At 64.9% G+C, this 83,828-nt stretch carries 94 protein-coding genes; 46 read left to right on the top strand and 48 right to left on the bottom strand.

Going from position 1 to position 83,828, the window contains the following annotated elements; all coding sequences use genetic code 11:
* Nucleotides 1–40 precede the first annotated feature (40 nt).
* Entirely contained in the window at nucleotides 41–142 is a 102-nt protein-coding gene (locus DYI42_RS24195; protein ID WP_342344618.1) for an SHOCT domain-containing protein, read from the top strand.
* Complete coding sequence (locus DYI42_RS06760; protein ID WP_213545166.1) at nucleotides 142–543, top strand: VOC family protein; 402 nt, start codon at nucleotides 142–144, stop codon at nucleotides 541–543. Before DYI42_RS24195 ends, DYI42_RS06760 begins: the two co-directional genes overlap by 1 nt.
* A gap of 78 nt (nucleotides 544–621) precedes the next feature.
* Here DYI42_RS06760 and DYI42_RS06755 read toward each other — a convergent pair whose 3' ends face one another.
* Both DYI42_RS06755 and DYI42_RS06750 read right to left on the bottom strand, forming a co-directional pair.
* Entirely contained in the window at nucleotides 622–2,058 is a 1,437-nt protein-coding gene (locus DYI42_RS06755; RefSeq protein ID WP_213545165.1) for a UbiA family prenyltransferase, read from the bottom strand.
* 5 nt (nucleotides 2,059–2,063) lie between these two features.
* Nucleotides 2,064–2,942, bottom strand: a complete 879-nt coding sequence (locus DYI42_RS06750) for a lytic transglycosylase domain-containing protein (protein ID WP_213545164.1) — start codon at nucleotides 2,940–2,942, stop codon at nucleotides 2,064–2,066.
* Between the two features lie 370 nt (nucleotides 2,943–3,312).
* Between DYI42_RS06750 and DYI42_RS06745 the strand changes: the two genes are divergently transcribed.
* The 5 genes from DYI42_RS06745 to DYI42_RS06725 all read left to right on the top strand — a co-directional run bounded on the left by DYI42_RS06745 (nucleotide 3,313) and on the right by DYI42_RS06725 (nucleotide 7,464).
* The gene (locus DYI42_RS06745) at nucleotides 3,313–3,504 is read left to right on the top strand and encodes a Flp family type IVb pilin (protein ID WP_213545163.1); all 192 of its coding nucleotides are present in this window, start codon (nucleotides 3,313–3,315) and stop codon (nucleotides 3,502–3,504) included.
* 266 nt (nucleotides 3,505–3,770) lie between these two features.
* Entirely contained in the window at nucleotides 3,771–3,956 is a 186-nt protein-coding gene (locus tag DYI42_RS06740) for a Flp family type IVb pilin (protein WP_213545162.1), read from the top strand.
* 227 nt (nucleotides 3,957–4,183) lie between these two features.
* Nucleotides 4,184–5,017, top strand: coding sequence for a Flp pilus assembly protein CpaB (cpaB, locus tag DYI42_RS06735; protein ID WP_213545161.1), 834 nt, complete (start codon nucleotides 4,184–4,186; stop codon nucleotides 5,015–5,017).
* A 348-nt stretch (nucleotides 5,018–5,365) separates the two neighbouring features.
* Entirely contained in the window at nucleotides 5,366–6,814 is a 1,449-nt protein-coding gene (locus tag DYI42_RS06730) for a type II and III secretion system protein family protein (RefSeq protein ID WP_213545160.1), read from the top strand.
* Between the two features lie 5 nt (nucleotides 6,815–6,819).
* A complete protein-coding gene (locus tag DYI42_RS06725) occupies nucleotides 6,820–7,464 on the top strand; it encodes an OmpA family protein (RefSeq protein ID WP_213545159.1) in 645 nt (214 codons plus the stop codon).
* A gap of 32 nt (nucleotides 7,465–7,496) precedes the next feature.
* Here the strand turns inward: DYI42_RS06725 and DYI42_RS06720 are convergent, their stop codons facing one another.
* Entirely contained in the window at nucleotides 7,497–7,721 is a 225-nt protein-coding gene (locus DYI42_RS06720) for a hypothetical protein (RefSeq protein WP_213545158.1), read from the bottom strand.
* Nucleotides 7,722–7,856: 135 nt separating this feature from the next.
* Here DYI42_RS06720 and DYI42_RS06715 point away from each other — a divergent pair, with 135 nt between their 5' ends.
* From DYI42_RS06715 to DYI42_RS06700, 4 genes are read left to right on the top strand one after another with little or no spacing between them, the layout of a single operon-like run.
* Nucleotides 7,857–9,116, top strand: a complete 1,260-nt coding sequence (locus DYI42_RS06715) for an AAA family ATPase (protein ID WP_213545157.1) — start codon at nucleotides 7,857–7,859, stop codon at nucleotides 9,114–9,116.
* 26 nt (nucleotides 9,117–9,142) lie between these two features.
* A complete protein-coding gene (locus DYI42_RS06710; protein WP_213545156.1) occupies nucleotides 9,143–10,597 on the top strand; it encodes a CpaF family protein in 1,455 nt (484 codons plus the stop codon).
* 15 nt (nucleotides 10,598–10,612) lie between these two features.
* Nucleotides 10,613–11,581, top strand: a complete 969-nt coding sequence (locus DYI42_RS06705; RefSeq protein WP_213545155.1) for a type II secretion system F family protein — start codon at nucleotides 10,613–10,615, stop codon at nucleotides 11,579–11,581.
* Between the two features lie 10 nt (nucleotides 11,582–11,591).
* Nucleotides 11,592–12,590, top strand: a complete 999-nt coding sequence (locus DYI42_RS06700; RefSeq protein ID WP_213545154.1) for a type II secretion system F family protein — start codon at nucleotides 11,592–11,594, stop codon at nucleotides 12,588–12,590.
* A gap of 45 nt (nucleotides 12,591–12,635) precedes the next feature.
* On the opposite strand, the gene DYI42_RS06695 is transcribed toward DYI42_RS06700, so the two are convergent.
* Genes DYI42_RS06695 through DYI42_RS06685 form a run of 3 tightly spaced genes read right to left on the bottom strand, consistent with a single transcriptional unit; the run spans nucleotide 12,636 to nucleotide 14,367 of the window.
* On the bottom strand, nucleotides 12,636–13,049 hold the full coding sequence (locus tag DYI42_RS06695; RefSeq protein ID WP_213545153.1) for a hypothetical protein: 414 nt from the start codon (nucleotides 13,047–13,049) through the stop codon (nucleotides 12,636–12,638).
* Between the two features lie 8 nt (nucleotides 13,050–13,057).
* Nucleotides 13,058–13,558: a hypothetical protein gene (locus DYI42_RS06690; RefSeq protein ID WP_213545152.1), complete on the bottom strand. Its 501-nt coding sequence runs from the start codon at nucleotides 13,556–13,558 to the stop codon at nucleotides 13,058–13,060.
* Entirely contained in the window at nucleotides 13,555–14,367 is an 813-nt protein-coding gene (locus tag DYI42_RS06685; protein WP_213545151.1) for a TIGR04255 family protein, read from the bottom strand. Before DYI42_RS06685 ends, DYI42_RS06690 begins: the two co-directional genes overlap by 4 nt.
* Nucleotides 14,368–14,641: 274 nt before the next feature.
* Between DYI42_RS06685 and DYI42_RS06680 the strand changes: the two genes are divergently transcribed.
* Genes DYI42_RS06680 through DYI42_RS06670 form a run of 3 tightly spaced genes read left to right on the top strand, consistent with a single transcriptional unit; the run spans nucleotide 14,642 to nucleotide 16,697 of the window.
* Entirely contained in the window at nucleotides 14,642–15,295 is a 654-nt protein-coding gene (locus tag DYI42_RS06680) for a tetratricopeptide repeat protein (protein WP_244867643.1), read from the top strand.
* Between the two features lie 31 nt (nucleotides 15,296–15,326).
* Complete coding sequence (locus tag DYI42_RS06675; protein WP_213545150.1) at nucleotides 15,327–16,184, top strand: tetratricopeptide repeat protein; 858 nt, start codon at nucleotides 15,327–15,329, stop codon at nucleotides 16,182–16,184.
* A gap of 15 nt (nucleotides 16,185–16,199) precedes the next feature.
* Entirely contained in the window at nucleotides 16,200–16,697 is a 498-nt protein-coding gene (locus DYI42_RS06670) for a prepilin peptidase (RefSeq protein WP_213545149.1), read from the top strand.
* A 5-nt stretch (nucleotides 16,698–16,702) separates the two neighbouring features.
* Here DYI42_RS06670 and DYI42_RS06665 read toward each other — a convergent pair whose 3' ends face one another.
* A complete protein-coding gene (locus DYI42_RS06665) occupies nucleotides 16,703–18,322 on the bottom strand; it encodes a hypothetical protein (RefSeq protein ID WP_213545148.1) in 1,620 nt (539 codons plus the stop codon).
* A 138-nt stretch (nucleotides 18,323–18,460) separates the two neighbouring features.
* On the opposite strand from DYI42_RS06665, the gene DYI42_RS06660 reads away from it, so the two are divergent.
* Nucleotides 18,461–19,771 (top strand): ATPase, encoded by a 1,311-nt coding sequence (locus tag DYI42_RS06660; RefSeq protein ID WP_213545173.1) that lies wholly within the window; start codon nucleotides 18,461–18,463, stop codon nucleotides 19,769–19,771.
* A 284-nt stretch (nucleotides 19,772–20,055) separates the two neighbouring features.
* Here DYI42_RS06660 and DYI42_RS06655 read toward each other — a convergent pair whose 3' ends face one another.
* Nucleotides 20,056–21,570 carry an MDR family MFS transporter gene (locus tag DYI42_RS06655; protein WP_342344617.1) on the bottom strand — a complete coding sequence of 505 codons (1,515 nt, stop codon included), beginning with the start codon at nucleotides 21,568–21,570 and terminating at the stop codon, nucleotides 20,056–20,058.
* A 104-nt stretch (nucleotides 21,571–21,674) separates the two neighbouring features.
* Between DYI42_RS06655 and DYI42_RS06650 the strand changes: the two genes are divergently transcribed.
* Genes DYI42_RS06650 through DYI42_RS06635 form a run of 4 tightly spaced genes read left to right on the top strand, consistent with a single transcriptional unit; the run spans nucleotide 21,675 to nucleotide 25,654 of the window.
* Nucleotides 21,675–22,286 (top strand): MarR family winged helix-turn-helix transcriptional regulator, encoded by a 612-nt coding sequence (locus DYI42_RS06650; protein WP_244867642.1) that lies wholly within the window; start codon nucleotides 21,675–21,677, stop codon nucleotides 22,284–22,286.
* A gap of 6 nt (nucleotides 22,287–22,292) precedes the next feature.
* On the top strand, nucleotides 22,293–24,692 hold the full coding sequence (locus DYI42_RS06645; protein WP_213545146.1) for a ligase-associated DNA damage response DEXH box helicase: 2,400 nt from the start codon (nucleotides 22,293–22,295) through the stop codon (nucleotides 24,690–24,692).
* Nucleotides 24,693–24,731: 39 nt separating this feature from the next.
* A complete protein-coding gene (pdeM, locus tag DYI42_RS06640) occupies nucleotides 24,732–25,388 on the top strand; it encodes a ligase-associated DNA damage response endonuclease PdeM (protein ID WP_213545145.1) in 657 nt (218 codons plus the stop codon).
* A gap of 41 nt (nucleotides 25,389–25,429) precedes the next feature.
* The gene (locus DYI42_RS06635) at nucleotides 25,430–25,654 is read left to right on the top strand and encodes a hypothetical protein (RefSeq protein WP_213545144.1); all 225 of its coding nucleotides are present in this window, start codon (nucleotides 25,430–25,432) and stop codon (nucleotides 25,652–25,654) included.
* On the opposite strand, the gene folD is transcribed toward DYI42_RS06635, so the two are convergent.
* From folD to tolQ, 14 genes are all read right to left on the bottom strand, one after another.
* On the bottom strand, nucleotides 25,643–26,542 hold the full coding sequence (folD, locus tag DYI42_RS06630) for a bifunctional methylenetetrahydrofolate dehydrogenase/methenyltetrahydrofolate cyclohydrolase FolD (RefSeq protein ID WP_213545143.1): 900 nt from the start codon (nucleotides 26,540–26,542) through the stop codon (nucleotides 25,643–25,645). The two genes, DYI42_RS06635 and folD, sit on opposite strands and share 12 nt — an antisense overlap.
* Before the next feature lie 55 nt (nucleotides 26,543–26,597).
* Nucleotides 26,598–26,909: a chorismate mutase gene (locus DYI42_RS06625; protein WP_244867641.1), complete on the bottom strand. Its 312-nt coding sequence runs from the start codon at nucleotides 26,907–26,909 to the stop codon at nucleotides 26,598–26,600.
* A complete protein-coding gene (locus DYI42_RS06620; protein WP_213545142.1) occupies nucleotides 26,909–28,585 on the bottom strand; it encodes a formate--tetrahydrofolate ligase in 1,677 nt (558 codons plus the stop codon). The genes DYI42_RS06625 and DYI42_RS06620 overlap by 1 nt, the downstream gene beginning before the upstream one ends.
* A gap of 134 nt (nucleotides 28,586–28,719) precedes the next feature.
* The gene (locus tag DYI42_RS06615; protein WP_213545141.1) at nucleotides 28,720–29,304 is read right to left on the bottom strand and encodes an MOSC domain-containing protein; all 585 of its coding nucleotides are present in this window, start codon (nucleotides 29,302–29,304) and stop codon (nucleotides 28,720–28,722) included.
* An 11-nt stretch (nucleotides 29,305–29,315) separates the two neighbouring features.
* Nucleotides 29,316–30,086 carry a methyltransferase domain-containing protein gene (locus DYI42_RS06610; protein ID WP_213545140.1) on the bottom strand — a complete coding sequence of 257 codons (771 nt, stop codon included), beginning with the start codon at nucleotides 30,084–30,086 and terminating at the stop codon, nucleotides 29,316–29,318.
* A gap of 147 nt (nucleotides 30,087–30,233) precedes the next feature.
* A complete protein-coding gene (ftsH, locus tag DYI42_RS06605) occupies nucleotides 30,234–32,159 on the bottom strand; it encodes an ATP-dependent zinc metalloprotease FtsH (RefSeq protein WP_213545139.1) in 1,926 nt (641 codons plus the stop codon).
* A 78-nt stretch (nucleotides 32,160–32,237) separates the two neighbouring features.
* Nucleotides 32,238–33,416: a tRNA lysidine(34) synthetase TilS gene (gene tilS / locus DYI42_RS06600; RefSeq protein ID WP_244867640.1), complete on the bottom strand. Its 1,179-nt coding sequence runs from the start codon at nucleotides 33,414–33,416 to the stop codon at nucleotides 32,238–32,240.
* A 62-nt stretch (nucleotides 33,417–33,478) separates the two neighbouring features.
* Nucleotides 33,479–34,333 (bottom strand): tol-pal system protein YbgF, encoded by an 855-nt coding sequence (ybgF, locus tag DYI42_RS06595; protein WP_213545137.1) that lies wholly within the window; start codon nucleotides 34,331–34,333, stop codon nucleotides 33,479–33,481.
* 1 nt (nucleotide 34,334) lies between these two features.
* Nucleotides 34,335–34,853: a peptidoglycan-associated lipoprotein Pal gene (gene pal / locus DYI42_RS06590; protein ID WP_213545136.1), complete on the bottom strand. Its 519-nt coding sequence runs from the start codon at nucleotides 34,851–34,853 to the stop codon at nucleotides 34,335–34,337.
* Nucleotides 34,854–34,969: 116 nt separating this feature from the next.
* Entirely contained in the window at nucleotides 34,970–36,292 is a 1,323-nt protein-coding gene (tolB, locus tag DYI42_RS06585) for a Tol-Pal system beta propeller repeat protein TolB (RefSeq protein ID WP_213545135.1), read from the bottom strand.
* A 143-nt stretch (nucleotides 36,293–36,435) separates the two neighbouring features.
* Entirely contained in the window at nucleotides 36,436–36,804 is a 369-nt protein-coding gene (locus DYI42_RS06580; protein ID WP_213545134.1) for a hypothetical protein, read from the bottom strand.
* Complete coding sequence (locus DYI42_RS06575) at nucleotides 36,801–37,985, bottom strand: hypothetical protein (RefSeq protein WP_213545133.1); 1,185 nt, start codon at nucleotides 37,983–37,985, stop codon at nucleotides 36,801–36,803. The genes DYI42_RS06580 and DYI42_RS06575 overlap by 4 nt, the downstream gene beginning before the upstream one ends.
* 9 nt (nucleotides 37,986–37,994) lie before the next feature.
* Nucleotides 37,995–38,471, bottom strand: coding sequence for a protein TolR (tolR, locus tag DYI42_RS06570; protein WP_213545132.1), 477 nt, complete (start codon nucleotides 38,469–38,471; stop codon nucleotides 37,995–37,997).
* Between the two features lies 1 nt (nucleotide 38,472).
* On the bottom strand, nucleotides 38,473–39,168 hold the full coding sequence (gene tolQ, locus DYI42_RS06565; protein ID WP_213545131.1) for a protein TolQ: 696 nt from the start codon (nucleotides 39,166–39,168) through the stop codon (nucleotides 38,473–38,475).
* Between the two features lie 159 nt (nucleotides 39,169–39,327).
* Between tolQ and DYI42_RS06560 the strand changes: the two genes are divergently transcribed.
* A complete protein-coding gene (locus tag DYI42_RS06560) occupies nucleotides 39,328–40,482 on the top strand; it encodes an AraC family transcriptional regulator (RefSeq protein WP_213545130.1) in 1,155 nt (384 codons plus the stop codon).
* Nucleotides 40,483–40,555: 73 nt separating this feature from the next.
* Here DYI42_RS06560 and DYI42_RS06555 read toward each other — a convergent pair whose 3' ends face one another.
* Nucleotides 40,556–41,278 (bottom strand): hypothetical protein, encoded by a 723-nt coding sequence (locus DYI42_RS06555; RefSeq protein ID WP_213545129.1) that lies wholly within the window; start codon nucleotides 41,276–41,278, stop codon nucleotides 40,556–40,558.
* On the opposite strand from DYI42_RS06555, the gene DYI42_RS06550 reads away from it, so the two are divergent.
* The gene (locus tag DYI42_RS06550) at nucleotides 41,277–42,086 is read left to right on the top strand and encodes a division plane positioning ATPase MipZ (protein ID WP_213545128.1); all 810 of its coding nucleotides are present in this window, start codon (nucleotides 41,277–41,279) and stop codon (nucleotides 42,084–42,086) included. The genes DYI42_RS06555 and DYI42_RS06550 overlap by 2 nt on opposite strands.
* A gap of 38 nt (nucleotides 42,087–42,124) precedes the next feature.
* Here the strand turns inward: DYI42_RS06550 and DYI42_RS06545 are convergent, their stop codons facing one another.
* Both DYI42_RS06545 and DYI42_RS06540 read right to left on the bottom strand, forming a co-directional pair.
* Complete coding sequence (locus tag DYI42_RS06545; RefSeq protein ID WP_213545127.1) at nucleotides 42,125–43,297, bottom strand: hypothetical protein; 1,173 nt, start codon at nucleotides 43,295–43,297, stop codon at nucleotides 42,125–42,127.
* A 124-nt stretch (nucleotides 43,298–43,421) separates the two neighbouring features.
* Nucleotides 43,422–43,886: an Lrp/AsnC family transcriptional regulator gene (locus DYI42_RS06540; protein ID WP_213545126.1), complete on the bottom strand. Its 465-nt coding sequence runs from the start codon at nucleotides 43,884–43,886 to the stop codon at nucleotides 43,422–43,424.
* Nucleotides 43,887–44,017: 131 nt separating this feature from the next.
* On the opposite strand from DYI42_RS06540, the gene ald reads away from it, so the two are divergent.
* Complete coding sequence (gene ald / locus DYI42_RS06535; RefSeq protein WP_213545125.1) at nucleotides 44,018–45,136, top strand: alanine dehydrogenase; 1,119 nt, start codon at nucleotides 44,018–44,020, stop codon at nucleotides 45,134–45,136.
* Between the two features lie 22 nt (nucleotides 45,137–45,158).
* Here ald and DYI42_RS06530 read toward each other — a convergent pair whose 3' ends face one another.
* Nucleotides 45,159–46,007 carry a helix-turn-helix domain-containing protein gene (locus DYI42_RS06530; RefSeq protein WP_244867638.1) on the bottom strand — a complete coding sequence of 283 codons (849 nt, stop codon included), beginning with the start codon at nucleotides 46,005–46,007 and terminating at the stop codon, nucleotides 45,159–45,161.
* Nucleotides 46,008–46,098: 91 nt separating this feature from the next.
* On the opposite strand from DYI42_RS06530, the gene pobA reads away from it, so the two are divergent.
* Nucleotides 46,099–47,268 carry a 4-hydroxybenzoate 3-monooxygenase gene (pobA, locus tag DYI42_RS06525; protein WP_213545123.1) on the top strand — a complete coding sequence of 390 codons (1,170 nt, stop codon included), beginning with the start codon at nucleotides 46,099–46,101 and terminating at the stop codon, nucleotides 47,266–47,268.
* A 25-nt stretch (nucleotides 47,269–47,293) separates the two neighbouring features.
* Here pobA and cueR read toward each other — a convergent pair whose 3' ends face one another.
* The 13 genes from cueR to urtA all read right to left on the bottom strand — a co-directional run bounded on the left by cueR (nucleotide 47,294) and on the right by urtA (nucleotide 60,533).
* Nucleotides 47,294–47,677, bottom strand: a complete 384-nt coding sequence (gene cueR, locus DYI42_RS06520; protein WP_213545122.1) for a Cu(I)-responsive transcriptional regulator — start codon at nucleotides 47,675–47,677, stop codon at nucleotides 47,294–47,296.
* A complete protein-coding gene (locus DYI42_RS06515) occupies nucleotides 47,674–50,388 on the bottom strand; it encodes a heavy metal translocating P-type ATPase (protein ID WP_213545121.1) in 2,715 nt (904 codons plus the stop codon). Before DYI42_RS06515 ends, cueR begins: the two co-directional genes overlap by 4 nt.
* A gap of 91 nt (nucleotides 50,389–50,479) precedes the next feature.
* Nucleotides 50,480–50,836: a hydroxyisourate hydrolase gene (gene uraH, locus DYI42_RS06510; protein ID WP_213545120.1), complete on the bottom strand. Its 357-nt coding sequence runs from the start codon at nucleotides 50,834–50,836 to the stop codon at nucleotides 50,480–50,482.
* A 367-nt stretch (nucleotides 50,837–51,203) separates the two neighbouring features.
* Nucleotides 51,204–51,350 carry a hypothetical protein gene (locus DYI42_RS06505; RefSeq protein ID WP_213545119.1) on the bottom strand — a complete coding sequence of 49 codons (147 nt, stop codon included), beginning with the start codon at nucleotides 51,348–51,350 and terminating at the stop codon, nucleotides 51,204–51,206.
* Entirely contained in the window at nucleotides 51,350–51,718 is a 369-nt protein-coding gene (locus DYI42_RS06500; protein WP_213545118.1) for an NADPH-dependent FMN reductase, read from the bottom strand. The genes DYI42_RS06505 and DYI42_RS06500 overlap by 1 nt, the downstream gene beginning before the upstream one ends.
* On the bottom strand, nucleotides 51,715–52,689 hold the full coding sequence (locus DYI42_RS06495) for a type I glyceraldehyde-3-phosphate dehydrogenase (RefSeq protein WP_213545117.1): 975 nt from the start codon (nucleotides 52,687–52,689) through the stop codon (nucleotides 51,715–51,717). Before DYI42_RS06495 ends, DYI42_RS06500 begins: the two co-directional genes overlap by 4 nt.
* 83 nt (nucleotides 52,690–52,772) lie before the next feature.
* On the bottom strand, nucleotides 52,773–53,240 hold the full coding sequence (locus DYI42_RS06490; RefSeq protein WP_213545116.1) for a GNAT family N-acetyltransferase: 468 nt from the start codon (nucleotides 53,238–53,240) through the stop codon (nucleotides 52,773–52,775).
* 98 nt (nucleotides 53,241–53,338) lie between these two features.
* Entirely contained in the window at nucleotides 53,339–54,112 is a 774-nt protein-coding gene (locus DYI42_RS06485) for a pyrroline-5-carboxylate reductase family protein (protein WP_213545115.1), read from the bottom strand.
* Nucleotides 54,113–54,233: 121 nt separating this feature from the next.
* Nucleotides 54,234–54,929, bottom strand: coding sequence for an urea ABC transporter ATP-binding subunit UrtE (urtE, locus tag DYI42_RS06480; protein ID WP_213545170.1), 696 nt, complete (start codon nucleotides 54,927–54,929; stop codon nucleotides 54,234–54,236).
* Between the two features lie 16 nt (nucleotides 54,930–54,945).
* Nucleotides 54,946–55,686 carry an urea ABC transporter ATP-binding protein UrtD gene (gene urtD, locus DYI42_RS06475; protein ID WP_213545114.1) on the bottom strand — a complete coding sequence of 247 codons (741 nt, stop codon included), beginning with the start codon at nucleotides 55,684–55,686 and terminating at the stop codon, nucleotides 54,946–54,948.
* Entirely contained in the window at nucleotides 55,683–56,912 is a 1,230-nt protein-coding gene (gene urtC, locus DYI42_RS06470; RefSeq protein ID WP_213545113.1) for an urea ABC transporter permease subunit UrtC, read from the bottom strand. Before urtC ends, urtD begins: the two co-directional genes overlap by 4 nt.
* 215 nt (nucleotides 56,913–57,127) lie before the next feature.
* Nucleotides 57,128–59,125, bottom strand: coding sequence for an urea ABC transporter permease subunit UrtB (urtB, locus tag DYI42_RS06465; RefSeq protein ID WP_213545112.1), 1,998 nt, complete (start codon nucleotides 59,123–59,125; stop codon nucleotides 57,128–57,130).
* Nucleotides 59,126–59,243: 118 nt separating this feature from the next.
* A complete protein-coding gene (gene urtA / locus DYI42_RS06460) occupies nucleotides 59,244–60,533 on the bottom strand; it encodes an urea ABC transporter substrate-binding protein (RefSeq protein ID WP_213545111.1) in 1,290 nt (429 codons plus the stop codon).
* Nucleotides 60,534–60,843: 310 nt separating this feature from the next.
* On the opposite strand from urtA, the gene DYI42_RS06455 reads away from it, so the two are divergent.
* From DYI42_RS06455 to ureC, 9 genes are all read left to right on the top strand, one after another.
* A complete protein-coding gene (locus DYI42_RS06455) occupies nucleotides 60,844–61,743 on the top strand; it encodes an urease accessory protein UreD (protein WP_213545110.1) in 900 nt (299 codons plus the stop codon).
* 4 nt (nucleotides 61,744–61,747) lie between these two features.
* Nucleotides 61,748–62,050, top strand: coding sequence for an urease subunit gamma (locus DYI42_RS06450; protein ID WP_213545109.1), 303 nt, complete (start codon nucleotides 61,748–61,750; stop codon nucleotides 62,048–62,050).
* 12 nt (nucleotides 62,051–62,062) lie between these two features.
* Nucleotides 62,063–62,239, top strand: a complete 177-nt coding sequence (locus DYI42_RS06445) for a hypothetical protein (RefSeq protein WP_213545108.1) — start codon at nucleotides 62,063–62,065, stop codon at nucleotides 62,237–62,239.
* A complete protein-coding gene (locus tag DYI42_RS06440; protein ID WP_213545107.1) occupies nucleotides 62,236–62,544 on the top strand; it encodes an urease subunit beta in 309 nt (102 codons plus the stop codon). Before DYI42_RS06445 ends, DYI42_RS06440 begins: the two co-directional genes overlap by 4 nt.
* Nucleotides 62,541–62,834, top strand: a complete 294-nt coding sequence (locus tag DYI42_RS06435) for an antifreeze protein (protein ID WP_342344616.1) — start codon at nucleotides 62,541–62,543, stop codon at nucleotides 62,832–62,834. The genes DYI42_RS06440 and DYI42_RS06435 overlap by 4 nt, the downstream gene beginning before the upstream one ends.
* A gap of 38 nt (nucleotides 62,835–62,872) precedes the next feature.
* Nucleotides 62,873–63,688, top strand: coding sequence for a cyclase family protein (locus tag DYI42_RS06430; protein ID WP_213545106.1), 816 nt, complete (start codon nucleotides 62,873–62,875; stop codon nucleotides 63,686–63,688).
* Nucleotides 63,688–64,083, top strand: coding sequence for a carboxymuconolactone decarboxylase family protein (locus tag DYI42_RS06425; protein WP_213545105.1), 396 nt, complete (start codon nucleotides 63,688–63,690; stop codon nucleotides 64,081–64,083). The genes DYI42_RS06430 and DYI42_RS06425 overlap by 1 nt, the downstream gene beginning before the upstream one ends.
* A 402-nt stretch (nucleotides 64,084–64,485) precedes the next feature.
* A complete protein-coding gene (locus DYI42_RS06420) occupies nucleotides 64,486–64,971 on the top strand; it encodes a GFA family protein (protein WP_213545104.1) in 486 nt (161 codons plus the stop codon).
* Nucleotides 64,972–64,982: 11 nt separating this feature from the next.
* The gene (ureC, locus tag DYI42_RS06415) at nucleotides 64,983–66,692 is read left to right on the top strand and encodes an urease subunit alpha (protein ID WP_213545103.1); all 1,710 of its coding nucleotides are present in this window, start codon (nucleotides 64,983–64,985) and stop codon (nucleotides 66,690–66,692) included.
* A 50-nt stretch (nucleotides 66,693–66,742) separates the two neighbouring features.
* Here ureC and DYI42_RS06410 read toward each other — a convergent pair whose 3' ends face one another.
* Nucleotides 66,743–67,219 carry a DMP19 family protein gene (locus DYI42_RS06410; RefSeq protein WP_213545102.1) on the bottom strand — a complete coding sequence of 159 codons (477 nt, stop codon included), beginning with the start codon at nucleotides 67,217–67,219 and terminating at the stop codon, nucleotides 66,743–66,745.
* Between the two features lie 407 nt (nucleotides 67,220–67,626).
* Nucleotides 67,627–67,953 (bottom strand): hypothetical protein, encoded by a 327-nt coding sequence (locus tag DYI42_RS06405; protein ID WP_213545101.1) that lies wholly within the window; start codon nucleotides 67,951–67,953, stop codon nucleotides 67,627–67,629.
* Between the two features lie 223 nt (nucleotides 67,954–68,176).
* On the opposite strand from DYI42_RS06405, the gene DYI42_RS06400 reads away from it, so the two are divergent.
* From DYI42_RS06400 to DYI42_RS06360, 9 genes are all read left to right on the top strand, one after another.
* The gene (locus DYI42_RS06400) at nucleotides 68,177–68,362 is read left to right on the top strand and encodes a hypothetical protein (RefSeq protein ID WP_244867637.1); all 186 of its coding nucleotides are present in this window, start codon (nucleotides 68,177–68,179) and stop codon (nucleotides 68,360–68,362) included.
* A 73-nt stretch (nucleotides 68,363–68,435) separates the two neighbouring features.
* Nucleotides 68,436–69,026, top strand: a complete 591-nt coding sequence (locus tag DYI42_RS06395) for a hypothetical protein (RefSeq protein ID WP_213545099.1) — start codon at nucleotides 68,436–68,438, stop codon at nucleotides 69,024–69,026.
* Nucleotides 69,023–69,619: a hypothetical protein gene (locus DYI42_RS06390; RefSeq protein WP_213545098.1), complete on the top strand. Its 597-nt coding sequence runs from the start codon at nucleotides 69,023–69,025 to the stop codon at nucleotides 69,617–69,619. The genes DYI42_RS06395 and DYI42_RS06390 overlap by 4 nt, the downstream gene beginning before the upstream one ends.
* Nucleotides 69,620–69,723: 104 nt before the next feature.
* The gene (locus tag DYI42_RS06385) at nucleotides 69,724–70,278 is read left to right on the top strand and encodes an urease accessory protein UreE (RefSeq protein ID WP_213545097.1); all 555 of its coding nucleotides are present in this window, start codon (nucleotides 69,724–69,726) and stop codon (nucleotides 70,276–70,278) included.
* Complete coding sequence (locus tag DYI42_RS06380; protein ID WP_244867636.1) at nucleotides 70,220–70,921, top strand: urease accessory protein UreF; 702 nt, start codon at nucleotides 70,220–70,222, stop codon at nucleotides 70,919–70,921. The genes DYI42_RS06385 and DYI42_RS06380 overlap by 59 nt, the downstream gene beginning before the upstream one ends.
* 204 nt (nucleotides 70,922–71,125) lie before the next feature.
* Nucleotides 71,126–71,539 (top strand): DUF3995 domain-containing protein, encoded by a 414-nt coding sequence (locus tag DYI42_RS06375; RefSeq protein WP_213545096.1) that lies wholly within the window; start codon nucleotides 71,126–71,128, stop codon nucleotides 71,537–71,539.
* Complete coding sequence (gene ureG, locus DYI42_RS06370; RefSeq protein ID WP_213545095.1) at nucleotides 71,536–72,165, top strand: urease accessory protein UreG; 630 nt, start codon at nucleotides 71,536–71,538, stop codon at nucleotides 72,163–72,165. The genes DYI42_RS06375 and ureG overlap by 4 nt, the downstream gene beginning before the upstream one ends.
* Nucleotides 72,162–73,667, top strand: a complete 1,506-nt coding sequence (locus DYI42_RS06365) for a malonate--CoA ligase (protein WP_213545094.1) — start codon at nucleotides 72,162–72,164, stop codon at nucleotides 73,665–73,667. The genes ureG and DYI42_RS06365 overlap by 4 nt, the downstream gene beginning before the upstream one ends.
* Complete coding sequence (locus tag DYI42_RS06360) at nucleotides 73,664–74,146, top strand: PaaI family thioesterase (RefSeq protein ID WP_213545093.1); 483 nt, start codon at nucleotides 73,664–73,666, stop codon at nucleotides 74,144–74,146. Before DYI42_RS06365 ends, DYI42_RS06360 begins: the two co-directional genes overlap by 4 nt.
* Nucleotides 74,147–74,153: 7 nt before the next feature.
* On the opposite strand, the gene DYI42_RS06355 is transcribed toward DYI42_RS06360, so the two are convergent.
* A complete protein-coding gene (locus DYI42_RS06355; protein WP_213545092.1) occupies nucleotides 74,154–74,336 on the bottom strand; it encodes a zinc-finger domain-containing protein in 183 nt (60 codons plus the stop codon).
* A 67-nt stretch (nucleotides 74,337–74,403) separates the two neighbouring features.
* On the opposite strand from DYI42_RS06355, the gene DYI42_RS06350 reads away from it, so the two are divergent.
* Nucleotides 74,404–75,222 (top strand): ATP-grasp domain-containing protein, encoded by an 819-nt coding sequence (locus DYI42_RS06350; protein ID WP_213545091.1) that lies wholly within the window; start codon nucleotides 74,404–74,406, stop codon nucleotides 75,220–75,222.
* 101 nt (nucleotides 75,223–75,323) lie between these two features.
* Here the strand turns inward: DYI42_RS06350 and DYI42_RS06345 are convergent, their stop codons facing one another.
* Both DYI42_RS06345 and DYI42_RS06340 read right to left on the bottom strand, forming a co-directional pair.
* Complete coding sequence (locus tag DYI42_RS06345; protein ID WP_213545090.1) at nucleotides 75,324–75,698, bottom strand: HIT domain-containing protein; 375 nt, start codon at nucleotides 75,696–75,698, stop codon at nucleotides 75,324–75,326.
* A 9-nt stretch (nucleotides 75,699–75,707) separates the two neighbouring features.
* On the bottom strand, nucleotides 75,708–77,285 hold the full coding sequence (locus DYI42_RS06340) for a DUF5928 domain-containing protein (protein ID WP_213545089.1): 1,578 nt from the start codon (nucleotides 77,283–77,285) through the stop codon (nucleotides 75,708–75,710).
* Nucleotides 77,286–77,435: 150 nt separating this feature from the next.
* Between DYI42_RS06340 and DYI42_RS06335 the strand changes: the two genes are divergently transcribed.
* Nucleotides 77,436–78,254, top strand: coding sequence for a sulfotransferase family protein (locus tag DYI42_RS06335; RefSeq protein ID WP_213545088.1), 819 nt, complete (start codon nucleotides 77,436–77,438; stop codon nucleotides 78,252–78,254).
* Nucleotides 78,223–78,921: a hypothetical protein gene (locus DYI42_RS06330; protein WP_213545087.1), complete on the top strand. Its 699-nt coding sequence runs from the start codon at nucleotides 78,223–78,225 to the stop codon at nucleotides 78,919–78,921. Before DYI42_RS06335 ends, DYI42_RS06330 begins: the two co-directional genes overlap by 32 nt.
* Nucleotides 78,922–78,927: 6 nt before the next feature.
* Here DYI42_RS06330 and DYI42_RS06325 read toward each other — a convergent pair whose 3' ends face one another.
* Nucleotides 78,928–79,539, bottom strand: coding sequence for a TetR/AcrR family transcriptional regulator (locus tag DYI42_RS06325; RefSeq protein ID WP_213545086.1), 612 nt, complete (start codon nucleotides 79,537–79,539; stop codon nucleotides 78,928–78,930).
* A gap of 84 nt (nucleotides 79,540–79,623) precedes the next feature.
* Between DYI42_RS06325 and DYI42_RS06320 the strand changes: the two genes are divergently transcribed.
* Nucleotides 79,624–80,448, top strand: a complete 825-nt coding sequence (locus DYI42_RS06320; protein ID WP_213545085.1) for an SDR family NAD(P)-dependent oxidoreductase — start codon at nucleotides 79,624–79,626, stop codon at nucleotides 80,446–80,448.
* A 316-nt stretch (nucleotides 80,449–80,764) separates the two neighbouring features.
* On the opposite strand, the gene DYI42_RS06315 is transcribed toward DYI42_RS06320, so the two are convergent.
* From DYI42_RS06315 to nth, 3 genes are read right to left on the bottom strand one after another with little or no spacing between them, the layout of a single operon-like run.
* The gene (locus DYI42_RS06315) at nucleotides 80,765–81,760 is read right to left on the bottom strand and encodes an adenosine kinase (RefSeq protein WP_213545084.1); all 996 of its coding nucleotides are present in this window, start codon (nucleotides 81,758–81,760) and stop codon (nucleotides 80,765–80,767) included.
* The gene (locus tag DYI42_RS06310) at nucleotides 81,757–82,152 is read right to left on the bottom strand and encodes a Rid family hydrolase (RefSeq protein WP_213545083.1); all 396 of its coding nucleotides are present in this window, start codon (nucleotides 82,150–82,152) and stop codon (nucleotides 81,757–81,759) included. The genes DYI42_RS06315 and DYI42_RS06310 overlap by 4 nt, the downstream gene beginning before the upstream one ends.
* A complete protein-coding gene (gene nth, locus DYI42_RS06305; RefSeq protein ID WP_244867635.1) occupies nucleotides 82,149–82,796 on the bottom strand; it encodes an endonuclease III in 648 nt (215 codons plus the stop codon). The genes DYI42_RS06310 and nth overlap by 4 nt, the downstream gene beginning before the upstream one ends.
* 146 nt (nucleotides 82,797–82,942) lie before the next feature.
* On the opposite strand from nth, the gene DYI42_RS06300 reads away from it, so the two are divergent.
* The gene (locus DYI42_RS06300) at nucleotides 82,943–83,821 is read left to right on the top strand and encodes a methylated-DNA--[protein]-cysteine S-methyltransferase (RefSeq protein ID WP_213545082.1); all 879 of its coding nucleotides are present in this window, start codon (nucleotides 82,943–82,945) and stop codon (nucleotides 83,819–83,821) included.
* The last annotated feature ends 7 nt before the right edge of the window (nucleotides 83,822–83,828 follow it).

The following is an 83,828-nucleotide window of genomic DNA, read 5'->3' as shown; positions in this document are numbered from 1 at the left end:
CTCCCCGCCAGTTGCCTCCGCCCCGACCGACAGCGACACCATCATCGCCCTGATCGAAAAGCTGGCCGCGCTCAAGGCCAACGGCATCCTCACCGACGCCGAATTCGAGACCAAGAAGGCCGAGCTACTGGCCCGCCTCTGATGCCCCAGTCCATCGCCCATATCGCCCTCGTTGTGCGCGATTACGACGAGGCCATCGCCTTCTACGTCGACACCCTCGGATTCGAGCTGGTCGAAGACAGCTACCAGCCCGAACAGGACAAGCGCTGGGTGGTGGTCCGCCCCAAGGGCGGCCAAACCTCGATCCTGCTCGCCCGCGCCGCCTCGCCCGTTCAGGAGGAAGCCATCGGCAACCAATCCGGCGGTCGGGTGTTCCTGTTCCTGCGCACCGATGACTTCTGGCGCGACTACCGCGCCATGGTGGCCAAGGGCGTGGCATTCCACCGCCCGCCCGTCGAGGCCCCCTACGGCACCGTCGCCGTGTTCAAGGATCTCTACGGCACACTCTGGGATCTCGTGCAATTCACCGACGGGCGCGCCTGATCATTGCCGGCTCCTCCGCCGCGCCGCGCCGTCCTCACCCCGGTTGGGCCGGACGAACCGCAGGTACTTCACGCGTTCCTACCCACCAAACCACTGCTGCCAGAGCTTCGCTGCCCAGAACATCAGCGACAGGGTAAAGAGCATCACCCCCAGCCCCACGCGGTCCCGCGCAGCGAAGACGATGGGGTCGTAATCCATCTTGCCCTGCCAGCCGAGGCGCACCATGCGGATCAGCCAATGCGCGAGGAAGGGCATGGCGGCCCAGAGCAGCCAGCGGTCGGGGTAGAGCGCCTTGGCCTGGGGCGAGAGCGTGTAGATGAAGAAGATCAGCAGCGCCCCGAACACGCCGATGCCTGCCACGTTCAGCAGGTCATGCCTGTCAGGGCGGCCATAGCCCCGTCCCGGCAGGCGTTCGTCCCCTTCCGCCTTGGCCAGCTCGGTGATCCGCTTCACGCAGCCCAGCGTGATGAACACCGGGAAGACAAAGACGAGCATCGCCGTGGTAATCGCCACCTCGCCCGCCGCCGCGCCCGCGATGACGCGAATGGTGTAAAGCGAGGCCAGCACCACGATATCCACCCAGCGCATCCGCTTGAGCTTCAGCGAATAGGCCAGCGAGGTGGCGATGTAGAGCACCACGATCCCGAAAAAGGCCCAGTTTAGCGCGGCGGCGAGGATCAGGGCCGATAGCCCCAGCCCAACGCCCACGATCATCCCCGCCCCTATCGGAACCGTGCCCGCCGCAAAGGGGCGGCGGCACTTGGTGGGGTGCAGCCTGTCAGCCTCGAGGTCGAGCAGATCGTTGACGATGTAGATCGACGAGGCGGCAGCGGAGAAGGCCAGTATGCCCAGCAGCACCGGCAGCAACACGCCCCATGAAAACTCATGCGCGGCGACCATCGGCAGAAGCAGCAGCACGTTCTTCACCCATTGGTGCGGCCGCAGCGCCTTCACCAGGTCCGCCAGCTTCCAGCCGCCCTCATAGGTCACCACGTTGCGGCCCCTGGCCGCGAGCCGCGCCGCCACAGCGGGCTGCTCGCCCACCATGATGACATTCTCGGCGTGGTCCCACACCTTCGCATCAACCGGCGCATTGCCCGCGTAGTCGAACCCCTTCTCGCCGTAGGCCTCCACCAGCGCGCCCGCCTTGGCGGCGCCCTTCAGGTTCACCTCTTCCGTCGAGCCGAAGATGCGCGACGAGAAGCCATGATCGGTGGCCACCTTCCGCACCAGCGCCTCGTTGGAGGCGGACGCCAGCACCACCTCGCGCCCGGCGGCGGAAGACTCCGCGGCCAGCGCCCTGATGTCGGCATTCACCGGCATCAGGTCAGTCCGCAGGGGCGCAATCGCCGCAAGCCCCGCCTTCAGCTTCTCGGGCCGCCGGAAATGCGCAAAACTCAGCGCCAGAGTCCGCAGCGGATCACGCGCCAGCGCAGCCCAGAAGTTCTCCAGCAGCAGGTCGGTTTTCAGAAAGGTGCCGTCGACATCCAGCACCAGCGGCTTGGCGTCGCTCACCCTGCTTACCCCCCGGCAAAAACGCAGCCGTCACTCACCAGTTGCGGCGGGGTGAGGCACAGGCCCCGCGCCACCGTCCACGCGGCAAGCACCTTGGGCACGTAATCGCGCGTCTCCGCATAGGGCGGCACGCCGTTGTTCTTCTTCACCGCGCCCTCCCCCGCATTATACCCGGCCAGCACCAGCAGCGGATCGCGGTCGAACTCCTTCATCAGCCAGTCGAGATAGGCCACGCCGCCCTTTATGTTCTGCACAGGGTCGGTGCTGTCTTCCACGCCGAAGCGGGCGGCCGTATCGGGCATGAGCTGCATCAGCCCCTGCGCCCCCGCGCTGCTCACGGCCTCTACCTTCCCGGAACTCTCGATTCCGATAACGGCGAGCACCAGCGCGGGCGACACATCGGTGCCGATCGTCGCCTTGAGAATCTCAGCCCCGTATTTGTCCGAGATCTTCTTCATGTGCGACAGGCGCGGCGCCTTCACCGTCTGGCCCTCGGGGCCGTTGGTGAGCATCTGCACCGCCGCATTCAGCCGCCCGGGCGCCTTGTCGGCAAGATCCGGCGAAATCTGGGTCCAGAACCAGCCATAGGTAGGCGCATCCGGCAGCGCCGTCGGCGCGATGCTCGCCGTCACCACCTCGCCCTCGCCTTCCTTCGCCACCGCGGGCTCTGCCTTGGTCTTGGCCGAGGGCTTCGGGAGCGCGGCTATATACTCAGCCTGTTCCTTGGGGTCGATCTGCACGGTAATACGCTTGCCGGGCAGCCCCTTGCCCGCTTTCACGCGCTTGAAGGTGAAATCGGGGTAGGTGCCCTTGGTCTCCGCCTCTGCCGTCCCGCAGAGGCAAACCCCCGCCAGGGCCAGCGCGGCCACAACTTGATGACGCATGTTTCGCGCCTTTCCTGCTCAATGATCGTTTATCGTTTTGCCAGAGCCTCGCAAAAACCCGGCCCCAAAGCCAGCGGGCACGAAACAAAGGTGGAAACACGCGGTGATTTTGCCGCAGTCCACCCGCAATCAAATCCTAGAAACGACGCTGTAAAAAGTTTTTATCGTTTAACAACAGCATCTTAACCTGAATACATCCACTTTTAACCATCGCTCGAAAATTGTACGACCCGCGCCAAATTCATGCCCCATTCCACCGGCTTATTAGCATCCATACCGAGACGGGGATCGGGCCAATTCAGAGGCCGGTCCGAGATGATCCGCCAAGGTAACACACTGGAAACGAGCGAAATCCTTGGAGGGATACACCATGAAACTGTTCAACATGTTCAAGAACTTCCGCAACGACGAAGACGGTGCCGTCACCGTTGACTGGGTTGTGCTGACCGCCGCCATCGTGGGCCTCGGCATTGCCGTTCTCGCCTCCGTCTCGAACGGCGTGACCTCGCTGGCCGGCAAGATCTCCAGCAACCTGGAAGGTCAGACCATCGCGACCTACTAAGTCGCGGCGTCTAGCCCAAAAAGAGCCGCGTCTCCCTGGAGGCGCGGTTTTTTGTTGTCTGCACGCCAGGGCGGGCCGCCAATGGCGGCGTGTTTCGTTCAGGCGTCCCGCCAGCCCCGCCTTGCACCTACTGTTTCTTTAGCCATTACGTCATTTCACCATCTTACCCCGCGCCCAACACGTTGCCGCCGCAATTGGGAATGAGAAATGCAGGGGTAACCACAAGATCGTCGGCATGGGGAGCCGGCCCAAACCGGAGAAGACACATGGAAAAGATGCTTTCCAAATTTCTGCGCGAGGATGATGGCGCAGTGACCGTCGACTGGGTTGTGCTGACAGCCGCCATCGTGGGCCTCGGCATCGCCGTCGCCACCGTTGTCGGCCAGGGCGCGATGAGCCACTCGACAAGCCTCGGCAACTACGTCAGCGCGATGTCCATCGCCAGTTACTGAGTGCCGCAGCGCCAGAACGGCGCTGGCACATCCAGAAGAGACAATGACACGCCGGCCCTGGGCCGGCGTTTCCTTTTGACCAACATTTCTTCTCGCCGCCGTGGCCATGCCGCGTTCTTGCCAAAATTCTCGAGGAAACAGGGAGCACGAGCAAGTTTGACTCGCGGGCGGCGCGTGGGGCTCTACCGCCTTTCCCCCGACCCGTGGCAAGTGAGAAAGGAAAGACCATGCGTTTGGTTTTCGGACTGGTCCTGATCATCGGGGTCGCACTGGCAGGTTTCGCGGTCTACATGGCGCAGGGCTACCTCGCCAAAACCACCGCCGAACGGAACGCGCTGATCGCGGCGCAACAAAAGGCGAAGCCCACGGTCAACCTGATCGTGGTGAAGAAAGACAAGGCCTACGGCGAAACCATCCTGCCCGAAGACGTGGTTGCAATCCGCTGGCAGAAAGACAGCCTCCCCGAGGGCCACTATCTCGAGATGGAAGATCTCTTCCCCGCCGGGAAAGATCCGCGCACCGTCATCACCGCGATGAACAAGTTCGAGCCCGTGCTGAAGAGCAAGGTCACCGAGCCGGGCGAGGATGCAGGCATCACCTCCCGCCTTGGCAAGGGCATGCGGGCCTTCGCCATCAAGGTCGACCGGACCTCCGGTGTGTCGGGCTTCCTGCGCCCCGGTGACAGGGTCGACGTTTATTGGACAGGCGGCATCGAGGGCCGTGAGGTCACCAAGCTGATCGAGGCCGGCATCCGCCTCATCGCCGTCGACCAGACCTACGACGAAGGCCACCAGAGCCCGTCCATCGCCCGCACCGTCACCGTCGCCATCTCGCCCGATCAGGTCGCTGCGCTGGCCCAGGCCCAAAGCACCGGCCGCCTGTCGCTCTCACTTGTTGGTGCAGAAGACGAGACCGTGGCCGAAGGCGTCGAAGTCGACCAGAAGCGCCTCCTGGGGATCCAGGAGAAAGAGGTGCGCAAGGTCGAGGTCGAGAAGATCTGCACCACCAAGGTCCGCAAAGGGGCCGAGGTTATCGAGCAGCCAATCCCCTGCACCAACTGAGCAGAGCGGCACGCTCACAGACGGCAATCTCACTTGCAAAAGGCCCGGCCCTCCCCACGAGGCGCCGGGCCTTTCCCTTGGGGCATCACGGCGCCCGAGGCCAATCCGCCGTGCCTGCGCCGGCCCATCCGGAGAGCCGCGCTGCCTGACGGTCTGGGTGCCGCTATCCCTAGGGGCAGGGTCCGGCGTTTGCCGCTACAAGTTGCGTTCTGTTGCTGTGAAACTACATAAACGAATCGCCGCAACACATTGATTATTGCAAAAAAACACAAGGCCACTCAGGATGTGGCCACCACAAGTGGGCCATAAGGCTCCATTCAAACGAAGTGACTATAGAGGCAGGGTCACATGAAACTTAGATCGCTTATGGCGGCGGGCCTGCTGGGCCTTGCTGCTTTCATTCCCCATATCGAAGGCGCAGCCGCCCAGACCCTCCGGGTCATGGCCGGGTCGGCGTCCTCCAGCCTGAAGGTTCCGATGAATCGGGCCGTCGTCGTCGAGAGCGACGAGGCCTTTGCGGAGCTTTCCATCGCAAACCCCGGCATCGCGGATATCTCCACGCTGTCGGAGCGCACCATCTACGTGCTCGGCAAGGCACCGGGCCGCACGACGCTCACGCTGCTGGCGCCCGATGGCTCGCTCATCACCAACGTCGAAGTGCAGGTCACCCCGGATATCTCCGAGCTGAAAGAACGCCTGCGTGAAGTGCTCCCCGGTGAACACATCGAGGTGCGCCCGGCCAATGACGGCCTGATCCTTTCGGGCATCGTCAGCTCGGCCGCGTCGCTCGACCGCGCGCTCGACCTCGCCCAGCGCTATGCGCCGCAGCGGGTGTCCAACCTGATGACGGTCGGCGGCAGCCAGCAGGTGATGCTGAAAGTCCGCTTCGCCGAGATGAACCGCTCGGTCTCCAAGTCGCTCTCCGCGTCCGTGGGTGTCAACGGCATCTCCGGCGGCGGTGACTTCGGCACTGTCGGCGGCTCGGGCACCTACATCGACGGCAACAACCTCAGCAACCTGTTCGACGGCGACAGCTCCACCAACATCACCCGCTCGGGTGAGAGCACCGGAGCCATCTCCTTCGGCTTCGGCGGCTCCAATGTCGAGCTGGCGATCCTGCTGGAAGCGCTCGAAACCCGCGGCTTCATCCGCACCCTGGCAGAGCCCAACCTCACCGCGCTCAGCGGCCAGAACGCCGAATTCCTCGCCGGTGGCGAGTATCCGGTGCCCGTGGCCAACGACAACGGCTCGGTGACGGTGGACTTCAAGCCCTTCGGCATACTGCTCAACTTCACGCCCCGCGTGATCGGCAAGAACATCAACCTGCGCCTGACGGCAGAGGTTTCGGGCGTCGACACCACCATCGGCTTCACCGATGCGGGCTTCACCGTGAACGGCTTCCGCACCCGGTCGACCTCGACCACCGTGGAAATGCGGGACGGCGAGAGCTTCGCCATCGCGGGCCTCCTGCAGGACGACTTCACCGACGGCATCTCCAAGGTGCCATGGCTCGGTGACATCCCGATCCTGGGCACGCTGTTCCGCTCCGCCGACTACCAGCGCAACCAGTCCGAGCTCGTCATCATCGTGTCGGCTCACCTGGTGTCGCCCACCACCGGCGAAGCCCTCGCGCTGCCGACCGACCGTGTCCGCCCGCCCACAGAGCGCGAGCTCTTCCTCGGCGGTCTCGATGCGGCCCCCGCTGGCGCAGGCTCCACCCGGGCCTCCACCAAGGGCGGCGCAGGTGAGGTTGCCCGGCAGGACTTCTCCGGTTCCTACGGCTACGTGATGGAGTGAAGACCATGAAAAAGGCACTTACCTTCGGCATCCTCTCCACCGCGATCGCAGTGGCCGGGTGCACCAACTCCGGCCAGGTGGTCGGCAGCGATCTCGACATCGGCGGCTTCGGCAATGCGACGATGAACAACCATCTGGTTCACACCGGTCAGCTCAACGCGGCCATCGAACTCAGCCGGAAGTTCGCCGCCGAGGCGCCCACGACGATCACCTTCGCCTTCAACTCCGCCGCGCTCGATGCAGCTGCACGCGCCGCGCTGGACAAGCAGGCCGCCTGGATCGCCAACTACCCGACCGTGCGCTTCCGCGTCTACGGCCACACCGACCTGGTGGGCTCTGCGGGCTACAACAAGGCCCTCGGCCTGCGCCGGGCCCGCGCCGCGGTCAACTACCTCGTGTCGCGCGGCATCTCCCGCTCCCGGCTCGAGGCGGTGGTCTCCTACGGCGAAACCCAGCCGCTCGTTCACACCCAGACCCGCGAGCGCCGCAACCGCCGCACGGTCACCGAGGTGTCGGGCTTCCTGGGCAAGCGCCAGCAGTATCAGGACGGCAAATACGCGCTGTTCTCCTACAGCGAGACGATCACCTCCGCGACCGAGCCGCACGAGCTGGTCATCATCGACGAAGGGGGCGACGCCGAAGAGCGCTAAACCCGGGCCGGGTCTTTCCCCTGCCCTGCCTCTCACAGCGGCAGGGGGCCCAATCCGAACACCAGAACGCGCGCCGCACCCCGGCGCGCGTTTCTCGTTTCAGGGTCTTTCGTTTCCGCCTGCGCAACAAAAACTGTGGAGAAGTCGAGCGATTGTTCCGCAGACCAGAAACAACAGCCTTCCAAGGGGTTAATCCCCCGGCAGATACCAAACAATTTCGGTTTTTCAGCCGCAATCTTGCCCAACTTCACGGGCATCAACACTTCATTGGGAGCAGTGCGCGTATACCGACTCGCGCAGGCGCCCGGGCCAAAGGGGGCGGTTGCCGGCAAAATGCGCTTCTCCCCTTCCGCGGTTTACCGGGTGTCGTTGCTAGAAAAGGACGTGAGGCAATGACGATGACAGCAGTTTTGCAGCCAGAACCGGCGCCAATCACTGCGTGCACCGTGTCGCGTGATGTGCAGAACTTCGATCTGCTCATCGAAGACATGGAAACCGAGCTTGGCGAAAGCTGGGGCGATCTCGGCTTTTCCGATGCCTACTCTTTTCTCGATCAGGAGGAAGCCAAGGATCTCGAATTCTTCGCCATCGCGCTCGACAGCAAGGATGAAGGCTCCCTCCCCGAAATCACCGCACTCATCACCAAGGCGCGCGACAACGGCGTTAAGGTCATCGTCATCGCCGAAGACGTCAGCCCCATCGTCCTGCACCAGCTGCTGCACGGCGGTGCGGATGATTTCGTGCCCTACCCGCTCCCCGAGAGCGCCCTGCACGATGCCATCGAGCGTCTGCGCAAGCCCGAGCCAGCACCGGCTCCGATGCAAATGCAAGCCCCCGGCCAGGCCGGCGTGCCCACCGTCTACACCGCGAGCGATCGCAACGGCGTTGTGCTGGCCGTGCACGGCATGGCAGGCGGCACCGGCTCCACCACCTTCGCCGTCAACCTCGCCTACGAGCTGGCCACGCTCGACAAGGTCACCAACACCCGCGTCTGCCTGCTGGACCTCGATTTCCAGTTCGGCTCCGCCGCCACCTATCTGGACCTCGACCGCAAGGAAGCGGTCTACGAGCTTCTGAGCGACACCGCTTCAATGGATAGCGCGGCCTTCATCGCCGCGCTTCAGAACTACAAAGACAAGATCCAGGTTCTGACCGCCCCCGCCGAGATGCTCCCGCTCGATATCGTGGCGCCGGAAGATATCTCCGCCGTCATCGACGTGGCCCGCTACAACTTCGATTTCGTCGTGATCGACATGCCAAGCACCGTCTGCGCATGGACCGAGACGGTGCTGGAGGCTGCGCAGGTTTACTTCGCCACCATCGAGCTCGATATGCGCTCGGCCCAGAACGTGATGCGGATGATCCGGGCGCTGAAATCCGAGGATCTGCCCGCCGAGAAGCTGCGCTTCGCACTCAACCGCTCGCCCAAGTTCACCGACCTTTCCGGCAAGGCCCGCGTCAAGCGAATGGCCGAGGGGCTCGACATCGACATCGAGCTGATGCTGGCCAATGGCGCCAAGCAGGTCAGCGACAGTGCCGATCACGGCCAGCCGCTTGGCGAATTCGCCCCCAAGAACGCATTCCGCCGCGACGTCCAGAAACTCGCCCACTCCATGCTCGACCTCGTGAAAGTCGAACAGGAAGCCGGCTGATCGCATAGCCCTGAAGGATTACGCCCATGTTCTCGCGCTACAAGAAACAGGCCGCCCCGGACGCCGCAAACCAGGCCGCGCCTGCGGCAGCAGCCGCGCCTGCGGCAGCAGCCGCGCCCAAGGCCAAGATTCAGCGCGCCGCGATTGCGCCGCAGAAACCGGGCAAGGTCTCGGCCGTGGCCACGCCCGAGGACAAGGAAAAGAAGCGCAAAGAGCGGATCTCCGAGATCAAGGTCGAGCTGCACAAGGCGCTGCTCGACAACCTCAACCTCGCCGCTCTCGAAACCGCCACCGAGAGCGACCTGAAAGCCGAGATCGTCGCAATCTCCGCCGAAACGCTCGAGCAGATGGGCGTTGTGCTGAACAAGGAAGAGCGCGCGACCCTGCACCAGGATCTCTACGACGAGGTCACCGGCCTCGGCCCGCTGGAGCCGCTGCTCAAAGATGACGACGTGAACGATATTCTCGTGAACGGCCCCAAGCAGATCTTCATTGAACGGGCGGGCAAGCTTATGCTGTCCGACATCACGTTCAAGGATGAAAAGCACCTGCTGCGGATCATCGACAAGATCGTGTCCGCCGTGGGTCGCCGCGTCGATGAAAGCAACCCCTACGTCGATGCCCGTCTGCAGGACGGCTCGCGTTTCAACGCCATGGTCCCGCCGATCGCGGTGGACGGCAGCCTCGTCTCCATTCGTAAGTTCAAGAAGGAGAAGCTGGCGATTGACGATCTCGTCAAGTTCGGCGCCTTCACCGAGGAGATGGCCGCCTATCTCCAGGCCGCCGTCGCCTGCCGCCTCAATGTCATCGTCTCCGGCGGTACGGGCTCGGGCAAGACCACCACGCTCAACGCGCTGTCGTCCTTCATCGACGACAGCGAGCGCATCCTCACAATCGAGGACACCGCCGAACTTCAGCTCCAGCAAACCCACGTGGGCCGGATGGAAAGCCGCCCGGCCAACGTCGAGGGCAAGGGCGCGGTGAGCCAGCGCGACTGTCTGCGCAACGCCCTGCGGATGCGCCCCGACCGCATCATCGTGGGTGAGACCCGCGGCGAGGAGGTGATCGACATGCTCCAGGCCATGAACACCGGCCACGACGGTTCGATGACCACGATCCACGCCAACTCCGCCCGCGACGGCGTCTCCCGCCTTGAAAACATGATCGCCATGGCCGGTATCGAAATGCCGCTGAAGGCGGTGCGCTCGCAGATCTCCTCGGCTGTGAACCTCATCGTGCAGGCCTCGCGCCTGCAAGACGGCTCCCGCCGCATGGTCTCGATCACCGAGATCACCGGCATGGAAGGCGAGGTGATCTCGATGCAGGAGATCTTCCGCTACGAGCGCCTCGGGCTGGCGTCTGACGGCAAGATCATCGGTCGCTTCAACGCCACCGGCGTCCGCTCCGCCTATTCCGACCGGTTCAAGTCCTGGGGCTACGACCTCCCGGCGACGATCTTCGAACCCATCGCCGCGCAGTAAGGGGGAGCGCAGCACATGCAAATCTCAGCAGAACCGCTCATCTACGGCCTGATCTTCGTGGCCGTGATCGTGCTGGTCGAAGGCATCTACCTGGTGGTCTTCGGCAAGTCGATCTCGCTCAACAGCAAGGTCAACCGCCGCCTCGACATGATGGAGAAGGGCGGCAACCGCGAAGAGGTGCTCGAACAGCTCCGCAAGGAAATGAAGCAGCACATGTCGACCAAGAGCATCCCGCTCTACTCGATCCTCGCCAACAAGGCCCAGAAGGCCAACATCGCCTTCTCCCCCGGAACGCTGGTTCTGATCATGCTGGGCCTCTCCGTGGTCGCCTTCGGCGCGCTCTCGGTCGCCTCCTCCGCCGGCATCGGCGTGCGCCTCATCGTCTCGCTGGTGATGGGCATCGGCGGCGTCTACACTTGGGTCAACCGCAAGGCCAAGAAGCGCCTCGGCCTGGTCGAAGAGCAACTGCCCGACGCGGTCGAGCTGATGGTCCGGAGCCTGCGCGTGGGCCACCCCTTCTCCTCCGCGGTCAACATCGTCGCCAAGGAAGTCCCCGATCCGCTCGGCTCCGAATTCGGCGTCATCGCCGACGAGGCCGCCTATGGCCGCGACATGTCTGAATCGCTGAAAGACCTGGCCGAACGGATGGACATGCAGGATCTGCGCTTCCTCGCCGTCGCCGTGACCATCCAGCAGCAGTCGGGCGGCAACCTCGCCGAAATCCTCGAAGGCCTCGGCAAGGTGATCCGCTCGCGCTTCAAGCTGTTCCGCCGGGTCAAGGCGATCACCGCCGAAGCCAAGTGGTCCGGCATGTTCCTGTCGATGTTCCCGATCCTCGCGATCGTCATGATCAACGTCATCAAGCCCGACTACTACGATGAGGTGAAGGACACCGCCGCCTTCATTCCCGCCTGCCTGGTCGTGGGCACCTTTCTCACCGTCAACGTGATCTTCATGAAGATCATGGTGAACATCAAAGTCTGAGGCCGCACGCATGGAACTCCTCCAAAACGCCAACGAATGGCTCGTCGCCACCTTCGGCGAGCTCGGCCCCCTCTACGCCATCGGCGCGCTCGGGCTGGTGCTCGTGCTGCTCACCCTGCCCTCCTTCCTCAAGCGGCAGGCCGACCCGATGGACAAGCTCAAGGGCACCGGCGGCACCCGCGCGGCCCGGACCGAGGTCGATGGCAAGGGCGCCAGGCTGCGCACCAAGGACAAGAACGCCGAGAAACTCGACAAGTTCGCCACCTTCCTCGAACCCCAGGGCGAGGAAGAGATGGGCGCCGCCAAGCTGCGGATGATGCAGGCCGGCTACCGCGGCAAGAACGCGGTGCGGATGTATCACTTCATCCAGTTCGCCCTCGGCATCGGCATGCTGCTCGTCGGCCTGCTGGCGGCCATCATCAGCTCGGCCAACGGCGACCTCTCGATGCAGCAGATCCTGCTGATGGTGCTGCTGCCCGGCTTCGCCGGCTACTACCTGCCGCGCTACTGGGTGAACAGCCGCCTGAAGAAGCGCCAGGAAGAAATCACCAACGGCTTTCCGGACTCGCTGGATATGATGCTGGTCTGCGTCGAGGCCGGCCAGTCGATGGACCAGGCCATCATCCGCGTCTCCAAGGAGATCGAGCAGGGCTACCCCGCGCTGGCCGAAGAATACGCCATCGTCGCCCACGAGATGAAGGCCGGTAAAGACAAGACCAACGTGCTGAAAGACATGGCAGAGCGCTGCGGGGTGCCAGACATCGCCTCCTTCGTGACGGTGATGATCCAATCCGCCAGCTTCGGCACCTCGATCGCCGACGCGCTCCGCGTCTTCTCCGAGGAGATGCGCGACAAGCGGGTGATGCGCGCCGAAGAAAAGGCCAACGTCCTGCCCACCAAGCTGACGCTCGGCACCATGATGTTCACCGTCCCCCCGCTGATGATCATCCTCATTGGCCCGTCGGTGTATCGGATCTACGAGACGCTGAGCAACGCGACGTTCTTTTGAAGGGGGTGATTGACCATAGGAAGAATGGCAAACAAAAAAACTCGCTTAATCCTCAGAAACCTTCACGAACCATTCATAGTTCTCGGACAAATGCTTCTTTTGCGCCCGTGTGAATCTTCCTCCATCCGGTGCGCGCCACACTTCCCCGTGGTATGGGTTATCTGGGATAGGATGATAACCTACAATTAAGTGAGCCTCACGAATACAGCCCGCAGTGAAACTAACGGCACCAAGAAAAGGGGGCGTCTTAACGAACTCTTCGGCTACCACACCGTCGGCGACCATCAACGCTGGGATGTCAACAGACATACCGCCTTCCGGACCCGAAGAAGCGGCAAACAGTTTTGAAGAAACTCTTTGGCGCCCCAAGTTCTCATCGTAAACTAGATGCTGCTCTGGGTTCACCCTGCGCACGATCAAATCCTCGTCGGAGATATTTGGATCATCGTAAGGCGGCATTTTTGTAATTAAGCACGAAACGCTTGACCCACTTGAGGATGCCGTTGCAAATCATCGACCCAATCAGCGACTAGAGCGAAGTCATTTTGCAACTCTTCTGTCTCTTCAATCTCAAGCCGCTCGTTGAAGCGATATGCTACCACTTCGTTCGGCCCCAGAACATCCAACTCTAGATCAAAGCCGTTTAGGTGCCACTCCAATTGCAACGTACCATCTGAACCTGGAACGAGTTGGGGAGCCGGCAGGGAGTCTATGCAAATTGCCTCAAGCAGGTTTGCTGCAAAGGTTGCACATCCAAAGGAAACTGGCTTACCAGCATATCCATCCCAACCCGACGATAGCGCGGTAACTTCTTCAAAGCGACTTTCCAAGGCCCGCACCCAACTAGAACAGTTACCGACAACGTCGAGGCTCTGAAACGCGTTTGTCTGCCCTGCTCCGCCACCGTCAATAACGGTAAATATACTCCGCCGCTGGAAGGCCGTCGCATCGCTGTTAACATTAGTCATTCTATCTTTCTCCAAGCAATGGAGGCCTTCTGAGTGGTTAGCTCCCCGAATCGTTTTACGATCCTATCCCTAGCGCGCTTTACGAATGCGCCCACACCATCCTGACCAATCTCAGTTGGGCGCCCGCGAACAGTCAACCCTAGTCTTAAGCTCCTTTTCCGAGTATCTCGCCGGAGCACCGTAGATAATTCGACGTGGAGCCGCGCGAACGGTGCACTCTTGGTTTCATCACGAATTACCTCAGAAAAGCTGGCCGCAACTGTTTCTATATCTTGATTCTCAAAAGATAAGAACCTCAGCCAATCGCCAGCTTCTGCGAGGTTCTCCATATCTATTATATTGATATAAGAAACTTCTGCCTGATTATACTTGAGCTTCTGCCCCCTGGTCTGAGATACGTATTCATCCAATAGGCTGAGGTTCTTTAAAAACACTGCTGAAGTACCGGAAAATCTCGGATACTCTGCACCATTGGTACCGCGCCGCCAATTCAATAAGAACCTATCCTCTTGAAACTGAACCAAGTGGTTACCCTCGTTAGACAGAAACCACATTCTACTTCGAAGAGGGGCCCGCTCTAGGCTAATGCGAGGGAGAACAGCTCCGCCGGGATCTCGACCGAATACTTCAAACTGTGGCGTCAAGGGGGGCTGTTCTTGAACTAGAGGGAACTCCCCCGAGAAGAGGCTCCTGACAGCACCAATCTCCGCCGAGGTAAAGTCGGGTATCGCTTCAAATTGAACGCCGAGGACCACTTCATCAAGCGGAGGCGACTCATAGTTCGCAGTAGCTGTCTGACTGTTGTTCATTTGCTGAGCATCATCGTGTCCTGCCCATATCTAAGCGAGACCATAGAAGGTTACCAGATCAGTTCAACTCAAGCTTTGCGATTTTCAGTAGAATTGAACGTACACCACCGCCCCATCCCATTAACCATCCGACTATGTCATCCGACATGTGCATCACTTGTGCATGGGTTGTGCATCACTTGTGCTGAGGTGCTGTAATACCCCCCGTTCACCCCCTGCCCCACCGGGCGCCCCTGTCACCTTTTTGCCCCTTTTGCCGCCTGACGGCCGGAAGATGCGGGTATGGTGGTTGCCAGAAAGCCCTGCCCTGCGCATGCTCGCGCGCAACAAGAACATGCAGGCGAGCAGTCACCTGTCACACATTGCACATCTCCCCAAGGCCCTCGCGGCCCTTCTCCTGCTGGCGCTGGCGGCTTGCGGGTCCGACAAGCTTTCCGGGTTGAATCAAGGCACTAAGGCCCCCGCGAGCCGTGGCTACGAAGATCCGGACGGATTGATCGTCGGTCATCGCCTCATGTCCGCCGGCGAGTATGAGCTGGCGCTTTCCGCCTACTATCGCGCGGGCGCTGAACAGGGGTTGACTGTTGATGTATTGAGCGCACTCGGCAGTGCAAATCTCAAGCTCGGCCGTCTCGGGCAGGCCGAGGATCTGCTGCGTCGCGCGGTGAAGAAGGACGAAAAATTTCCCCCTGCCTGGAACAACTTAGGCGTGATCCTGATGGAAAAGGGGAACTACGGAGAGGCCGCAAGGGTGTTCAAGATCGCCTTCGCGCTCGACAGTGGCAATTCGGCCCAGATCAAGAAAAATCTCAACCTCGCCATGGATCGCTCGAAGATCCCCGGCTACGGTGTTGAAGAAGAACAAGAAACCAATTTCGACTTGGTGCGCAGGGGCAGTGGGGAATACCTCCTTCTCAGCACGCCATGAGGCAGCAAGAGCAGTAAAAGGACGCAGCAAAATGCGCCAGACAATCGTTATTTCCCTTGCACTTACATGTGCCCTGGCCCTCACGGCCTGCCAGAAATCCGCCGACGGCGAGGTTTCCCGCGCGATGGCCTCGGTGAACGCCGTAGACGAAAACGGCCTCTCCGACATCATGCTCACAGTCGCCGACCCCAACGAGGCCGTCAGCTACTTCAAGCGCTCCAGCAGCGAGAACCCCAAGCGGATCGACCTCAAGCGCGGCCTCGCCATGAGCCTCGTGCGGGCCAAGAAGAACACCGAGGCCGTCGCCGCCTGGCGCGCCGTCGTCAAGCACGAAGACAGCACGCTGGATGACAAGGTGGACTTCGCCGACGCCCTGCTGCGCAACGGCGACTGGAAGGAGGCCGAGACCACGCTCGACGGCATCCCCCCGACCCACGAGACCTACAAGCGCTATCGGCTTGAGGCGATGGTGGCCGACAGCAACAAGGAATGGAAGAAGGCAGACAGCTTCTACGAGATTGCCGTTGGCCTCACCACCAAGCCCTCCGGCGTGCTCAACAACTGGGGCTACTCCAAGCTCTCGCGCGGCGACTATCCGGGCGCCGAAAAGCTCTTCGTCGAAGCGATCCAGTACGACCCCGAGCTGTTCACCGCCAAGAACAACCTCGTCCTCGCCCGCGGGGCCCAGCGCAACTATCAGCTGCCGCTGGTTCAGATGACGCAGGTGGAGCGTGCGCAGCTGCTGCACACTGCCGCGCTGGCAGCCGTGAAGCAGGGCGACGTCGAAACCGGCAAGGGGCTGCTGCAGGAGGCGATCGACGCCCATCCGCAGCACTTCGAAGAGGCCGTTCGCGCGCTCCGGGCGCTTCAGAACAACGTCACCAACTAAGGCGGTCGCGGCGCGATGCTCGCCCCCGCCTACCCCAGCCTTTGGTTTTTCTGGCTGACCGCGCCGATCTGCTTTTTCGTCGCGTGGTCAGACATGGCCCGGATGAAGATTCCGAACAAGGCGGTGATGGTCACCGTCGCGGTCTTTGCCGTGGCGGGGCTGATCTTGCTGCCATTCACCGATTACGCCTGGCGCTGGCTCCATCTCGTGGTGGTTCTTGTGATTGGTTTTGTCATGAACATGGTGGGAATGCTGGGCGCGGGGGATGCAAAGTTTGCCGCCGCCATGGCCCCTTTCATCGCCGTGGGCGACCTTTTCAACGTCATGATGCTCTTCGCGGCGATCATGCTGGCGGCCTTCTTCACCCATCGCCTCGCGCGTGCCATCCCGCCGGTGCGTAACCTCGTGCCGCATTGGGAAAGCTGGAAGCGCAAGGATTTCCCCATGGGTCTGGCACTGGGCGGAACGCTTGCCGCCTATCTCGCCATGGCGGCGAAATACGGCTTGCAATAAGCCACTCAACCCTTCCGAAGCAGGATATAGAGAGGCGTGCGCTCGACTTCTTCCAGTGTCACGCCACGCTCTTCGATCCGCTCCAGCACCAGCTTGCGCACCGGCGGCAAAACCGGGCAGAGCGGCACCAGCACGTAGTCAGCCGTGTCAAAACCTGGGAGCCCGCCGTAATACCAGGGCGCGCCATTCTCCAAGGGCTCGAACTCGCCGAAGAGCCAGATCGAAGAGAACAGGTCGGCGAAGAAAATCCGTTCGCCCCGGTGGCCGCCTTCCTCAAGGCTCCGCGCGATGGAGTCGAACCAAGCGGGCAGGCCCAGCATGATCTCGCACTGCTCCAGCGGCACGCCGTTGAGCATGAGCGGCTCTTCCCGTTCGGCCCGCACGGCCCATTCTTCCATCCCGCTGCCCGGTCCATCCATTGGCACGCGCTTTTCGGCACGATGGGCCCGGATACTCGCTGTCTTCAGGTCCCCGTGAAGCGTTGCACGAGGCAGCAACGGTGTGTGATGCTCGGGGTTCTGCCCGAGGTGACGGAGCGGGCTGTATGTGAGGTTGATGGCCGAGGGCACGATCATCGCAAAGGCCGCCGCCGCCGCGAGTCCGACTGCATTGCGCATGTCCCAGCCGAAGCTGTTTTTCACCTCGTGTCCCGGCCGCGCGGCAAAGAGTAGGATGCCGAGCAGCAAAAGCCACTGAGGATCATTCCCGAAATTCTGGAAGGTAACGTAGAAGAAGCCGGGGGTCAGCAGAAGGAGCATCATGCCCTCAACGGATTTGCCCCCCTGCCGCAGCAGGATGACCCCCGCCAGAAGGACCAGCGAGCCGCCAATGTAAGCGGGCGCGGCGACAACGGCGGCAAAGGGCTCGCCCGGGTTGGAGCGCACCTCCGAGGCGGATACGCGAAGCAGGTCACGCAGATAGGCCAGCCAGAAATCGACACCGGCAAAAGCCGTCACAAGCGCAGCCACGATGAGGCCCGTGGTGAGCGCCGCCACAAAGCTGCGGTTTTGCTTGTGGGCCAGCAGACCCACCGCCACAGGCAGCACGAAGGCCGCGAAATATGTGACCTTGCAGAGCGCCATGAAGGCAAGCGCGAGGCCCACCACTACCCCATCGAGCAGCTGGTTGCGGCGCTCCGGCACGGGCGGCAGCGTGGCGATGAGAATGGCAAGGAAGGCCGCAGCCCAGGCCCATCGGTTGTAATGCATCGAGATCGAAACCGAGCGCTGCGCCTCGCCATGCACAAGGGCCGTGGCGAGCACGATCACCACTGCACCGAAAAGATAGGGCCAGTAGCCTGTGAGCCGCGAGAGGCCCGCGCGCCACGCCAGAGGCACGAGGCACAGCCCCACCAGCGCCTGTGCATAGAGGATGGCATGCCCCACCCCGGCACCGAGCTTTACGAAGAGGGCGATGGGGGCGAAGGCCATGAAGCCGATCGGCGTCATGAAATCCAGATGTGGCCACTCCCCGTCAGCCATGCGGAAGACAATCTCCAGCAAATGCAACATGTCGCCTTCGTGCTTGCCTACGAGCAACTGCCCGCGCCACATGGAAATTCCAGCTTCAACAGCCAGAACCGCCAGCAAAAAAGCGAAGAACCTTCCTGAGTTTGTCTTTTTCATCGCTGCTCTTGTCCATTTTTTGGCCACATTAGCGATGCACAGTCCGGCTAACCACGGGTATTGTCCACGCGTTGGGCGGTTATCGGGCGAAACTCGGGGAATTTTTTTGACGCGCGCCAATAAGAGCAGGTGACCCGGATGAATATGGAAGTGGCCAATGTGATTGCGCCTCCCGCACCGAAGCGGTTGGAAGACATGCAGTTGCCCCTGGTAATGATGCGCGACATCGTGCTGAAGACCATTTTCCGCAAGAACGTGGAAACCGTGGCCGAGATTGCGCCCGCCATCTGCCTGCCGATCCCCGTGACACAGGAACTGGTGGACCTTGCCCGCACGCAAAAGCTGGTTGAAGCCACCGGCTCGATGACGGCGGGCGGCTCCGGTGAGATGGGCTACCAGCTCACAGATGCAGGCAAGGCCCGTGCGCTCGATGCGCTGGCTCAGTCGGAGTACTACGGCGCCATGCCGGTGCCGCTGGAGGTGTATCAGGAGCAGGTGAAGCGCCAGTCGATCCGCAACATCCAGATCACCCGCCAGCAGCTGACCGACGCGATGGGCCACCTGATCCTTCCCGACAGCCTGCTCGACCACCTCGGCCCGGCGGTCTCTGCCGGTCGCTCGATCCTGATGTATGGCCCCCCGGGCAACGGAAAATCCTCGATCTCGAACGGTATTCGCGATGCGATGGGTGACAAGATCTTCATCCCCCGCGCCATTGAATACGCCGGTCAGGTGATCACCGTCTTTGACCCGATCGTGCATACCGCCGTCGAGGAAGAGGCCGACGACCCCAACAGCCTGCGCCGCACTTCCGGCCGCTTCGACACCCGTTATGTGCGCTGCGAGCGCCCGACCGTGATCACCGGCGGTGAGCTTTCCCTCTCCATGCTCGACCTCGTCTACAACCCCACCGCCCGCACCTATCAGGCGCCGCTTCAGCTGAAGTCGTCGGGCGGCATCTTCATCGTGGACGACCTTGGCCGTCAGGCCGAGCCGCCGCAGGCGCTGGTCAACCGCTGGATCGTTCCGCTCGAAGAGAGCAAGGACATCCTCGCCCTGCAATCGGGCGAAAAGTTCGAGGTGCCTTTCGACACGCTGGTGATCTTCTCCACCAACTTCCACCCCAACGAGATCTTCGACAAGGCGGCGCTGCGCCGGATCTTCTTCAAGATCAAGATCGACGGGCCGGAGCAGGAAGATTACCTCAAGATCTTTGCCATGGTCGCCAAGAAGCGCGGCATGCCGCTGGATCAGGATGCGCTGATTCACCTGCTGAAGGTCAAGTATCCCGAGATCGACAACATCTATGCCAACTATCAGCCGATCTTCCTGATCGACCAGATGATCGCGATCTGCGAGTTCGAGGGCATCCCCTACCAAATGACGCCCGAGTTGATCGACCGCGCCTGGGCGAACATGTTCGTCAAGGAAGAGACCATCGTGCACTAAGGCCCGTCGCCTCAGCCACGGATCAGGAACGCGGGCCTTCGGGCTCGCGTTTTTTCGTATCAGGCTGGCACGGTGTACGTGATAGCCCGCCGGCTGATGACATTGATTTCCTACAGGGGCCGCTGCGCAATGCCGACACGTTGAAGCGCCCGTATCGTAAACCGGGCCGACGATCGCGTGGCCCTTGGCCATTGGCTGAGTTCCTAGGCGAAGGGTGCCGCATTCAACGTCCGCCGATTTCGCTCATGACTGGCACACGATCCCGGGCAGAACACAGCAAACCTTCATGCCGTGGACGGGCCATGTTCCAGGGGCAACTCACGCAGGGCAAGCGAGACGAGGCACGCCACCACCGCCACCACCGCGCCCGCCCAGAAGATCGGGTGCAGCGCCATCGAGAAGCCACGGGTCACTTCCTGCTGTGCCTCCGGTGGCAGGCTCGCCAGTGTGGCGGCACTGATCGAGCTCAGGCTGGCCTCACCGGGCAGAACACCTGCAACGTTGTCCGCCAGCCCGGTGCCAAAGAGCGCGCCGAAGGCCGCCGTGCCGATGGAGCCGCCAATGAGGCGGAACATGTTGGCCGAGGCGGTGCCAACGCCCAGCATATGCCGCGGCACAGCATTCTGGATAGCGGCCACGCCGATGGAAAACACCGGTCCGAGACCAAGCCCGACGCAGATCATCGACACCGCCACGAGCCACAGCGGCGAGCCTTCGGAAAGCGTTGAAAGCGACACCATTGCAAGCGCCAGAAGCCCGGTGGAGAGCGTTGGCATGATCTTGTAACGACCGGTGCGCGCCATCACCTGTCCGGCCCCCGTAGAAGAGGCGATGAGCCCGGCCATCATCGGGGTGAGGAAAAGCCCTGACACGGCAGGCGAGACACCCTGAACCACCTGCAAGTAAAGCGGAATGAAGGTGATGGTGCCAAACATCGCCACCCCCACCATGAAGCCCACTGAGTTGACCACAAGGAAGGTATTGTTGCGGAAGAGCCCCAAGGGGAGAATGGGCTCTTCCGCACGCCGCTCGGCAATGACGAACCCGGTCGCAGCCGCAGCGCCCAAGGCCACGAGGCCGAGGAACTCAGGGCTGCCCCAGGGGAGGACCGTCCCACCGAGGTTGGAGCCGAGAACCGCCACCGAGAGCACGGTGGCCAGAAGCCCGGCGCCTGCAAAATCGAGCTTGGCCTTGCTTTCGCGCACGGGTGTTTCGAGGGCAAAGCCAAGCACCACGAAGGCCAGCAATCCTACAGGAAAGTTGACGAAGAAGATCCAGTGCCAGCTCAGCGCCTCCACCAGAAAGCCGCCAATGAGCGGACCGATCACGGTTGAGACGCCGAAGACCGCGCCGAGAAGCCCCTGCGCCTTGCCGCGCTCTCGCGGCGGCAGAACATCGGCCACAACGGCCATCGACACGACGATAAGCCCGCCGCCACCAAGCCCCTGCACCGCGCGGCCCACAATGAGCATCCCCATCGACTGCGCGCATCCCGCAATCGCCGCACCGAGGACGAAAACCAGAATACCGCCCTGTATCACGATCTTCCGACCGAACAGGTCGCCGAGTTTGCCGCTTATCGGGGCACCGATCGTTGAGGCGAGCAGGAAGGCCGTTATGATCCAGGTGATGTGATCGACACCGCCAAGATCCGCCACCATCGTGGGCATCGCCGTTGTAACGATTGTCTGACCGAGGGAGGCAAAAAGCAGCGTTGCGGCAACGGCCACCATGACCAGACCAACGCGGCTCTTGGGCGCTTCTTCGGCCAATAAAGGCTTTTCGACTGCTGCACGCACATGTATTCCCTTCACATTCAAGCCGTCGGGCTTGGTGAAACCGCTTGAAGTATATATGTGTTGACAGCATACATATGTCAACAACACTAATTAGGGGAGTTGCATTGGGCGACAGAGATCGGGAAGTCGTAGAGAAGCTCGAGCATGTCGGCGTGGGGGAATCGCTGGCCCAGAGCGCACTTGAACTCGACGCCATCATGCAGCGCTGGCGCCGCCGGGTGTTCAAGCGAGAGCTTGGTGTGCGGGCCGTGCGCGAGCTTGGCCTGAAGGTAGAGCTGGCAGAGCTTGACGCGCTGATCGCCGTCTGGCGGCCGGCCAATGAGTTCGGGGACGAAACGAGCGGTGAAACCACGGTCGGAAGCGTGGCAAACCGTCTGGGCATCGACCCGTCCCGCGCCTCTCGCCTGACAACCGAGCTAATCCGCAAGGGTTTTGTCCGCCGCGGCGTCAGCCAGGAAGACGCACGCCGCGCCATCCTCCAAGTCACGCCCGAGGGGGACCGGATCGTTCACGCCGTGCGCGCCTTCAAGTTCTACACGCTCGGGCATTTCCTGAAGAGTTGGACCGAAGAAGAGGTTCGCACGTTCGTCCCTCTTCTGGAGCGTTTTTCCAGCTGGTCCGAAGAGCCGGATGATCCGAGCGGCGTTATCGTGTCCGAAATCGCCGCGCTGCGCGATAGCCTTTCCGACCTGACGTCAGACCCTGAAACCCGCTAAACCCGCATGGCCGCGCTTCCGCCGCGTTTCCGGGAGTGGTTCGCCACTCATGGCTGGGACCCACACCCGCACCAGCTGGAAATGCTGGAACGCGCCGAAGAGCCGGCGACGCTGCTCATCGCGCCTACGGGCGGCGGCAAGACCCTCGCAGGCTTCTTGCCCTCTCTGGTCGAACTGGCCGACGGCGCGCATGACGGCCTGCACACGCTCTATATCTCACCGCTGAAGGCACTGGCCTCCGACATCCGTCGCAACCTGCGGCGTCCGGTCGAGGATATGGGCCTGCCTATCCGCATCGAGGATCGCACCGGCGACACCTCTGCCACCGCCCGCAAGCGTCAGCGCGCCGATCCGCCGCATATCCTTCTGACCACGCCAGAGTCCCTCGCGCTTCTCATCTCCTATGAAGACGCCCCGCGGATATTCGCAGGGTTGTCGCGCGTGGTGATTGACGAAATTCATGCTCTCGCGGAGAGCAAGCGCGGCGATCAGTTGATGCTCGCCCTCTCCCGTCTGCAGGCGCTTGCCCCCGGGCTGCGCCGCGTGGGCCTGTCCGCCACGGTCGAAGATCCGCCCGCCCTGGCACGCCAACTCGCCCGGCACCCCGATCCCTGCCCTGTCATCATGGCCGATCCGGGCCCCCTGCCCGACATTGCCATGCTGGACACTGCCGCTCCGCCGCCCTGGGCCGGAGGTGGGGCGGCCCACGCCATCCCCGAAGTGCTGGAGCAGGTCCGCGCTCACCGTACGACGCTGATCTTCCATAACACCCGCGCGCAGGCCGAGATATTCTTTCACAACCTGTGGCTTGCGAATGCCGATTCCCTGCCCATCGCAATTCACCACGGCAGCCTCGCCCGTGCACAGCGCCAGAAGGTGGAAGATGCCATGGTGGCGGGTGAGCTGCGCGCCATCGTCTGCACCGGCACGCTCGACCTCGGGATCGACTGGGGCGATGTCGACCTTATCATCCAGATCGGCGGGCCAAAAAACGTGAAACGCCTCGTGCAGCGCATTGGCCGGGCCAACCACCGCTACAATGCACCCTCGAAAGCCCGGCTCGTGCCCGCCAACCGTTTCGAAGTGCTGGAGTGCCGGGCGGCACTGGAGGCCGCCGCCGAGCATGATCTCGATGGTGACCCGCGCGGCCCCGGCCCCCGCGATGTGCTCTGCCAGCATATCCTCATCCGCGCCTGCGCCGGGCCGTTCGACGAGGGCGAGCTGTTCCACGAGGTAAGGACGGTGGGCGCCTACGCCAGCCTCTCTCGTGCGGCTTTCGATGACTGCCTCGAATTCTGCGCAACGGGCGGTTACGCCTTGCGCGCCTACGACCGCTGGCAAAAGCTGATGAAGCGCGATGGCCTCTGGGGCCTGAGAGATCCGCGTGCCGCGCAACGCATCCGGATGAACATCGGCACGATACAGGACACGGAACTGCTGAAGGTGCGTATGCGCGGGCGCGGCGGGCAGCCCTTGGGCGAGGTCGAAGAGGCCTTCGCCGCCTCCCTTACAGAGGGTGATACCTTTCTCATCGGTGGCCAGATCGTTCGTTACGAAGGGTTGAAGGAGATGACCGTGCAGGTCTCCCGCTCCGCCAACAAGACGCCGAAGATCGCCGTGTTCGGCGGCACGAAGTTTTCCGCCTCCACCCGCCTCACCGCGCGCATTCTCGAGTTGATCCACGGCAATTGGGAGGACCTGCCCGGAACGATCCGCGACTGGCTCTCGCTCCAGCGAGACGTGTCCCTGTTGCCACGAAGCGACCGCCTGCTTGTCGAGAGTTTCTCGCATGACAGCCGCGCGCACACCTGCCTCTACGGCTTTGCCGGGCGCAACGCGCAACAAACACTGGGCCTGCTCGTTACCCGCCGGATGGAAGAGCTGGGGCTCGACCCTTTGGGTTTCGTCGCCACGGATTACGCCACGCTCATCTGGGGGCTGGAGCCGGTGGAAGACCCGGCACCGCTTCTTGCCCCACAGGTGCTGCGAGACGTGCTGGAGGGCTGGCTGGCGCGCAATGCCGTCATGAAGCGCACCTTCCGCGCCTCGGCGACAATCGCCGGGCTGATCGAGCGCAACCTGCCGCAAAACCGCAAGAGCGGGCGCCAGGCGACCTTCTCCTCCGATATCCTCTATGACACGCTTCTGAAGTACGACCCGGACCATCTCCTGATGCGGATCACACGGGAGGAGGCGATGAAGGGGCTGGTTGATTTCGGACGTGTGGAAGAGATGTTGGCGCGCGTCGCCGGGCGGATCGACCATGTCACGCTCGACCGGGTGACGCCCATGGCCGCCCCGCTCCTTCTTGAAGTGGGCAAGGTTCCGGTGGCCGGCAAGGGGCGGGAACGGCTGGCCGAGGAAGAGGCCGCCGCGCTCATGGCCAAGGCGGGCCTCACCGGCTAGGGCTTGCAGAAATCCGACATTCCGATCTAAGAACGGAACATGAACGCCCACGCTTTCACCTTTGCCGGTTGCCACCTTAAGGCGCGCGCTTCAGGTGCCCTCTGGATGCCCGAGGCGCGCCTGCTCTGTGTTTCCGACCTGCACCTTGGCAAGTCGGAGCGGATGGCACGGCGGGGCGGCGCGCTTCTGCCACCCTACGAGACCGAGGAAACGTTGGCGCGGCTGGAGGCCGAGGTCGAGGCGCTCGCGCCTCGCTGCGTGGTGTGCCTGGGCGACAGTTTCGATGATCTGGGCGCTGCCCTCGCCATGCCCGAAGGTGTGCGACTGCGGCTGCAGGCGATGCAGGCGGGCCGGCGCTGGGTTTGGATCGAGGGCAATCACGATCCGGGGCCAGTAGAGCTTGGCGGTGCGCATCGCTCTGACCTTGCCGTGCAGGGGCTTGTCTTTCGCCACATTGCCACCCAAGGCTGCGCGCCCGGCGAGGTTTCAGGCCACTATCACCCCAAGCACCGCCTGCCCCGCTCGGGCACATCGCGGCCCGCCTTCGTCTACGACGAGACCCGGCTGATCCTGCCGGCCTTCGGCGCCTATACCGGCGGCCTGCGCTGTGAAACACCGGCGCTTCGCAACCTCTTCGCGGCGCGGGCTATCGCCGTGCTTACGGGCCCGCGCGCCCTGGCCGTGCCTCTGGCGTGAAACGCACTACCATCCTTGGCAGCAAAACCAAGGAGGAGCCGATGGATTCCACGACGGAAGGCAGGTTGATTGCCCAACGCCAGATGATCGCGATGATGGTCGCCGGGCGCGGGCGCGAGGAAATTCTGCACTGGCTTGAAGAGGCCATGCGCGACGGGCAGGAAGATCCGGGCGCTGTAAACGAGGAAGCCTTTGCGATCGAAGGCGCGCTTGCCGACGAGCGGCAGGCGCTGGCCCGCGAAATTCGTCTGCGGTCAGGCGGTTAGCCCTTCCGGCTCTGCAAGCCCGTGCGCGCGGCAGCAGGCCGTGACCGTGTTGGCAAGAAGGCAGGCGATGGTCATCGGCCCAACCCCGCCCGGAACGGGCGTGATCGCCGCGGCATTCTCAGAGGCCTCAGCAAAGGCCACGTCGCCGATCAGCTTGGTCTTGCCCGGCTTCTCCGGGTGCGGAACGCGGGTGATGCCAACGTCGATCACCGTGGCGCCCGGCTTCACCCAATCGCCCTTTACCATCTCGGCACGGCCAACGGCGGCGATGAGAATATCGGCGCGGCGGCAGACCTCGGGCAGATCACGGGTGCGAGAGTGGGCGATGGTCACGGTGCAGTTGTCACGCAGCAGCAGTTGCCCCATCGGCTTGCCAAAGAGGTTCGAGCGCCCGATTACCACGGCATCTTTGCCGGTGAGGTCGCCGAGTTGGTCGCGCAGCAACATCAGGCACCCGAGCGGGGTGCAGCTCACCAGGGCCTCGCCGCCGGTGGCGAGCAGGCCTGCGTTGGCGACGCTGAGCCCGTCGACATCCTTCGATGGGTCGATCCGCGCCACGGTGCGGCGCTCGTCGAGATGGTCGGGCACAGGAAACTGGCATAGGATGCCATGCACCGCGGGATCGGCATTGAGCCGGTCGATAAGGGCAAACAGCTCGCCCTCGGGCGTATCGGCAGGAAGCTTGTGCTCGAAAGAGGCCATGCCCACTTCAACCGCCTGCCGGTGCTTGGCCTGCACGTAGACCTCGCTCGCCGGGTCTTCCCCCACAAGCACCACCGCGAGGCCGGGGGTAATACCGTGCTCGTCTTTCAGGCGCGCCACATGGCCCGCCACTTTCTCGCGAACCGTTGCGGCAAAGGCCTTTCCGTCGATGATGTTTGCGCTCATGGGGCTCTCCATGTGAAAGGGTTTTGCATTGCTGGGTCTGCGGCGGCGCGGGCCGCTAGCGGTCTTCCCCGCCGGTTCCGAGGTGCTGCTGCTCGCGGGCCACGTAGAAGTCGATCATTTCCCGCCACATCGCCCGCGCCAGCTCCGGTGCAAACCCGGCGGCCTCGGCCTTCGTCGTGACGTTCTCCAGAACCGCCGCACTGCGGGAAGGGGCGGCGGCTGAAATGCCCGCCGCCTTCTTAAGTGCTGGAACGCAATCCACATGGGCCTGCCGCTCAGCCAACAGGGCGATCAACTCGCCGTCGATCTCGTCGATCTGGGCGCGCATCTCGGCCATGGTGTCGATTTCGGCAGGGCTCTTGCGCATCAGAACAGTCCTTCCACCTCTCCGGCGTCGTTCAGCCCGATGGTTTCTGCAGCCGGATGGCGCGGCAGGCCGGGCATCGTCATGATTTCACCGCATATCGCCACCACGAAGCCTGCGCCAGCCGAAAGCCGAACCTCGCGTACCGGCACCGAATGGCCGGTGGGCGCACCGCGCAGGCCCGGGTCGGTCGAGAAGCTGTATTGCGTTTTGGCCATGCAAACCGGCAAGTGCCCGAAGCCGGCCTCTTCCCACGCGCGCAGCTGGTCTCGGATCTTCTTGTCGGCCAGCACCTCATCGGCGTGGTAGATGCGCGTAGCAATGGTTTCAATTTTCTCGAAAAGGCCCATCTCGTCGGCGTACAGGGGCGCAAACTGCGATGCGCCGCTGTCGGCGATTTCAGCCACGCGGGTCGCCAGCTCTTCTGTGCCTTTCGAGCCTTCGGCCCAGTGCTTGCAGAGGATCGCCTCCGAACCCATCTCGGCCACGTAGTCCTTCACCGCCTGCACCTCGGCATCCGTGTCGGAGATGAAGTGGTTGATGGCGACAACGACCGGCACGCCGAAGCTTTTTACGTTCTGGATATGCCGCCCGAGGTTGGGGCAGCCCGCTTGAACGGCTTCCACGTTCTCGGCCCCGAGGTCGGCCTTGGCCACGCCACCGTTCATCTTCATCGCGCGGACGGTCGCCACAAGCACCACGCAATCGGGTGCGAGCCCGGCCTTGCGGCACTTGATATTCATGAACTTCTCGGCCCCGAGGTCGGCCCCGAAGCCCGCCTCGGTCACCACGTAGTCGGCCAGCTTGAGCGCCGTCGTTGTGGCGATCACCGAGTTGCAACCATGAGCAATGTTGGCGAAGGGCCCGCCGTGCACGAAGGCCGGGTTATTCTCCAGCGTCTGCACGAGGTTGGGCTGCATCGCGTCCTTGAGCAGCACTGTCATGGCCCCTGCCGCACCGATCTGGGCGCAGGTGATAGGCTCGCGGTCGCGGGTGTAGGCCACAATGATCTGGCCAAGCCGCCGCTCGAGGTCTGCAAGATCGGTGGAGAGGCAGAGGATCGCCATGACCTCCGAGGCCACGGTAATGTCGAACCCGCCCTGCCGGGGGAAGCCGTTGGCGACGCCGCCAAGGCTCACCACCACGTCGCGCAGGGCGCGGTCGTTCATGTCCATCACCCGCCGCCAGACCACCCGGCGCTCGTCGATGCCCAGCTCGTTGCCCCAGTAGATGTGGTTGTCGATCATCGCCGAAAGCAAGTTGTGGGCGCTGGTGATCGCGTGGAAGTCGCCGGTGAAATGGAGGTTCATCTCCTCCATCGGCACCACCTGGGCGTAGCCGCCGCCCGCCGCGCCGCCCTTCATCCCGAAGCAGGGGCCGAGCGAGGCTTCGCGAATGCAAATCGCCGCCTTCTTGCCAATGGCGTTGAGTCCATCGCCAAGGCCCACGGTGGTGGTCGTCTTGCCTTCGCCCGCCGGGGTCGGGTTGATCGCGGTGACGAGAATGAGTTTGCCGTTCTCCCGGCCTTTCAAGCCCGAGATAAACTCCTGGTCGACCTTTGCCTTGTCGTGGCCATAGGGCAGCAGGTGATCGGCCGGGATGCCCAGCTTGTCTCCGATCTCCTGGATCGGGCGTTTCTTTGCCTCGCGGGCAATCTCGATGTCAGACTTGACGCTCATGGGGCCTCCCTCCTCCGGTTGCGGTGCTACAAAGGTGGTAGCGCTCGCGCCAGCCGGGGTGGGGGCCTATTGCGACATATTGAGGCGCGGAAACGCCGGAGTGGGGAAACCGAAGCGGCGGATCGGAAACCCTGTCAGGCCCCAGCCCAGGCGGGCTGATCTGGAATGAAGACCGTGAGGGTATCGCCAAGGGCAATCCGCCCCGCCCGCTCGATCCAGCCCGTCACCCCGCGCTTGCCCATTGCGGCGACCTTGAAGCCCTTGCCGTGGCCGGGGTGGGTGTCTTCGATCTCTCTGGCCGGAAAGTTGCAGGGACCATTCTCTACATCCACTGTTATCGTCGCGCCCGAGGGGGCCTGAAGCCGGGTCCCGGGCGGGATGTGTGAAAAGTCCGGCAGGCCGGAAATAACGAGCGATGCACCGAGCAGGTCCGGAGAGAGCACATCGAGATCGAGCGTTGTGGCAATTTCGGCCAGTTCCTCCGCAGAGAGGATCGAGAGTTGCCGGGTATTGCGAATTATCGTGCCCCGTTCCGGATAGAGCGCCAGTACGCGTGAGCAGGAGGGTCGCGTTGCCCCGCCATGGTCTTCGCCGGGAAAGCCATCTAGCGTCGCCTCGGCGGCTTCCAGCGGTTCGGCGCGCAGCGTGTCCTCGCGGCTTTCGACCCAGCCCAGCCACGTCACGGTGGCGGTTGCATCGATCTTCTTGAGTCCGGCCATGGCGCGCTCCTTCAACTGCTGCGCCGGACCGTAAGGAAGAGCCGCCGGAAGGGAAAGAGCACAGAGCCGTCGGGGTCGGGCGGATAAGCCCGGGCCAGTTCGGCCTCATAAGCGGCCAGAAACCGGTGCTGCTCTTCGGCGTTCATCCGCGCGGTATAGGGCCGCATAAAGGTGGACTGCGTAAAGAGCCGCACCGGGTGGCCGTCCGGGGCGGGAGCGAGGCGTTGAAAATAGGTGGTTTCCCACGCCTCGGTCATCCCGAAGGGCGCAAGCAGCCGTACATAGCTGTGCGCCTCATCCACGGGTGAGCGGGGGCTATCGAAACGGGCAGGAAACAGCTCGGCGGCGATTTCATGGATCAGCCGGTGCGAGGGTGCATCGTGCTGCCGAGGCATCTGAACAGCGAGTTGGCCGCCCGGAGCAAGCAGCCGCAACAGGCGCGGAAATAGCCGGGCATGATCTGGGAGCCATTGCAGGGCTGCGTTCGAGTAAATCAAGGCAGGCGGCGTGTCCGGCGCCCATTGGCCAGCGTCATCCTCGATCAGGTCGTCATAGGCAGAAACAGCGCGCGCCTTGGCAAGCATGGCGGCCGAATTGTCGATCCCGATGAGCCGGTTTTCGGGAAAGCGCGACGCAAGCGCGTCTCCCATAGCGCCGGTGCCACATCCGAGGTCAACCACCGGGCCCTCCATGAGCGGCCCGGTCTGCGCCAGCAGGTCCATGGCCGGTCGCAGGCGCGGGGCGGCGAAGCGCGCGTAGAGATCACTGTTCCAGTCTGACATGGGTACCTCATTTGGTATGCAATCGTATACCAACTTTACCCGCGCCAGCCAAGCCCGGCCAACGGCCCACCCCTCGGAGCGAGAACGAGCCACCAAAAGCAAAAACGCCGCGCATCAGCGCGGCGTTCTCATGGGTCACGGCGATCATTAGGCCGAGGGCTCAGGCTCCATCCCGCCGCCGCCCTTGCGGGGTTTGGTTTTGGGAACGGCCGTCAGCGAGGGTTTGTCATCCTGTCCGCCGCCCGGTGATGCACCGGTATCGTCATCGTCGCCCCGGTTCAGCGGCTCGCCTGCGATCACACGAGTGATCTCGTTGCCCGTCAGGGTTTCATATTCCAGAAGGCCCTGTGCCAGCCGCTCGAGATCTTCCGACTTCTCGGTCAAAATCCGCTTGGCCGTTTCATAGCCCTCATCGACCAGCTCGCGCACCTTGTCGTCGATGAGCTTCTGCGTAATGCCAGAATGGTTGGTCTGGCCCTGATAGCTGCCAAGATGGCTCTGCTGCTCGTTGGCATAGTCGACATAGCCAAGTTCAGGGTCGAAGCCGAAGCGGGTCACCATGGCCCGCGCAATTCGCGTCACTTGCTGGATGTCCGAGGCCGCACCTGAGGTCACGTTTTCCGGGCCGAAGATCAGCTCTTCGGCCACGCGCCCGCCCATCGCCATGGCGATCTGGCTCTTGTACTTGGTGTAGCTCACCGAGAGCTGGTCACGCTCGGGAAGGCTGAGCACGAGGCCCAGCGCCCGACCACGGGGGATGATGGTGGCCTTGTGGATCGGGTCATGCTGCGGCACGTTCAGGCCCACCACCGCATGGCCAGCCTCGTGATAGGCGGTCAGCTTCTTCTCGTCCTCGGTCATGACCATGGAGCGGCGTTCGGCGCCCATCATCACCTTGTCCTTGGCGTTCTCGAAGTCTTCCATCGTCACGAAGCGACGGCCCACGCGGGCGGCCATAAGGGCAGACTCGTTAACCAGGTTCGCCAGATCGGCGCCCGAGAAGCCGGGTGTGCCACGGGCGATGATGCGCAGGTCCACGTCGGGTCCAAGCGGCACCTTGCGGGCATGCACGCCGAGAATCTTCTCGCGGCCCTTGATGTCGGGGTTCGGCACCTGCACCTGCCGGTCGAAACGACCGGGACGCAGCAGCGCCGGATCGAGCACGTCAGGCCGGTTGGTGGCCGCGACGATGATGATGCCCTCGTTGGCCTCAAAGCCGTCCATCTCTACCAGCAGCTGGTTCAGCGTCTGCTCTCGCTCGTCATTGCCGCCGCCGTAGCCCACACCACGGGAGCGGCCCACGGCATCGATCTCGTCGATGAAGACGATGCACGGCGCATTCTTCTTGGCCTGCTCGAACATGTCACGCACACGGCTTGCGCCCACGCCGACGAACATCTCAACGAAGTCCGAGCCCGAGATGGTAAAGAAGGGCACGCCCGCCTCGCCCGCGATGGCGCGCGCCAGCAGGGTTTTACCGGTGCCCGGAGGGCCCACCAGCAGCGCACCCTTGGGGATCTTGCCGCCAAGGCGCGAGAACTTCTGCGGGTTGCGAAGGAACTCGACGATCTCTTCCAGCTCTTCCTTGGCTTCGTCGATGCCCGCCACGTCATCGAAGGTGACACGGCCATGCTTCTCGGTCAGCAGCTTGGCCTTTGACTTGCCGAAGCCCATCGCCCCACCGCGCCCGCCGCCCTGCATCCGGTTCATCAGGAAGATCCAGATGCCGATCAGGATGATGAAAGGCAGCAGCGTTCCGATATAGGCGAGAAGCCCGTTCTGTTGCTGTGCCTTGGCCGAAACTTCGACGTCATTGGCGATCAGCACCTCGGTTGGGTCCACCTCGGGCGGAATGATCGTGGTGTAGGTGGTGTCATCCGTCGTGCGGACGCGCATTTCCTCACCGTCGATGGTGACTTCGGTCACCGAGCCCTCTTCGACCGCCTCGATGAAGTCGGAGTAGCTCAGGTTGCGAGACGACATGGTGGCATTGTCGCCGGAGAAGAGATTGAAGAGCGCAAGGATCAGAACGAACAGAACGACCCAGAACGCGATGTTGCGTGCGTTGCCCATCAGGCAGACACCTCCCGGAAAGCTAAAATGCCGCGCGGGCGCGGTTCAGCCCACAACATAGGGGTTTTTGCCGGGGGTTCAATCGGCACGGAGGGTGGAAACAAGGTGTTCCTGCCCGTGACAAAGCCGCGCGGTCCAGCCTTCGGGCCGTCCGGCCAGGGGTGCAGAGAGCAACCGTTCCCCCAACCAGAGCGCGGGAGAGGCCATGAGCGAGGGGCGCGGCAGGTCGGAGGCGCGCCAGTCTTCGCACTCCTCGAGTCCGATCGGCCCGAGCGCAGCCAAATGAGCGCCTTCGGGGGGCGTGGGGCCATGAAACTGCCAGCGCTTGTCCCATCGCATCGCGGGCGGCGTGGCAAGATCAGACACCGCCGCATACTCCCTTGAAACCCGCCAGATGGTGCCCTCGCTGGAAATACGGCAGCCGTGCAAAGTGCCCGCCTTTCCCGGTTCCAACTCATCGAGCATTGCGGTCAACGCTTCGAAACGCGGGCGGTAGACGGACGAGGATACCCAACAGAGTGCATGCGCGAATGCCCGCAGCAGGGTGTCGCGCGGCGCCGGAAACCGGTTCGGGTTCGGCATCAGGAGGTCGCCCTGCTCGACCCGGGCCCGAGTCAGGTAGGCGGCGGCGCTTTCATTCAGAGCGTCGCGGGCCATCGCCATCTGGTCTGCGGTTCTGACGAGTCGCTCCGGCGTGAGGCCTAGGCGTGCAAGCTCTTCTCCCATGCGGCGGGCCTTCACGCGGTCAAACCGCTCATCGTCGTTGGAAGGATCATCTGACCACCTGATCCCGCGCTCGCTCAGGAAGGCGCGAAGGTCCGCGCGGCGTGTGTCCAGCAAGGGGCGCAGCCAGGTGAGTCCCTGCGAGGCCTTGCGCCCTGCCATCGCCGCCAGCCCATCCACGCCCGATCCGCGCGCCAGGCGCATGAGCACGGTTTCGGCCTGATCGTCCAGCGTGTGGCCGAGGGCTATATGGTCCAGGTCGTTGCGCTCCGCCCAATCCGCAAGCAGGGCGCTCCGGGCAGAGCGGGCCTCGGCCTGGAGGTTGCCCTCACCGGCCCAGCCCTCCCAGGGTAGAATTTCATGCGGCACATCGAACTCTCGGCAAAGCCGCCCCGCCTGCGCCGCCTCTTCGGCGGAACTGGTGCGCAGCCGATGGTCTACGGTGGCGGCGCACAGCTCCACCTCAGGCAGCGCCTCTCGGGTCAGGATGAGCAGCGCGGTACTGTCCCCCCCGCCGGACAGGGCAATCCCCAACCGCCGCGGCGGATCGCCTGCAAAGAGGCGCGCATACGCGTCTGAAGCGGTCCGGAGGAGGCTCAACTGCACCCGATGGAACGGCGGGCGGCACCGGCATCGAAGGCCACGTCACTGTCGGGGAAGCGCACCTGCACCTCGCCAAGCGTCGTGCAGGCCTCCACGTTCTGGCCCAGATCGGCCAGCGAGGTGCCAAGCTTGAAGAGCGCGTCCGCCGCCATCGGCCCCTGTGGATCGGAGGAATAGCTCTCGAGGTAGGCGCGGGCGGCCTCGGGCACCTTCGACAGCTCATAGAGCGCTTCGCCGCGCCAGAAATGCGCGGCGCTGGTCAGCGGGCCACCCGGGTAGGATTGGGTAAAGGACGCAAAGAGGTCAACGGCGCTTTGAAAGCTACCGGAGTCGAGGGCCGCCTTCGCCCGGTCGAAATCGGCCTGCTCGGCCACGGCCATCGCGGGGCCGGTGGAGGGGGCGGTGGTGCCGCCGTTGCCGTTGTCGGGGGTGATCACAGCCTGCTGCCCGCCACCGCCGCTCGTCGCCGGGGCGGTGCCGCCAAGCGGTAGCGTTTCGCCAATATCACCAAAGTCGCAGCCCGGCTCGATCTCGCAGACGCGAAACTCGAGGTCACCGATCCGGTTCGTGCCATCGGTCACGACCCTGTCGATCTGGTTCTGCATCTCCTCGGTGCGCGATGTGAGGGCCTGAAGCTGGGCCTCGATCGCATTCACACGGTCCAGCACCGAGCCAGCCACCGCGCCGCCCGAAGCACCCTGCGTGGTGGAGAGCTCGCGCTTCAGCTCCTGCATCGACACGTAAACCGTTGCCAGTTCCTGCCGGATGTCAGCCAATGTTTCTGCATCCTGCGCCATCGCCGGGGCAGCGGCGAGGATCGATGCGAAGAGCGCGCCCCGTAGCCTCATGTCAGGATCCTGCACCCGCGGAGAGCACGGTCACCGAACGGCGGTTCTGGGAATAACAGGCCTCGGTCGAGCACACCTCGATCGGGCGCTCCTTGCCGTAGCTCACGGTGCGCAGCCGCGAGCCGGCCACGCCTTGTGAAATCAGGTATTCCTGCACCGCGTTGGCGCGGCGTGCGCCCAGCGCGAGGTTGTATTCGCGCGTGCCCTGCTCATCGGCATGGCCTTCCACGATGGCCGAGTAGGAGCTGTTCGTGTTCAGCCACTGCGCCTGCGCCGTCAGCGTTTGCTGCGCTTCGGGCGAAAGGGTGGATTGGTCTACGGCGAACAAGACCCTGTCTCCCACGCGCTGCGAGAAATACGCGGGCGAATTCGGGTTCGATGCAGGGTTGTTCGGGTCGTAGGCATCGGCGCCTACTGTCCCGTCGCCGCCTGCGCCATTCCCGAAGCGCCCCGGATCGGTACAGGCCGAAACCGCAACGGCCAGGGCGATCAGCCCGGATTTCACGAGGATCTTGTTCATCTCGACTGCCTCTCTCTCATGGTGCGCCCTCTCGCGGGCGCTTTCCTTTACGATGTCTATACCACCCCGGCCCGGGGTTGGGAAACACCTCTGTTACCGGGCAAAGCCGTTTGCCATCAGGGCAGAAGCGGTGACCAAGCCGGATCTGAGGCCGCGCCCGGGGTGGGCACGCGCTTCAGGTTGCGTCCCGAAATATCCACCGAATAGAGCGCGCTTTCCCCCCCTGCCCCGCTGCCCGAGCGGGTGAACATGATGACCCGGCCATTGGGGCTCCAGGTCGGGCCCTCGTCGAGGAAGCTTGCCGTCAATAGCCGCTCCTCGGAGCCGTCGGTGCGCATCACCCCGATGTGGAACCGGCCCTGATGCTGCTTGGTGAAGGCGATGAGGTCGCCACGCGGGCTCCAGACCGGCGTGCCGTAGCGGCCCTCGCCAAAGCTGATCCGCGTGGGCTCGCCGCCATTGGCCGGCATCTTGTAGAGCTGCTGGGTGCCGGAGCGGTCGCTCTCGAACACGATCTGTGTGCCGTCGGGTGAGTAGCTGGGTGCGGTTTCGATCGAGGGCGCGTTGGTGAGCGCTTGCGTGGTGCCGCCCGGCGAGTAGCGGTAGATGTCGGTGTTCCCGCCGCGCTCCAGCGAGAAGACAACCGTTTGCCCATCTGGCGCGAACCTCGGGGCGAAGGTCATGGTGCCCGGCTGATCTTCGAGGATGCGGCGCTGCACCGTGCCCACATCCATCACGTAGATCTTGGGAAAGCCGGTTTCATAGCTGGTATAAATCACCCGGTCGCCAGTGGGGGAGAAGCGCGGGGCCAGCACGATGGAGGCGCTGTTGGTGAGGTACTGAACGTTGGCGCCATCGTAATCCATCACCGCCAGCCGCTTTTGCCGGGCGTTCTTGGGGCCTTCCTCATGCACGAAGACAACGCGGCTGTCGAAATAGCCACCCTCGCCGGTGATCCGGGAATAGACCTGGTCGGCCACCTTATGCGCGATCCGGCGCCAGCTCGTGGTGGTGCCCCCGAGTTGCAGCCCGTCGCCAAGCGGTGCCTCGGAGAACACATCGAACAGGCGGAACTTCACGTTCACCCGCCCGCCTTCGGCTACCGAGACGGCACCGGTGATCAGCGCCTGCGCGTTGATCGCCTTCCAGTCGGCATATTGCACCGGAGCGTCGAAGTTGGAGACCGTCGAGATGAAGGAGTCGGGCGAGATCTGGCGAAACAGCCCCGTTCCCGCAAGGTCGGCGGCGACCACCTGGCTGAGTTGCGCGGCATATTCCTGCGCCGCCGCGTTCTCGGCGATGAAAACCGGGATCGCAAAAGGCAAGGGCTCTATCACGCCCTCGGTGATTTCGATCCGGAGCGGGCCATCCTGCGCGATTGCAGGGGTGATCCCGAGGGCAAGGGCCAGCCCCGCCAGAAGGTGCGTTAACTTTTTCATGCCGCTGTCATTCCTCGCATTTCACCGCTCATGAAGCCCTGCGGGCCTTCGTTATTCAATATCGGCGGCTTCCCGCCGCCCAAAAACCCGTGTCGCGCCGCTGACGGTGCCGCATTTTCCACCTGTTGCAACCTGCCACAGCATCATGACACTTCCATCCGACGTGGATCGAACGTCATCTCGATATGCTTCCAGGCGTCATATTGTTCCGCCGGAAGATCAAACCCGTCCTGGCTGCATCGCAGGATCGCCCGCCGCGCGGCCTCGTAGGCCTCCAGCGCGGCCGCCTCGCTGGTGCCGTCCCATGCGGTCATCTTCAGGCTGTCCGTCACCACTTTGCCGTCGCGACTCAACGAAAAGGCAACCGTCACAGAGGTAAGCGCTGCTACGGGAGAGAGGCTGCCCACGTTCCAGCATTGCGCCACCGGGATCATCTCGGCGCGGATCGGGGCGGGCACCTCGGCGGCGGCAGGGCCCACGGCGGCCAGCGATATCGCTGCGGCCCGGATCATTTGATCCTCATCTTCTCTGGATTGAAGACCATCTCGATCTCCGCCCATTCGCCGTATTTTTCCGCAGGCAGCGGGAAACCCCTCGCGCCGCAACGGATGATCGCGCGGCGTGCGGCTTCGAAGGCCTGGCGCACGGCATCGCCCGAGCCGCCCTCGGAGCCCACCATCCGGATCGAGCCGTTATCGGGTGTGCCATTCTCGTTCATCGAGACCAGCACCGTAACAGTCACGCGCAAGGCGTCGCTGGAGAGACTGCCCACGTTCCAGCACTGCTGCACCGCCACCCGCAGCGCATCCTTTTCGCCCGCGGTCATCGGTGGCCCGCTGCGCGCGGGCTGCGACGGGGCCGGCTCGGAGGCCGATTGACCTTCGCTCACAGCGTCGGCCACCGCATCGGCGATGGCGTCGGAGGTCTCCTGCGAGGTCTCCGCTCGGGCCGGTTCGGCCTCTTGCTCACGCCGGGCCGGTCGCGCCCTGGGGCGTGGCGAGCCGGTGGGGGCCAGCGCCACGACCTCGCCGCCCGAGGGCTCCTCAGCCTCGGTGACGATCTCGGTGTTGGCGGCTTCTGGCGCGGTATCTTCCTGCACCTCTTGCGCAGGCTCCTCCTCGGCGGGCGTGGGCTCGGCAGCCTCCGTCACCTCGGTATCCACCGCCGCGTCGGGCTCGGGCGGCTGGGCGGGCGTTGGGGCCACGCGTTGCGCCGGGCGTTCCTTGGGGCGCTTGGAGTTGTCGAGCACCAGGCTCGCGCCGGGGTTTTCATCTGGCGTTGCGCTTGGGGCCTCGGGCGCGGGCGGGGCGGTTTCCGTCACCTCGGCCTCAGGCAGCGGTTCCAGCGCAGAGGTGTCGGGCGCGGAATCGGGGGCAACCTCGGCGGTGCGCGGCGGAGGCGCCTCTGAGGGCTGCGGCTCGGTCTCCGGCGTGGGCGGCTCGGGCGTTTCGGGCTCGGCCACCTCGGGTGGTTCGGGCGTGTCGGGAGCCTCCGGCACTTCGGGGCCAGGCGTGGCCGGATCTGTCGCGTTCGACACCAGCGCCGCATACTCATCGCCCGAGATCATCGACACGTTGGTCACGGTTTCGGGCGGCGACTCCCAATGGAGCACGCCGCCGATCAGCGCCCAGCCGATCAGGCCGAGGTGCGCCCCGCCGGATATGATCGTGCTTGTGTCGAGTTTCTCGGGCATGAGCGCCCCCTACCCGTCCGACCCGTCGAGCGTCGGTCCGCCGGTGTCGGTCACCAAGCCGATGTTACCGAACCCGCCCGCATTGAGCGCGCCCATGATGCGCATGACCCGCTCATAGGGAATGGCCCCGTCGGCGCGGAGGAACACCTTGTCATCCGCCCGCTCGGCGGCAATCGCCCGCAGCCGGGTGATCAGCGCGGCCTCTTCCACTGGCGTCGTCTGAATAAGCGTCTCGCCTTCGGCAGTCAGCGTGATGGTCAGCGGCTCTTCCTGTTCGGAGGGCAGCGCCTGGGCCGCCGTTTCGGGTAGCTGGATCGGCACGCCCACCGTCAGCAGCGGCGCGGCGACCATGAAGATGATGAGCAGCACCAGCATCACATCGACAAAAGGCGTGACGTTGATCTCGCTCATCGCAGCGGCCCGGCCCCGCCCGCGCGATCTGCGCTTGCGATTGCCGCCGCCTGTGTTGATGACACCCGCGCCCATCTCAGCTGTCCAACTGGCGCGAAAGGATGGTGGCGAATTCGTCGGCGAAGCTCTCGTAGTTGCCGGCGATCCGGTCACTGTCCGCCGAGAGCTTGTTGTAGAAGATCACCGCCGGGATGGCCGCGAGCAGGCCGAGGCCGGTGGCCACCAGCGCTTCGGCGATGCCGGGCGCAACAACCGCAAGGTCGGTCGACTTTGAAATGGCGATCTCCTCGAAGGAGTTCTTGATCCCCCAGACTGTGCCGAAGAGGCCGACGAAGGGCGCGGTCGAGCCCACCGTGGCCAGGAACGGCAGGCCCTGGTTGAGCTTGTCGGTTTCCTTGGCAATCGCCACATCCATCGACCGGTCGATCCGCGCCTGCGCGCCCGCGATGAGCGCGCCGTCATCCCGGTGAGAGCGGCGCCATTCTATCATGCCAGAGGCAAATATCTTCTGGCTCGCGCCCTTTGGCTCGGTGCCGATCTGGTCGAACAGCTCGTCGAGCGGCTCGCCCGACCAGAACGCCCGATCGAAGCTGCCGGCCTCTGACCGGCGCAAACGATACATCATGATCTTTTCGATGATAATCTTCCACGACCAGAAAGACGCGATGATCAGCAGGATCATCACGATCTTCACGGTCAGGGTGGCGCGCATGAAAAGCGCGAGCAGGGAGAAGTCTATCTCCTGCGCCATAGCAGCTGTTTCGGAACCCATGTGCCTACGTTCCCGCCTCTTTGTTTTGTCGCTCCCGGAGGAGCCGCCCGATAGGGGCCGATCTGTCGTCGGCCTTCTGGCGTGAACTATACAGTTCCGAAAGCGCAAAAGCCAACACCATCGCGTGAGCAGCGGGCGATGGCGGAGGCCCGCGCAGGGATGCAACAGCCGCAGCAAGGCTTCCCTTGCGTCAAAACGGCGTTCGGGATCATACTTGGCGCGCCGGGCGCGGATTTCGCCGCAGAGCAGGCCCGGGGCTTCATTTTTCTGCACGTCCCGCAAGAGGCGGCAGGCTCGGTATTTCCACGGAGGGCCACTGCCATAGACAGCCACCCTGCACCCCCACCCATCCTGCGCGGCCAGCTTTCGGCTGCGATGTTTCCGGCAGCGTCCCGCGTCAATTCGTGGCGCGAGCATTTTGCAGAGCAATTTCTGCGCCTCGACATCGACCCGCTGGATGATGCGCCGTTTCGCTTTGACGTGGATCTTCTGGCCCTCCCCGGCCTCACGCTGTCTTCCGGCTCTGTCAGCGCGATGCGCTGCGCCCGGACCAAACGCCTGCTTGAGGACGACAACGATGACCTTATCTTGCTGATCCCGCAGCGCGGCCAGATGGAGTTGCGCGAACGTGGCCATAGCGTGGAGTTCGGGCCCGGCGACGCGATGGTGCGCCACAGTTCGGAAGTTGCCGAAACAGTGTCGACGGCGGGCGATTTCCTGACATTGAGCATCTCGCGCAGCGCCTTGGCGACGCAGGTAGGCGACCTTGGACGGCTCGGATTTGCCGTGATCCCGGGGCAGACGCCGGCACTCGGGCTTCTCGAAGGCTACCTTCGCATGCTGCTCTCAGGCGCCCTCCTGCCCGAGGAAACCGGCCCCGGTGCGCTGGACGCAGCCCATATGGCGGTGCGGCACGTGCAGGAGCTTGCGGGGCTCGTTCTTGGAGGCAGCCGGGATCACTGGCAAATTGCCTCGGCGCCCGGCGGCGGGCTCACGGCGGCGCGCATCGCGGCAATCACCTCGGAGATCGAACGCCACGCAACCGAACCGGATTTCGGAATCGATACAGTCGCGCGCCACCTCCAGCTTTCACCCGGCCATATCCGCAAACTGCTTGCGTCGGAGGGGCAGAGCTTTTCCACTCGACTGCGCAACGTCCGGCTCGAACGTGCCATGGCAGCCTTGCGGCACAGCCCAGACACCGCGATCACCGATGTCGCGCTCGCTTGCGGTTTTGGCGATATTTCCTACTTCAACCGCTGCTTCAAGGGTCGCTTCGGAATGACACCTGGCGAGGCGCGCCACGGGCAGTGATGCAAGAAATGACCCCGCCCAAAGCAATCTCGGGCGGGGCAGATGGCAAAGGCGTCACGTCACTCACCCGGCGTCAAAGGCCGAGCCGCTCCGCCTCCTTGGGGGCCTGCTTTTTCAAGAGATCGAAGAAAGCGTATTGGGTCAGAATGTTGATGGCCTTCAATTCGTTGAAGAACTCTGAATCGCTCTTCTGATAGGCCTTCTGGGCTTCAAAATAAGCCTTGTACTGGGCCGAGACCTCGGGATCGATCGAGGCCTTGGTGTAGGCGCTGCTCACCTTGGCCTCGACCTGTGCCTTGTCGCCAGCGTCCATCTCGGCGATCTGGTGGCCAAGGTCCACCAACTCGGAAATCTTGGCTTCCTTCATCGCCATGAAGTCAGCCCTGATATCCTCGATGGGGGGCGTGCCCTCCACCATCTTCGCGGTTTCAGCCAACGCATCCAGCCAGATCTGGCCTACCTTCTCCCCCACTTCCGAAGGATCGGCTGCGACCGGCTGGCTGATGAACAACAGTGCGGCGGAGGCTGCGGCGATCAATGTGCGGCGAGACAGGTAAAGCATGGGTTGGTCCTCGAAAATGCAATATGTCCCGAAGTCTACTTGCCCCGCCGAAAGATGGCTTGGACAGAACGCGCCTGCGCACTTGGACAGATTGCGCCCGGAGCGCGCCGCGAAAAAGAACTGCCGAAAATGCTCGATAGCCGCTTTTCCCGGCCCGGTGGCGGTTATATGGTGCGCGCCAATCAAGAAGGGGCAGCGGCTGCGGTGACGCGCGGCCAGAAGGGCAAGGGCCATGGCGCATATCATCGTCGTCGGCAACGAGAAGGGCGGGTCTGGCAAGTCCACGACCTCCATGCATATTTCCACCGCACTGGCACGGATGGGCAAGAAGGTTGGTGCCCTCGATCTCGATCTGCGTCAGCGCAGCTTTGCCCGTTACCTCGATAACCGCAGGGTCTTTGCCGAAAGCCAGGGGCTTGAGCTTGCCGGGCCGGTGCTGCGCGAGTTGCCGCAAGTCGATCAGTCCAGCCTCGAAGACGGCGAGAACATCTATGACCGCAGGCTCTCGGCAGCGGTGGCCGGGCTGGACCGTGACATGGATTACATCCTGATCGACTGCCCCGGCTCCCATACCCGCCTGAGCCAGGTGGCGCACTCGCTGGCCGACACCCTTGTCACCCCTCTGAACGACAGCTTCGTGGACTTTGACCTGCTGGCCCGGATCGACCCGGCCTCGGGCAAGATCCTGGGGCCGTCCGTCTATTCAGAGATGGTATGGTCCGCCCGTCAGGTGCGTGCCCAGGCCGGCCTGCAGCCGATCGACTGGCTGGTTGTGCGCAACCGGCTCGGGCCGCAGGCGATGCACAACAAGAAAAAGATGGGCGACGCGCTCGAAAAGCTCTCCCGGCGCATCGGGTTTCGCGCGGCGGCAGGCTTCTCGGAGCGCGTGATCTTCCGCGAACTTTTTCCGCGGGGGCTGACGCTGCTCGACCTTGGCGACGTTGGTGTTGAGCGGCTCAACATCTCTAACGTCGCGGCCCGGCAGGAGCTGCGCGACCTCATCACAAACCTTCGGCTTCCGGGTGTGACAGCGGATTTCTGAGGCGTCTACTTACCGGCGCCTGCACAGGTCATCCGGCGCTAGGCGCGGCCTTCCCCCACAGCCGCCTGGATTGCAGCGAAGAGATCGCCCCCCTCGCCTTTGGCGGTCGCCAGCTTGGGCGCCGTGATCTCCGCCTGCACGGCGGCCATGATATCGGCGGCCTGCGTCGGGTCCTGACGTCCGGCAAGGGTGCTTTCTTTCTTCACCGGCTTCGGGCCTGCGAGTTTTTCAGGGATGCCGCGGCCCGACAGGGGGCGTTTCAGCCCGCCGCTGTCGAGCGCAGCGAAGTCGTCGATGCCGTCACGGCGCGCGGTGTAAGTCCCGGTTTCCTCAGACCGACGACCCAGCGCGAGCACCTCGCGCATCACCGCGGTACCAGTGGAGCCATCGGCCATCTCGGGGCCATAGGCCGGGATGAAAACAAGGCCGGTGGCCGGATCGATTTCGAAGTCGCGCGACCCGCTCACTTCCGGCGCGATCTCTTCAGCCTCCGGCGCGATCACCTCCGCCCCTGCGTCGCGGGGTTTGACATGCCGTGCCCGGGCGAAGCCGATCATGGCCAGAAGCACGGCAATGGTGCCGCCCATGCCAAGGATCATCGGCTGCTCCAGGTCGGGCGCGCGGGCCAGCGCAAGCTCCCGCGCCGCGCGGAACGGCGCGATTGTCAGGAATGTCTCGTCCAGAACACGGCCGTTCTCGGCAAAGGCATCAAACACAAGAGGCCGGTAGAGGCCGGCACTGGCTGCCCGCCCTGCGACGGAAATGATGGGCCCCACCGCGCCTTCGCCGTCGATCTGGGCGACAAGGGTGTTCACCTCGGTCTCGCCGATGGTGTCGCCGCCCGGCCCCTGATCGAAGAGCAGAACACCCTGTGCGCCGCCTTCGGTGCTCTCGGCACCCTCGGCATAGATCGGGATCATCACGCCCACATAGTCTGCGCCCCCGGCGGGGTTCGGCGCGACGAGATCATATTGCATCGACAGGTCAAGCTGGCCTTTCACGTGCACTTCGTCAAAGGCGTGGATGTGCACAGCGCGGTCGAAAGCCTCGATTGCCACCGCCTCCGGCTGCGGAGCCCGGGCAAGCGCCTCCATCTCCCGGCTCTCGTGCAATTCCTCGAGCAGGAGCCAGCCGCACAGGCCGAATGCACCGATCCCGGCCAAAAGAAACGGCCAGGCCAGCGCAGCAAAAAGTCGGTTAAGGCCACCCATGGATCGCCCCTCGCATTACCCCTCATTGTTGCCCATCAAGCTACAAAGCTGTGGCGGCAATGCGGCGCGATGGCGAAAACAGCGGGGCGTTTCGGCCCAAACGCATCCATTCCGGGCCCAAACCTCAGGTGGGTACGGCGGTTGTCTTGAAAACGGTGCGCAGCGCGAAACTCGATTGCATGCCCTGCACACCGGGCAGGCGGGCAAGATACTGGCGATGGATACGGGCGAAGTCTTCGGTGTCTTCGGCGATCACCTTCAGGAGGTAATCCGCCGCCCCGCCCAGAAGGTGGCACTCAAGCACGGCAGGCACCCGCGCCACGGCCTTCTCGAACCCGTCGAGGATGTCATCTGTCTGCCCCGCCAGCTTGATCTCGACAAAAACGGTGGTGGCCAACCCCAGCTTGCGGGCATCCAGCAGCGCGACGTAATCACGTATCACCTCAGCCTTCTCCAGCCGCTGCACCCGGCGATGGCACGCCGAGGGAGATAGATTCACGGCCTCGGCCAATTCTGCCGAAGTCATTCGCCCGCGCCGTTGCAGGGCGCCCAGAATCCTGCGGTCAGTTTCGTCAATTTCCGCTTCCACGCAAAATTCCCCCACCAAGCCGCAAATCGGCGCCGCTATGTGTGCGTGAGGCTGGCCTGAAGAGGTCAAAATGTCAAAGCAGTTGCATGCAGGTCGTGGCACGATGAGGGCAGAAAAGGGGAGGATGACCCATGCTGATCGGATGTCCGAAGGAAGTTAAGGCACAGGAATACCGCGTTGGGCTCACACCTGCCGCGGCGCAGGAAGCCGTGGCCCATGGCCATGAGGTGGTTGTGGAATCGGGCGCCGGGGCCGGGGCCGGGTTTTCAGATGCAGATTATGAAGCTGCAGGCGCGCAGCTGGCAGCCACGGCGGAGGACGTCTTCGCCGACGCCGAGATGATCGTGAAGGTGAAGGAACCGCAGGCTGCCGAGCGGGCCTTGCTGCGCGAGGGTCAGATCCTCTTTACCTATCTCCACCTCGCACCCGACCCTGAACAGACGAAAGACCTGCTCGAAAGCGGCGTGACCGCCATCGCCTACGAAACGGTGACCGACCGCAACGGCGCCCTGCCCCTGCTCGCGCCGATGAGCGAGGTGGCCGGAAAGCTCGCGCCGCAGGTCGGCGCCTGGGCGCTGCAAAAGGCCAATGGAGGCCGGGGCGTGCTGATGGGCGGCGTGCCCGGTGTTGGGCCGGCGGAGGTCGTTGTGATCGGTGGCGGCGTCGTCGGCACACAGGCCGCCCGCGTGGCCGCTGGCATGGGCGCACAGGTCACCGTGCTTGACCGCTCACTGCCCCGCTTGCGTTACCTTGACGATGCCTTCCGCGGCGAGTTTTCCACCCGCTATGCCAGCGCGGCCACCACCGCCGAACTGGTCGCGCGGGCCGACATGGTGGTGGGGGCGGTGCTCATTCCCGGCGCTGCGGCACCCAAACTGGTCAGCCGGGCCGAGCTTTCGGGCATGAAGCCCGGCGCGGTGCTGGTGGATGTGGCAATTGACCAGGGCGGCTGTTTCGAAACCTCGAAAGCCACAACGCATGATGACCCGATCTACGAGATTGACGGCGTTGTGCACTACTGCGTTGCGAATATGCCCGGCGCCGTGCCACGCACCTCCACCATCGCCCTCGGAAACGCCACCCTGCCCTTCGTCATCGCGCTGGCCGATCACGGCTGGAAAGAGGCCTGCGCCGCCGACGAGCACCTCTTGGCGGGCCTCAACACCCACGCCGGGCGGCTGACGAACTACGCCGTGGGCCGCGCCCTGGGGATCGATGTGCTGTCGCCTTCGCTCGCGCTGAAGCACTGACGGACCGGCTTTTGCCTTCGCCCTAGGAGAGGGCCGAGCGAAAGGCACGCGGGCTCACACCGGCCTCCCGGGTGAACACACGGGAGAAATGCGCCGGGTCGGCATAGCCCAGCCGAAAGGCGACCTGCTGGACCGGCAGGTTGGTATAGGTCAGCAGCCGTCGTGCCTCGCGGTGGCTGCGGGCTGCGATGAGGGCACTGACCGGCTGACCGCAGGCCTCACGGGTGATCCGGCTGAGGTGCTGCGGGCTGACGGCCAACTCGCGGGCCACCTCTGCCACCGGGAGCCGCTCGGCAAACCGTGCCTCGATGAGCGTCTCCAGCCTGCGAAACAGCGGGTGCCCTCCTGCCTCCCCGGCCGCTGAGCGGCGGGCCATGTGCCGCGCCGCCAGTGCCAGAATTTGCCCCGCCAGCATCCGGAGCATCTGCGCGCGGGCAAAACTGCGGCCTTCGTATTCCGCGAAGATCTCGCGCATGGGGCCGGCAAGCGCCTCTGCGCCCGGCTCCACACGGGGCTGGCGCAACTCGGCCCAAAGCCCCTCGGCGGGCCGCAGACTTTGATCCACGAGATCGGCGGGGAGTGTCAGCACCCAGCCCTCCGTGCCCGGATCGAACCGGAATCCATGCACCGCCCCTGCGGGCATGTTCACCACGACCCAAGGGCCCAGCGCCCTTTCTTCTTCCTCCACCAAGGCGACGCCACCGCCCGAGGCCAGAAGCAGCACCTGATGGAGCCGGGCGTGACGATGCGGCGAGAGCTGCCAATCATGCAGCACCGAACGCGCAGCAATGGTCTCGCAATGCACCACGTCCGCCATTTCATCGGTCTCGCCGAAGAGATTGTAGCTGGTGATGCCGCCCGTGCGCTTCATGTTCGAAATATACAAGTCTTCGCGCGAGCCGTCCATTCGGCCCCGCAGGAATTCGGGCCATGGTAAGAAACCGAATATGGGAGGAAACATCATGCGCACCCAGGTTGCCATCATCGGCGGCGGCCCTTCCGGCCTTCTGCTTTCGCAGCTCCTGCACAAGAAGGGCATTGCCAGCGTGGTTCTGGAGCGCCGCTCGCGCGAATACGTTCTGGGCCGCATCCGCGCCGGCATCCTTGAAACCGGCTTCGTGAATCTGATGCGTGAGGCGGGCGTCGGCGCGCGGATGGACGAGGAGAGCTTCGTCCATGACGGCACGGTGATTTCCTACGGCGAAGAGGAATTCGCCATCAGTTTCAAGGAACACACCGGCACCTCCGTCATCGTCTATGGCCAGACCGAGGTGACCCGCGATCTCTACGATGCCTGCCAGGCCAATGAGGGGCGCGTGATCACCGAAGTGTCCGGGGTGATGCCGCATGACATGAAAACAGACGCGCCCTATGTGACCTTCATGAAGGACGGCAAGGTTGTGCGGCTCGATTGCGATTACATCGCCGGGTGTGATGGCTTCCACGGCGTGTCGCGCCAGCAGATCCCGGAGGAGTCGCGGCGTGAATATGAAAAGACCTATCCGTTCGGCTGGCTCGGCGTCCTTTCGGAAACGCCGCCGGTGCACGAGGAACTGATCTATGCCAATTCCGAGCGCGGCTTTGCGCTCTGCTCCATGCGCAACGAGAATCTCTCGCGCTACTACGTACAGTGCCCACTGGCCGACAAGCCCGAAGACTGGTCCGACGAGCGCTTCTGGGAAGAGCTGAAGCGCCGTATCCCCACGCATTATGCCGAGAAGCTGGTGACTGGCCCCTCGATCGAAAAATCCATTGCGCCCCTGCGCAGCTTCGTCTGCGAACCCATGCGCTGGGGCCGCCTGTTCCTGTGCGGGGACGCGGCCCATATCGTGCCGCCCACCGGCGCGAAGGGGCTCAACACAGCCGCCTCGGACATTCATTACCTCTATGAAGGTCTGGTCCAGTTTTATGAAGAAAAGGATAAGGAGGGGCTCGACAGCTACTCCGAGAAGGCGCTGGCGCGGATCTGGAAGGCCGAGCGTTTCAGCTGGTGGATGACGACGCTGCTGCATCGCTTTCCGGATCAAACGGAGTTCGACCTCAAGATTCAGCGGGCCGATCTGGAGTTTCTGCGCTCCAACGATGCGGCGCAGAAAGTCCTGGCCGAAAACTACGTGGGCCTGCCCTATTGAGGGGCGCGAGGCTGAGGGATGCTGCCTAGGTCTCCAGCCCCTTGAGAATGGGGCAATCCGGGCGATGATCCCCAGCGCAGGCCTGCACCAGTTCCGTCAGGGTATCGCGCATCGCGGTCAGCTCGGTAATCTTGGCCTCGATCTGCGCCAGGTGGTCCTGAGCAACGGATTTCACGTCTGCCGAGGCGCGGCCCGCGTCTTCGTAGAGCGCCAGAAGGGTGCGGCAATCCTCGATGGAGAAGCCAAGCCCCCGGGCCCGCGCGAGAAAGTGCAGCTTGTGGATATGCGCCTCGGTAAAGCTGCGGTAGCCATTGGTATCGCGCCGGGGCGCGACGAGGCCGATCTCCTCGTAATATCGGATGGTCTTGGGCGGCAAGCCGGCCCGGCTGGCGGCTTCGGAGATGTTCAAGAGGCGGCCCTCCTCAGGCGCAATGCGTTGGCAACGACAGCGAGCGACGAGAGCGCCATGGCCCCCGCGCCCAGCATCGGCGAAAGTTGTGGCCCGCCGAAGGGCACCAGCACCCCGGCGGCGACCGGGATCAGCAGTACGTTATAGCCGAAGGCCCAGGCGAGGTTCTGGCGGATGTTGGCCATGGTGCGGCGGGAGATGTCATGCGCCGCGCCGAGGCCCGAAAGCCGACCCGAGAGCAGCACGACATCGGCCGCTTCCACCGCCACCTCGGTTCCGGTGCCGATGGCAAGGCCCACATCGGCAGCGGCGAGGGCGGGCGCGTCGTTGATGCCATCTCCCACGAAGCCTACGGGCCCGCCTGCCTTCAGCGCCTCGATCCGGGCGAGCTTGTCACCCGGCAGCAAGCCGCCTTCCGGGTTGTCTATGGCCAACTCGCGCGCAACAGCCCGGGCCACGCCCGGCGCATCCCCCGAGAGGAGCGAGAGCGAAATGCCTTTTATTTTCAGCGCGTTCAGGGCGGCTGGCGCACCTTCCTTGATCGGATCCGCAACGGTGAAGAGTGCCGCAACCTTGCCATCGACGGCGAGGAAGAAGGCGGTTTCGGCCCGGGCTTCCGCAGCCTCCAGAACGTCAGAGAGGGCGGGCGGAATGGCGAGACCGTCCGCCTCCGTCGCGCGCGGTCCGCCGACGATCAGCGCCTTGCCCTCCACCGTTGCCGTGAGCCCGTATCCCGGTTTCGCGGTGGCGTTTTCTGCCGGGGCCAGCGCCAGCCCGTCAGCCTCGGCGGCTGCCACCAGCGCCTTGGCCAGCGGATGCTCCGAGCGGGCCTCGGCGGAGGCGGCGAGGCGGAGGGCCTCGGCGCGGTCGATCCCAACGGGCGTGACGGAGGTAAGCGCAGGGTGGCCTTCGGTGAGCGTGCCCGTTTTGTCGAAGGCCAGTGTTTTCACGGCCCCGAGCTGTTCCAGCGCCGCACCCTTTCGGAAGATCACGCCCAGCTCTGCGGCACGCCCGGTGGCGACGAGGATGGAGACGGGCGTGGCCAGCCCCATGGCGCAGGGACAGGCGATGATGAGCACCGACACCCCGGCCACGAGGGCGCGGGAGATATCGCCCGTGGCCCCCAGCCACACGGCCACGGTGAGGGCCGCGATCAGCAGCACGGCCGGGACGAACACGGCGGTGACCTTGTCGATGGTGCGCTGAACCGGCAGCTTCGTGGCCTGTGCCTGTTCCACCTGGGCGGCGATGCGGGCAAGCACGGTGTCATTGCCGACGGCAGTGGCGCGGTATGTCAGCGCCGTGGTGCCGTTGACGGTGCCGCCCGTGAGCGCGTCGCCCTTGGACTTTGCCACAGGGTGCGCCTCGCCGGTCACCATGGCCTCGTCGAGCCAGCCTTCGCCCTCCGTCACCACCCCATCGACGGCAACGCGGGCCCCGGGCGCGAGGTGAAGCACGTCACCCGGCGCGATCTCGGAAACCGGTTTGTTCTGAACACCTTGCGGGGTTTGCACCGGTGCGGTTTCAGGCGTCAGCGCCATCAGCCCGCGCAGCGCAGCCCCGGCCTGGCCGCGGGCGCGCGCCTCCAGCGTGCGGCCGAGCAGGATGAGCGTGACGATCACTGCAGCGGCCTCGAAATAGACGTGGTTCGCGCCTTCGGGCAGGAGCCCCGGCGCGAAGGTGGCGAGGGTGGAATAGGCCCATGCGGTCCCGGCGCCGAGGGCGACGAGGGCATTCATCTCGGGCGCGCGGCGCAGGAGCGCAGGAATACCCGAGGTGAAGAAGAGGCGGCCGGGGACGGCGAGGACGGCTGTGGTGAGCAGGAATTGCACGATACGCCACGGGGTTTCCCCGAGCGTGCCGATGACCCAGTGGTGCAGCGGCGGGTAGAGGTGGCCGCCCATTTCGAGCAGGAAGACAGGGGCTGTCAGCAAAGCCGCGATAAGAGTGCGGCGGGCCATTGCGCGCGTTTCCTCCGCGGTGTCTGCGGGGCCGGCCTCATGGTGCTGGCGGCTTTGCACCCTTGCAGGGTAGCCCACTGATTTTGCGGCGTTTTCGAGCGCGTCACCCGCAACGCCTCCATGGGTCACGGTGGCCCGTCGGGTCGCGAGGTTGACGGTCGTGGAGGTCACACCGGGAACGGCGGAGAGGGCCTTTTCGACCGTGCCGACGCAGGAGGCACAGTGCATGTTCTCGATGGCAAGCGTGGTGGTGGCCTCGCTATGGAGATGCGCAGGGTAACCGGCGTTTCCGGACGCCTCGGCAAGTGCATTAGCGGGTAGCGGGCCGTGGGTCACGGCGGCGCGGCGGGTGGCGAGATTGACGGTAGCCGAGGTAACGCCGGGGACGGCGGAGAGGGCCTTTTCGACTCGCCCGACGCAGGAGGCGCAGTGCATGTTCTCGATGTTGAGGACGGTGGTTTCAGGCGCAGCAGGGCGGTGTGCGGCAGGCTCTGCGGGCGCTTCGATCGTAGCGTTGGGGCGGGGCTCAGCCGTGGCCGGATAACCTGCTTCTGTCACCAGATCCGCCAAGGCTTCGCGCGTAATTTGCGAGGGATCATAGAGGGTTACGGCCTCTCCCAGCTCACGGGTCACAGTGGCGGAGCGCACGCCGGGCGCGGCGCGAAGCGCGGCTTCAACGCGGGCGGTGCACTTGCCGCAGCTCATGCCGGTGATGCTGAGGCGGGCTTCTGCGACGTGGTCATCGCGCATGATACGGACTCCGGGGCGGGGATCGCCCGGAGCCTTACATAGGGCTTCCAGTCACTGGACATAGGGCTTCCAGTCACTGGAAGGTCAAGCCCTAGCTGCCGCGATATGTCGAATAGCTGTAGGGCGAGAGCAGGAGCGGCACGTGGTAGTGGGTCTCTTCCGTCATGGTGAAGCGGATTGGCACCTCGTTGAGAAACAGCTCGCCATCCCCGCCCTGCATCGTCGCCTTGAGGTAGTGGCCCGCATGGAAAACCAGCTCGTAAGCCCCTGTTTTGAAATCCTCTTTCGGCAGGATCGGCGCATCCGTGCGGCCATCTTCATTGGTGACCATCTGGGCGATGCCTTCACGCGCGCCCCCCTCGCCGATCCGGAAGAGCATCACCACAAGGCCCTCCGCAGGCACCCCGCGCGCGGTGTCGAGCACATGGGTCGTGAGATATCCCGGCATCTGGCTGATCCTTCCATGAAGAGGCTTTGGGAGAAGCCTATCAGGCCGGGGGGCGGAATGAAGCCCCTGAGTGCCGGAGAGTATGGCAGGCAGTGGTTAACCCGGCACGGGCCGGGCGTGCGGAAGACGATTTTCAGGAATATCCTATTCTTTTCCGAAACTTACCAATACCTCGGAAGCCGCTTTTGTGGCGAGATTGACCGAGGATCCGAGCCGCTTGACTGTGCACCATTGCACGTTACGTGGCCCTTACTTGCGTTAACGATGAAATTTTATGGACAACAAGTGATGCACATTCCATGCACAACCGATGCATACGGGTTTACAGGCTGCCGGAGAGGTTAACGGCCCGCGCCGCGTCTGGAGGCTAGAGGCGCGCAGCGAGGGCGCACAGGAAGGCCTGCGCCTCGCGGGCCTGTGCAAGCACCTCCGCCCGTACCTCCTCGGGGGACTTCGAGAGCAGATGCAGGCGCAGGAAGGGCTCCTCCATGAAGCCCTCGGTCACGGTCGACATTACCCGGCGCAACTGGGCCAGCGCCTCTTCGCCCCGGTGCGAGCCATGCCCAGCGCCACCGGCTTGCCGATGATTTCCTCGCGCGACACCAGCCAGTCGATGGCGTTCTTGAAACCGCCGGGGAGAGCGTGAACATACTCGGGCACCGCCAGCAGCAAGCCGTCGGCCCGCCCCACCTGCGCCGCCCAGTCCCGCACGGGCGGCGGCGGGGCGGCCTCCAGATCGGGGGAGAAAATTGGCAGGCCGGCGAGCCCGTCCCAAAGGGAGATTCCCAGCTCCGGCGGTGCCAGCTCGGCCAGGGCGGCGAGGAAAGCGCGGTTGGTGGAGGCGGCGCGGGCAGAGCCGGGAACGGCGAGCAGGTGTTTCACCGCCCGGCCATGCGCTCGGCCATGTCGAGCATCCGGGCAGAGAAGCCCCATTCGTTGTCATACCAGCCGAAGACCCGGGTCAGCCCGCCCGCCACGGATGTTTCGCGCGGCGCGACGATGAGGCTCTCGGCGCGGGCGCGCAGGTCGGAGGAGACCAAGGGTTGATCGGTGGAACCGATGATCTGGCCACGGGCAGCCGCGAGGGCCGCGTTGACGGCTTCAACCGTCGTCGCCTCGCGGGTGGCAACGGTGAGATCGATGGCCGACACGGAGGCGGTGGGCACGCGGAGGGCACGGGCCTCTATACGGCCCGCGAGGCCAGGCAGCACCCGGTCGATCAGGCGGGCGGCAGAGGTTGTGGTGGGCACCATAGAGAGGGCGGCGGCGCGAGAGCGCTCGGGCGCTTTGCGGGGCGCATCCACTGTGGGCTGGGCGCCGGTGTAGCAATGCACCGTCGTCATCTGCCCGGCCTCCACGCCGAAGGCTTCGTCGAGCAGTTTCAGCAGCGGCGCGAGGGCGTTGGTTGTGCAGGAGGCGTTGGAGACGATGCGCTGGTCAGTGAGGGCGCTCTCGTTCGCGCCCATCACGATGGTGATGTCGGCCTCGTCGGACGGGCCGGAAACAAGAACGGATTTCGCCCCTGCCGCCAGCCCCCGCTCGGCCACCGCACGCTTGCCCGCGAGCCCGGTGCATTCGAGCACCACGTCGACGCCCGAGAGATCGAGCGTGGAGAGATCGGGCGTGGCGGTGAAGCGGATCGGCCTGCCGTCGATCACCAGCGCCTCGGGGGCAGTTTTGACCTCGCCGGGCCAGGGGCCGAAGACGCTGTCATAGGCGAAGAGGTAGGCGCAGGTTTCCAGTGGCTCGATGTCGTTGATGAGCGCGAGGGTGATGCCGGGCCGGGAAGCGAGAAGCTGGCGCAGGACGGTGCGTCCGATGCGGCCGAAGCCGTTGAGGGCGATGGTGGGCATGGGAAACTCCGACTCGGGGGGCGCGTTGGGGCGGAGGCTGCGCCGGACGGCTGCCGGGGGCAACCCCTGCCCTGCCCGGCTGGTCAGGCGGTATCGAGCCGGAATTTGAGGAAGCGTTGCCCTGCGTGCTCCACCTCGCCCAGCGGCCGGGCCCCCAGCCGGGTGAGAGCCGAGAGGCTGCGGCGCGAGGGCGCGAGGAGGAAGGTGACGAAGGGGATGCGCGGATCGGTGCGGGCCTTTGCCAGCGCCTGTGCGGCAATGGCGCGGCCCCGCCCGAAGGCCTCGGGCGTGAGGACGAGGCCGAAATCCCATTCCTCCCCTTCCTTCTGGAAGCCACCCCAGCCGACGTAGGATTCATCATCGAGAAAGGCCCAGTGGCCAAGCCCGTCGCGCGCCCAACAGGCCTCCTTGGCGGCGACGAAGGCGGCCACTTCCTGTGGCCCCCAGGGCTGCGTGAGCAGCGGCAGGTGGGCGGCGATGCGCGGGTCGTTCATATGGGCGAGCAGCAGGTTCGGGTCGATCTGCGGCAGGCGGGCGAAGGTGAGAGGCATGGGCGGCTCCGGCGGAATGCGCCGGGAGGTAGCGCGGCGGGGCGCCGGGGGATAGCCGGGATATGTCGGATGACGTGGATGTGAGAGCGGCCCCGCTGTCAGCCGATTGTGCGGGCGCGGGCGGTGGCGGCGGCGAGGCCTTCGGCAATGAGCGCGGCGAGCGGCGAGGCGCGCATGGCGTCGAGCCCGGCGGCGGTAGTGCCGGCGTAGTCGATCATCTGTTGCACATGCACGGCGGGCGCGGGGCCGGCCGCCAGCATCTGCCCGGCGGAGAGGAAGAGCTGGCGGGTTGCGGCGAGGGCGGTGTCCGGGGCGATGCCCTCGCTTTCCGCATAGGCCTGCACCGCCTCGGCGAAGAAGGCGACGAAGCCGGGGACCGGGCCGGTAATGGCGGTGAAGACGTCGATCTGGGCTTCGTCGGAGAGTTCGGCGGTGGTTCCTATGGCGGAAAAGAGGGCGTTGGCGAGGGCTTTGTCTGCCGGTGTGGCGCCTGGGGCAGCGGCCCAGGGCGAGAAGGCGAGGCGCTGCCCTGCGGCGGGGGAGGACATGGCGCGGATCACGCGCGGGCTGCCGGTGAGCGCGGTGAGCCGGGTGAGGGTGAGACCGGCCATGGTTGAGAGCACCGGTTTGTCAGTGGTGATGCCGAGGCGCGGGGCCGCGGCGGGCGGCACGCAGAGGAGGATCGCATCGGCCGCTTCAGCAGCCACGGCGGGCGTGGTGGTGCGGCAGGGCAGGCCCTCGGGCGGGGTGCCGGTGGTGTTGGCGAGGATCAGCCGCTCGGGCGGATGGCCGGACGCGAGCAGGCCACGAGCGATCTCGCGGCCGAGCATGCCGGTGCCGATGAGGGCGAGGGTTTGGGTGGGCAGGGTCATGGCGCGCTCCTTTTTCGAGAGCGGATCATGGGCCCTGCGCCGTCGCGAAGAAAGGCCTGATGTGCTTGATGGGCCTGCCCGGAGCGGGCTCATCCGCCCTTCGAGGCGTCCTCGCCCGGGGTCAGACCGAGACTTCGGCCATCAGCGTGGATTTCTCGATCTCGCCGCGCGCGCCGCGGGCGGTGACTTCGCCGCGGCGGAGCACCACGAAGCGGTCGGCAAGATTGTAGGCGAATTCGAAGTATTGCTCGACGAGGATGATCGCCATGTCGCCCCGGTCGCGCAGGTATTCGATGACCTTGCCGATCTGCTGAATGATGTTGGGCTGGATGCCCTCGGTCGGCTCGTCGAGCAGGAGGAGCTTGGGCTTGGTCATCATCGCGCGGGCGATGGCGAGCTGCTGTTGCTGGCCGCCCGAGAGGTCGCCGCCGCGCCGGGCGATGAAATCCTTGAGGATCGGGAAAAGCTCGAAGACCTCATCGGGGATGAAGTGCTCTGACTTGGGCAGGCAGGCGTAGGCGGTTTCGAGGTTTTCCTTCACGGTAAGCAGCGGGAAGATATCGCGGCCCTGGGGCACATAGGCGAGGCCGCGTTGGGCCATCTCGTGGGCCGGGAGCTTGCCGATCTCGGCGCCGTCGAAGGTGACGGTGCCGCCGGAGCGGGGGTGGGTGCCGGAAATCGCCTTCATCAGCGAGGTTTTGCCGACGCCGTTGGTGCCCATGACGCAGGTGACTTCGCCCTGCCGGGCCTCCATCGAGATGCCGTGGAGGATCCGGGAGTGGCCGTAGTGGAGCGTCAGCCCGTCGAGCTTGAGCATGTCGGGTTTGGAAGGATCAGCGGCCAAGATACACCTCGATGACTTCGGGGTTGGAGGTGACGTGGTCGAGCGAACCTTCGGCCAGCACCGAGCCTTCGTGCAGCACCGTCACCTTGCATTCGAGCCGGCGGACAAACTCCATATCGTGCTCCACCACCACCACGGCGCGGGTTTTGGCCGCTTCCTTGAGGATGTCGGTGGTGTGCTCGCGTTCGGCCAGCGTCATCCCCGCCGCCGGTTCGTCGACCAGCAGGAGGCGGGGCTCCTGCGCCAGCAGCATGCCGATTTCGAGCCATTGCTTTTGGCCGTGGGAGAGCTCGCCGGAGGTGCGCTCCAGCTCGTCCGCAAGGCCGATCTCGGCGGCGAGTTCGACCACGCGGTTCTGGTCGGCCTTGGAGGGCTTCCAGAACAGGACGGAGGACCAGCCGCGCTTGTTTTGCAGCGCCATGGTGAGGTTTTCCCGGACCGATTGATCCTCGAAAACGGTCGGCTTCTGGAACTTGCGGCCGATGCCCGCCTGGGCGATTCTGGCCTCGTTCATGCCCACCAGGTTGCGGCTCATCTCGCCCCAGATAACCTTTCCCTCGTCGGGCTTGGTCTTGCCGGTGACGATATCCATGAAGGTCGTCTTGCCCGCACCGTTGGGGCCGATGATGGCGCGCAACTCGGCCTCGCCGATGTTGAAGCTGAGGTTTCGGATGGCCTTGTAGCCGTCGAAGGTGACGGAGATGCCGTTGACCTCGAGAAGCGTGCTCATTGGCCTTCCTCCTCGCGCTTGGCGCCCTTGTCAGGGCCATAGTCCGCCCCGTGGCGATCGGGCGCGGCGCGCTGCGCGACGAGGTCGAAGAGGCCGCCGATGCCCTTGGGGGCGAAGAGGGTGACGAGGACGAAGGTGAGGCCGAGCAGAACTGTCCACCAATCGACCCAGCTGATGGTGTAGAAGCCGAGCGGGATGTCGGGCGCCTGACCGCCGGTGAAGTATGTAGAGACGAGGCTGACGAGTGCCGCGCCGATGACCGCGCCGTAGAGCCTGCCGCGCCCGCCGATGGCGACCCAGACGGCGAGGTAGATCGAGGCGATGGGGGCGATTTCGGCCGGGTTGATGATGCCCGCCTGCGGATAGTAGAGAGCCCCGGCGATGCCCGCGATGCAGGCGGTAAGGGTGAACATGGCGAGCTTGTAGGTTTCTACCGAGTAGCCGAGGAAGCGGACGCGGGCCTCGTTGTCGCGGATGCCGCGGATGACGGAGCCGAACTTGCCGGAGACGACCCAGGCGGAGAGTAGGTAGCCCAAGGCCAGCGCAAGGGCGGAGGCCCAGAGGAACCAGATCGAGACGACATCCTGAGAGGCGGTGACGCCGGGCAGGTTTTGCAGGCCGGAGAGGCCGTTGTTGCCGCGCAGGCCGCTGTCGTTCTGGAAGAGGTAGAGGGCGAGGGCGAGGGTCATCGCCTGGGTCAGGATCGACAGGTAGACGCCGGCCACGCGGGAGCGGAAGGCGAGCCAGCCAAAGACGAGGGCGAGGAGCCCGGGGACGGCGACCACGAGGATCAGTTGCACGGTGAGGCTGTGGGCGAAGGACCAGATCAGCGGAAACTCCGACGAGCCGACCACGCCGAAGATCTGCGTGCCGATGGCGTCGACCACCTCTTGTGGCGTTGGCGGAATTTCCTGCGCGGCCATGCTTTCGGTGACGATCAGCCGGGTGCGCTCATACATCAGCCACATGCCGATCATGTAGCCGCCGAGGCCGAAGAAGGCGAAATGGCCGAGGGAGAGGATGCCGCAGTAGCCCCAGATCAGGTCCATCGCCACGGCGACGAGGCAGAGGCAGAGGGTTTTGCCCAGTGTCTTCACGAAGGAGGTGGAGATGAGGCCGAGGCCGAAGCCTTCGGAGGCGATGGTGACGGCCAGCGTGAAGATGCCGAGGCAGGCGAGGAAGACGAGGATGGAGGGGTTTCGGGCGATGAAGGAGCGGTTTTTCATTGGGCTGTCCTCTGGGCCATTGCGCCTTGATCAAAGCGGAGCACCCGGCCGGCACCGCCGGCCAGCGCCCGCACCGCCCCCCCACGGGGCGGGCGCTTCTCAGACGCTAAACCTGACGGCGATGGTGTACCTGATGACGACTGCGGCGCTTGTTGCGAGGCGCCCCGTGCGGTGCGGGCGCTGGCCTCTGCTCTGCTGGTCAAACCAAACATCGCTCAATCCCCCGCAGCGCGACCTTTGAGGGCGATGATGCCCCTTGGCCGGAATTGGATGAAGATTATGATGAAGATGATCATGTAGGTTTGCGCGGCGAGCGTATTCGACGGGTTCAGCCACTCGATGCCCTTTTGCAGGGAACCGATCATGCCCGCACCGAGTAGCGTGCCCCAGATGTTGCCAACGCCGCCGACCACGACGGTCATGAAGCTCTGCACGATGTAATCGGTGCCAAGCTCGGAGGTGACCTTGGCGTAGAGGCCGATAGCAACGCCCGCGATGCCGGCGATGCCGGAGCCGAGGCCGAAGGTGAGCATGTTCACGCGGCCGGGGTTGATGCCCATGGAGGCGGCCATGCGCGGGTTTTGCGTGACGGCGCGGGTTTCCAGCCCGAGGCGGGTCTTCTTCATCAGGAAGAGGAAGAACAGCAGGAAAACGATGGCGAGCACGAAAATGGCGACGCGGATCATCGAGATGCCGACGATCTCGTTGATCTGCCACTGCCCGTCGAGCCAGCCGGGGGCGGTGAGGGGGCGGGCCTGGGTGCCAAAGATGTTCTTGGCCAGCTGTTGCAGGGCGATGGAGATGCCGAAGGTGGCGAGCAGGGTTTCGAGCGGGCGGTTGTAGAGCCAGCGGATCACCAGCCGCTCCATTGCCACGCCTGCCGCGAAGGTCACCGCGAAGGCGAGAGGGATGGCGACGATGATCGAAACCGTGTGGTTGGGGATCATCTGCTGCACGACGTAGCCGGTGTAGGCGCCCATCATGATGAACTCGCCGTGGGCCATGTTGATGACACCCATCACCCCGAAGGTGATGGCCAGGCCGATGGCAGCGAGGAAATAGATCGAGGCGAGTGAGAGGGCATCGAGCCCGAGATCGAGCGTGGTGTTGAGGCCCACCTTCGTGTCAATCGCGCGGAGCGCCTTGTTGGCGGCCTCGGTGACGGCGGGGGACGGCTCGGAATATTCTTCGTAGAAGGTGAAGCGGGCGAGCGCGGCATCTATCTCGGCCTCGGTGGGTGCGGGCGGCACGGCGCCCGCCTCGACCAGCGCAGCATAGGCGCGTTCGCGGGCTTCGATGGTGTTCAGCTCTGCAAGCGGCACGCCGCCCACGGCACCACCTTCGATGTTAGCTTGCAGCACGTTGCGGCGGTCTGCCGGGTCGATCCGGGCGGGCAGGTCGGCCTCGGCGGCGACAAGATCATACGCCTCTTCGCGGGGCAGTTCTTCGGTGCCGGGGCGCAGGGTGCGGGCGACGTTGGCCCCCTCGGGCACCTCGCCCTCGGCGAGGCGGCGGGTGGTGGCGACGAGCGGATTGAGGGTGCCGCGGGTATCGACGTTGAGATCGCCCGCGACGCTTTCGATGGCGGCGATCCGCGCGGCCTCGTCCTCACCGAAGGAAATGGTGAGCAGGGTCAGAAGCCGCTCTTTCTGCGCCTTCATGGCCGGGTCCGGCTCGCCCTCGATGCTCTCGCGCAGTGGCGCAATGTGGGAGGGGTCGGGGTTGCGGGAAATGGCGGTGAGCGCATCCTGGCGGAGCGTGGGGTTTTCATCCTGAAGCTGGAAGCGGACGAGCGCCGAGGCGATCAGGCCGCGCACACCGGAGTTGGGGCGCAGGATATCGACCGCGTCGGAGGGCACCGGCTCCAGCTCCTCGCCGCTGTCGAAATCGGTGAGGATGATGGTGCGATCGGGGCCCTTCTCGCCGGCGAAGAACCAGCCGTCGCTTTCGCGCTGATACATCTCGCGCGCTTCCCAAGTTTGCAGCACTTGCTGCATGCCGGGCAAGCCGGAGCCGGATAGCGCGTCGATCACCGGCTGGATGGTGCGGCGGGAGGGCTTGGCGATGTCGGCGGCGTGTTCTTGCAGCAGGCTCTGGATCGGGCCGGGTGTGACTGTGTCAGCGGGGCTGCCGGTCGCCGTGTCCTGCGCCGAGAGCGGCGCGCCGAGGATGAGGGCGCCGAGGAGCGCCAGTGCCTTCAAGGCCTTGATCATGCTGGAAAGTCCCGCCGCGCGTTTGTCCCGTGGGCCGGAAGGGGCAGCGCGAGCTGCCCCTCTCGATGCTATCTCGGGCGGCGCACGAGGGGGCGCCGCCCGGGTCGAGCCCGAGGGCTCAGTAGTTGCTTTCGAGCTGAACGCAGGTCGAGGTCTCGGTATTGTACATGCCGCACTCGAGATCTTTCCAATCCGACTTCAGCACAGCCGATTCCGGCAGGTAGTCGGTCCAGGCATCGCCGGGGACCGGATCGGTCTCGGAGATGATGTCGAACTGGCCGTCCTCGCGGATTTCACCGATAAGCACCGGCTTGGAGAGGTGGTGGTTGACGCCCATCACGGCGGTGCCGCCGGTCAGGTTGGGGAACTCCTGGCCCCACATCGCCTCGCGCACGGCGTCCACGTCGGTGGTGCCCGCCTCGGTGGCCGCGTTCACCCACATGTTGAAGCCGATGTAGTGGGCTTCCATCGGGTCGTTGGTCACGCGGTCTTCAGAGCCGATGAATTCGTGCCACTTGGCGATGAACTCGGCATTGGCCTCGGTGTCGGCGGTCATGAAGTAGTTCCACGCGGCGAGGTGTCCGACGAGGTTGGAGGTGTCGAGACCGGCGAGCTCTTCTTCACCCACGGAGAAGGCCACGACGGGGATGTCCTCGGCGGAGATGCCCTGCGCGGCCAGCTCCTTGTAGAAGCCGATGTTGGCGTCGCCGTTGATGGTGGAGATCACACCCACCTTCTTGCCGTCAGCGCCCAGCGCCACAACGTCAGACACGATCTTGGACCAGTCGGAGTGGCCGAAGGGGGTGTAGTTGACGAAGATATCCTCGGCGGGGATGCCTTTGTCCTTCAGGTAGGACTCGAGGATGTTGTTGGTGGTGCGGGGATAGACGTAGTCGGTGCCCAGCAGCGCGAATTTCTCGACGCCCAGCTCTTCGAGGTAGTAGTCGGTCGCCGGGATGGCCTGCTGGTTGGGGGCGGCGCCAGTGTAGAACACGTTCTTGGAGGACTCTTCGCCCTCGTATTGCACCGGGTAGAACAGAAGGCCGTTCAGCTCTTCGATCACCGGAAGCACGGATTTGCGGCTCACGGAGGTCCAGTTGCCGAAGATCACGTCAACCTCGTGGACGGTCAGCAGCTCGCGGGCCTTTTCGGCAAAGAGCGGCCAGTCGGAGGCCGGGTCGACGACGACGGCTTCGAGATCGCAGCCAAGGACGCCGCCCTTTTCGTTCTGGTCGGCGACCAGCATTTCCATGGTCTCTTTCAGCGTCGTCTCGGAAATTGCCATGGTGCCCGAAAGCGAGTGCAGCACGCCGACCTTGATCGGGCAGCTCACCTCTTGCGCCGAAGCGGCCCCGGCGGTGAGGCCGAGTGCGAGCACTGAGGCTGCGGTTTTCTTGAATGTGGTCATCTTATCCCTCCGTTCGGGGCGCGCGGGCGGGCTTGTGGCAGCACGCATCGAAACCCCGGAACCAGTTCTTGTTGCCAATTGCGCGGGCGGTCCGCCAGATCTCCCTCGGCGTTGGCTGCGCACCCGATCGTGGCGTCTGGGCCACCTTTGCCGGGCGAGGTCATGCTTTGTAGCGGGAGCCGAAAGGCGCAAATCTGCCGGTGCAGAAATGCTGCCTCCGCCCGCAAATGATTAAATCGTAAGCGACAAACGCAGCCATCGCCCAATAATTGCGCACACTACTTGACCTCAGGGCAAGAACCGCTCTCCCATGTGGTCAGCCGACGGGCCGCGTGGTGAAAACGGCGGCAGGGCACAGAGACGGGGGACGGCCATCACCATCGGGAGCGAGATAGGCGCGGCGCGGGCGAAACAGCCAAGGGCTGAAGGTGCGGCGCGGGTTTCGGCCCGGCCCGGCGCGCGCGGGAGCCGGATTGGCGATTTGCGTATGTCGGGGGCGCTGAAGCTGCTGTTTCCGCAATCGCGTGGCCCGCTTCAGGCGATGATGGTCAACTCGGCGGGCGGGCTCACCGGCGGCGATCGCTTTCGGCTGGACGCCGAGGCGGAGGTGGGCGCGGCGCTGAGCCTGACGACCCAGGCCGCCGAGCGGGCCTACCGTGCCCAGCCGGACGAATGCGCCGAGGTTTCGGTGCGGCTGAGCGCGGGCGCGGGTGCCTGCCTGTACTGGCTGCCGCAGGAGACGATCCTGTTTCAGGCCTGCGCCCTGCGCCGCCGCCTGCGGGTAGACCTGGCGGACGATGCCAAGCTGCTGCTGTGCGAGCCGCTGGTCTTTGGCCGCACAGCGATGGGCGAGAAGCTGACGGAAGGCTGGTTCAGCGACCGGGTGGAGATCTTTCGGGACAGGCAGCGCGCCTTCACCGATGCGACCCGGCTGGTGGGAGACATTGCCGCACAGCTCGCAGGGCCCGCCACCGGTGCGGGTTGCCGGGCATCGGCGCTTGTCGTCTACGTCGCGCCCGACGCCGAGCACCAGCGCGATGCCCTCCGCGCCGCCCTGCCCGACGACGCACTGGCGGGCGCTTCGCTGATCGCGCAGGATGTGATGGTGGCCCGATTCCTTGGCCCTGACGGCTTTGGACTGCGCCGGTTGCTAATGCCCGCGCTGGACCGGCTTTCGGCCAATACACTTCCACGATCCTGGAGGCTCTAGAGAGATGCAACTCACCCCCCGAGAAAAGGACAAGCTGCTGGTGGCGCTCGCTGCCGAGGTGGCGCGCAAGCGGCTCGCTCGTGGCGTCAAGCTCAACCACCCAGAGGCGATTGCGCTCATCACCGACGCGGTGGTGGAAGGCGCCCGCGATGGCCGGTCGGTGGCCGACATGATGGAGGCCGGGGCACAGGTGATTACCGCCGAGCAATGCATGGAGGGCATCCCCGAGATGATCCACGAGGTGCAGGTGGAGGCGACCTTTCCCGACGGCACCAAGCTGGTGACCGTGCACAACCCGATCCGCTGAGAAGGACCCCGCATGAGATACCTTGTTGCCTTGATGGCCTCCGCCGCCCCCGCCCTCGCCCATTCCGGCGCGCATCTGCACCCGCATGAGGCCAATTCGGTGCTGCCGCTGATCGCCGGTGTCGGTGTGATCGCCGGGGCGGCGGTGCTCTGTGCGCTGCGCCGCCGGGCGCAGAAGGTGCGCAAATGATCCCCGGCGAAGTGATGACCGCGCCCGGCGAGGTCGAGCTGAACGCGGGGCGCGAGGCGGTGACGCTGATGGTGGCCAACACCGGCGACCGCCCGGTGCAGGTGGGCAGCCACTACCACTTCGCCGAGACCAATGCGGCACTGGATTTCAACCGCGACGCCGCGCGGGGGATGCGGCTGGACATCGCCGCAGGAACTGCCGTGCGCTTTGAGCCGGGCCAAGCCCGCGAGGTGCAGCTGATTGCGATTGGTGGCGACCGGAAGATCTATGGCTTCAACCGACGCGTCATGGGGGCGCTGGAGTGAGCCCCGCCGCGCTGATGCGCCTGCAGATGCAGATGGCGGTGATGGCCATGGAGGCCTCTGCCGTGATCTGGATGCGGATGATGGGCATGGCAGGCACGTGGAACGTGGCGGCCGGTGAGAATGCCAGGATGGTGCGCGAGAAGCAGCTCGCCTTCGTGAAGTCCGCGCAGGAGGCCTCGCGCGCCGCCATGGGGGGCCGCAACGTGGCCGCCGCCGCGCTGCGCCCGGTGCGGCGCAAGACGCGATCAAACGTGGTGCGGCTCGCCAAGAGGGGACCGAAACTGCGCTGAAAGGGAAGTGACGGACCAACCAGAAAGGGAGTGCCAAGATGTGTAACGCGTGCCTGATCGAGAATGTCCGGAAGACGGCGATGAACCGCCGGTCCTTCTTTGCCCGCTCTGCCGCCGCCGGAGTGGCCGCTGTGGCCGCCGGGGCGATGGCCTCGAAACCCGCACTGGCGCAATCGAGCGGCAAGGTGTTGGACCTGACCTGGACGCTGACGCCCGACTTCCCCACCTTCGACGGCAACCCGGGCATCATGATGGAGTCCGACAAGGACTATGCCGCCGACGGTTACAAGATCTGGAAGGTGACCTTCTACGAGCACTCCGGCACCCATATCGACGCGCCCGCACACTTTGCCGAAGGGACCAACACGGTCGACATGCTGCCGCCCGAGAGCCTGATGTGCCCGCTCTGCGTGATTGACCTCAAGGCCAAGGCCGCGGATGACCCGAACGCGATGGTGGAGCCGGAGGACATCGAGGCCTGGGTTTCGGCCAATGGCGAGATCCCCGAGGGCGCCTGCGTGGCGATGAACTCGGGCTGGGGGGCGAAGATGGGTGATCCGTCTTTCCGCAATGACGGCGAGGGAAATTTCGCCTTTCCGGGCTTTGCCAAGGCGGCGACGGACATGCTGATGGAAATGGGGGTGGCCAGTATTGGCGTCGACACGCTGTCGCTCGATCCGGGCAACTCGGCGGATTTCGCGGTGCATTACTCCTGGCTTCCGGCGGGGCGTTACGGGATCGAGAACATGGCGAACCTCGACGAGGTGCCCGTCTCCGGGGCGACGCTGTTCGTCGGCGCGCCCAAGCATGGCGGCGGCACGGGCGGGCCGGCCCGCGTTATGGCGGTGATCTGATGGCAACGGTGCCCCTCTTGTCCGACGAGGAGCTTTCGCCGCGCGCGGCGGCGGTGTTTACGGCGATCCGAGAGGCGCGGGGCACCGATTACGTCAACAACTTCTGGCGCGCGCTGGCCCATGACGAGGACGCGCTGGAAGAGACCTGGGGCAAGCTCTCGGTGCTGATGGGCCCGGGCGCGCTCGACCCGCTGGTGAAGGAGATGATCTACGTGGCGGTGAGCACGGCGAACGGATGTTCGTATTGCGTGCACAGCCACACGGCGGCGGCGAAGGCCAAGGGGATGAGCGCCGAGATGCACGCCGAGCTGGTGCGGGTGATCGGGGCGGCGATGATGACCAACGGGATGGTCACCGCGATGCAGGTGCCGGTGGATGAGGTGTTTGATGTTTGAGGGTTGGGCAGTCGCGAGAATTGCTCCCGGCGCGACGGGAACCGATCAATACCAGCCTCTGAACTTTCCAAATAGTACGGCGGCCGCAAAAAGATGCACGGCGGTCTGCAAGGCGAATTCGGTTGTTGACATTGGGCTTGGCCCCTCTGCTCTAGATGTAGTGTGTAGTCTCGCCCTCCATACTACGCGGCGCCAAGCGTCGCCGTCATTGTTGGTAACTCTGGGGACAACCCCTCAAAAGCCCCATGAACCGCGTCAACGGGACCGGCAGAGAGGCAATATTTTGCGGCAAATGCCGCGTCACCATCAACATATAGCATTTCAGCTCAGCCGCGAATCACGTGAATCGTCGGTGTTATCCACAGATTTGTCCCCGGAAAATTACTGTCAGGGGCCAGCCCAATGCCCATGACCCTTCAAGGCTCCTGCCGCTGCGGCGCGGTGCGGTTTTCGCTGCAAAGCCACACACCGGTGCCCTACCAACTCTGCTACTGCACGATCTGCCGCAAGACCGGCGGCGGGGGTGGCTATGCGATCAACCTCGGCGGGCTGGCGGCCACGATGGAGGTGCAGGGCGAAACGGCGGTCTATCGCGCCGAGGTGGAGCGAAACGGCGCCTGCGAGGTCTCGACCGGAGAGCGCAACTTCTGCGCCGCCTGTGGCTCGGAGCTCTGGCTCTATGATCCGACATGGCCCGACCTGATCCACCCGATGGCCAGCGCCATCGACACCCCCCTGCCCCCTGCCCCGGCCCGGGTGCACCTGATGCTGGCGGACAAGCCGGAGTGGGTGCCGCTGGAGGCGCGGCCGGAGGATGAATGCTATGACGCCTATCCCGCGCTTTCGCTTGAGGACTGGCACAAGAAACACGGCCTCTGGGCCGCCTGAAGGAGACCGATATGGCCACCATCATCCCCCGTTCTGACTATGCCGCGATGTTCGGCCCGACCACGGGCGACAAGGTGCGGCTGGCGGATACCGACCTGATCATCGAGGTGGAGAAGGATTTCACCACCTATGGCGAGGAGGTGAAATTCGGCGGCGGCAAGGTGATCCGCGACGGGATGGGGCAAAGCCAGACCACCCGGGCAAACGGGGCTGTCGACACGGTCATCACCAATGCGCTCGTGCTGGACTGGACCGGCATCTACAAGGCTGACATTGGCCTCAAGGACGGGCGGATCGCGGCCATCGGCAAGGCGGGCAACCCGGATACGCAGCCGGGGGTGGATATTGTCGTCGGCCCCGGGACGGAGGCGATTGCCGGGGAAGGCAAGATCCTGACGGCGGGGGGCTTTGACAGCCATATCCACTTCATCTGCCCGCAGCAGATCGAGGATGCGCTGCATTCAGGGCTGACGACCATGCTCGGCGGCGGCACTGGCCCGGCGCATGGGACGCTGGCGACGACCTGCACGCCGGGGCCGTGGCATATCGGGCGGATGTTGCAGGCGCTGGACGGGGTGCCGATGAACATTGGCCTCGCGGGCAAGGGGAACGCGAGTTTGCCGGGCGCGCTGGTGGAGATGGTGAACGGCGGGGCCTGTGCGCTGAAGCTGCATGAGGATTGGGGGACGACGCCGGGGGCCATTGATTGCTGTTTGTCCGTCGCCGACGACATGGACGTGCAGGTGATGATCCACACCGACACGCTCAATGAGAGCGGCTTCGTGGAGAACACCGTGGCGGCGATCAAGGGGCGGACGATCCATGCCTTTCATACCGAGGGCGCGGGCGGGGGCCATGCGCCGGATATCATCAAGGTCTGCGGCGAGGAGAACGTGCTGCCCTCCTCCACCAACCCGACCCGGCCCTTCACGGTGAACACGCTGGAAGAGCATCTCGACATGCTCATGGTCTGCCACCACCTCGACAAGTCGATCCCCGAGGATGTGGCCTTTGCCGAAAGCCGCATCCGGCGCGAGACCATCGCGGCGGAGGACATATTGCATGACATGGGGGCGTTTTCGATCATCGCTTCGGACAGTCAGGCGATGGGGCGCGTGGGCGAGGTGCTGATCCGCACATGGCAGACCGCCGACAAGATGAAGAAGCAGCGCGGGCGCTTGGACGAGGAGACCGGCGACAACGACAATTTCCGGGTGCGTCGCTACCTTGCGAAATACACGATCAACCCGGCGATTGCCCATGGGATGAGCCATGAGATCGGCAGCATCGAGGTGGGCAAGCGGGCGGATCTGGTGCTTTGGAGCCCGGCGTTCTTTGGGGTGAAGCCGGAAATGGTGCTGCTGGGCGGCTCGATTGCCGTGGCGCAGATGGGCGACCCGAACGCCTCGATCCCGACGCCGCAGCCGGTGTATTCGCGCCCGATGTTCGGGAGTATGGGCCGCGCCGTTGAACGCTCGGCGGCGCTTTTCGTTTCCGAGGCGGCGGTTGCGGGCGGCTTGCGCGGGCAGCTCGGGCTGGCCAAGGAGTTGCTGGCGGTGAAGGGCACGCGGGGGATCGGGAAGAGCGACCTCAAGTTGAATGACGCGCGCCCCGAGATCGAGGTGCATCCGGAGACTTACGAAGTGCGCGCCGATGGCGAGCTGCTGACCTGCGAACCGGCAAGCGAACTTCCGATGGCGCAGCGGTATTTCATGTTCTGAGCGCGCGCGGGTGGTGGGCAAGTCGTCCACCCTACCGAGCGGGTGCCATTTCAGCCGGTCTGGCGAAACTCCTCGGGGTAGGCCAGAACCCAGCGCAACAGCCGGTCTTCAAGCGCGGTGAATCCGTTTTCCGGGTCGGCATCGCGGGCCTTCGCGTAGCAACTCGCCTCGATCGGGCCGAAAAGGCTTTCATCGACCACGTCCCATGCAGCCTCGAAATCGGCATGGAAGGGAGCGAGGGCGTCGCCGGTTGCATCGCTCTGTCGTGCGGCGTGATCGGCGATGACCGCAAGGAAGGGCGCGGCGGCCTTGACGTAGGCGTCATGAAGGGCGGGTGGGCCGTAGGCGGCGAGGAGCTTTTCGGCGTCGGAAATCAGGCCGGGGCAGTTTTCGATGAACTGCTCGACGCCGCCATTGACGATCTGCCCGACAAGGCAGGTCTCGGTGTAGAGCGCCCATTGTCCGTGGGTGATATCGCCCGTGCCGATCCGGCTGTGGAGGCCAAGGCGCGGGGTGCTCTGGTTCATCTCGCGCAGCCGGAACTCGATGGGTTACGGAAGGTAAGCCTCGAAGAGGTCGTAGAGCTGGTAGGCGCGCGGTTGGTCGGGATCATGCGACGGCGTGGCGCTGGCGGGAACAAGAATGGGCGGCATTCGGGGCCTAGCAATGGGCTGTGGCAACGCGAGCCTGGAATCGCGGTGGAGACACGCAGCTTCGCCTCTCCGCGAGGGTGTGTTGGGGGCTGGCAACCTGTCGCCCGGGGGGGCGCATTGCACCTATTCTAACGGGGGTGCGCTCATTGCGGGCCTTGCCCGCCCTTCGTGCGGGGACAGCCCTGCGCCCTCTGCCGGTCAGGGTGACGACGGCTCGAAGGCCGGAGGAGCCAGCCCGTGGCAGCGATAAGGACCGCGAGGGCCGAAGAGCGGCCCGGGCGTCAGCCGAAGCGTTCGATCACCTCGAAATCCTCGTCTCCGGGGGTCTCCGCCTGCGGCGCGGGCGTGGTGAGCACGGTGGTGCACCGGCTGTCGCGGTAGAAGGCCGGGTCATCGCGGATGTAGGCGGGCAGGTGCGAAGGGTCGATCACGCGGCGGCGGCTTTCCTGCAGGGCGACAACATAGGCCGCACCTGCCACGTTGCCGCCCTGCCCCGCCTCGATCAGCGCGCGGCACAGCTCGGCCTCGCAGGCCTCCAGCACCTTTATCTGCGCGCGGATCGCCCCCAGCGCATCGGCCAATGCAGTGGGGGCGGCCGGCAGGGGCATGGGCGGGAACGATTCGAAGCGGCTCATGGGCAGATGGTGCGGCCGGGGCGGTTAACGCCCCGTTACTGGCTCTGACCGGAGCACATGGCAGCCCTGCGCGGGCAGCCCTAGCCTCGGGGCGGCGGGCTGCTAGGTTCGATGCCATGGGAGGAAACCCTGCAACCTGAAGACAAGGTTTCCGATTATGGCACATCAAGCGACTGATACCACGTTCTCTCCCGGCATGCGTGCCCGGCTCGATGCCTTCTTTGCGACTCTCGGGCAAGGCCTGAACGCCTACATGGAGAGCCGCTCGCGGATGCATGAGATCAACCGGCTCAACGCGCTCTCCGACAAGGAACTGGCCGCCATGGGGCTGACACGCGAAGGCATCCCGCGGCACGTGTTCAGCGATCTGCTCTACCTGTAAGGCCTGTGGCCCCTTCCCCCAACGGCAAAACCCGCTAGGCTCCGGCTATTGCCTGCCTGCCGGGAGATCTGTCTTGTGCCATGCCATCTGTCTTGGGGTTCTTGCCCTCGCCGCCGCGCCCGGGGCCACCCGGGCGGATTGCCCGGCGGCGGCGGACATGGCGGCAGAGGGCATCCGCTTCACCGTGGCCACGGGCGACGTGGAGGTGGTGAAACGGGGTCAGGAGGAAGGGCAGACGATATCTTGCTACGGCAGCGACGGTTACCTGAGCGTCGTGCGGCTGGCGCATGGGGTATACCCGGTTGAAATTGCCCAGCTGGACGGCGGCCTGCCTTCGGGCGTGCCACAGCGCTTCAGCTATGGCGATGCCCCCCTGCCCGTCCCGGCGCCCGGGCTGCAAGTGTCCTTCGAGGTGACCGTGACGGGCGAGCAAACCCAGACGGAGCGGCACGACTACAGCTTCGGCCAGCCCGTGACATGGACACTGGGCGATTGCGCCTACGAGATGATCCCGGTGACGGCGCGACATTTCAGGGCGGGCGAAGAGGTGACGCGCGAAGTGGCACACTACCTGCCGGAGTTCGGCCACTCCTACCTTGCGCTCTATTCCGACGGGCAGGGCGAAGAGGTTTACACCTATGTCAGAGTGGAGGCGGTGCGATGAGGCACGTGGGGGGCCCCGCGCTGCTCTGGGCCGCGCTTGCCACCACCACGCAGGCGGCCTGCCCGGTGGCAAATGACATGGCAGCTGGCGTCCGGATCACGCTGGAGAGCGGTGAGGCAGAGGTGTTTCGGGCCACCAGCGATGTGCTGGTGGAGAGCCTTCTGGGCAAGGCAGACGGGGCGCAGACGCGCTTTACCTACGCGCGCGGGGTCTACTTGCTGGAGTCGGTCGATGTGACGGCGGAGGGGCTTCGGCCGGACAGCCGCGCGACCTTCGCCTTTCCCGTCCGGCCCGAGGAGGCGCCCCTGCCGCTGCCCGGGCATGGCTGGGGCGTGAGGGTGGTGGCCACCTACGCCGGCTCACCCGTTGCCGAGATGCTTGGCATCCGTTTCGGGCCGCAGCAGGAGGTAACGATCGGTGATTGCCGGCTTGCCATGGTGCCGGTGGAGCAACGGATCTACGAGGACGGCGAGATGGTCGCACGGGAGGAGCGCCACTACCTGCCAGACCTCGGCTTCAGCTATTCGGCGGCCTGGCATGAAGAGGACCGGGTGGATCGCTACACGCCCGTTTCGATCGAACCTGTCGAATAGACGCGCCGCGCGTCCCGGCAGCAGCGCTTGCGCACCTGGAGCCGCTTTTCCTCGCCGCTCGAATGGCTAGACTTGCGTGCACCACAAGCAGAGGGGCACCCGGCATGGCAGAATTGGAAACGGCGCAGGAGATCCGGCGCGGCGGCGGCGCGGAGGCGCGGGACCGGGTGCGGCTGAACTATGACGGGCGGTTTCTGCGGCGCAAGGTCCTGGAGACCGAAGGCGGGGCGCGGGTGCTGGTGGACCTCGCCCGGACCACCTCGCTCGATGCGGGCGACGCGCTGGTGCTGAGTGGCGGCGGGCTGGTGGCGGTGGAGGCCGCTGCCGAGCCGCTGCTGGAGGTGCGGGGGCGGGCGCCCGATGCCTCTCTGGTGCGACTGGCGTGGCACATCGGCAACCGTCACACACCCTGCCAGGTAGAGCCGGACCGCCTGCTGATCCAGCGCGATCACGTGATGGCCGACATGCTGGCGCGCCTCGGCGCGACGGTGGCCGAAGTGGAGGCGCCCTTTACACCCGAGGGCGGCGCCTATGGCGAGGGGCGGACCCACGGGCATGACCACGGGGCGCAACATGGGCCGGAGGGCCATGGGCACACGCATGACCACGGGCACGGGCACCATCACCACCACGCGCACGACCATTCGCATGAACACTGAACCGGCGACGGAAGATGTGCTGAAGCTGGCACAGTGGTTTTCGCCCGGCTTTCCGGTGGGGGCTTTCGCATGGTCCCACGGGCTGGAGGCGGCGCTGGCGGAGGGCCGGGTGGTGCGAGGCAGCGTGGAGGCCTGGCTGGAGGGCGTGTTGGAAGACGGCGCGGGCCGGGCGGACGCGGCCTTGCTTGCAGCCGCCTACGGGTCAGAGGGGGACGCGTTGACGGAGGTAGACGCGTTGGCCCGGGCGCTGGCCCCCTCGGCAGAGCGGCTGGCGGAGACGGTGGACCAGGGAACGGCCTTTGCCCGGACGGTCAGCGCGCTTTGGCCGGACCGCGCGGTGTCGCCCATGGCCTACCCTGTGGCCGTGGGCCGGGCCGCCGCGCTGCACGGGCTGCCGCTGGAGCTGACGGCCACGATGTATGTGCAGGCGGTGATCGGCAATCTCGTGGCCGTGGCCACTCGCGCAGTGCCGCTGGGTCAGACCGAGGCGCAGGCAATGCTGGCGCGGCTGACCAAGCGGTGCGAAGCCGTTGCACAAGAGGCGATTGCAGGCGGGTTGGACAATCTGGGCACGGCAAGTTTTGCCGCCGACGTGGCGGCGATGCGGCATGAGGGCCTGTATAGCCGGGTGTTTCGAAGCTGACGCGCTTTCGGTGGCCTCGCTGCGCTCGGTGCAAGGGCTCTTCGGCTGCGCCTCATCGGCGGGGCGTTTGCAGCCCGCTCGCCTCGATATCTTGCGGTCGGCAAGGTGCATCGGCGGGATTGAGTATTTGCAGCAAGAAAATGAACCCGGTTGTGCATTCAGGCGGCCTTGCGCGCCCTGTGGGGCCGTGGGAATGATGGGGCGATGACCGTTGTTGCGCTTGTTCTCTCCGCCGTGCTGATCGTGCTTGCAGCCCTGCATCTGCTTTGGGCGCTCGGGTGGTGGTTTCCGCTCGGCGACGAGCGGGCGCTGGCGCGGGCCGTAGTGGGCGCGGCGGGGATCGAGCGGATGCCCGGTGCCGCCGTGACCGCGCTCGTGGTGGTCGCCCTCCTCTTTGCGGCGGCCTGGCCATGGATGGCAGCGGGCTGGTTCACCACAGTGGGCATTGCAGCGCTTGTGGCTGTGTTCCTCCTGCGCGGCGGCGCGGCTTATTTGGCAGGCTGGCGGCGGATCGTGCCGGAGGAGCCCTTTGCCACGCTCGACCGACGGGCCTATGGGCCGCTGTGCCTTGGGCTCGGCACGGGGTTTCTCATTCTCACATACGGAGCTTTGACATGACGCGGATGAACGGGCCTTTGCGGGTGGGCATTGGCGGGCCGGTGGGCGCGGGCAAGACGACGCTGACGGGGGCGCTGGCGAAGGCGCTCAGCCCCGCCCATTCGGTGGGGGTGATCACCAATGACATTTACACCCGCGAGGATGCCGAGGCACTGGTGCGCGCGCAGATCCTGCCCGCCGACCGGATCATCGGTGTGGAGACGGGCGGCTGCCCGCATACCGCGATCCGCGAGGATGCGTCGATCAACCTTGCTGCGGTGGCGGAGATGCAGGCGCGGCACCCCGATGTGGAGGTGGTGCTGATCGAGAGCGGGGGCGACAACCTGTCTGCCACCTTCTCGCCGGAGCTGGCGGACCTGACGATTTACGTGATCGACGTGGCGGCAGGCGAGGAGATTCCGCGCAAGGGCGGGCCTGCCATCACCAAGTCGGACATCCTCGTCATCAACAAGACCGACCTCGCCCCCCACGTCGGAGCCTCGCTGGAGGTGATGGAGCGGGATGCGACGCGGATGCGTGCCGGGCGGCCCTTCTTCTTCTGCGCGATGCGCCATGGTGAGGGCGTCGAGGCAGTGATTGGCGAGATCCGGGCGCTGAGCGGGTTGGGCGAGGTCACGGCGGAATGAACCCGCTTTACGATGCGCTGATTGCCCCCTGCGCGGCGCGCGAGGGTGGGTTTCTGCTGCGGCCCGACGGCTCGGTGCTGCTCGGCTATGGCGAGTTCGTGGAGCAGGTCGGGCGTTACGCCAACGCGCTGGTCGGGCTTGGTTTGGAGCCCGGCGACCGGGTGGCGATGCAGCTGGAAAAGAGCCCGGAGATGCTGGCGCTGGTGGGCGGCTGCATTGCCGCCGGGCTGATCTTCTTGCCGCTGAACACGGGCTACCCGGTGGCGGAGCTGGACTACTTCGTGGAGAACTCGGGGGCGCGGCTGTTTCTGTGCGATCCGGGTAAGCGGGACGCGCTGGCCGCGCTGGAGCGATTTGCGCGGGTGGAGAGCCTGGGGCCGCAAGGGACCGGGAGCTTTGCGGCGCTGGCGGCGGCCTGTGACACCGCCTTCGCGCCGGTGGCGCGGGGCGAGGATGACCTTGCGGCGTTTCTCTACACGAGCGGCACCACTGGCCGCTCCAAGGGGGCGATGATCAGCCACCGGAACCTTCTGAGCAACGCGCGGGTGCTGGTGGAGTTCTGGCGGTTCACCGGCGCGGACGTGCTGCTGCACGCTCTGCCGATCTTCCACACCCATGGGCTCTTCGTGGCGACCAACGTGGCCCTGCTGGCCGGGGCGCCGATGATCTGGCTGGAGAAGTTCGAGGTGGAGGCGGTGCTGGACGCGCTGCCTCGGGCGACAACGATGATGGGGGTGCCGACCTTCTACACCCGTCTGCTGGAGGATGCGCGGTTTGGCCGCGACGTGGCAGGGCACATGCGGCTGTTCATCTCCGGCTCGGCGCCGATGCTGGAGGAGACGCATCGGCAGTTCGAGGCGCGCACGGGCGAGCGGATTCTGGAGCGCTACGGGATGACCGAAACCAACATGCTGTGTTCCAACCCCTATGAGGGCGAACGGGTGGCGGGCACCGTGGGGCCGCCGTTGCCGGGCGTGGAACTGAAGGTGTGCGACGCCGAGGGTGTGGCGCTGCCCGATGGCGAGGTGGGGGTGATCGAGGTGCGCGGGGAGAACGTGTTTCACGGCTATTGGCAGATGCCGGAAAAGACCGCCGCCGAGTTGCGCAGCGACGGCTGGTTCATCACCGGCGATCTGGGTGTGATCGACGCGCAGGGTTACGTGAGCATCGTCGGGCGCGGGAAAGACCTTATCATTTCGGGCGGTTACAATATCTACCCGAAAGAGGTTGAGGCGGTGCTCGACGCGCAGGCCGGCGTGCTGGAAAGCGCGGTGGTGGGCGCACCGCATCCGGATTTTGGCGAAAGCCCGGTGGCGGTGATCGTGGCCGCCCCGGGGGCCGAGGTGGAGATCGCTGCGGTGCGGGCAGCGCTGGGTGAGGCGCTGGCGCGGTTCAAGCACCCCAGGCATTTCGATGTGGTGGAGGCACTGCCGAGAAACACCATGGGCAAGGTTCAAAAGGCGGCGCTGCGGGCGCGCTACGGGGAGGTATTCAAGGTATGACACGGAAGATCGCGGCCAAGCCGGAAGAGCTGGCGAGCTTTGAGCAGCTCACGTCGATGTCAGGGCTGGCGTTCATGCGGGGCATTCTCAGCGGAGAGATCGCGGGGCCGCCGATTTCGGAGGTGATGAGCTATTGGCTGGATGAGGTGGAGGACGGGCGCGTGGTGTTCCGCGGCGCGCCGGAGTTTGCCCATGCCAACCCGATGGGCGGCACCCATGGTGGCTGGTACGGCACCCTGCTCGACAGCTGCATGGCCTGCGCGGTGATGACCAAGGTTCCGAAGGGCAGCTGGTACACGACCTTGGAATACAAGGTGAATATCACCCGCGCGATCCCGGTGGGCTGCGAGGTGCTCGCGATTGGCGAGACCCAGCATGTGGGGCGCTCGACCGGCGTCGCGCGGGGCGAGATCGTGGGGGTGGAGGACGGACGAGTTTATGCGACCGGGTCGACCACCTGCATGATCATGACACGGTAGGGGGCCATCAGGAGGCTTTGCTGGCGAAGCTTTCGTGGATGAACTTCTTGTCACAATAGCCGCATTCGACTTCGCCGGTTTCATGGCTGAGCGACAGCCAGACCCGGGGGTGGCCAAGCGCCCCTTCGCCGCCATCACAGGCGACGCGCCAGGCAGAGACCACTTCGGTTTCGGGGGCGTCGATCGGCATGTGTTGTCTCCTTGCGGGGCGCACGGCTGCGGTCCAGAATTGCACGCGAAAATAGCAGGATGGGGGTATGGCGCAAGTGGGCAACGGCATTGAGGATGCGCGGTGGCTTGTCGCGCCGACGGAAAGCTCGCGGCCCTTCCTGCGACTGATGGCCGAGGCGGGTGCCGCCCTGGGGGGCCGGGTGGTGGCAGAGCCGTTTCACGGGCGGTTCGGGTTTTACATCGAGGCCGGCGGGCGGGCGCACCCGGTGCATGGCGCGGCTTTGGGGCTGAACGGCGATGCGGCGGCGCGGCTGGCGGGGGACAAGGATTATGCGGCCAAGGCCCTGGGCTATGCGGGCGTGCCCGTGCCCGAGCATGTGATCGTGCTGGCTGGGCGCGATGCGGCGCCGGGGCTGGCCTGGGCGGCGCAGGAGGCGGGCTTTCCGCTCTGGGTGAAGCCGAATGAAGGGCACGGCGGCGAAGGCGTGTCGCGGGTGGCGGACGCGGATGCGCTGACGGCGGCGATGGTGCCGTTGCGGGCCGCCGGGCGGCATGTGCTGCTTCAGGCGCACGTGCCGGGCCGGGAGTTCAGGGTGATGGTGCTGGAGGGGCGCGTGGTGCTGGCCTACGAGCGGGTCGGCACCGGCGGCGGGCCGGGCAACCTTTCGGCAGGGGCCATGGTGCGCGATGGCGGGCCGGGGCCGGACGCAGAAGCGCTGGCGGTGCGCGCCGTTGAGGCGCTGGGGCTGCGCTGGGGCGGGGTCGATGTGATCGTGGGAGAGGAGACAGTGGTGCTGGAGGTGAACGCCGCCCCCGGGCTGGATGCCTATGCGACCTCGGGCGCAGGGCAATGGGCAGCAGCGCGCGCGGCGCTTGGCGCGGCATTGGAGGCGCTGGGGCGCTAGAGCGACCGGGGGCAGCTCTTCAAGGCCTGCCGGCCTTTCATCGCAGCTGCGAAGAGGGCCCGGGAGGGGCCGATGAGCTGCCCCCGTGGTCTGCGCGGTGGTCAAGCTGGGTTCAGCATCCGGCCAAGGGGGCGGCCGCCCAGAACGTGCACGTGAAGATGCGGCACCTCCTGCACGCCGTGGCTGCCCGCGTTCGAGATAAAGCGGCAGCCCTCGGCGTGCGCCTCGACGCCTTCCATCTCGCAGACCTTGCCAACGGCGCGGGTGAAATCGACGATCTCGGCGTCGGAAGCCTCCTGCGCGAAGTGGTCGTAGCTGACGTAAGCGCCCTTGGGGATCACCAGCACATGCACAGGGGCCTGCGGCTGGATATCGCGGAAGGCCAGCGTGTGCTCGGTTTCCAGCACCGTATCATTGGGAATCTCGCCGCGCAGGATCTTGGCAAAGATGTTCTCGGGGTCGTAGCTGTAGCCCATGGGATGTCCTCAGTCGGTAAAGAGATGCGGCGTGGAGGCGATCTCCCACGCGGTGTCGATCGGGATGTCGAAGAAGCGGGCCAGCGGCGGCACGTTCTCTTCCACGCTGGCGTTTTCGCGGATGCGCTCGAAATGCTCGAACCCGGCGTCCCGGACGCGCTCCTTTTCGAAGACGATGTCGTAGCGGATGGTTGGCAGGAGCCGTTCCAGTGTGTCTTGCGGCGTCTGGTCCCCGGCGAGGCCGACGCGGCGGGCGTGGCCGAGCAGGTAGTCGTCGGTGAACTCGCAGTCGATATCGAGCATCTTCGTCAACGACTTGTCCGAATTGAAATCCTGCATCAGGTCGATGTTGGAGGGATCGAGGCAGATCACCAGCCTGTCGGTGTCGTGGTAATCAAACAGCATGCGCATCAGAGCTCGGCGGTGGCGTGTGCGCTTTTCCAGCGTGGTCTGTATGCCGCCCAGGTCGGGCAGTTGGGTGCTTTCCTCGTTGAACAGGTACTCGATCACCGGGATGTTGGTGGTGGCGCGCACCCGCTCCAGCAGGCGCTTGGCGACGTGCCACTTTTTGCAGAGCACGATCATCAGCTCGCGCCCTTGGCCCAGGCTGGCCTCCGTCTCCCAGAATCTGGGGGCGAAGCGGCGCCCGATGCGCCCGCGCCCGCTAAGGAAGTGGAACAGCTTGCGCCCCTCGTTCGAAATCTGGAAGTGCTGGCCCTCGGCGGCATAGAGCATGCCCAGCCGCTCCTTCAGCTCGGTGGCTTCGGGGCTGATCTTGCGGGCAAAGAGGAAATCCTGGCTCAGCAGCAGGTCGTAGTGATCGTTGTAGAAGGTCACCGGCATGCCGTAGTCGGTGAACATCAGGAAGGTCAGCGTGCGGCAGCGAATTTCGTTTTCGGGCACGAGGTGGCGCACGATGGTCTGGAAGAAGGTTTCATCCGGAATCCAGGTGGTGCGGAAGAAGCGCATCACGTCACGGCGCTGTAGCGTGAACTCCAGCACCCATTCCACCGTGCGCCGCCGAAGGCACCACCATTGCGAGCCGATCATCATTTGCAGATCGCCCGGCACTTTGCGCGTGAGGCCCAGCGCGCGCTGCGCCTCGAGGCTCTTGTAGAAGAGCCACTTGTTCTTCCGCTCGTTGAGAAAGTGCCGATAGATCAGCCGATCCTCCTTCATCCCCGTCTTGATCCAGTCGGAATTGAAGTAATCGAAACTCTCGATGTAGTCGGCATCCTCGCGGTCGAGGAACTCATGGGCGTATTCGGCCGATTTGATGGCCTGGCAATCGCCGGAGAGCATGTAGAAATGGGTTGCGCGGGGAAAGGCCTCTACCGCGGACTCCACGGCGTTGAGCGTGGCCTGAACCAGGCTCCACTCACCCCAGCCGCATTTGATCCGCTTCTTGGCGAAGGTGACGTTTGGGTTATCCTTCAGCGCCTCCTGGATGCGGGCGAAATGCTCAGGGCGGGCGCGGGCATCGAAGTGAATCGCCATGCAGTCGCCCACCGCCGTCAGGCTGCGCGCCTGGGCAATGATCGCATCCGGATCCTTGTGACACAGAAGGATGTAGGCGATTTTGGCCAATGCGGAAACTTTCTGCCCTTTTTTCAAGTCGCTGTTTACGGTTAGTAGCGTAACCAAAGATTGAAAAGACAGGGTTTCCTTGTAAATTTCCGCGATACTGATGCTGCAAGAGCAACTTGCAGCCGATTGCACTTCTGGAGGCAGTTAAACATGGGCTTTCCCGGCACCTGGATGACCGAGAGCGAGAGCGTTGTATACCGGGTGGTTCCCAAGTGTGCCTGTTCGACCATCGGGCAGATCATGTTCTATTCCGATCACGGCAAGTTCTTCGATGGCGATATTCACGACAGCAAGAGCGGCCTGCACAAATGGGCGCAGGACGAGAGCCAGGCGCTGATCGAGGCCAATGTGACGGCGCATCAGAGCTATGCCTTCACCTGCGTGCGCAACCCCTACACCCGCATCCTCTCTAGCTTCTTCGACAAGATCTGCGGTATCCAGCGCAATGGCAGGCGCTACCGGGGCAAGTTGGTGCCGATGCTCATTCAGAAATACGGGATCGAGGTGGGCTCGCCCGAGGACGAGTTTGACTTCGACCAGATCAAGAGTTTCCGCCGTTTCCTGCTGTTCGCGCGTGACACGATCCGCTTTCGCCGGCCGATGGACCCCGACATTCACTGGAGCGCCATGACGGGGCATATCAGCACCTTCATCGTCAACGGCGGCACTTATGACAACATCTTCTGGACCGAGAAGTTTAACGACGGGATGCAATCGGTGCTCGACCAGATCGAGGTGCCCCACGAAGTGAAGCTGGACGAGATCCCGCGCTTCAACGAGAGCGAGGGGCACGGCCCGAAGCGGGCGCATCCGGTGGAGGAGTACTTCGACGATCTGTCGATGCATCTGGTGTATGAAATCTACAAGCGGGATTTCCACCTGTTCAAATACGATTTCGAAGACCCGTCCAACAAGATGCCCGTGGGAGAGATCGACCTTGAGGAAGTTCACGCGAAGCTGGGCGACTAGCCTTTTCCTCATTGCCGCAGGCGCCGCCGGGGCGACGCCGCCGCAGGCGGTGGATGTGATCGACACTCTCTTTGCCGAGAGCGAGGGCGCCGTCTGGGTGCTGCGGGAGGTGCGGGACAACCACGGGCTGCACACGGTCGTCCAGACCGACATCGTGCTGGTGGAGATTGACAAGGCCACCGGCGAGGAGCGGGGCCAGAAGCCGGTGAAACGGGTGGTCGACCTCGGGCTGGACTTTGAAGAGCGCAGCCGACTCCTGCCGCTGGAAGAGGCGGTAAACCCCTATGATGTCTACGATATTCACGCTGCCTGGCCGCTGCACACGCCGGAAAGCTGGCGCGGCGAGAACAGCTGGCTCGATGCCGAGGGCTTCACCTTCATCGGCTATGATGACAAGCGCTACCAGATGCCGCTGGAGGCGCTGAGGGCGCGAGTCGAGGGCTCACTCGTCCAGTCGCGCCGGCTGATGCCGCTGATCCGGATCGGCGCGGGCACCATCGGGCCGGACCCGTTTGACCCGGCGGATTGGAGCCTCACGGAAGAGTGCCGCATGGGGCCGGTCTTCGTGCTGGAGCCAGGCAAGAGCGCGCTGGCGCGGCTGGATTGCGACGAGGAGGCTCTGTTCTCGCGGCTGCGGATGTGGGTGCTGCTGCCCGTGCAGGACTAGCGCGCATCAGGCTCCGGGCGGGTGGCCGAGATAGCCAAGGGCGGCGCGGGTCATCCGTTGGGCGAGGGCTTCGAAATCGTCGTCGCCGCTGAGCAGGGCGGCATGGGCCATGCCCATTGCCATCGCGCCAAGGTCCCTGCTCGCCACCTCTGGATCGCTTGCGCCGAGGCCGCGGAGAAGCTGCACGAAACGGGCCGAGAGGGTGGCCTTCATCACGGCAAGCTCGGCATCCATCTGCATGTCGACCTCGATCTGCTCAAGCCGCCGGGCCAGTTCCGGGTCTCGTGCATGGTGCTTGCAGCCCGCCCGCATGAGGGCAAGCACGAGGTCGGGCACGGGGCCGGTGCAGAGCGCGGGGTTATCGAGAACCTCGGCGAAATCCTCGATCATGTCCTGCTTCATCCGGCGCACCAGCTCGGCGAGGATGGCCTCCTTGGAGGGGAAATATTGATAGAGCGAGCCGATCGACACCCCGGCCCGCTCGGCCACGGCATTGGTTGTCAAAGCCCCCGGCCCCGACTTGCGCAGAATGTGAGCCGCAGCTTCGAGCACGGCGTTCCACGTTGCGAGGGAGCGGGCCTGAGTGGGCTTTTTTCTTGGGCTTGCGGGGGCGCTCATGGGGTTTCCTGAATGCGAGTTGATTATGTGAATATTTGCTCACATCCTAATGAAAGTCGCGAGATTGGCAAGAGGAGTGACGCAATGAGACAAGGGTTCGATTTTGACGGCGCGACCGTGCTGATCACCGGCGCGACGCGGGGCATAGGCCGGGCGGCGGCGGAGCAGATGCTGGCGCGCGGCGCCACGGTGCTGACGGTGGCCCGCAGCGAGGCCGCGCTGGCCGAGGTGAAGGCGCTGGACCCGGGCCGCGTGCATGTGCTCGCCGCCGACCTCGCCCGGCCAGACATGGCCCAGGCAGTGGCGCGCTGGGTGGCCGCCGAGCACCCGGACTGCGCGGGCCTCATCAACAACGCCGCGATCATGACCCACACCCGCTTCACCACCCCGGCGGACCGGGGCCTGCCGGGGGAAGACCCGCGACAGGCCGAAATCGCCCGCGAGGTGGCGGTGAACCTGACCGCGCCGCTGACATTGACGGCCCATATGCTGCCCCTCCTTCTGCGCAAGCCGCGCCCGATGGTGGCCAATGTCACCTCCGGCCTCGCCATCGCGCCGCTGCCCGACGCCGTGACCTATTGCGCCACCAAGGCCGGGCTGGCCTCGGCCACGCGCGGGCTGCGGAGCCTCGCGCGGATCGAGGGCCGCGACATGCAGCTCTCGGAGGTGGTCATGGCGCTGGTGGACACCGGGCTTTCGGCCCCTGCCCCGCGCAAGATGGCCCCCGACACCGCCGCGCGGCAGATGCTCGACGGTCTGGCCGCCGGGCGCAGGCGGGTGTTCATCGGGCCGACGGGCGTGCTCTCGGCGATTGACCGGGTTTGGCCTGCGATGGCGGACAGGATCATCGCCGGGAAGGCGCGTGGCCGTGACGGTGGAGCGTATCGGCCCGGGGTTAGCGGGGCATGAAGGCGGCGTGCGGCGCAAATTTCGACGCGTTGTCAATGGCTTGGCGAGGCGCGAAAGGCCCGCTCCTGGCCGGAGTGTGGCGTGCGTTGGGGTAAGGGTTGGGTGAATTTCGGCGTTAATCGCGAAAAGGACACATGCACAAGGGATGCACATCCGATGCACATCCCATGCATACGAAGAATGCAGGCCCTTGGTTAAGTTAACCGGGCGGGCGGCGCAAAGGGCGGCTCTTCGGAGCCTTCGCCCCCTCATCGCAGCTGCGAAGAGGACCGCAAGGGCCGATGAGCTGCCCCGGCGTGGCGGGACGAGTCCCGCCCTACAGCAGCCCTGCCTCGTGGAACACCTCGCGCAGCGGGCGCTTGGGGCGGGGGCCGATGTGGCGGATGACCTCGGCGGCGGCGGCGACGCCCATGCGGCCCGACATTTCCAGCGTCTGCCCGGTGGCAAGACCGTAGAGGAACCCGGCGGCGAACTGGTCGCCCGCGCCGGTGGCATCGACGGGCGTGACCCGCTCCACCGGCACCTCCACCCGCTCGCCGTCGCGGATCAGGATCACGGGGTTGCCGGAGCGGGTGCAGACCACCACGGGGCAGATCATCGCCGCCTCGTTCAGCGCGGTTTCAAGGCTGTCGGTCTGATAGAGCGAGGTCCACTCGGCCTCGTTGCCGATGGTGAAATCCATGTCGTTCTCGATCAGCTCGCGGAAGCTGTCGCGGTGGCGGTCGACGCAGAACGGGTCGGAGAGGGTGATGCCCGCCTTGCCGCCCGCGTGGTGGCAGGCTTCGGCGGCGGCCATGAAGGCGCGTTTGCCCTTGTCCTTGTCGAAGAGGTAGCCCTCGAGGAAGAGGTAGCGGGTGTTTTCCATCACCGCGCGGTCCACGTCATCCTCGCCGAACTCGGCGCCGCAGCCGAGGTAGGTGTTCATCGAGCGCTCGCCGTCGGGGGAGACGAAGATCATCGAGCGGGAGGTGGGGGGCTGGCTGGCGTCATCGACCGGCGGGTTGGGGAAGGTGGTGCCCTCCAGCTCCATGTTCTCGGCGTAGAACCGACCCAGCGCGTCATCCTTCACCCGGCCGACGAAGGCGGTGGCGAGGCCCAGCGTGCCGATGCCCGCAAGCGTGTTGGCGACCGAGCCGCCGGGCGTCTGCACCCGGTCTTCCATGGAGGCATAGAGCACCTCGGCGCGCTTGCGCTCGACGAGCTGCATGATGCCCTTCTCGATGCCCATGTTTTCCAGAAAGCTGTCGTCTCCGTGGGAGATCACATCGACGATGGCGTTGCCGATGCCGACGACGTCGTATTGGGTGGTCATTCAGAGGGCTCCGTGATGATGGCGTCGATTTCGGTTTCGACCAGCCAGTCCGGGTCGATGAAGCGGCTGACCTCGACGAAGGTGCAGGCCGGACGGATGGCAGAGAAGACCTCGCCATGCACGGCGGCGGCCTCCTTCCAGCGGGTGATGTCTGTGAGCATGATGCGGGTGCGGATCACGTCTTCGGGGCGCGCGCCCGCCTGTGCGAGGGCGGCAAGGCCGATTTCGAAGCAGCGGCGGGTTTGCGCGGCGACGTCCCCCTGCCCCGCCGTGCCGCCGCCCTCGGCGATGGGGGCGGTGCCCGCGACGGCGACATGGGCGCCGATCCGGGTGGCGCGGGAGAAGCCGATTTGCGGCTCCAGCGGCGAACCTGATGGTATGTTCTGCCTCACAGGGTCTTCTCCTCGTAGAGGCAGAGGTCGCGGATGATGCAATTGGCGCACATCGGTTTGCGGGCCTTGCAGGTGTAGCGGCCGTGCAGGATGAGCCAGTGGTGGGCGTGCTGCTGGTATTCGGCGGGGATACGGTCTTCTATTGCGCGTTCCACAGCATCGACATCCTTGCCGGGCGCGATGCCGGTGCGGTTGCCGACGCGGAAGATATGGGTGTCGACCGCCTGTGCCGGGTGCTTGAACCACATGTTGAGCACCACATTCGCCGTCTTGCGGCCCACGCCGGGGAGCGAGACGAGGGCCTCGCGGGAGCTGGGCACCACGCCGCCGTAATCGTCGACGAGGATCTGGCTCAGCTTCATCACGTTCTTCGCCTTCTGGCGGAAGAGGCCGATGGTCTTGATGTGTTCGGTGAGGCCGTCGAGCCCGAGGTCGAGCATTTTCTGCGGCGTATCGGCCACCTTGAAGAGCGCGCGGGTGGCCTTATTGACGCCGGCATCGGTGGCCTGGGCCGAGAGGGCGACGGCGACGACGAGGGTGTAGGCGTTGACATGCTCCAGCTCGCCCTTCGGCTCCGCTTCGGCGGCCTGGAAGCGGGCGAAGCACTCGGCGATCTGCTGGTATGTCATCTTGGGCGCTGGCATGGGGGCTGTTTTGCCCTGCGGGCGGGGAATGGGCAAGCGGGTTGGGAGGAAGGCGCCGGGCGGGTTCGCGGTTCAGCTGCTTGCGCAGCTTCCGGGTCGCCCTGTGCGTCGGCGCCTTCTATCTCTATCCTCGAAGGAGACACGACATGAACGCCCCGCTCGGAAAGCCCGTGAGAGAGATGGAAGACAGCTACCACTATCAGGTGATGCGCCGCGCGCTGGATGTGATCGACGGCGCGGAAGGCACCCTTACGCTGAAGGCGCTGGCGGGCGAGATGCGGATGTCACAGGCGCATTTTCAGCGGCTGTTCAGCCAATGGGTGGGCGTTAGCCCGAAGCGGTATCAGCAATACCTCACGCTCGGCCACGCCAAGGCGCTGCTGCGAGAGCGCTTCACCACGCTGGAGGCGGCGGACTCGGTGGGGCTGAGCGGCTCGGGGCGGTTGCATGACCTGTTTCTGCGCTGGGAGGCGATGAGCCCGGGCGACTATGCCAAGGGCGGCGCGGGGCTGGAGATTCGCTGGGGCTGGTTCGAGAGCCCCTTTGGCCCGGCGCTGGTGATGGGCACCGAGAAGGGCATCTGCGGCATGGCGCTGGCCGCTGAGATGGGGCCGGAAGCGGCGATGGACGACCTGCGGGGGCGCTGGCCCGAGGCGCATTTCGTGGAAGACCCGATGGCGCTGCGGCCCTGGGTGCTCAGTGCCTTCGGCGCGGAGGGCCGGATGGAGGAGACGCCTCTGTTCCTCATCGGCGCGCCGTTTCAGATCAAGGTCTGGGAGGCGCTGATGCAGGTGCCGACGGGCCATGTGACCACCTACTCGGAGATCGCGAAGGCCGTGGGCAACCCGCGCGCGGTGCGGGCGGTGGGCACGGCGGTGGGGCGCAATCCGGTAAGCTTTCTGATCCCGTGCCACCGGGCGATGCGCAAATCGGGCGGGCTGGGCGGCTATCACTGGGGGCTGCCGGTGAAGCGGGCCATGCTGGCCTGGGAGGCGGCACGGAGCGAGGGGCGGGCCGCGGGCTGAGCCAGTC

This window comes from Vannielia litorea, assembly GCF_018424695.1.
In the GTDB taxonomy this organism is placed as follows: domain Bacteria; phylum Pseudomonadota; class Alphaproteobacteria; order Rhodobacterales; family Rhodobacteraceae; genus Vannielia; species Vannielia litorea_A.
This window is presented reverse-complemented; position numbering and strand designations above follow the sequence as displayed.

Bases quoted from the DNA above. Each gene is read 5' to 3' on its own strand.
- DYI42_RS06760 (WP_213545166.1), top strand. From the start codon at position 142: ATGCCCCAGTCCATCGCCCATATCGCCCTCGTTGTGCGCGATTACGAC.
- DYI42_RS06750 (WP_213545164.1), bottom strand. From the start codon at position 2,942: ATGCGTCATCAAGTTGTGGCCGCGCTGGCCCTGGCGGGGGTTTGCCTC.
- DYI42_RS06745 (WP_213545163.1), top strand. From the start codon at position 3,313: ATGAAACTGTTCAACATGTTCAAGAACTTCCGCAACGACGAAGACGGT.
- DYI42_RS06740 (WP_213545162.1), top strand. From the start codon at position 3,771: ATGGAAAAGATGCTTTCCAAATTTCTGCGCGAGGATGATGGCGCAGTG.
- cpaB (WP_213545161.1), top strand. From the start codon at position 4,184: ATGCGTTTGGTTTTCGGACTGGTCCTGATCATCGGGGTCGCACTGGCA.
- DYI42_RS06730 (WP_213545160.1), top strand. From the start codon at position 5,366: ATGAAACTTAGATCGCTTATGGCGGCGGGCCTGCTGGGCCTTGCTGCT.
- DYI42_RS06725 (WP_213545159.1), top strand. From the start codon at position 6,820: ATGAAAAAGGCACTTACCTTCGGCATCCTCTCCACCGCGATCGCAGTG.
- DYI42_RS06720 (WP_213545158.1), bottom strand. From the start codon at position 7,721: ATGCCCGTGAAGTTGGGCAAGATTGCGGCTGAAAAACCGAAATTGTTT.
- DYI42_RS06715 (WP_213545157.1), top strand. From the start codon at position 7,857: ATGACGATGACAGCAGTTTTGCAGCCAGAACCGGCGCCAATCACTGCG.
- DYI42_RS06710 (WP_213545156.1), top strand. From the start codon at position 9,143: ATGTTCTCGCGCTACAAGAAACAGGCCGCCCCGGACGCCGCAAACCAG.
- DYI42_RS06705 (WP_213545155.1), top strand. From the start codon at position 10,613: ATGCAAATCTCAGCAGAACCGCTCATCTACGGCCTGATCTTCGTGGCC.
- DYI42_RS06700 (WP_213545154.1), top strand. From the start codon at position 11,592: ATGGAACTCCTCCAAAACGCCAACGAATGGCTCGTCGCCACCTTCGGC.
- DYI42_RS06695 (WP_213545153.1), bottom strand. From the start codon at position 13,049: ATGCCGCCTTACGATGATCCAAATATCTCCGACGAGGATTTGATCGTG.
- DYI42_RS06690 (WP_213545152.1), bottom strand. From the start codon at position 13,558: ATGACTAATGTTAACAGCGATGCGACGGCCTTCCAGCGGCGGAGTATA.
- DYI42_RS06685 (WP_213545151.1), bottom strand. From the start codon at position 14,367: ATGAACAACAGTCAGACAGCTACTGCGAACTATGAGTCGCCTCCGCTT.
- DYI42_RS06680 (WP_244867643.1), top strand. From the start codon at position 14,642: ATGCGGGTATGGTGGTTGCCAGAAAGCCCTGCCCTGCGCATGCTCGCG.
- DYI42_RS06675 (WP_213545150.1), top strand. From the start codon at position 15,327: ATGCGCCAGACAATCGTTATTTCCCTTGCACTTACATGTGCCCTGGCC.
- DYI42_RS06670 (WP_213545149.1), top strand. From the start codon at position 16,200: ATGCTCGCCCCCGCCTACCCCAGCCTTTGGTTTTTCTGGCTGACCGCG.
- DYI42_RS06665 (WP_213545148.1), bottom strand. From the start codon at position 18,322: ATGAAAAAGACAAACTCAGGAAGGTTCTTCGCTTTTTTGCTGGCGGTT.
- DYI42_RS06660 (WP_213545173.1), top strand. From the start codon at position 18,461: ATGAATATGGAAGTGGCCAATGTGATTGCGCCTCCCGCACCGAAGCGG.
- DYI42_RS06645 (WP_213545146.1), top strand. From the start codon at position 22,293: ATGGCCGCGCTTCCGCCGCGTTTCCGGGAGTGGTTCGCCACTCATGGC.
- pdeM (WP_213545145.1), top strand. From the start codon at position 24,732: ATGAACGCCCACGCTTTCACCTTTGCCGGTTGCCACCTTAAGGCGCGC.
- DYI42_RS06635 (WP_213545144.1), top strand. From the start codon at position 25,430: ATGGATTCCACGACGGAAGGCAGGTTGATTGCCCAACGCCAGATGATC.
- folD (WP_213545143.1), bottom strand. From the start codon at position 26,542: ATGAGCGCAAACATCATCGACGGAAAGGCCTTTGCCGCAACGGTTCGC.
- DYI42_RS06625 (WP_244867641.1), bottom strand. From the start codon at position 26,909: ATGCGCAAGAGCCCTGCCGAAATCGACACCATGGCCGAGATGCGCGCC.
- DYI42_RS06620 (WP_213545142.1), bottom strand. From the start codon at position 28,585: ATGAGCGTCAAGTCTGACATCGAGATTGCCCGCGAGGCAAAGAAACGC.
- DYI42_RS06615 (WP_213545141.1), bottom strand. From the start codon at position 29,304: ATGGCCGGACTCAAGAAGATCGATGCAACCGCCACCGTGACGTGGCTG.
- DYI42_RS06610 (WP_213545140.1), bottom strand. From the start codon at position 30,086: ATGTCAGACTGGAACAGTGATCTCTACGCGCGCTTCGCCGCCCCGCGC.
- ftsH (WP_213545139.1), bottom strand. From the start codon at position 32,159: ATGGGCAACGCACGCAACATCGCGTTCTGGGTCGTTCTGTTCGTTCTG.
- ybgF (WP_213545137.1), bottom strand. From the start codon at position 34,333: ATGAGGCTACGGGGCGCGCTCTTCGCATCGATCCTCGCCGCTGCCCCG.
- pal (WP_213545136.1), bottom strand. From the start codon at position 34,853: ATGAACAAGATCCTCGTGAAATCCGGGCTGATCGCCCTGGCCGTTGCG.
- tolB (WP_213545135.1), bottom strand. From the start codon at position 36,292: ATGAAAAAGTTAACGCACCTTCTGGCGGGGCTGGCCCTTGCCCTCGGG.
- DYI42_RS06580 (WP_213545134.1), bottom strand. From the start codon at position 36,804: ATGATCCGGGCCGCAGCGATATCGCTGGCCGCCGTGGGCCCTGCCGCC.
- DYI42_RS06575 (WP_213545133.1), bottom strand. From the start codon at position 37,985: ATGCCCGAGAAACTCGACACAAGCACGATCATATCCGGCGGGGCGCAC.
- tolR (WP_213545132.1), bottom strand. From the start codon at position 38,471: ATGGGCGCGGGTGTCATCAACACAGGCGGCGGCAATCGCAAGCGCAGA.
- tolQ (WP_213545131.1), bottom strand. From the start codon at position 39,168: ATGGGTTCCGAAACAGCTGCTATGGCGCAGGAGATAGACTTCTCCCTG.
- DYI42_RS06560 (WP_213545130.1), top strand. From the start codon at position 39,328: ATGCAACAGCCGCAGCAAGGCTTCCCTTGCGTCAAAACGGCGTTCGGG.
- DYI42_RS06550 (WP_213545128.1), top strand. From the start codon at position 41,277: ATGGCGCATATCATCGTCGTCGGCAACGAGAAGGGCGGGTCTGGCAAG.
- DYI42_RS06555 (WP_213545129.1), bottom strand. From the start codon at position 41,278: ATGGCCCTTGCCCTTCTGGCCGCGCGTCACCGCAGCCGCTGCCCCTTC.
- DYI42_RS06545 (WP_213545127.1), bottom strand. From the start codon at position 43,297: ATGGGTGGCCTTAACCGACTTTTTGCTGCGCTGGCCTGGCCGTTTCTT.
- ald (WP_213545125.1), top strand. From the start codon at position 44,018: ATGCTGATCGGATGTCCGAAGGAAGTTAAGGCACAGGAATACCGCGTT.
- DYI42_RS06530 (WP_244867638.1), bottom strand. From the start codon at position 46,007: ATGAAGCGCACGGGCGGCATCACCAGCTACAATCTCTTCGGCGAGACC.
- pobA (WP_213545123.1), top strand. From the start codon at position 46,099: ATGCGCACCCAGGTTGCCATCATCGGCGGCGGCCCTTCCGGCCTTCTG.
- DYI42_RS06515 (WP_213545121.1), bottom strand. From the start codon at position 50,388: ATGCGCGATGACCACGTCGCAGAAGCCCGCCTCAGCATCACCGGCATG.
- uraH (WP_213545120.1), bottom strand. From the start codon at position 50,836: ATGCCGGGATATCTCACGACCCATGTGCTCGACACCGCGCGCGGGGTG.
- DYI42_RS06505 (WP_213545119.1), bottom strand. From the start codon at position 51,350: ATGTCGACCGTGACCGAGGGCTTCATGGAGGAGCCCTTCCTGCGCCTG.
- DYI42_RS06495 (WP_213545117.1), bottom strand. From the start codon at position 52,689: ATGCCCACCATCGCCCTCAACGGCTTCGGCCGCATCGGACGCACCGTC.
- DYI42_RS06490 (WP_213545116.1), bottom strand. From the start codon at position 53,240: ATGCCTCTCACCTTCGCCCGCCTGCCGCAGATCGACCCGAACCTGCTG.
- DYI42_RS06485 (WP_213545115.1), bottom strand. From the start codon at position 54,112: ATGACCCTGCCCACCCAAACCCTCGCCCTCATCGGCACCGGCATGCTC.
- urtE (WP_213545170.1), bottom strand. From the start codon at position 54,929: ATGCTCAAGCTCGACGGGCTGACGCTCCACTACGGCCACTCCCGGATC.
- urtD (WP_213545114.1), bottom strand. From the start codon at position 55,686: ATGAGCACGCTTCTCGAGGTCAACGGCATCTCCGTCACCTTCGACGGC.
- urtC (WP_213545113.1), bottom strand. From the start codon at position 56,912: ATGAAAAACCGCTCCTTCATCGCCCGAAACCCCTCCATCCTCGTCTTC.
- urtB (WP_213545112.1), bottom strand. From the start codon at position 59,125: ATGATCAAGGCCTTGAAGGCACTGGCGCTCCTCGGCGCCCTCATCCTC.
- urtA (WP_213545111.1), bottom strand. From the start codon at position 60,533: ATGACCACATTCAAGAAAACCGCAGCCTCAGTGCTCGCACTCGGCCTC.
- DYI42_RS06455 (WP_213545110.1), top strand. From the start codon at position 60,844: ATGTGGTCAGCCGACGGGCCGCGTGGTGAAAACGGCGGCAGGGCACAG.
- DYI42_RS06450 (WP_213545109.1), top strand. From the start codon at position 61,748: ATGCAACTCACCCCCCGAGAAAAGGACAAGCTGCTGGTGGCGCTCGCT.
- DYI42_RS06445 (WP_213545108.1), top strand. From the start codon at position 62,063: ATGAGATACCTTGTTGCCTTGATGGCCTCCGCCGCCCCCGCCCTCGCC.
- DYI42_RS06440 (WP_213545107.1), top strand. From the start codon at position 62,236: ATGATCCCCGGCGAAGTGATGACCGCGCCCGGCGAGGTCGAGCTGAAC.
- DYI42_RS06430 (WP_213545106.1), top strand. From the start codon at position 62,873: ATGTGTAACGCGTGCCTGATCGAGAATGTCCGGAAGACGGCGATGAAC.
- DYI42_RS06425 (WP_213545105.1), top strand. From the start codon at position 63,688: ATGGCAACGGTGCCCCTCTTGTCCGACGAGGAGCTTTCGCCGCGCGCG.
- DYI42_RS06420 (WP_213545104.1), top strand. From the start codon at position 64,486: ATGCCCATGACCCTTCAAGGCTCCTGCCGCTGCGGCGCGGTGCGGTTT.
- ureC (WP_213545103.1), top strand. From the start codon at position 64,983: ATGGCCACCATCATCCCCCGTTCTGACTATGCCGCGATGTTCGGCCCG.
- DYI42_RS06410 (WP_213545102.1), bottom strand. From the start codon at position 67,219: ATGAACCAGAGCACCCCGCGCCTTGGCCTCCACAGCCGGATCGGCACG.
- DYI42_RS06405 (WP_213545101.1), bottom strand. From the start codon at position 67,953: ATGCCCCTGCCGGCCGCCCCCACTGCATTGGCCGATGCGCTGGGGGCG.
- DYI42_RS06400 (WP_244867637.1), top strand. From the start codon at position 68,177: ATGCGTGCCCGGCTCGATGCCTTCTTTGCGACTCTCGGGCAAGGCCTG.
- DYI42_RS06390 (WP_213545098.1), top strand. From the start codon at position 69,023: ATGAGGCACGTGGGGGGCCCCGCGCTGCTCTGGGCCGCGCTTGCCACC.
- DYI42_RS06385 (WP_213545097.1), top strand. From the start codon at position 69,724: ATGGCAGAATTGGAAACGGCGCAGGAGATCCGGCGCGGCGGCGGCGCG.
- DYI42_RS06380 (WP_244867636.1), top strand. From the start codon at position 70,220: ATGACCACGGGCACGGGCACCATCACCACCACGCGCACGACCATTCGC.
- DYI42_RS06375 (WP_213545096.1), top strand. From the start codon at position 71,126: ATGACCGTTGTTGCGCTTGTTCTCTCCGCCGTGCTGATCGTGCTTGCA.
- ureG (WP_213545095.1), top strand. From the start codon at position 71,536: ATGACGCGGATGAACGGGCCTTTGCGGGTGGGCATTGGCGGGCCGGTG.
- DYI42_RS06365 (WP_213545094.1), top strand. From the start codon at position 72,162: ATGAACCCGCTTTACGATGCGCTGATTGCCCCCTGCGCGGCGCGCGAG.
- DYI42_RS06360 (WP_213545093.1), top strand. From the start codon at position 73,664: ATGACACGGAAGATCGCGGCCAAGCCGGAAGAGCTGGCGAGCTTTGAG.
- DYI42_RS06355 (WP_213545092.1), bottom strand. From the start codon at position 74,336: ATGCCGATCGACGCCCCCGAAACCGAAGTGGTCTCTGCCTGGCGCGTC.
- DYI42_RS06350 (WP_213545091.1), top strand. From the start codon at position 74,404: ATGGCGCAAGTGGGCAACGGCATTGAGGATGCGCGGTGGCTTGTCGCG.
- DYI42_RS06345 (WP_213545090.1), bottom strand. From the start codon at position 75,698: ATGGGCTACAGCTACGACCCCGAGAACATCTTTGCCAAGATCCTGCGC.
- DYI42_RS06335 (WP_213545088.1), top strand. From the start codon at position 77,436: ATGGGCTTTCCCGGCACCTGGATGACCGAGAGCGAGAGCGTTGTATAC.
- DYI42_RS06325 (WP_213545086.1), bottom strand. From the start codon at position 79,539: ATGAGCGCCCCCGCAAGCCCAAGAAAAAAGCCCACTCAGGCCCGCTCC.
- DYI42_RS06320 (WP_213545085.1), top strand. From the start codon at position 79,624: ATGAGACAAGGGTTCGATTTTGACGGCGCGACCGTGCTGATCACCGGC.
- DYI42_RS06315 (WP_213545084.1), bottom strand. From the start codon at position 81,760: ATGACCACCCAATACGACGTCGTCGGCATCGGCAACGCCATCGTCGAT.
- nth (WP_244867635.1), bottom strand. From the start codon at position 82,796: ATGCCAGCGCCCAAGATGACATACCAGCAGATCGCCGAGTGCTTCGCC.
- DYI42_RS06300 (WP_213545082.1), top strand. From the start codon at position 82,943: ATGAACGCCCCGCTCGGAAAGCCCGTGAGAGAGATGGAAGACAGCTAC.